The organism is Flavobacterium macacae (assembly GCF_003865365.1).
In the GTDB taxonomy this organism is placed as follows: domain Bacteria; phylum Bacteroidota; class Bacteroidia; order Flavobacteriales; family Flavobacteriaceae; genus Flavobacterium; species Flavobacterium macacae.
The window spans coordinates 22,124-137,466 of sequence record NZ_RQVR01000008.1 but is presented as its reverse complement, the minus strand read 5'-3'; the positions used below and the strand labels follow the sequence as shown (position 1 = coordinate 137,466).

Sequence of the window (115,343 nt, the reverse complement as noted above, 5' to 3'; positions counted from 1 at the left end):
TGTAAATGCGTATCTTCACGCCTTTATTTATTTGTTTTCAACTTATCTATTATGAAAATAATCAGCAAGTATTATCCTCATTTATTGGCCGTTTTAGGCTTTGTTTTGGTTTCCCTAATTTATTTTTATCCTGTAATGCAAGGCAAACAGCTGTATCAATCTGATATTGCGCAATATACAGGAATGGCCAAAGAGCAAAATGACTTTAGGGCCGAAACGAAAGAAGAGCCTTTTTGGACCAATTCAGCCTTTGGAGGAATGCCAACTTATCAATTAGGAGCCAATTATCCAAATGATGCCGTGGGTGCTTTAGACGATGTTTTGCGATTTTTACCGCGTCCTGCCGATTATATTTTTCTATATTTTCTTGGATTTTACGGATTGCTTTTAGTTTTGAAAGTAGATCCGCTGAAAGCCTTTTTCGGAGCGCTCGCCTTCGGATTTTCCACTTACCTTATCATTATTCTTGGCGTAGGCCATAATGCAAAAGCACACGCAATCGCTTATATGCCGATGGTTGTTGCCGGAGTTTTGCTGGTTTTTAGGCGAAAATATATTCTCGGCGGATTGATTACCATGATTGCCGGAGCGTTGGAAATCAATGCGAATCACTTCCAAATGACCTATTATTTGTTGTTTTTGCTGTTGATTGTCGGTATTTACTTTCTTTATAAATACATCAAGGAGAAAGATGTCAAAGGATATTTGGTTTCCATGGGAGTGTTTGCCGTAGCCGGAATTTTGGCAATCGGGGCCAATGCTTCAAGTTTGTTGGCAACATCTGAATATGCTGATTTTAGTATGCGTGGCAAAAGCGAACTGACTTTTAATCCAGACGGTTCAAAAAACACGACTACATCAGCAATGAGTTATGATTACATCACAGAATACAGCTACGGAATTGCAGAAAGTTTAAATTTATTTGCTCCACGATTATTCGGAGGCTCTAATTCTGAACATTTGGGAAGTGAATCAAAAGTGTACGAATTCATCAGTATGCAAGGCGCAACTCCAGAGGAAGCCAGAGGTTTTACAGAAGCGTATGCCAAAACGTATTGGGGCGATCAGCCAATCGTTGCCGCGCCAGCGTATATCGGGGCGGTGGTTTTCTTTTTGGCAATTTTAGCTTTGTTCAATGATAAAAGAAAAATAAAATATGCTTTTTTAGCAGGAGCTATTTTCTCATTGTTACTTTCTTGGGGAAAAAATTTCCCATTAATGACGGATTTTTTCATTGATTTTGTTCCAATGTATGACAAGTTTAGAGCTGTTTCTTCGATTCAAGTAATCATTGAATTGTGTCTTCCGGTTCTTGCCATCATGGGACTTCAGAGTTTTTTCAAATCAGAAAAAGACGAACAATTTAAGTCATTGAAATTAGCCGGAGGAATAAGTTTGGGAATCATCATCTTGCTATTTGTGGCCAAAGGAATGTTTGATTTTGTAGGGCCTTATGATGCCCAGATGCAACAAATGTTCAGCCAAGCACAAGGTAGCGATGCTTTTGGTTCTGGTTTCGTCGAAGCTTTGAGAGCAGACAGAAAAAGTCTTTACAACACCGATTTGTTGCGTTCTGGTTTTTTAATTTTAATGTCAGTTGGATTTTTATTTTTGCACTACAAAAACAAATTATCCCACACATTGACGGTTATTTTAATCGGATTATTTATGGTTGGAGATTTGTTCTTCATCGATAAAAATTATGTGGACAGCAAAGGTTTTGTAAGTGCAAGAGAAGTGCGTGAACCCTTTCAAGAAACGCCTTCTGATCAGCAGATATTAAGAGACACTTCCGTGTACAGAGTTTATGAAATTGAAGGAAGATTACAGGCCAGAACGTCTTATTTCCACAAATCATTATCAGGTTACAGCGCAGTTCGACCAAGAAGAATTGAGCAATTATTTGATTATCAAATTGGTAAAGGAAATTTGAATGTTTTGAATATGCTGAATACCAAATATGTGATTCAGGTAGACGAAAAAGGCCAAGAATATCCGGTAATTAATCCAGATGCCAATGGGAATGCGTGGTTTGTTAAAGAAGTAAAATTCGTAAATTCTGCCGATGAAGAAATGAAGGCTTTGGATAGTTTGGACACTAAAAATCAAGCCGTTTTCAACCAAAAAGAATTTAAGAATCCAATTTCAAAAACGTACGAAAAAGATTCAACAGCAACAATTTTTTTAAAAGCATACGAGCCAAATTATATCAAATATGTTTCAAAGAATGCCAATAAAGGTTTGGCTGTTTTCTCTGAAATTTATTATCCAAAAGGTTGGAATGTAACGATTGACGGAAAATCTGCAGATCATTTTAGAGTAGATTATACGTTGAGAGGTCTTGAAATTCCCGCTGGAAAACATACCATTGAATTTAAATTTGAGCCACAAGTTGTGAAAACCGGAAGCACAATTACTTTGATCAGTTCCATTCTTATGTTGTTGCTTTTAGTAGGAGGAATTTATTTTGAAAATCGCCCCCTAGCCCCCAAAGGGGGAACTCCCAAAAATAATTAAAAATGGTAGAGGGTGACAAAATTCCCCCTTTGGGGGTTAGGGGGCAAAAAGTACTCATAATCACTTATTATTGGCCATCAGCCGGAGGACCAGGCGTTCAGCGTTGGTTGAAGTTTGTGAAGTATTTGCCTGATTTTGGCATACAGCCCATTGTATATGTTCCAGAAAATCCGACGTATCCAATTATGGATGAAGGTTTGGTTTCTGAAGTTTCTGATAAAGCTATAATCTTGAAAAAAAAGATTTTTGAACCCTATGGTTTTGCCTCTATTTTTTCAAAAAATAAGACGAAAAAGATAAGTTCCGGAATTATTCCAAATCAAAGGAAGCAATCCTTCACAGAGAAACTTTTTCTGTGGATTCGAGGAAATGTTTTTATTCCGGATGCTCGCGTTTATTGGGTAAAGCCTTCGGTGAAATATTTGGAAAAATATATTGAAGAAAATCAAATTGACACGATTGTGACTTCAGGCCCGCCACACAGTCTGCACTTGATCGGTATGGATTTAAAAGAGAAAACAAACGTGAAATGGTTTGCTGATTTTCGTGATCCTTGGACTACGATTGGGTATCATAACAAACTGAAATTAGGTAATTCAGCTTCTAGAAAGCACAAAAATTTAGAATCAAAAGTGTTAAATTCTGCCGATGTGATTTTGGTGACAAGTGCTACTACAAAAAAGGAATTTGAAGCGTTGACCACCAAACCAATTGAAGTGATTACCAACGGTTTTGATGTAGAAAAAATTGAAAAGCAAACACTTGACGAGAAATTTTCACTGGCACACATTGGTTCTTTTTTGTCGGAGAGAAATCCGAGGATCTTGTGGAAATGTTTGAAAGAATTAATCAAAGAAAATGCTGATTTCAAGAAAGATTTCGAACTAAAATTAATTGGTGCAGTAAGCCAAGAAGTTTTAGATGCCATCACTGAATTCAAATTAGATAAATATCTGAATAATTTGGGGTATGTTTCACACAAAATGGCGGTGGAACAGCAACGTAAATCACAAGTTTTATTATTGGTAGAAATTGATTCAGAAGAAACAAAAAGTATCATTCCTGGAAAGTTATTTGAATATATGGTTTCTGAAAGGCCGATTATCGGAATTGGTCCGGAAGGTTCTGATTTCGCAGAAATAATCCAAAATACCAATACGGGTGTTTTTGTGAAATACGATGAAATTAAAAAATTAAAGTCATCAATTTTAAGTTATTACGAAGAGTATAAAACCGGAAAATTAAAATCAAACGCCATTGGTTTGCAATATTACAGTAGAAAAAATCTAACGGAAAAGCTTTCAAAACTACTCAAATCTCAAATCTAAAACAGCTGTTCCACTATGGGAATCGTATTAAATCAGTCTGCCAAAAACATTGCCGTAACCTATTTTGGTTTCGGAATTGGCGCTGTAAATGCATTATTTCTGTACACCAGTTTCCTTGGAAAAGAATATTATGGAATTGTCTCTTTTTTACTTTCGGCTTCCAATATAATGATGCCTTTGATGGCATTCGGCGTGCACAGCACCTTAATTAGATTTTATTCAAATTACAAGGAGGAAAAAGAAAAAGAGCATTTTTTAAGCTTTATGCTTTTTATGCCTTTGCTTTTGATCATCCCAGTTAGCTTAATCACTTATTTTGGGTATGACATTATTGCCTCGTGGATTTTAGAAGACAACCCCACCGTTGAACCATTTCTGTGGCTTATCCCGATAATTGGACTCTTTATGGGCTATTTCGAGATATTTTATGCTTGGGTAAAAGTGCATATGAAGTCGGTTTTAGGAAATTTTATCAGTGAAGTTTTTGTTCGAATAATCGTAACCGTTTTATTGTTTTCAATTTATTTGGGTTGGATTGACAAAATAACTTTTATCTACGGAATTGCCGGAGCCTACTGTTTTCAGATGCTTGCAATGATTATTTATGCGATGTATGTAAAAATGCCGAAGTTGTATTTTAAGATTCCGCAAAATTACAAAGACATTTTCAATTACTCTTTTTTCATCATTTTATCAGGAAGTGTTGCGGTTTTATTGCTTGATTTTGATAAGATTATGATTCCGGCTTATGAAGAAATCACAAAAAATGGAGAATATTCTGTAGCCATTTTTATTGCCACCGTAATTGCGGTTCCAAGTCGGGCGATGCTTCAAATTATTTATCCGATTACGGCCAAATTAATGGGAGAAGAAAAGATAGACGAATTGAATGATCTGTATAAAAAAAGTGCGATCAACTTACAAGTTTTTGGAGGCTTGGTAATGCTTGGTATCTTTTTAAACATCAATCAGATGTATCGCATTATTCCCGGAAATTATGAAGCTGGATTATTGTCTGTCTTTTTAATCGGGCTTGGCAAATTCTATGATGTAATTCTAGGAAATAATAACGCAATTGTATTAAACACTAAATATTACAGAACTGTTTTGCTTTTTGGATTAGTACTCGTTGTGATGATGATTGGTTTAAACCGAATTTTTATTCCGATGTATGGAATTACCGGCGCCGCTTTAGCAACGTTCATTTCGATGTTTGTTTACAACACCATCAAGCTTTTATTTGTAGTCAAAAAAATGAAATTGTACCCGTTTACGATTAATACTCTGAAATCTTTTGTAATAATAACGGCTTTGTTTTTAGGATTTTACTTTTGGGAATTTCCTTTTAATCCTTTTGTGAATATTGTTTTAAAATCAATTTTAATTACAATAACTTATGTCTATTTAAATTACGTTTTTAAAATTTCTTCTGATATAAATGCAGTAATAGATGGTCTTCTCGTTAGAGTAGGTATTTCCAAAAAATAATAAATCCCGCAAACCTCACAGTCACGGGATTTATAACAAACCTAACCAACCAATTTTAATAATCAACCAAATTATTAAACTTTTAAACTATTTTTATTATGTATGAGAATAACCAATTCTTATGCTAATTCTATTTCAAGTTTCGTGCCAAATTTCTATTTGTCATCTATTGAAAGTTATAAAATATTGTTAAACAGTTCTATAGCTTTTCTTTCAGATATTTTCCAGTAACCGAAGTTTTGTTTTTTACAACTTCTTCTGGCGTTCCCGATGCGATCAATTGACCGCCATTTTCGCCTCCTTCAGGACCAATGTCAATAATATAATCGGCACATTTTATCAAATCTAAATTATGCTCAATCACAATTATTGAATGGCCTTTGTCTAAAAGTGCATCAAACGAAGCCAATAATTTCTTGATATCGTGAAAATGCAATCCTGTGGTGGGTTCGTCAAAAACAAATAAAGCTTTGTCCTTAGTAGCTCCTTTAACTAAAAACGAGGCCAATTTGATACGTTGTGCTTCACCGCCCGAAAGGGTTGAAGAAGACTGTCCCAATTGAACATAACCCAGACCAACATCTTGTAAAGGCTGTAATTTCTGCGTAATTTTTGCCTGTCCGTTTTCTTTGAAAAAAGCAACGGCATCATCGATTGTCATCGTTAAAATGTCGTCAATATTTTTTCCTTCGTAATTAATTTCCAAGATTTCTTTCTTGAAACGTCTTCCGTTACACGTGTCGCAAAGCAATTGAACATCGGCCATAAAAACCATTTCTACGTTGATAGAACCTTCGCCTTTGCAGGTTTCGCAACGGCCTCCGTCCACATTAAAAGAGAAATGTTTCGGTTGGTAATTTCTGATTTGGGATAATTTCTGCTTAGAAAATAAATCACGAATATCGTCGTAAGCCTTGATATAAGTGACAGGATTCGAACGCGAACTTCTTCCAATCGGGTTTTGGTCCACATATTCAATATGTTTGATCGCCTGATAACTTCCTGTCATTTCAGTAAATTGCCCCGCTTTTTCTCCAACGCCATCCAACACTTTTTGCATCGCCGGAAAAAGGATTTTCTTAACCAACGTACTTTTTCCGCTTCCAGAAACTCCCGTAATTACGGTCAAAACCTCCAAAGGAAAACGAACGTCAATGTTTTGCAAATTGTTTTCGCGGGCTCCTTTTATATCAATGAAATTTCTATGTTTTCTTCGAATTCTTGGCGTTTTGATTTCTTCTTCTCCATTCAAATATTTGGCGGTCAAAGAATCTGATTTCAAAATTTCATCATAGGTTCCTTGAGCGACTAATTCGCCTCCATGAGTTCCCGCTTCTGGACCAATATCAATGATCATATCGGCTGATTTCATAATGTCTTCGTCGTGCTCCACCACAATTACGGTATTTCCCAAATCTCTTAGCGAAAGCAACACTTTGATCAATCTTTCAGTATCTTTTGGGTGCAAACCGATACTTGGTTCGTCCAAAATATACATCGAACCCACCAAACTGCTTCCTAAAGAAGTCGCCAAATTGATGCGCTGGGATTCTCCGCCCGAAAGCGTAGCGGAATTTCGGTTCAAAGTCAAATAATCCAAACCAACCTCTGTCAAGAAAGCCAAACGGTTGTTGATTTCTAAAAGCAATCGTTTCGCCACTTTAACATCATATTCAGAAAGTTCTAAATTTTTGAAAAAAGTAACCAAATGTTTGATTGGCAAATCGACCAGGTCAGAAATTGTTTTGTTGTTGATTTTGATATAATTCGCCTCATCACGAAGGCGTTTTCCACGACAATCAGGGCATTTTGTTTTGCCTCGATAACGGGAAAGCATCACGCGATTCTGGATTTTATAGTTTTTAACTTCCAATTCTTTGAAGAAATCATTCAATCCAACAAAGTCTTTATTTCCTTTCCAAACCAATGCTTTCTGTTCGTCAGTAAGTTGGTAATAAGGTTTGTGAATCGGGAAATCAAATTTGTGTCCTTTTTTTACCAATTCATCTCTAAAAAAGCTCATACTTTCGCCTCTCCAGGGATAAATTGCGTTTTCAAAAATTGACAAAGCGGTATTTGGAATCACCAATTCTTCGTCAATTCCGATGATATTTCCATAACCTTGACACGTCGGACAAGCGCCATACGGATTATTAAAACTGAACAAATGAACGTTTGGTTCAAAGAACTGAATTCCGTCTAACTCAAAATTATTGCTGTAAGTTTTTCGGTCATTAGTGCTTAATTCTTGCAGATAACAGATTCCTTTTCCTTCATAAAAAGCCGTTTGGACTGCATCTGCCAAACGATTGAAGAATTCTTCCTCATCTTTAACTACGATTCTGTCGATGATCAAAAGAATGTCTTTATTGTCTAAAGAATGGCTTTCGATTTCGTCCAAACGAACCATTTCATTTTCAACTAAAATTCTAGCAAAACCTTGTTGTAAAAGCGCTTTTAATTTGTCTTCTAAAGCGCGTCCTTCTTCTAAATGAATAGGAGCGAGGAGCAACCATTTGCTTTCAGGTTCAAAGTTTTTGACATCGTTCATTACGTCAGAAACCGTATCTTTTTTAACTTCTTGCCCAGAAACAGGCGAAAAAGTTTTCCCAATTCGGGCAAAAAGCAATTTTAAATAGTCATAAATTTCTGTTGAAGTACCAACCGTCGAACGCGCATTTGTGGTATTTACTTTTTGCTCAATGGCGATTGCCGGAGCAATTCCTTTGATATAATCCACTTTTGGCTTGTCTAAACGGCCCAGAAATTGCCTCGCATAGGACGATAAGCTTTCCACATATCTTCGCTGGCCTTCTGCATATAAAGTATCAAAAGCCAAACTTGATTTTCCAGATCCGGAAAGCCCAGTAATGACAACTAATTTATTGCGGGGAATCACGACGTCCAAATTCTTAAGATTGTGAATTTGAGCCCCTTTTATGATAATATTGGACTTTGGATCAATTTTTGAAATATCAGTAATCATAGCAGTTTTTGAATACCACAAAGGTAATTAAATAATAAGAAAGTGGCATTGGACTAATTTCAAAATTATCTTTTCAACATGTGTTAAAGTACTGATAAATCTAGGCAAATCTTGCGATTTAGGCTCCAAACGGTTTGTTAAATTTATTTTTATTGTATGAAATATGTTAAAATTCAACAATTTATTTTGTGGTATAAAAAGAAATGTGCTATATTTGGCTTAACATTAATCTTAATTTAACATTTGCCTATTATAAAAAAATTACTTTTTTAGAAATAAATTTCAATTACAACCAAAAACTAAAAGGTAATATTATGGCTAATGTTCAACTCCCAGACGCTTTATTGGTAAAGAGTTATGTCGCAGGTGACGAAAATGCCCTGGCTTCTCTAATCGATAGGCACCAATCAAAAATTTACGGATTTATCTACTCTAAAGTGTCGGATCGAGATATCACGGATGATATTTTTCAGGATACTTTTATTAAAGTCATTAAAACTTTAAAATCAGGTTCTTACAATGAAGAAGGAAAATTTCTTCCTTGGGTGATGCGAATTGCTCATAATTTAATTGTGGACCATTTCAGAAAAAACAAAAAAATGCCAATGTTTAGAGAAACTGAAGAGTTTTCTATTTTCTCTATAATGTCAGATAATTGTCCAAATGTTGAAAGCGAAATGATTACGAATCAAGTAGAAAGTGACTTGAAAAAACTAATCGAAGAACTGCCTAATGACCAAAAAGAAGTATTGTTTATGCGTATTTATCAGGACTTAAGTTTTAAAGAAATCTCAGAATTAACTGGGGTTTCTATCAATACGGCTTTAGGCAGGATGCGATATGCGTTGATGAATTTGAGAAAAGTTATTGACAAACATCAAATTATCTTGACCAATTAACAATATTCAGAAATTTGTTGCGTTAAAGTAGAAACAAACCTAATCAAATGGCAAAAATCTACTCTAAAAAAACATTAGCAACAAAACAAATGCAACCTAAAAAAGAAACAATATCGTTTTTATTAAATTACTCTAAAGCATTGAGCTTTATTAAAGTGAATGGGTTGAAATTTGAAACAATCGCTAATTAATTAATATCCCGATAATTTATCGGGATATTTTTTTTCAACTATTTTTTTATTTTTTCAGAAGTACCGACAAGATTTTCTTGCTTCCAATGGTTCTTGTGATAATATCTTTTTCTAAGCTCCAGCCTCTTGCGGGAGAATATTCTCGTCCATACCAAATGATCTGGAGATGCAATTCATTCCACAAATCTCTCGGGAAAATTTTTTTTGCATCTTTTTCAGTCTCCACCACATTTTTTCCGCTCGTCAAGCCCCAGCGATACATCAATCGGTGAATGTGCGTGTCAACCGGAAACGCAGGTACGCCAAAAGCTTGCGACATTACCACGCTTGCCGTTTTATGTCCAACCGCTGGAAACGACTCTAAAGCTTCAAAACTTTGGGGTACTTCGCCATTATAGTTGTCAATCAGCATCTGTGAAAGCCCATAAATCCCTTTTGATTTCATTGGCGATAAACCGCAAGGACGAATGATATCCTGAATTTCTTCGACCGTCATTTTCACCATATCATACGGATTATCTGCTTTGGCAAACAAAAGTGGCGTAATTTGGTTGACGCGAACATCAGTGCACTGTGCCGAAAGCAAAACTGCAATCAGCAATGTATAAGGGTCTTTGTGGTCCAATGGAATGGGAATCGTGGGATATAATTCTTTTAACGTAGTTATAACGAAAGAAGCACGCTCTTTTTTGGTCATTTTTAGCTAATTTTATAGCTGTAAATTTACGAATTCATAAATCAAAAATCTTAAATCAAAAATAATTTATGTCATTAAAAATAGGAGACAAAGCGCCTGATTTTTCAGGTTTTGACCAAGATGGGAAATTTCACCAATTAGAAGATTATAAAGGAAAAAAGTTAGTTGTTTTCTTTTATCCAAAGGCAAACACGCCGGGCTGTACAGCGGAAGCTTGCGATTTGAGAGATAATTTTGAACGTTTTAAAGCAAATAATTACGAACTTCTGGGTGTAAGCGCTGATTCGCAAAAAGCACAATTGAAATTCAAGGATAAATTCAGTTTTCCTTTTCCGCTGTTGGCCGATGAAGAAAAAGAAGTGATTCAGACTTTTGGAGTCTGGGGGCCAAAAAAGTTTATGGGAAGGACCTACGACGGAATCCACAGAACGACTTTTGTCATCAACGAAGAAGGAATTATTGAAGATGTTATTTCAGATGTAAAAACCAAGGCACACGTAAATCAGATATTGAAATAGCAAGCCGAATTCCGATTTCAGGTTACAGTAAAAAAAAGCAGTATTCAATTAAGAATACTGCTTTTTATATGTATAGATTGATTCTGTAAGCTAAAGACAGCTATCTTAATTCTCAATAATAAGATATTACTTCTAATTCGTGCTTTCTTCCATCAATTTCTTTGGGTCGTATCCAAAAAGATTGTCTCTTTTGATCAATTCAGCAATACCTTTCGGAAGCATTTCTTCCCAACCTGGTTTTCCTTTGCTGATCATTTTTAAAACTTCTCTTGAAAAAATTTCCAAGTCATTTTCGTCAAAGTCAGTGATATCAACCACTTTTCCGTTGAATTTGAAGAATTTGTACAATTCTTTCATTCTTGGATGTACTTTTAGATTTCCAGAATTTATTACCACTCCATTGTCATCTTTCATCGGATATAAGAAAACTTTTAAATCACGGTAGAATAATTTACCGAAAGCTTCCAAAATTCCACCACTCAAATGGCGGTAATATTTCTCGTCAAAAATGTCAACTAAATTGTTGACGCCCATTGCCAATCCCATTCTGGCTTTGGTATAATTTGAGAAATATTCAACCACTTTATAATATTCCTGAAAATTTGAAATCATTACATACTGGCCTAAAGAACAAAGCAATTCAGCTCTGTCCATAAAATCTCGTTCGTCAATTTCACCATCAGAACGCAGGTTGGAAAGAGTGATTTCAAAAACAACCAAGGTATTTTCTTTCTGTACTTTATTTTCCTCTAGAAACATTTCAAGAGATTTTTTGTACATATCCATATTGACTTTCGTCACCGGACGGAAACTTCCTCTCAAAGCCAAAATATTTTTCTTGTAAAGAACTGCTGCAGGCAAAACATTATTTCCATTGGGATCAAACATTACCGCATCAGTCATTCCGTTTTTAACCAATTGCAAACTCATCAAACGGTTGTCAACATCTGCAAAACGGGGTCCTGAAAAGTTTATTGTATCAATTTCCAATTGATCCTTATCCAAGTGGTCGTATAAATAACGGAGCAATTTTTTTGGATCGTTGTATTTGTAAAACGCACCGTAAATCAAGTTAACTCCCAGAATTCCAAGAGTTTCTTGTTGCAGTCTGGCATCAGTTTCTTTAAAACGAATGTGAAGTACAATTTCGTTATAATCTTCGTCTGGCTCGATTTGGTATTTAATCCCAACCCAGCCGTGGCCTTTAAATTGCTTTGCAAAATCGATTGTAGCAACCGTATTTGCATAGCTGAAAAACATTTTGCTTGGATGTTTGTCACGATTCAAGCGCTGTTCTACCAAGCGGACTTCGTGCGAAAGCATTTTTTTTAAACGTGCTTCAGTCACATAACGTCCGTCAGTTTCAGAGCCATAAATGGCATCGCTAAAATCTTTATCATACGCTGACATTGCTTTTGCAATCGTTCCTGAAGAACCGCCAGTCCTAAAAAAGTGTCTGACTGTTTCTTGTCCGGCACCAATTTCGGCAAAAGTGCCGTAAATATTTTCGTTTAAGTTGATTCGCAGGGCTTTATCCTTCACAGAAGGAATTTGTTCAATAACTCTGTCTCCTTTTAATGTAATTTCGTTGTCGTCGTTTCTCATAATAGTGATGATACTTTGCAAAGTTAACAAAATAGGGGTTTTATTAAAGGGAATTAATGCTATTTTTGTAAAAAATTAACGCGCTTGAAAGTCTATTTTTTGGGTACAGGAACTTCACAAGGCATTCCGGTTATCGGAAGCAATCATCCTGTATGCAATAGTAACGATTTTAAAGATAAAAGATTGCGTGTCTCGGTCTGGATTTCTTGGGAAAATCACTCCTTTGTTATTGATTGTGGACCCGATTTTAGACAGCAAATGCTGACTTCTGGTTGCCAGAAATTGGACGGAATTTTATTCACCCACGAACATGCTGACCACACTGCTGGAATTGACGATATTCGCCCGTTTAATTTCAAACAAGGAAACATTCCTATTTATTTAGATGATAGGGTTTTAGTGTCATTGAAACAGCGTTTTGCCTATGTTTTTGAAACGGTAAACAAATATCCAGGAGCACCTTCTGTCGAACCAATTTTGGTTAAAAACAATCAGAATTTTAAAATTGGAGATAAAACTGCAATTCCCATCTATGTGATGCACGGCGATTTGCCTGTTTTTGGGTACAGAATTGATGATTTTGCCTATTTGACGGATGTAAAAACCGTGGAAGATGGGGAAATTGAAAAACTTAAAGGCTTAAAAGTGTTGGTTGTAAATGCACTGCGTGAAGAACCGCACCATTCCCATTTCAGCTTGCAGGAAGCTTTAGATTTTATCACGCTTGTCAATCCAGAAAAGGCTTATTTGACGCACATCAGCCACACGATGGGCTTTCACGAAGAGGTTCAAAAACGACTTCCGGCGAATATTTTTTTAGCGTATGACAACTTACAAATAACTATTTAACTTATAAAAATGAAAAAAACGATTTTCTATTTATTGCCATTTTCGATACTTTTGAACATTTACACGTATATGTATTTTTCCAAAAAATCAAACTCGGATGACAAAAGAATTGAAACCTGTCTAAAGGAATCAAAAGTAGAAAGAGATTCTATAGCTTCTTTGAACAATCAAATTATGGAAGCCAATTATTTCTCTTTAGAATATAATGATAACGCGATTGAATATTTTGAAGAATATGACGTCAATAAATTGGCCTCAGAAATCAAGGATGAAATTAATACGCTAAACGAAAATCCGAATGGAAATCCGCTGACCAAATATGATCAAATCAATGGAAACAAAGCGATTATAAATAAAATAAAAATTTTAAACCACCGTTGGATTATTGCTGATTTCAATATTGGCGGTGCTTGGGGAGAAGTTTTGGTGAAATATTTTAAAAATGAAGGAAAGCCAACGGAGTTTGTAACGATGGATACTTTTATTTATTCAAAAACATTGAAATAGAAGTTTTTTTTATAAATTTATAGTTCAAAAAAATAAATATTCCCAATGAAAAAACTGGTTTTCCTTTTTGCTATTTTAATTTCTGCAGTTTCTTGCAGGGATTTGGGAGGTGCAGCCGATAACGCTGGAATCCAAAAAGATAGCTTGGCAAAAGTGGCAGGAGTTGATAAAGATGAAAATGGTTGCTTCAGTTCTGCAGGATACAGGTGGTCGGTTTTAAAAAAGACGTGCATCCGTCCATTTGAAGACGGAATTCGTTTGAATCCACCAACAGAAATTAAGGCAGGAGACCCAGTAATCAGTGCTTTTGCTGTTTTAGAGGAAGATGGGAACAAGGCTGAATTATTCCTTCCAAATTATAAATCTTCTGTAATTATGGAACGCAAATCAGAAGGAAGTCCTTACGTAAAAGACGAATGGCAATTGCTTACCGACAAAGGATTTACGCTTAAAAAAGGCGATTCAATCATGTATGCCGGAGCGATGGTTAATGAAGAAGTCATCACCGGAAGCGACAACCCAGAGGATTAAGAGGTGTTTCTTATAAAATAGTTAACCGCAAATTCACAGATTTTTAATCGTGAATTTGCGGTTTTTTATGCTTTAACCTGAAATTATTTTTAATTGTTTTCCAGCCAATTTTTTAGGTCGTGAAAATTCTGTGGAGAAACGCCGTGACCCATCGGATACTCTTTAAAAACAACATCAATTCCTAATCTTTTCAATGTTTCCGGAGCTTTTCTAGCCCATTCTACAGGAATTACTTGGTCTTGCGTTCCGTGAGAAATATACATTTTCAAATGGCTCAAATCTTTGCTTTCATAACCCGAAGCTAAAATTCCTTCATTCAAATAACCGCTCAACGCGACAACTCTTTTTATTTTTTCTGGATAACTCAAAGCAACCGAATAGCTTAAAATTGTTCCTTGGCTGAAACCAATCAATGTTACATTTTCAGGATCAATTGGCAATTCAGAAACCAGCTGGTCAATAAAATTGGCAATCAAATCTCTGGATTCAATCGCTTGATTGTCATCTGAAAATTTATTTTGGTCAGCATCAAAAGTGATCGCGTACCAAGTGTGTCCGTAAGGTTGCAAATCATAAGGTGCTCTTGCGGAAACTACAAAATAGTCTTCTGGAAGTTCTCCGGCAAATGAAAATAAATCTTCCTCGTTGCTTCCATAACCGTGAAGCAAAAGCAACAACGGATTTTTTTCTTTCTTTATTTTTGGTTCTCTAACGAGATATTCAATATTGGTTTTCATTTATTTTAGATAATATTTTTGAAAAATTTCTGGAAAAAACTTCCTAATAAAGGAATCAAATTCATCTGTCCTTGGAGCGCACTCACAAAGCTGTAAGCCCAAAGAATGAAAATGAAAATGTATAATGAAGATGAAATCATCCAATCGTCAAAAAGTCCAACCGGATATCCCAAAGCGAAAAATAATAGAAAAATTCCAAGCGTTTGGCGAATATGAAAGGTTGCAAAAGTATTTTTTTTATCATTATTCATCACAATAGCAATGATGGTTCCAATGATGGAAAGGTGTGAGACAATAGCAATCGTTTTTCCTTCTTCAACAGTATTCTGCATAATTTATTTATTTAAAACTAATTTCGTATTATTAAAAACTCCGTATGCTTTTCCTTTCATTTCTTGTCCAAGGAAAGCAGAATTTTTGGATTTTGACAAGATGTTTTCTTTACTGAAATTCCAATTTCCTTCCGGATTAAAAAGTGATAAATTGGCAACATTTCCTTCTTTAATTTCTGGATTTACTACCTTAAAAATAGCTTTTCCGGCAAGTAATTTTTCGATAACAATTTCTAGTGGTAGCACCGTCAGCAAAGCTCCAAAAGCACTTTCCAATCCGATTGTTCCATTTTTTGCCATATCAAACTCCATCTTCTTGTGTTCAATATCCATCGGATTATGGTCTGAAGTGATTATGTCAATGGTGCCGTTTTTCACAGCTTCAATCAATGCTTTTCTGTCAGAATCAGTTCTCAAAGGTGGCGTAACTTTAAAGCGAGTATCAAATCCGTCCAACTTTTCATCGGTTAAAACCAAATTATGTACAGCCACAGAACACGTTACGCTTAATCCTTTTGCTTTTGCTTCTTGAATCAACTGAGCTGATTTAGCTGTAGAGATCGTAGGAATGTGTAGTTTTCCGCCTGTATATTCTAAAATAAAAAGATTTCGGGCAATTTGTAATTCTTCTGCCAAAGCCGGAATTCCTTTTAAACCCAATCGTGTGCTGACAATTCCTTCGTTTGCCACTCCACTTCCTTTAATGTTTGCATCTTGTGAATAAGCAATCACTAAACCGTCAAAATCTTGCGCATATTGCAACGAAATTTTCAAAAGATTAGAGTTGGAAAGACTTTTGTTGTAATCTCCAAAAGCAATGGCCCCTGAATTTTTCATGTCAAAAAGTTCGGCTAAATCGCTTCCTTCGCTGTTTTTTGTCAATGCTCCAATCGGAAATAAATCGGTTGCAAAATCAGCCGATTTGCTTTTTACAAAACTGATATTTGCTTGATTGTCTAAAATAGGAAAACTGTTCGGTTGCATTGCTATTGCCGTAAAACCGCTTCTTCCAGCCGTATTCAATCCGTTTGAAATCGTTTCCCTATCTTCAAAACCAGGTTCGCCCAAGCTTACGCTGGAATCAAACCAACCTTGAGAAACATGAAGGTTTTCTAATTCCAACGTTTCAAAATCAGCTGGATTTGGTAAGTTTTGGCCAATTTTAGTGATGATTCCGTTTTCAATCTGAATGTCAGAAGTTTGATTGTGATTCGGACTTTTGGTGTCAATAATTTTTGCTTGTCGAATAATCAAGTTCATATTTATGCGTGTTGTGTTGTTGTAAAATCTAATTTTTGAAACGAAATTATTTTATAAATTTCTGTATCAAAACTTCAATGACCAAAAATAAAAGGGTTAGAAAAACAAACCATTTCCAGATTTCGTTATCGGTTCTATCCGTTTTTAACGTATCAAAAACGTTGTCAATACTATCAATTACCTTAAAGTCAGAAAGCAAAGCTTCACTGGATGACGATAAATCGCTTTCGGTTTTGTTGTAATTGAAGCTGATTTTTTTAAGCAATTCGTCTTTTTTATAAATTCCGAAATTTCCAGCTTCCTGAGGGAAATCATTAAATGTTAATTTTACTTTGTTGTTCAAGATCTGTTGCATTGGAATAAATTTTTCCGAACCATTTTCTTGTAAACTTTTGACTTCTAAAATTTCATCTTTTGATAATAAAGCATCTATCAAAAACGGATTGTTTTCGCCGATTGTCAAGGCATTTATTCCTGTTTTTTGACTGCTTTGCGCCATATTATAAAACGTAGGAACAATTAGAGGAGAATTTTGAAAATTCGAGTTTTCCTTATTGATCGGAGCTGAAAAAACATAAACCGAACTCACTGAATTTGAAATTGCAGTCAAAAATGTGCTTTGGTCTTCAAATCCTAAAATGGAAGGAAAAGCGCTTGAAATTGCAAACGAATTTTTGATATTTGGATATTGAAAATTATCTATTTTTTTCTCGAAAACCGTGCTGTAAAGCGGATGGCTGAAAGCAATTTTAGAAACTAATTTCTCTTTATTTTCTAATGTTTTGAACTGAATGCCACCAAAATTTTGCATCAAAGAATTCAAGTTAGAAACCGAACTTTCTTGCGATGGAATTACGATTAAATTGCCCCCTTTTTCTACAAAAGATTTCAAGGTGGTTTGCAAAGCTTGTGGCACCTCTTGAATTTCATTTAAAACAATTGCGTCTTGTTTTTCAAGCTGATTGTAATCTAAAGATTTCAAATCAAAATTGTTGTAAATGAATTCCTTATCAGCATAAATTTTTCTAAGAAAAGCACTTTTTTCAACATGTCCAATGCTGATTACATTGGTTTTTATTGGTTTTGAAATGCTGAAAAACAACTGGTTGTCATATTGCAAGGCATTGTCTTCAATAGAAGCATAACCGTTAAAATCTTCCTTCGGAATTGTGAAATTTATTGCTTTTTCTTTTTCTTCGAATTTGACTATTGTTTTGGCAACGAGTTTTTTATCATTGTATAAAGCAATCGGAATATCATTTTCATTTTTGCCGTAAGAAGAAAGCTTTACGCCAATTTCATAAAAATTGTCCAGAGTTTGATTGATGTAAACGCTGTCAATCGAAACGTTGTTTTTTTGCTCCGCTTTCGGGACTATGAAATACGTATTAAAAGTGCTGTCGATACTTTTTAACTGTTTTGATTCTAAACCAACTGCGTCCGTAATCACGACAACGTCTTTGTTATAAGGCGATTTGCGTGATTTTATCTTCGCCATTAAATTGTCCAATTGAAAAGAAGAAGCGCTGTATTTTAAATTTTGAAGTTCTTTTTGGATCGATTTTATATCGGTATTCCAAAATGTTTCGGAGTTTGTAATTAACGAAAAGATCTGATTTTCAGGAGCATTTTCTAATAATTCTTGAACCGCTCTTTTCATCAATTCGCCTTGTTTTCCTTTGGCTTGCATCGAAAAAGAGTTGTCTAAAATGATAAACATTTCATTGGTACTTCCTTTTGAATCTTTTGCTTGAAAAAATGGCTGTGCAAAAGCAATAATCAAGCACGTCAAAAGAAACAAGCGCGTGGCCAAAAGCAACCATTTTTTGATTTTTGAACTCTTGCGGGTCTGTATGGCAAGCTCTTTTAAAAAGTGGACGTTGGTAAAATATTCTTTTTTGAAGCGACGCAATTGAAACAAGTGAACCAGAATTGGAATAACCAATAAAAAAAGGAAGTATAGAATTTCTGGATGTTTGAACTGCATTAAATGAAAGTTTGTCAAAAATACGAATTTGTTGGCAGTTGTGAAGCGTTTTTTTGAACAATATTTTATTTAGCATTTAAGATATATATGTTCATTTGATATTTGTTTCTTATATTTTCTGAAATGCCTTCTGTAGCAAAATAGTCAACGATTTAATTAACATTTATTTCCAACCTTTTTCCAAAATTGAAACTTAATTTTACAGCATAAATTTCTCAAAATGAAAAAAATTGCCCTATTAATTTTTACACTTTTTTTTGCAACTGTGACGAACGCGCAAGATAAAATTTACAATTTAATTATTGGAACGTATACAAATTCGTGTGAAAGCAAAGGGATTTATGTTTATGATTTTAGTACAGATACAGGCGATTTTGCTTTGAAAGCCACTACTGAAAATGTTATTAATCCAAGTTATTTGACTGTTTCAGAAGGAAATGATTTTGTGTATAGCGTGAATGAAAACGGAAGTGAAAGTACAGTTAGTTCATTTGGATTTAATTCCAAAAGTGGAAAGCTAAATTTTTTGAACAAACAAAATACCCACGGAGCCGATCCTTGTTACATCATCAATGACGATAAAAATGTAATTTCTGCCAATTATTCGGGCGGAACTATTTCTGTTTTTGGAAAAAATGCAGACGGAAGTTTAACTGAAGCCCAGCAAATTATCCAGCATTCTGGTAAAAGTGTCAATGAAAAAAGACAAGAAAGTGCACACGTTCATATGGTTTATTTTTCGCCAGATAAGAAATTTGTTTTGGCGAACGATTTAGGGTTGGACAAAATTTTAATTTATAAATATGATAAAAATGCTTCCAAAGAAATTTTGACTTTGAAAGAAACAATTGATACAAAAAAAGGAAGCGGTCCGAGACATTTGGTGTTCAGCAACGACGGTAAATTTGTCTATGTTTTACACGAATTGGATGGAAGCCTAACTACTTACAAATACAAAAACGGTTCTTTAAAATTGGTGCATGAAACAACTATTGAAGCGAAAGATTTTAAAGGAGAAACAAGCTCGGCAGATATTCATATTTCGCCAAACGGAAAGTTTTTATACGCTACAAATAGGGGAGATGCGAACACAATCAACACCTTTGCGATTAACAAAAAAGGAAGTTTAGATTTGGTGAATCAAATCGATACAAAAGGAAAAGGTCCAAGAAATTTTGTAATTGATCCAACTGGAAAATTTTTATTGATCGGACATCAATACACTAATAATGTTGTGATTTTTAAAATTGACAAAATTACAGGAAAGCTTACTGATACCGGGAAAAGAATAGAATTGTGTTCTCCAGTTTGTTTGGTTTTTTCGAAACAGTAAACCTTATGAAATACAAATGCACGAACTTCTACAAAAATTTGTCTGTATTTAGACTTTTTAATTTGTGTTAATTCGTGCAATTTGGTGTAATTGGAAATCCTATTTTCCTTTATCTTTTCTCTTTTTATCGCGAGTTCTTTCCACACCACGGTTTCGCGCTTTTGTTTTGCGAGGTTTCGTTTTCCCTGGACCACCCAAATTTACTTGTTTGTTTTTCTCTGATTTTTCGTGAAAAGCACCATTTCCTTTAGTTACTTTTTTCATTGCCATTTTAACCGGCTGTCTCACTTTTTCAGATTCAATCAAAACAGTTGAAAGTTCTACCGCTTCGGGAATGGGAACAAGATCCACTTCTTTGTTCATTAAAAGTTCGCTCTCAATAAAGAAATCTTCCTCTTTTGGACCAATGAAACTGATGGCGATCCCGTCTTTGTCAGCACGACCGGTTCTACCAATTCTGTGAATATATTGTTCTGGAACTTCAGAAACATCAAAGTTTAAAACGTGCGTAATGTCAGAAATATCAAGACCTCTCGCCATTACGTCGGTCGTAATGATTCCTCTCAAAATTCCTTGTTGGAAATTTTCCATCGTGGTTAAACGATAATTCTGTGATTTATTCGAGTGAATAACACCAAATTGATCTGGAAATTCTTCCACAATTCGGTCATACACCATATCCACAAATTTCTTATTGTTTATGAAAATTAAAATCCTTGACATACTTTCGTCGTTTGCCAAAAGGTTTTTCAAAAGATTAATCTTCGTATTGAAATTCGGAACTTTATATTTTAATTGTTTGATTTTTTCCAAAGGAGTTCCCGATGGAACCAACGAAACTTCTTCAGGAAAATCAAAATAATCATTCAAAATAGCATCTACTTCATCAGTCATTGTTGCTGAAAAAAGTATGTTTTGACGCTTTGGTCGCATCATTGCTAAAATCGAAGTCAACTGAATCCTAAAACCTAGATTCAGCATTTCATCAAATTCGTCAATTACCAGTTTTTGAGTTTCATCAAAACGGATTACGTTGTCCAAAGCCAAATCCATCACACGTCCCGGCGTACCAACCAAGATGTCAATTCCTTGATATACATTGGTTTTCTGCGTATTTATATTGACACCGCCATAAATTCCTAAAGTTCTAACGGACATATATTTTGTCAATTTTTCAACTTCTTCCACAACTTGAACCACTAATTCTCTTGTTGGAACCAAGATTACGATTTTTGGCGTGTGTGTGGGCGTAAACGTGTATAATTTAAGTAAAGGCAAAAGATATGCAAATGTTTTTCCCGTTCCGGTTTGCGCAATTCCCATCATATCGCGACCTGACGCAATTACAGAAAATGATTTTTCCTGAATTGGAGTGGGTGCTGTGAATCCTAAATCATTAATTGCTTTTTCTAATGATTTTGGAAGATTAAATTGCTCGAAAGTGGACATAATTTGTAAATTTTGTGCAAAGGTACGTTAATTAGCTGATTAAATTGATTTTTCAATAATTTGATACTTCGATTTTTTGAATAATTTACAAATCTAAACATCGAATAATCGACTTAAAATCCCTCAAAAACGCCCAATCCAAACAAAGCAAAATCATATTTTACAGGATCATTGGGATCTAATTTTCGCAATTGCAAATCTAATTCTGCCAAAGCTTTTGCATCATTTTGTTTTCGGGTTAAAATACCTAATTTTCGAGCTACATTTCCAGAATGAACATCTAACGGACACGATAATGTTGCGGGAGATATGGTCTTCCAAAGGCCAAAATCAACGCCTTTTTTATCTTCGCGGACCATCCATCTTAAAAACATATTGATTCTTTTTGCAGCCGAATTATTCAACGGATCAGAAATGTGTTTTTGGGTTCGTTGCAAATGCTCAATTTCAAAGAAAACTTTTTTGAATTCATGGATGCTTTTCTGCATGGAATGGGCTTCCTGATTTTTAAGAAATACAGCTTCCAAACCATTATGATTTTTATAGATATTTTGTAAAGCCTTGATAAAACTGATAAAATCACCACCATTAAAAGTTCTGTAGACAAAATTCTCTAAACGTTCTAACTGATAATCTTGATGCGACATCACAAAATCATATGGAGAATTTCCCATCAAATCCATCATCTTTTTAGAGTTGTTGATGATCATCTTTCTGTTTCCCCAAGCAATTATTGAACTCAAAAATCCGGCAATTTCAATGTCTTCTTTTAAAGAGAATAAATGCGGAATCTGTATTGGGTCACTTTCAATAAAATCAGGATTGTTATACAGTTCTACTTTTTCGTCTAAAAAATCTTTAAGCTCTTTTTGGGTCATAATTTATTTGAAATACAGCAAATTAAGGAATTAATCCGTCTGACATAATCAGTTTGCGGTCGGCCATATTGGCTAATTCTTCGTTGTGGGTTACGATGACAAAAGTTTGTCCTAATTCATCTCTTAATTTAAAAAACAATTGGTGTAAATTTTCTGCAGAAGCGGTGTCTAAATTCCCTGAAGGTTCATCAGCAAAAATTACGGCAGGCTTGTTAATTAATGATCTGGCAACGGCAACTCTTTGCTGTTCACCGCCTGACAATTCTCCGGGTTTGTGATTGATTCTGTGGGATAATCCCAGATAATCTAACAACCTTTTGGCTTCCGTTTCGGTTTCAGATTTAGGTTTTCCGGCGATAAAAGCGGGAATGCAAACATTCTCTAAAGCTGTAAATTCTGGCAAAAGCTGGTGAAACTGAAAGATAAAACCGAGCTGTTGATTTCTGAATTTTGAAAGTGACTTGTCGTTCATTTTCAAAATATCTTCGTTGTTGATTTTTAAAACCGTTTCGTTTTCAAGAGAAGGCTTGTCTAAAGTTCCTAAAATCTGCAGTAGAGTTGTTTTTCCTGCGCCAGAAGCTCCTACGATAGAAACAATTTCACCTTTTTCAATGTGCAGATCCACGCCTTTTAAAACGTGAAGTTTGTCGTAATATTTATGTAGATTTTTTGCGTGGATCATTATTTTCGGAGTTTATACAAAGAAACAAAGTTTTAGAAAACTTTCACATCTTTCGGTTCACATTCTTTCGTATGTGGATATATAAAGTTTCGTTAATACCGAGTTTTTGGTGTATTTATTGATTAATTTTAAAAAATTAAATGAAGAAGATGAAAAAGATGATTGCTGTGCTGACTTTGATCACAATTTCGTGTCAGTCAAAAGAAAAAAAAGAAGAATTAATTTCAGAAAACAAGGAACCCGTTAAGATGGAAGTAGAAAAAGGATTGGAAGTTGCCACATTTGGAGGCGGTTGTTTTTGGTGCACCGAAGCAATTTTTTTAGAATTAGAAGGTGTTAAAAAAGTGGAATCAGGGTATATTGGAGGGAAAACTGCAAATCCAACTTATGAGGAAGTTTCTTCGGGAACAACGGGGCACGCGGAAGCGACTCAAATCACGTTTGATCCCTCGAAAATAAGTTTTGGAGAGCTATTGGAAATCTTCTTCGCCACACACGACCCAACAACTTTAAACCGTCAGGGAGCTGATGTGGGAACGCAATATAGAAGTGAGGTTTTTTATCATAATGAAGCGCAAAAGAAAATTACCGAAGATTATATTAAGCTATTAAACCAAGAAAATACTTTTGGAAAACCAGTAGTTACAAAGGTTTCTGTAGCTTCAAAATTTTATGTGGCAGAAGATTACCACCAAAATTATTATGCCAGAAATAAAGAGAAATCGTATTGCAGTTATGTGATTACGCCAAAGGTGGAAAAGGTCAGAAAACAATTTTCTGAAAAGCTGAAAAAATAATTGGCATTGGTTTTGCGTGGTAGGTTTTAATCTAAACCATTGGAAATGACAGAACAGGTTCAAATTAAAACAGCTTCAAATAAAAAACAAAAGCAATTGTTTCTGAGTTTGCTTTTTGACGCTATCGGAATGTTTTCTTATGCGTTGCCTTTTTTTGGGGAATTTGCTGATTTTGCATGGGCTCCGATTTCAGGAATTATTTTAGCCAATATGTATAAAGGAACTGTTGGGAAAATAGGTGGCGTGATTTCTTTCCTTGAAGAATTATTGCCTTTTACAGACGTTTTGCCAACATTCACATTAACTTGGATCTACACCTACTATTTTAGTAAATCAGAAAAGTAAAGTTTTATATTAATTATAAAAAAGCCAGAAGGTAACGACTTTCTGGCTTTTTCTATTTTTAGATTTTTACTTTTCTTCAACTTTTCCTTTAGGTAATAAAAAACCTAATTTCATGCTGCGGATCATTCTCTTCGCAAAGGGAAAAAAGAAAACCGATTGGCCAAAAAGCCACCCAAAACCCATCAGCATAAACGGGTAAAGCGGTAAAACGAGTACTAAAAGAATAATGTAATAGAAAGTCCAATGTGTATTTTCTTTAGTGATGCCGATCAAACCCATTAGGTAATAAGAAATTCTTGCCGAAAGAGAACCATTGATGGCAAAAACGATAAATATAATAACCAGCTGGTAATTAGAGGTAATTCCCCAGCGTTGTTTAAGCTTATTCATACTGAATTAATATAGTTACAAAACTACGTTTTTAAATTCTTGGAACAAAGCTGCCGAGCTTAATTTTGTTGGTTAATTGAAAATAAGTGAGGTAATTATAAATAAGATAGTTTACTTCATAACCATAATTAGTATTGCTTTGATAGTCAATAGCCATATCAATTAATCTGCTTCCACGCATAAATAAATTGTTCCAGCCAATAACCCAATCTCTATTTCTTGTTTCAAGATAATTTTGAGAGTAATAATTGCGAGGTTTCGCATAAGATACGTACCAGCTATTGAATCCTGGATCAATAATTATTATTTCATAATTTATTTCTTCATTTATAATTTTAACTGTATCGTTTGTTGTTAAATTTCCTTTTTTTGAGATTTTTTTTTCTTGCATATTTGAAGTACTGCAGCCAAAAGCTGTGACCAAAATTAGCATTATATAGATAAAATTCTTCATTCATTAAATGTACTAAATCAGTTTTAAAATCCTTATGATTCTACTTTTTTTAACAAAAAAAAATCCAGACAATTGTCTGGATTTGATTTATTTATAATGAAAATTATTCTGAAAAGCTTTCATAATAATCCGTCCAAACCACTTTTTCTATTTGCAACAGTCTTTGCATCACTCCTGTTTTTTTTCAATCATTATTTTGGTCTAAGCCGATTGGCCACCTTATTTTTGAATAGCATCCGTTACAGCAGCGCTTCCTTGACCGTTTGAAATTAATTTTTCAATAAACTGATAATCTGTTCTGCCAGTTCTGTACCGATTCTATCTTGAGCTTCCAAAGTTGCTGCGCCAATATGCGGCGTCAGTGAAATTTTCGGGTGCATTAAAATTTGTACAGCAGGAGTTGGCTCCTCTTCAAAAACGTCTAAACCAGCAAACAAAACTTTACCAGTTTCAAGCGCTTCAAGCAATTCCACTTCATTGATAACGCCACCTCGCGAAGCATTTACAATGCCAACGCCGTCTCTCATCAGTTCAAATTCAGCTTTTCCAATCACATAGCCGTCTTGTGCTGGAACGTGAAGCGAAATAAAATCGGAGTGCCTGAAAATGTCTTCAATCGGCTCAGTAATAATGTCCACGTTGATAAATTGTCCGTTGTAAAAATCAACTTTAATTTCAGCATTTCCCACGAATTTATCTGCAGCGATTACCCGCATTCCAAGACCTAAACCAATTTTGGCGACTGCTTTTCCGATACGTCCAAAACCAATGATTCCTAACGTTTTTCCACGCAGTTCCACTCCGTTGGCGTAGGCTTTTTTCAAGCCTTCAAAGTTAGAATCACCTTCCAGCGGCATATTTCTGTTGGCATCGTGTAAAAACCTTACGCCTGAAAATAAGTGTGCAAAAACCAATTCTGCTACTGATTCTGACGAAGAAGCTGGCGTGTTGATCACGTGAATTCCTTTTTCGCGAGCATAATCCACATCAATGTTGTCCATGCCCACGCCGCCACGACCAATCACTTTTAAGCTCGGGCAATTGTCAATAATATCTTGTCTTACTTTTGTCGCGCTTCTTACCAACAGCACAGAAACTGCGTTCGCATTGATATAATTGGCAACTTGTTCCTGCGCAACTTTTGTAGTAATTACTTCAAATCCGCCTTTTTCTAAAGCTAAAATACCACTTTTTGAAATTCCGTCATTGGCTAATACTTTCATGTTTTTGTATTTAAAATTTTAAAGATTGGACATTTAAAAATTCCAATCGATACTTGTTTATTATTTTTTAAATTAATTTCAAGCTATTGATAAAATTCTGGTAGTCTAAAAATCTAAGAAATCGTAACTTCCAATTCTTTCATCACATCCACCAAAACCTGAACGCTTTCTAATGGCAATGCATTGTACATCGAAGCCCTGTAACCGCCAACAGAACGGTGTCCTGGCAAACCAGAAATTCCTGCTTCTTTCCACATTTTGTCAAACGTTTCTGCATGAGATGCATCGTTTAATAAAAAGGTAGCATTCATGTTCGAACGATCTTCTATAGAAGCACTTCCTTTAAACAATGGATTTCTATCGATTTCAGCATATAATAGTTCCGCTTTGGTGTTATTTATTTTTTCAATAGCCGAAATTCCACCTAAATTTTTCAACCATTGCATTGTCAAAAGCGAAGTATAAACTGCAAATACCGGAGGCGTATTGTACATGCTTTCTGCCTTGATGTGTTTTTCATAATCCAAAATACTTGGAATGGCTCTTCCTGTTTTGCCAAGAAGTTCTTCTTTTACAACCACCAATGTAACTCCAGCCGGACCCATGTTTTTTTGAGCTCCTGCATAAATCAAGTCAAATTTTGAAAAATCCAATTGGCGTGAAAAAATATCAGAACTCATATCGCAAACCACAGGAACATTCGTTTCTGGGAGGGATTTTATTTGCGTTCCGAAAATGGTATTGTTAGAAGTACAGTGAAAATAATCAGCATCAGTTGGAATCTCAAAGTTTTTCGGAATATGATTGTAATTTTCTTCTTTTGACGAAGCCACAACCACCGTTTCTCCAAAAGCTTTTGCTTCCTTGATTGCTCCCGAAGCCCAAGTTCCTGAATCTAAATAAGATGCTTTTCCATTTTCTTTTAGCAAATTAAAAGGAATTCTCAAAAACTCCATACTGGCGCCACCTTGCAGAAATAAAGCTTGGTAGCCTTTGTTTTCAAGGCCTAAAAGTTCCAATGCTAAAGTTCTTGCTTCCTCCATAACCGCCACGAAATCTTTGCTTCTGTGTGAAATTTCTAAAATCGATAACCCGGAGTTATTGAAATTTAAAACTGCTTGAGATGCTTTTTCGAAAACTTCTTGTGGTAAAATGCAAGGACCCGCACTGTAATTGTGTTTTTTCATTGTGTGTGTTTAGAATGTGTTGCCTAAAATTTGAAATGCAAATTTCAGAAATTACATAAAAACATTTGTTTACGATTAGGTAATAATTTGATAAGGTTATTAACGAAAACGTTGTAGTTGAACTGTTTTTAAATGCAGATTAGAAGATATGTATTATAAATCATACGGTTTTCTTAAGAATACATTTAGCATAAGCTAAAAAAACCGCAGATTAAGATATAAATAAGCTGTTAATCTGGTACAATTCCTTAAATTGATTGTAAGAATTTTATAGTATCCACATTATCTGCATAATCCCAAAGTTCAGGCTTTTGCGTTTTTCCAAACGGAATGCTGTTTTCAATAGTTCCGTTAGAAACGATGCACTGTATCTGGTCTTTTTCAGTTTCCAAGCGCTTTTTTAAATCGTTTAGATCTTTATAAAATTCATAGAAAACACTTGAAATAGGAGAGGAATAACTGGAATCTTCTTTAATGGTAAGAAATCCGTTGTCTAACAATTTAAAATTGCTCATCAAGAAAACCGCCTTGTTGTAATCATAATTATTAGCGTATTTTTCATAATGGATCACGTCTTGATGGCCGAAAATGCCTTCGAAGAACGGATCAAATATATAATCCTTTGGAACAAATAATTTGGAAACATTTCTACAGCCCAATCCAAAATACCTGAAAATATCTTCACCTAATTTATGAAAATCCTCAGGAGATTCTTTTCCTGTTAAAACTGCAACTGAATTTCTATTTTTGCGAATAATTGAAGGTTTGTCTTTAAAATAATATTCAAAATAACGTGCGGTATTATTGCTTCCGGTGGCAATTACAGCATCAAAGTTTTCTAATTTTCCTTCCACGAAAGTGATGTAATTAGCTAATTCTGGCTCGAACGCAATCATATATTTTGCTAAGAAAGGAAGCAAATGTTGGTCGTTTGAAGAGGTCTTGACCAAAACTTTATGCCCGGAAATTAAAACGGATAAAAAGTCGTGAAATCCCACTAACGGAATGTTTCCGGCTAAAATCAATCCAACGGTTTTTGGTTCAATTTCTTTTAAATCATACGCAGAAAGCCATTGATTTAAATTTTCTTCGGTTAACGCTTCAGCCCAAGAATTTACCGCAAAATATACTTGTTCAGGCGTGTACCAACCGTTATGCGATTGCGAAAGCAGTATTAAATCTAAAAAATCATTGAAAAACAAATCGTTATATAAAACGTTTTCGTTTCTAGTGCTTTCATTTTCAGAAAATTGGCTTAGGAATTTCCCAAGTTCAACGAAAATATTTTTTTTATGTTCTAAAGTCATATTGATTTGCTTATGAATTGTTTTGGATGTAATTTTGCAACAAAAATAAGCTATAATAGTTGTAAGTCAAAAAGGGTTAAGGCGAAACTTTAAATGTTTGCTAGCTCATATCTTATAATTCATAACTCATAATTAGATAAATGGCAATCATAATAACAGACGAATGCATCAATTGTGGTGCTTGCGAACCAGAATGTCCAAACACCGCAATTTATGAAGGTGCGGACGACTGGAGATATAAAGACGGAACAAAATTAAGCGGTAAAATAATTTTACCAAGTGGTGAAGAAGTAGATGCGAATGATGCGCAAACGCCAATTTCTGACGACATTTATTACATCGTTCCCGGAAAATGTACCGAATGTAAAGGTTTCCATGAAGAACCGCAATGCGCGGCAGTTTGTCCGGTGGATTGCTGTGTTCCTGATGATGATCATGTCGAAAGCGAAGAAACGTTGCTAAATCGACAGGCATTTTTGCACGGTGAATAATGTTTTTTTTAAAAATAAAACCAACCAAATAATTATAATTGTTTTGTTGGTTTTATTTTTTTTATTGAAGCGTAATGAATTAAGTGGATATAATATTTATAATGGAAAAGTCATAGCATAGAAAGTGTTATGGCAAGGTGTCAGTAAAAGCAGGGTTATGCATATGGAAAACGATTCATACCGTTATTTGAATATAATATCAAAAATGATACAATTAAAGCTTGGGATGGACGTCGAGTTTTATGCTCTAATTTTTCGGTTGGAGATCCTATCAAAATTATTGAAGATAAAATAGATAGTAACAAAGTTAGAATATATTCCTTATTTTTCTTTTGGGTTAAAAGGGAAGAACTTCTTGCTTTACTATTAATTTACATCATAATTTATGGATTTTTTAAAATTTTTGTCATAAAAAATCCTGAACGTAAATTCAGGATTTTTCTTGTATTGAAAAAGTAATTTCAAATTATTATTTTGCTCTGGTATAGGTTTCAACGCTAACTTTATCAGATTTGTCATCATACGTTTCTACAACCAAGTTTCCTTTAGTGTCAAAATAACCAATGGAAGTAGCGTTTTTTCCTCTATAAATGTAACTGTTTGTTGAAGTAGCTCTCAAAACACCTACTTTTTTATTATCTGGGGAAATAATAGCATATCCAGAAGGATCTAATTTTAACTGATAATTTTTTCCGTTGTAATCATAGTATGCAGAACGGTCCACATCTACAGTACGTGTCGAACCATCAGGATTTGTAACCGTAGTTTTTGATATCACCTGTACTGGCGACTGTTTCATATCTTTGTTCAACGCGTTTGAATCAGCATCTTGAAACTCAATATTTTGAACTTCTTGGACTTCTTGCGTTTTTAATATTTTTTTCTCTCCGTCAGAGTCTTTAACAGTTGTTACCGTTGTCTTTTGGATATCGGTGACATTTTTGTTTTGTGCCTGAATGCTCATTGCAGCGAATAAAGTCATGCAGCTTATTAAAATCGTTTTCATAGTACTTCTAATTTAGAGTGTTTTATTTTAACAAATTTACGACATAAATGTTAATTTAATTAGTATAAAAACATAAAGTATTTGTAAATAATCGATTTTAGTATACAATTCTTTATTCTTTTAGCAATTGCAATTACATTTTTATTTAAGTTAAAATTCAATTTCAAAAAGTGTATATTTGCACCCGTAAAAATATCAATATCATACTTATACCATAATGAAAGCAGGAATTGTAGGGTTGCCAAATGTTGGAAAATCAACATTGTTCAATTGTTTATCAAATGCAAAAGCACAAAGCGCGAACTTTCCGTTTTGTACAATTGAGCCAAATATTGGAGTTGTAAACGTTCCAGACCCGAGAATCAACAAATTGGAAGAATTGGTAAAACCAGAACGCGTTCAAATGGCAACCGTTGATATTGTTGACATCGCAGGATTGGTAAAAGGAGCGAGCAAAGGAGAAGGCCTGGGAAATCAATTCTTAGGAAACATCCGCGAGTGTAATGCGATTATTCACGTTTTGCGTTGTTTTGACAATGATAATATTGTTCACGTTGACGGAAACGTAAACCCAATTCGTGACAAAGAAACAATCGATATCGAATTGCAATTGAAAGATCTAGAAACTGTTGAAAAACGTTTGGAGAAAGTAAACCGCGCTGCAAAAACAGGAAACAAAGAAGCACAGACTGAAAAAGCACTTTTAGACCGTGTTAAAGAAGCATTGTTGCAAGCAAAATCAGCTCGTACAATCACGCCACAAAACAATGACGAAGAAGAATTAATGGAGTCTTTTCAATTAATTACGGCAAAACCGGTTCTTTATGTTTGTAATGTTGACGAAAATTCTGCTGTAAACGGGAACGCTTATGTAGATCAAGTTCGTGAATTAGTAAAAGACGAAGATGCAGAAGTAATCATTCTTTCTGTTGGCGCAGAAGCTGACATTACCGAATTAGAAAGCTATGAAGAGCGCCAAGTTTTTCTTGAAGATATGGGATTGACTGAGCCGGGAGCTTCTGTTTTGATCCGTGCGGCTTACAAACTATTGAAACAACAGACTTATTTCACTGCCGGAGTTAAAGAAGTTCGCGCTTGGACAATCAATATTGGTTCCACGGCGCCACAAGCGGCAGGTGTGATCCATACCGATTTTGAAAAAGGGTTTATCCGTGCCGAAGTGATTTCTTATGAAGACTACGTGCACTATGGTTCTGAAGCAAAAGCTAAAGAAGCGGGTAAATTTAAAGTGGAAGGAAAAGAATATATCGTGAAAGACGGTGACGTGATGCATTTTAGGTTCAACGTTTAATCTTTTTAGACTAATAATTAAAAGCGGCATTAATGCCGCTTTTTTTATGCTTAAGTTTTAATATATTGCTTGAAAAAAAATCAGATGAAAAATCTTATTTTCCTTTTGTTTGTTTCGCTTCTGTTTTCTTGCAAGGAAGAAGCCATTGGCAATGATTTATATTTTGACAATCCGCAACCAATAAATGATTCAGAATTAAAAGAAATTCCACAAAAGTTTTTGGGATTATATAAAGATGCTGATTCTGTCTTCTTGCAAATCGATAAAAACCTGATTACAAAATATTACTTTGGTAAGTTCAAGATTCATAAATCAGAATTGGATTCTATTAAAAATGAGTTTGAAATGTCCAATGGGAAATTAATTGACAAAAAGACAAAAGCAATTTTCGAAACAAAGAAAATAGGCGACTCTATTGAATTATCTAATAAGAATTGCGACACAATTTTTCAAATTTCTGCTACTCAAAAAGTAAAACAAATTAGTAGAGATTTGATTTTGAATTCAAAATTTGATAATCTTTGGCAAGTAAATATTATTTCTCTTAAGAAAAAATCTTTGAAATTTAAGTACCTTTCGGTTGAAGATTTGAATTCTTTAGATTCAATTATGTCAATTAAATCTATAATGATTGACTCTTCATATTATCTGTTGAAACCTTCCAGAAAAGAGTTTAAAAAATTTCTACATTCTAACTTAAGTCATGAGTTTTTATATCAAAAGCTTTAATTTCTGGGCGTGACGGCAAGAAAAAAGCCGGACGGCATTTTCCTTGCCGTCGGGCTTTCTGCTCTATCTTTTTTTGTTCTTAAAAAAAGAACAAAAAAAGGATGCCGCGCCAATCCCTCACGCGAACGTATATCCAGTACCCATAAACAATTGACCAAAACCCAACGTTAAAAATCCCCTAAACCAATTCAAAATTTTATCAGAATAAGTTATATTTGAGTAAACCAAAACCAAAATCATCGTGAAAACCAAAGGAATTATCTCAAAAACCTGGTACCTGCTCAAAACCACATTCAATGAATTCTTGGAAGACAACGCTATTAAATTAAGTGCGTCATTGTCTTACTATACCATTTTTGCGTTGCCGCCGCTGATGATTATTATCATCACGCTTTGTGGATTTTTCTTTGGAAAAGACGCTGTGACGGGACAATTATACGGACAGATAAACGGTTTGGTCGGAAACGATGCGGCGGTACAAATCCAAAATGCGATTAAAAATGTAGAGCTGTCAGACAGTAATGTTTTTGCCACTGTTTTCGGAGGAATAATGCTGCTGATTGGGGCGTCTGGAGTTTTTGCCGAAATTCAAAGTTCCATCAATTTTATCTGGGGACTTCGCGCAAAACCCGACAAGGGAATCAAAAAATTCATCCAAAACAGGCTGATGTCGTTTTCAATGATCGCTTCCGTGGGATTTTTGTTGATTGTCAGTTTGCTGGTCAATTCGCTGATGGATGTGCTGAGCGCCAGATTGAAATTATATTTTCCTGAAAGCACTGTTTACCTGTTTTATATTTTAAATATTTTAATCGTATTTTTTATAATCACATTGCTTTTTGCCATCATTTTCAGGACCTTGCCAGACGGAAATATCAAGTGGAAAGATGCTTTTATCGGTGCTTCAAGCACCGCAATTTTATTTATGATCGGTAAATTTGCCATCGGGTTTTATTTAGGAAGTTCTGATGTGGCCACGGTTTATGGCGCTGCGGGTTCGGTAATTATAATTTTGCTTTGGGTGTATTATTCGGCCATAATTCTGTATTTTGGTGCCGAATTTACAAAGGTATATGCCAAGGCTTTTGGCGGAAGCATCAGTCCGAATGAATATTCAGTTGAAATTCAAAAAGAAGTTTTTGAAATCGTGGAGCCAGAGAAAAAAGAAACGACTAAACCAGAATAAATATGAGAATAATCGCTTTTGCAGGAAGTTCGAGCAAAAATTCAATCAACAAGAAATTAGCAATTTACACGGCCAGTTTATTTAAAAAGGCTGATGTGGAAATTTTAGATTTAAACGATTATGAATTACCGCTTTTCAGCGTGGATAAAGAAGCCGAATTAGGCAAGCCAGAATTGGCTAAAAAATTTTTAGAGAAATTAGCTTCGGCTGATATTTTAGTGCTTTCATTAGCAGAACATAACGCCGGATTAACCGCAGCTTTTAAAAATATTTACGATTGGGCTTCGCGCCAAGATAAAGTTGTTTTTCAAGAAAAACCAATGCTTTTAACGGCAACTTCGCCAGGCAGGGGTGGCGGAAGAAATGCAATTGAAGCAGCAAAAATCAGCTTGCCAAAATATGGTGGAAACATTAAGGAAACTTTTTTCTTGCCTTCCTTTAATGAAAATTTCGACATTGAAAAAGGCCAGATCTCAAACGAAGAATTTGACAATCAATTGAGGGAAATCGTAGCTAATTTTTCAATTTGAAACCGTTGAGACGAATACTCAGAATAGTGCTGAAATTCCTTTTGGGAGTTTTGGCATTTTTTGTCTTGTACATTATTTGTGCCTTGGTTTTACCGCTAATTTCGGTTAATTCTCATGATAAAGATGTCAAAGAAGATGTGGCGATTTATATAAAAAGCAACGGTGTCCATACGGATATTGTCGTTCCGATAAAGACCGAATATAAAGATTGGAGCCAGAAATTGAAGTTTAATCACATTTCTTCAAAAGATTCCACCATGCAATTTGTGGGATTAGGTTGGGGCGATAAAGGATTTTATCTGAACACGCCAGAATGGTCTGATTTAAAATTCAGCACCGCTTTTAACGCTGCATTTTATTTAGGAACTTCAGCAATGCACGCGACTTTTTACAAGCAAATAAAAGAAAACGAAGATTGCATCAAAATCAATATCAGCAAAGAGGAATATCAAAAGCTGATTGCGTACATCGAGGATAGTTTTCAGGTCGATGCTGAGGGCAATACGATTTTGATAAATGCCACAACTTACGGGCAAAACGATAGCTTTTATGAAGCCCACAGAAAATACAGCTTGTTTTATACCTGCAATACTTGGGCAAATAACGCCTTAAAAAGTGCCGACCAAAAAGCAGCGTTTTGGAGTCCGACGGATACCGGAATCTTTCGTCATTATAAATAAATTAAACACGCATTTTGCAGATTTTCATGATGTTTTTTTAAATTTCTATTAGACATAAACTGCATCACTGCCCCAGATTGCAGGGGAAAGCATTTTAATGGAAAGCCTATTTTTTGCCGGACTGAAAATGCGACCAAAGGAAGCTCTTTTCAGGCCTTGCAAAAAAAGGTTTTTTAGTTGAAATCTTGTACCGAAAAGCGGGATTGGGCACTAAAAAGAGTTGGCAGTTTACAGTTTTTAGTGGACGGCAAATTGGGAAAACTCAAAATTCAGAACGCATAATTCATCCCTTATTTTGTCAATATTGTCTTGAAAACTTTACATTCCAAACCTTTCATTTCTCTAGTGAATGCTGTATATTAGCACCAAATCCATAATTTTCAAATGTCAGAACAAAATCAGTATACCGAAGACAATATCCGTTCCCTCGACTGGAAAGAGCATATCAGAATGCGGCCTGGGATGTATATCGGAAAATTGGGCGACGGTTCTTCACCAGACGATGGTATTTATATTTTATTGAAAGAGGTTTTGGACAACTGTATCGACGAGTTCGTTATGGGTGCCGGAAAAACTATTGAAGTGACCATCAAGGACAAAACCGTTGCCGTGAGAGATTATGGCCGCGGGATTCCGCTTGGAAAAGTCGTTGATGTGGTTTCAAAAATGAACACGGGAGGAAAATACGATTCGCTCGCGTTTAAGAAATCGGTAGGTTTGAATGGTGTCGGAACCAAGGCCGTGAACGCTTTGTCAAACTATTTTAGGGTAGAGTCTGTAAGGGAAGACAAGCAAAAAGCGGCGGAATTTTCTGCGGGAAATTTGGTTCTTGAGGAAGATATCATTGAGACTACAAAGCGAAAAGGAACGAAAGTAACGTTCATTCCGGACGAAGCGATTTTTAAAAACTACAAATTCAGAAATGAATATGTAATCAAGATGCTGAAAAATTATTGCTACCTGAATACAGGCTTGACGATAATTTATAACGGCGAAAAATATTTTTCTGAAAATGGATTGAAAGATTTATTGGAAGAAAACATTGCCGAAGAGGATATGGTGTATCCGATTATCCATCTAATTGGCGAAGATATTGAAGTGGCTTTGACACACAGTAAATCGCAATATTCTGAAGAATACCATTCGTTTGTAAACGGCCAAAATACGACGCAAGGAGGAACCCATTTATTGGCGTTTCGCGAAGCGGTTGTAAAAACCATTCGAGAGTTTTATAACAAAGGTTTTGAGCCTTCAGATATTCGAAAATCGATTGTTAGTGCGGTTTCGGTAAAAGTAATGGAGCCAGTTTTTGAGTCGCAGACCAAGACCAAATTAGGTTCGACCGATATGGGGCCCGATTTGCCTTCGGTTCGAACTTTTGTGAACGATTTCGTAAAAAATAAATTAGATAACTTCCTGCATAAAAATCCAGACGTTGCCGATTTGCTTTTGCGCAAGATCCTGCAAGCCGAAAGGGAACGCAAGGAGCTTTCAGGAATTCGAAAATTAGCGAAAGACAGGGCAAAGAAAGCCAATCTTCATAACAAGAAATTACGGGATTGCAGAGTTCACTTTACCGATGTTAAAAATCCAAGATACTTAGAAAGTACGCTTTTTATCACCGAAGGAGATTCGGCTTCGGGGTCGATAACAAAATCCCGCGACGTGAACACGCAAGGTGTTTTCAGTTTGCGTGGAAAGCCTTTAAATTCCTACGGGATGAGCAAAAAAATTGTTTATGAAAATGAAGAATTCAATTTGCTTCAATCGGCTTTAGATATTGAAGAAGGCATGGGCGATCTGCGTTACAATAACATTGTGATTGCTACGGATGCCGATGTCGATGGAATGCACATTCGATTACTGTTAATTACTTTTTTCTTGCAATTTTTTCCAGAATTGATCAAGGAAGGACATCTGTATATTCTTCAAACACCGCTGTTCAGGATCAGAAATAGAAAGGAAACGATTTATTGCTATTCAGAACAAGAGCGTGTGGATGCAATTGAAAAGTTAAAGCCAAAACCAGAAATCACGCGATTTAAAGGTTTGGGAGAAATTTCTCCGGATGAGTTCAAGAATTTTATTGGAGAGACCATTCGCTTAGACCCGGTGATGATGGACAAAGGAACTTCAATTGAACAGCTTTTGTCTTTTTATATGGGAAAAAATACACCTGACAGACAGAAATTCATCATCAATAATTTGAAGGTGGAATTGGATGTTGTAGAGAAATAGAATAAAATTAGAATTGAAATAGTTTAAGGAACTAACTTAATAAATGGACGAAGAAGAAAATTTAGAGCCAATAGACGAAGGTCAAGAATCTACCGGATCTGCGACGCATTTTTACGACAACGAAGACGAAGACAGCCAAGGTACCATCACTAAGGTAACCGGAATGTACAAAGATTGGTTTTTGGATTATGCTTCCTACGTAATTCTGGAGCGTGCCGTTCCCGCGATTGAAGATGGTTTCAAGCCGGTGCAGCGCAGAATCATGCACTCAATGAAAGAACTGGACGACGGCCGTTACAATAAAGTGGCGAACATTGTCGGGCACACGATGCAGTATCACCCTCACGGAGATGCGAGTATCGGCGATGCTATGGTGCAGATCGGACAGAAAGATTTGATTATCGACATGCAGGGAAACTGGGGAAATATCCTCACGGGCGATGGTGCGGCGGCTTCCCGTTACATTGAGGCGCGAATCAGTAAATTCGGCCACGATGTATTGTATTCGCCAAAAATTACGCCTTGGCAAGCTTCTTATGATGGAAGGCGAAATGAACCGATAAACCTGCCGGTAAAATTTCCGCTATTGTTGGCACAAGGTGCTGAAGGTATTGCAGTCGGTCTTTCCACAAAAGTATTGCCCCATAACTTTAACGAGCTGATTGATAGTTCTATAAAAATATTAAGAGGAAAACCTTTTACCATATATCCCGATTTCCCAACGGCTGGTATCGCTGATGTTTCCAACTATAATGACGGATTGCGTGGCGGTCGTGTGCGTGTTCGTGCAAAGATCGGACAGTTAGATAAGCAGACTTTGGTGATTACCCAAATTCCTTTCTCAACAAACACAGGATCGTTGATTGAAAGTATCTTGAAAGCGAATGAAAAAGGGAAGATCAAAGTTAAAAAAATTGAAGACAATACCGCTGCGGAAGTTGAGATTTTAATCCATCTTTTCCCTGGCGTTTCTCCAGATAAAACCATTGATGCACTTTTCGCTTTTACAGCTTGTGAAACGTCGGTAGCGCCTTTAGGCTGTGTAATTGAAAACCACAAACCGTTGTTTATTGGCGTTTCAGAAATGTTGAAAATTTCAACTTTTAGAACGGTTGATTTGCTGAGGAAAGAGCTTGAAATTCAGTTAGATGAATTAGAAGAACAATGGCATTTTCTTTCTTTGGAACGTATTTTTATCGAAAAGAGAATCTACCGCGATATTGAGGAAGAAGAAACCTGGGATGGCGTTATCAGGGCCATCGATGAAGGCCTGAAACCGTACACGCAACATTTGAAACGTGCGGTAACCGAAGAAGATATTGCCCGTTTGACTGAAATTCGAATCAAGAGAATTTCAAAATTTGATATTGATAAAGCCCAAGAAAAAATTGAAGCTTTAGAAGGAGATATCGAACAAGTGAAATATGATTTAGAGCATATTACCGATTTTGCCATTGCCTTTTTTACCAAATTAAAAGAGAAATATGGAAAAGGTAAAGAACGCCAAACCGAACTTCGAATTTTTGATGATATCGAGGCGACCAAAGTCATTTTACGAAACACAAAGTTATATGTGAACCGTGAGGAAGGTTTCATCGGAACGGGTCTGAAAAAAGACGAATATGTAACCGATTGTTCGGATATTGATGATGTTATCGTTTTTCTTCGTGACGGGACAATGATGGTTTCAAAAGTAGATGACAAAAAATTCGTCGGAAAAGACATTATTCACGTAGCTATTTTCGACAAGCAAGACAAGCGAACGATTTACAATATGATTTACCGAGACGGAAAATCCGGGCCTTCGTACATAAAACGTTTCAATGTTTCGGGAATTACAAGAGATAAGGCGTATGCCCTTTCACAAGAAAAAGCCGGATCGCAAGTGCTGTATTTCTCTCATAATCCGAATGGGGAAGCCGAAGTGATTACGATTTTGCTGCGCCAGGTAGGCTCTGTGAAAAAGCTGAAATTCGATATTGACTTTGCTAATTTGGCGATTAAAGGACGCGCTTCCAAAGGAAATTTGGTGACCAAATACCCGATCAAAAAAATCGAATTGAAGGAAAAAGGAATTTCTACTTTAAAGCCAAGAAGAATTTGGTTTGACGATACCGTCCAGAAATTAAATGTCGATGGAAGAGGCGAGTTGTTGGGTGAATTCCGTCCAAACGACCGACTTTTAATCATCAATAAATCTGGGAAATTAAAAACCATTATTCCAGAACTGACGACGCATTTTGAGGAAGATATGGTCGTTTTAGAAAAATGGGTTCCTAAAAAACCGGTTTCGGCGATTTATTTCGATGGAGAAAAAGAAAAATATTTCATCAAGCGTTTCTTGATTGAAAATGAAAATAAAGAAGAGGTTTTTATAACCGAACATCCTAAGTCGCAATTGGAAATTGTTTCTACAGATTACCGTCCGGTTGCCGAAGTTATTTTCGCAAAAGTAAAAGGAGTTCAAAAAGACAACCAAACCATTGATTTAGAAGATTTTATTGCCGTAAAAGGAATTAAAGCGATTGGAAATCAATTGACGGGAGATAAATTGAAGCAAATTAATCTCTTAGAACCGTTGCCATATGAACCTCCAGTGGAAGAAATTCCGGAGGAAATGGAAGTAATCGATGAAGAACAAGGCGATGTTCATTTAGAAGACGACGGACAAATAACATTAAGTTTAGATTAAAAAAATCTATGAGTGAAAGCACTTTTTTAAAAATTGGTCAATATCAATATTCGAGTGAAGCCTTTATTTATAAGGGAAAATTGGAAGCTGATGGTATTGAAGTTTTTGTTCGTGATAACTTTACTATCGACAGCGATCCAATGGTTAGTAATGCAATTGGTGGAGTTAAGCTATTTGTTCTTGAAGAAGATTATAGACGTGCGATAGAAATTTTATCAGAAATTAGTACTTTTTCATTGGATGATAATGGTAAGCTTTTAAAATGTACAAATTGCGGTGCTGACAAAGTACAACTGATTACTACTGTAAAAGATTTAAAATCACTCTTTTCTTTCTTATTTTCTATGATTATGGTCGTAATTCCGTTCTATAATCTTTATAAATACAAATGTGAAGAATGTGGATATGAGTTTTAGATTTCTAAATAAAAAAACCTCCATTCTGAGAACGGAGGTTTTTTTATATCATATCAAAAGTGATATTTAGTGTGATTTCTTCCTCATTTTCATATTGATAAATTCTACGCCTAGAGAGAAAGCAATCGCAAAATACAAATACCCTTTTGGAACTACGCCAACGTGCTGTCCCGCCAATTGTGCGTTAGACAAGTGCATGCTTTCCGTAATCAGCATAAAACCGATCAAGATTAAAAAGGCCAGGCCAAGAATCTGGATCGATGGATTTGCATTCACGAAATTTCCAACTGGAACAGCAAATAACATCATGACTGCAACCGAAATTATAACCGCCGTAACCATAATATACAAAGCTCCTTCAATTCCGTTTGTCATCCCCACAGCAGTAAGAATCGAATCTACAGAGAAAATCAAGTCAATCAGCAAAATCTGAACGATCACATTTGAAAATGATTTTTTTGCCACATCTCCCAACGTCTTTTCTTCCTCGCCTTTGTGGTCCACTTTTTCGTGAATTTCTTTGGTGCTTTTATAAATCAAGAACAAACCTCCAAGCAATAAAATCATGGCCTGTCCCGTAATATCAGCGCTAAACCAGCCAAAATCAAATGAAAACCACGGGGCTTTCATGGCAATTAAAAAAGAGATGCCAAAAAGAAGGGCGATTCTCATGAACATCGCTAAAAACAAACCAATTCGTGTGGCTTTTTTTCGTTCTTCCACCGGAAGTTTTCCAGTTACAATCGAAATAAAGATTATATTGTCAATTCCTAAAATTATTTCTAAAAAAGTCAGCGTTAGCAACGCTATCAGAGCATCTGCGGTGAATAATATTTCCATATTTTACTATTTAATCGTTAATTTTAGTTACAGTTCCTTTTTGTTTTTTTGCTTCTCCTAATCTTGAGAATTCAAAGGTATAAGAATTTCCCTCAGTACTCAAAATTTTCATATGCACCGCCTGTTTTTCTGCCATATTTTTTGGGTTGATTTTTTCCAGCACAAATTCGCAGTCATTAATCCATCGCACTTTAGAACTATCCGTTTTGCCTTCATAAGTGTCGATTTCCAAAGTATCGTTTCGTACAAAATTCGAAACTTTTTTTACACCGTCTACTTCATATTCAAACTCAAATTTTCCCGTTTTAAAATCGGCACAATTACGCTCAATGTTGTAACAAGACATTGCAGATAGTGCCAAGACTGCCATAAGTACTTTCTTTTTCATAATTTTTTTTTATTTAAAGCTGTTCCCGCTTTTCGCTTTCCTCTTTTTTAAAAATCACTTTTTTTGCTGACACAAAAAACGAGCTTCCGTTGGTCGCTGTTTTTCTGTTGCAAAAAATAGCGCTTTCAAAAAAAGGATTTCCGCTTCAATCGGGGCTAAAAATCAGTTATTAATTCTATTTTAGTTTATTTAGTTCTTCTTCTGTAAAATTCTGTATGCTTTTTTCTTTCGAAAACTTTTCAGAATTATAATCTCCCGACTTATTCCTTGGGATCGAAAGGCTTTCCCATTCTGTTTTCTTCAGCAATTTGGCATAAAAAACAATTTGCCCAACGTGGTAGGCGTAATGTGCCAATTGCCTGTTAATCGCTTCCACAACAGAATGCCCTTCGTTTCTAATGTAAATAATGTCACTCAACTGCTCGGGTTGCAATGGATTTATCGCATTAAAAAGACAATCCCAACCTATATTCCAGTTTTCAAGCAATTCTTCCTTTGATTGATAGGTATCCAAAAATTCCCCATCGCGATCTCGCCACTCTTTTTCACCATCCAAAGTTAGAAAATCAGTCCATCGAGAAAGCATATTTCCTGATAAATGTTTCACAATTTGTGCAATGCTGTTGGTTTCTTCGTTCAAAGAGATAAAAAGCTGTTCATCTTCCAGCTGATTTATGGCTTTTTCGCCCAGCATTTTGTAATACAAAAATTGCTTTTTCGCACTTTCTAAAAAAGAAGCATTTGTTTCCATCTTAAACCAATTTTAAATTGTATTTTTCTAATAATCCGCCCGCATCTTTTAATGAAAACTTCGCTTTTTTAATCACGTTATTTTCGGGATCGATCGAAAAATTAAAAGCCTTAGATAAATCCGCTTCCGTTAAATTGGTTCTTTCAAACGAAGCACCGTTTAAATTGACTTCCTCAAAAACGGCTTTTAAAAGATTTGTTCCGGCAAAATTCACATCTTGCATAGAGCATTTTGTAAACTTGGTTTTCGCCATTTTCTTATTGGCAAAAGAACTGAAATCGAGCACGCAGTCGTTGAATTTTACTTCAAATAAAAAGTCTTCGCAATATTCAAACGCAATTCCCATCAATTTGCACGCTTCAAAAGTTACATTTTTTAAGCTTGTGGCATTAAGTTTTACCATCGAAAGATTACAGCCTTTAAAAGTACAATCTAAAAATTGCGACTGGGAAAAGTCGCTCCCGTATAAATCGCAATCGATAAAAGTGCAGTGGTCAAACTCTCTGTTTTTGACTGATTCTTCGGTATAAATTACTCGTGAAAAGGTTTTAACTACATGGACGGTCTCTGTCATTTTTTCTTAAATAAACTGTTCGTGATTTTTCGAAGTCCTAAAAAGACCATCATCATGGCGCTTAAGCACGTTATAATGCCGAAGCCTAAAACCGCGAAATAATAAGGATGGTTTGGGTTTTTAAATGCGCTGTGAATCACAACCGGCCCCAGAAATAGCAGGGGCATTGCGATTGACATATATAAAATTCCTTTCTGGAGTATTTTTCTATCCGTTTTCATTGCTTATTTTTTATAATTTTCGATAGAATTCCGAACGTTTTTGTGTTTTTCAAGCAATGATTTTGCTTCGGCTTCAGTTATTGAAAGTTCGTCCATGATCATTCTTACGGCTCTGTCCACAAGCTTGTGATTGCTCAATTGCATATCGACCATTTTGTTTCCCTTCACTTTTCCCAGCTGAATCATCGTGGCGGTTGAAATCATATTCAAGACCAATTTTTGAGCTGTTCCGGCTTTCATTCTGGAGCTTCCGGTTACAAATTCGGGTCCGACAACCACGTCAATCGGCAAATTTGAAGTTTTTGACAGCGGACTTTCGGCATTGCAAGAAATGCTTCCGGTAATGATATTATTTTCGTTGCATTTTTGCAAGCCTCCAATGACATAAGGCGTTGTTCCCGAAGCCGCAATTCCGACAACGACATCGTTTTGGTTGATATTCCATTCTTGTAAATCTTTCCAAGCTTGGTCATTATCGTCTTCAGCAAATTCTACCGCTTTTCGAATGGCAGTGTCGCCACCAGCAATAATTCCGATAACCAAGTCAAACGGAACGCCAAAAGTGGGCGGACACTCTGAAGCATCTACGATTCCCAACCTTCCTGAAGTTCCGGCACCGATATAAAATAAGCGTCCGCCTTTTTTCATTTTTTCTACCACTTTTGAAACTAAATTTTCAATTTGTGGCAAGGCTTTTTCTACGGCAAGTGGTACGGATTTATCTTCATTATTGATATTTGATAGTAAATCTGAAACTGACATTTTTTCTAAATGTTCGTATTTTGAAGCTAGTTCTGTAGTTTTTGTGAAGCTCATTTCTGGTCGAAATTTTATTTCCTCAAAGTTACAAAGTTTCTTGTGTCTGCGTGAGGGATTACTTCACATTTTTAATATTGTTTTGGAGTTCAGTGAATTTCATTTGTAGCGGAAATCCTTTTATTTTTTTTCTTTAAAAAAATAAAAGATTGGGAGCAAAAAGCCCGACCCCAGGAAAATGCCAATTTGGCTTTTTCCTGGGGTCACGCCCAAAAACTATATGAAATAAGCAGTGGCAATTCCGATGGCGATCATCGACAATTTGGCCAGATTGAACTTGTGTCCTTCACTGCTTTCAAAAATGATTGTGGAGGAAATGTGGAACAAAATTCCGATTACGACTGCGGTAATTTGGGTATAATATTCGATTAAAAAAGGCAAATATTGAGCTGTTACTGTGCCTAATGGCGTCATGAATGCGAAGACGACCATAAAAAAGAAAATGGCGGTTTTATTCAATTTTGCATTCACAAAAAAGGATGTCAAAATGATGGCGATAGGCAAGTGGTGAATGGCGATTCCGAGGGCCAAATCGTTGTGGTGGCTTACCGGAAAACCTTCTAAAAGTGCGTGGATACAAAGACTGATGAATAAAAGCCAAGGCATTTTTTGCATTTCTTCATGGCCGTGAACGTGACCGTGTTCTGCGCCTTTTGAGAAAAATTCCAAGATGATTTGGAATAAAATTCCGAGCATTATAAAAATCCCAACCGCGTTGGAATGTGCATGTTCGTGATTGTGCTCGTGGCCGTGGTTCATTTCGGCTTCATACACTTCGGGCAAAAGATGCATTACCGTTATCGAAAGCAAAAAAGAACCGCTGAAAGCCATCAAAAGTTTCAGGTTGGTTTTCTTCGTAGGCTTTAAAAATAAGGCAACGGCATAGCCGATCAAAACCGAAAATAAGGGAAGAATGTAAGTTAAAATGTTGTCCATTTAAATAGAACTATTGAATTATTTAAAAACCATAATTAGTCTTTCGCTCTCGTTTTTGAAGAATTTTTTCAGCTTGTAATCTCCAAAGGTGTCTAAAAGATAAATTCCGGCTTCTTCCATCATTTCTTCAAAATCTTGCAATTTCAAGGCTTGTACTTTTTCAGTGAAATGAAACTTTTCGCCTTTATCTTCAAAATCAATTTCCTTGTAAATATGATTGTCTTTTACATATCTTTTGATGTGAAAGTCAATGCCGTCAACGGTTTTTACTTCTTGAGGAACTAAATTTTCAATTACCCTTTGAACATTCATAAAATCAATTACGGCAAAACCATATTCGGTCAAGCTTTCTTGAATGGCTTTTAAAGTAGTCAAATTATCAGCGTCATTTTCAAAATAGCCAAAACTGGTGAAGAGGTTAAAAATGGCGTCAAATTTCTGCTCAAACGGCATTCTCATATCGTGAACTTCAAAATGCAGTTTCTCATTTGCATTTTTTGAAGCTTCGGCAATGCTGTTTTCAGATAAATCGGCACCGGTAACGTCATAACCCAATTCGTTTAAATAGATAGAATGACGTCCTTTTCCGCACGCTAAATCCAGAATTTTCGCTTCTTCTGGAAGATTCAAATAGTGCGTGATATTGTCCATAAACACTTGTGCTTCGGCATAATCTCGGTCTTTGTAAAGAATGTGATAATAAGGAGTGTCGAACCAAGAGGCGAACCAAGTATTGTTTTCTTTTTGCATCGTATTTATTTAAGCCACAAATTTAGTGTATTTTTGCAGAAAATTGGCATAAGCCAAAATGTAAAACGCAATTAAGTTGCAATTTTACGAATTAGAAGAATTTTATGGAAAATTTTAAAATGATAGCCAAGACTTTTTTTGGCTTTGAAGAAATATTAGCAAAAGAATTGCAAATTTTAGGCGCCCAAGATGTAGAACAAGGCGTGAGAATGGTAAGCTTTGTGGGAGACAAAGGTTTTATGTACAAAGCCAATCTTTCGTTGCGAACAGCATTAAAAATTTTAAAACCGATTTATTATTTCAGGGCCAATAATGAATTGGGCTTGTACAAAGGAATTTCAGGAATCGATTGGTCAAAATACCTGAACGCCAACCAGACTTTTGTGATCGATACAACGGTTCATTCTGATTATTTCAAGCATTCGCAATTTGTTTCCCAAAAATCAAAAGACGCGATTGTGGATCAATTTAGAAACAGAATAGGAGCAAGGCCAAGCGTTGACAAAGATTATCCCGATTTGAGAATCAACATCCATATTGACAAAGACCAAGTTTCTGTGGCATTGGATACTTCTGGAAATTCTTTGCACCAAAGGGGGTACAGAACTGCGACCAATATTGCGCCAATCAATGAAGTTTTGGCGGCGGGAATGGTGTTGCTTTCAGGTTGGGAAGGCCAAGGCCATTTTATTGACCCAATGTGTGGTTCAGGAACAATTTTAGCAGAAGCGGCGATGATTGCCTGCAATATTCCGGCAAATTTGAACCGAAAAGAATTCGCTTTTGAAAAATGGAATGATTGGGACAATGATCTTTTTGACCAAATCACCGATTCGCTTTTGAAGAAAGTAAAAGAATTTCATTACACCATTCAAGGCCATGATAAAGCGCCATCGGCAGTTGCTAAAGCAAAAGATAACATTAAAAATGCGAATCTTGACGAATATGTAACCATTTCAGAAAAGAACTTTTTTGATACTGAAAAAATAACGCAAGGTCCGCTGCACATGGTTTTTAATCCGCCGTATGGAGAGCGTTTGAATATTGAAATGGAACGTTTTTACAAAGATATCGGCGATACATTGAAACAAAGCTATCCGGGGACAAATGCGTGGTTTATTACTGCCAATTTAGAAGCTTTGAAATTTGTAGGCCTAAAACCTTCGAGAAAAATCAAGCTTTTCAACGGAAGTTTAGAAGCAAGATTGGTGAAATATGAAATGTATGAAGGAAGTAAAAGGACTAAATTTCAAGATAGAAAAGAAGAATAATTATTAAAAATATAAAAATGAGTTTAAAGGCACAAGCATTTATTTACCAACTATTGAGTTTTGCGGTATTGTTTATCGGATTCCGTTTTTTGATTGGCACTTACACAAATTTGACAGGACTTTGGGTTCCTGTTACTGCATTTATTATAGGAACTATAATTTCTCCAAAATTTCAAGCCGTTAAAACCAATGATGGCGAAAAGCTTTTTATGAGCTGGATTTTCTTAAAAGGAATCAAGCAGATTAAGTAATTAGATAATATGTTGAAAAAGAAAATGAGATAATTAGTTTACAACTAATTATCTCATTTTTCTTTTTGTGCAATTTTCTTATTTTTTATCTTCTACTTTTGGAATGTTCTTTTTCTTATAAAGTGGAATAAAGTAGCTCACGGTATAATTGAATCCCACACCAAAATCAGCTTCATAGGTTCGGTTAAATCCAGGAATATATAAGTTGTCGAAATTTTCAGGCTTTTTATTTGAAACCAAATGATTCAGCCTTACGCTGAAACCCAGAAAAACATTGTTAATCACTTCCGCTTTCACACCAGCAACAATTTCAATCCAATGCGCAGAAAGACCATCAAATTCTCTAGGAAGAATTGCTGATTGCCCCTCAAACGGACTTGGGTAAGGCGCGTAAATGCTGTAACTGTTCAATTCCTGAGAAAAGGAACTAACGCCATAGCGCAAACCTAATGTGATGAGATTTTCCATATCCAACCAATTCTCATACATATTGTAATCAACTCCCACTTTAAAATATGTTCCCTTTGTGGTAAAGTTCATCTGAGCTTCATCGGTCGTTTTATTTTCATTACCCATTTCTCCAGCTATAAAAATCTTTTTAGAGTAACGATAATCGGCAGTAATTTCAAAACCTTTATAATCTTCATCATAAAGTGATCGGGTAATTTTATATAAATCAGCTCCAACACGCAATCCATAACGATCCGTTTTTGGAACAATGCTGTCTTTTTTTATAGTTTGCTGTGAAAAAGACATTTTTGAAACCAGCACTAATGTTAGGCTAAAAATAAATTTTAACGTGTATTTCATTTTCCGTTTGTACATTAGGTAGTTCAATAATTAAGTTTTTGATCCATCGATCTTCTACTGCATCCGTTTGATTTATGTTAATAATATCAAAGTTAGTTTTGAATCCGCACGCTCTCGATACATAAATCTGTTCAGAATTATAACTAATTGTCATATCATCATCAAAAAAAACTAAAGGATCACTACTTGCAGGATCATCTAATCTTAATTTAAAAGTAGTCTCATTGCTATTAAAATCTAAAGGAAGCGCAATTTTTGTTCCTGTCGCAATAAATTTAGTGGAATCAGTTGCCGTAGAAGATTCATTCAAAACAACGCTTTCTGTATCATTTACAAAAACCTTCAAATTCGAAACACTTCTCAAAACATTAGGATTATTGAATTCATAAAACTCAAAAATCAATCTTGGAGTTGTGGGCGTTGTATCCGGACAAATATCATCTTTTTCACATCCAAAGATGGAAATGGCACAAAATAAGGCTACAATTATTTTTAGAAATTTCTTCATCTGCTATCTTTTTTCCAAAAGTACAACATTTTCAACGTGGTGCGTCTGCGGAAACATATCCACTGGACGAACTTTGGCAACTTTATACATTTCATCCATTAAAGCCAAGTCACGCGCTTGCGTGGCAGAACTACAACTCACATACACGATTCTTTCTGGCGCAATATTTAAAATCTGTTGCACCACATCTTTGTGCATTCCATCTCTCGGCGGATCAGTGATAATAACGTCTGGCTTGCCGTGTTGCGTAATAAAAGCATCGTTGAAAACTACTTTCATATCGCCCACAAAAAACTCGCAGTTGGTAATATTATTGCGTTTCGCATTTTCTTTGGCATCAGCAATTGCTTCAGGAACCGCTTCCACGCCAATTACTTTTTTAGCTTGTTTCGAAACGAATTGTGCTATGGTACCCGTTCCGGTATACAAATCATACACTAATTCATTTCCGGTCAGACCCGCAAAATCTCTCGTAATTTTATATAATTCGTAGGCTTGGTCTGAATTTGTCTGGTAAAAAGATTTCGCATTAATGCTAAATTTCAAACCTTCCATTTCTTCCAAAATATAATCTCTGCCTTTATACAGAACCACATCTTGGTCATAAATAGTATCGTTTGGCTTGCCATTGATGACATATTGAAGCGACATAATGTTTGGGAATTTCTGTAATAAAAATTCCAGCAAACCTTCTCTTTGTTCTTTGTTTTCTTCAAAAAATTGAATCAAAACCATAATTTCTCCGGTCGAAGCCGTACGAATCATCAGCGTTCGCAACAATCCTTCGTGATTTCTCGGATTAAAAAATGGCAAATTGTGTTCGTTTGCATAATCACGAACTGAGTTTCTGATATCGTTTGAAGGATCTTCCTGCAAATAACATTTGTCGATATTCAAAATCTTGTCCCACATTTTCGGAATATGGAAACCCAAGGCATTTTTATTCTCAAATTGCTCATCGCTCGCCAATTCTTGTTCGGTCAGCCAACGCGCGTTTGAAAACGAAAATTCCATTTTATTTCTGTAGAAAAATTTCTTCTCTGAACCTAAAATCGGTTCAAATTCAGGCAAATCAATTTTTCCAATGCGTTTTAAATGATTGAAAACCTCGTTGTTTTTGTAAAACAGCTGTTTTTCATAGGTCATATTTTGCCATTTGCAACCGCCACAAGAACCAAAATGCTCGCAAACCGGGGCAATTCTATCTTCAGAAAATTCATGAAAATTGATTGCTTTTCCTTCATAATAGGCTTTTCTCTTCTTAAAAGTCTGCACATCAACCACATCTCCCGGCACCACATTCGGAATAAAAATCACTTTTCCGTCTGGCGCTTTTGCCACTGAAACCCCTTTAGCGCCGGCATCCAGCACTTTTACATTCTCAAAAATAACCTTGTCTGTCGTCTTTCTTCCCATACCGCAAAAATAAGCGATTGTTCGGTTTAATGAATTGAAAATGGAAAATTTTTTAACGTAAGCTTTTTCTGTTAACAAATTAGAGTACTTTAGTAATTGCTATCAACCTTAAATTTTGATTATGAAAACCATATTAACCTCTTTTTTTTGTTTTTTAAACTTTGTAATTTTTGCTCAAGAAAATATTCTGGAATTTGATAAAATGTTTTATGAAAGTGAAGATCATTGGGTTGCATTTCCACCGAAAGAGGGAGAAAATAAATATATGTACGGATTTATTTATTTAGATAATACAGCAGGTTATACTTTTCATTTTGGAGGTAATTTTTCTGTTGATGCTAAAGGAAAGTTTACTTCTGAAGAGAAAAGAGCTGCTACTAGGATGATCCGTAGACTTGAGCCTAACACCATGAAAATGGCAATCATTCCTGATGCGAAATTAAAAGAACTTGAACTTCCAAAAGTACCAGATTGGTTAGAAATTTATAAATCTGATGAAACAGCAGAAACTCTTACTCGAAAAGGATATCATTTAAATCACATTGGAGCAAGTAAAAATGCGGTTCCGGTTTTACTGAAGGCTTATAAAATGAGCCCTCACGAAAAAGGTTTAGAATTTGAACTTTCATACGCTTATAATGCAATTGGTGAATTTCAAAAAGCAGTTGAAGTTCTTGAAAAAGCATTGAAAAATAATGCAAATGATCCTATGTTTTATCGCGAATTAGGTTATTCGTTCATCAATTTGGAAAAACCTTTAGAGGCAGAAAAAATTTATAAAATAGGAATCTCAATTTTAAAAGACGATTCACAAAAAGCAGAGATGGCTTATAACATGGCTGTAGTTTATTACCAATCTAAGGAAAAAAGTAAATTTGAAGTATGGGCGAAGCAAGTTAAAAAATTCGCTAAACCGGAATCACAATATGCTAAAAACATAATTTTGAGGGAAGACGAATTAAAGTAATGTTGTTAAAGTTTCTCCAAAAACACTCAAACAAACAGTTCATTTTTGTAAATTTATGAAACTAACAACCAATAAAAATAAATTATGAAAAGAGGAGCAAAAGCAGTCTGGGAAGGTTCATTAAAAGAAGGGAACGGAAAAATTTCAACAGACAGCCATGTAATGAACAATACTCAATATTCGTTCAAGACCAGATTTGAGCATGGCAACGGAACCAATCCAGAGGAATTAATTGCAGCCGCACACGCAGGATGTTTCACCATGCAATTGACCGCTTATTTAAACGAAAACGGATTTACAGTGGCTTCCATAGAAACAAAATGTGATGTTGATTTTCAAGACGGAAGCGTTGTTGGTTCACATCTTTCAGTTGTGGCGAGAGTAGACGATATCACTACAGATAAATTTCAAGAATTGGTGACAAAAGCAGAAACAACTTGTCCAATTTCAAGACTTTTAAACACAAAAATTACATCGAATGCAACATTGGTTTTAGCATAAAAACCCAAAGCATTTTGAAATACAAGAATCCCATTTTTGCATCTGAAAAGTCAGTTGGAGAAATGGGATTTACTTTATATGACAGTCATATTCAACAAGCTTCTAAATTTTTAACTGGATTTACTTTATAAATAATCGGTAATAATTGGGAAGAATGGGGGCCATATCATCTTCGATATCGATTGAAAATCAAATAAGTTTCACTAATTTTGCAAAGAATTATGGATGATTTCTCTCCAAAAGAAGGAATCAAATTTTGAAGAATAAAAAACACTGTCACTATGTCAATTTTAGAAAAAAATAATGATGCAATCGCATTAGAAGAAAAATACGGAGCGCACAATTATCATCCGCTTCCTGTGGTTTTAAGCAAGGGCGAGGGCGTATATGTTTGGGATACTGACGGAAAAAAATACTATGATTTTCTTTCAGCTTATTCCGCTGTAAATCAAGGGCACTGCCATCCAAAAATTATTGGAGCTATGGTTGAGCAAGCACAAACTTTAACGTTGACTTCACGTGCTTTTTACAATGATAAATTAGGAAAATACGAAGAATTTGTAACCAAATATTTTGGATTTGATAAAGTGCTTCCGATGAATACGGGAGCAGAAGCTGTGGAAACGGCGATCAAGCTTTGCAGAAAATGGGCTTACGAAAAAAACGGAATCGCAGAAAATGAAGCACAAATTATTGTTTGTGACGGAAATTTCCACGGAAGAACAACTACCATTATTTCGTTCTCCAATGATGAAAATGCGCGCAAAAACTTTGGTCCATACACGGCTGGTTTCATCAGCATTGCCTATGACGATTTAGAGGCGTTGGAAAACGTTTTGAAAACTCAAAAAAATATAGCTGGATTCTTAGTTGAGCCCATTCAAGGTGAAGCTGGAGTTTATGTTCCGGCAGAAGGATATTTAACCAAAGCAAAAGAATTGTGTGCAAAGTACAACGTTCTTTTTATTGCTGACGAAGTTCAAACTGGAATTGCCAGAACAGGAAAATTATTAGCGGTCCACCACGAAAATGTGCAGCCCGATATTTTGATTCTTGGCAAGGCATTGTCAGGAGGCGCTTATCCAGTTTCTGCGGTTTTGGCAAATGACTCGATTATGAATGTTATCAAGCCAGGACAACACGGTTCTACTTTTGGAGGAAATCCGATTGCTGCTGCTGTTGCTATTGCTGCTTTAGAAGTAGTTACAGATGAAAATTTGGCAGAAAATGCAACATATTTGGGAAATATATTCAGAGAAAAATTAGACAATTATATCCAAACAAGTACTATTGCAACGCTTGTTAGAGGTAAAGGACTTTTAAATGCCGTTGTGATTAACGATACAGAAGAAAGCGACACGGCTTGGAATATCTGTATGGCTTTGCGCGATAACGGACTTTTGGCGAAACCAACTCACGGAAATATTATTCGTTTTGCGCCGCCTTTGGTTATGAATGAGGAAGAACTTTTAGATTGTGTTTCGATTATCATAAAGACTTTAAAGCAGTTTGAAAAATAAAAAAGAAAGCCACTGAAAAGTGGTTTTTTTTATGAGCAAAATTTCTTTATTACAAATAAAATGTTAAATTTGATTACAAAAATAATTAAATAAATATTTTATGGAAGAAAGATCTACTTTTGAAAATTTTGAAATGCAATTGAATGAGACTGCAAAATCCTTTTTAAAGGAAATTGCCAAATGGGCTTATTTTTTATCAATTGTTGGTTATGTTGGTATTGGTTTTATGGTTTTAGCAGCACTTTTTTTTGGATCTGTAATTGCTGGCGCCGGTGCAATGAGTGGCGGTGGAATGGGAGCACTTGGTGCAATGGGAGGCACATTTATTACCGTTCTTTATTTGATTATTGCGCTAATTTATTTTTTCCCAGTTTACTATTTAAACAAGTTTGCTTCAAATGCAAAACAAGCTTTTAGGACAGATGATACTGAATCTTTGACAAAATCCTTTGAATTTTTAAAATCGCATTATAAATTTATGGGGATTTTTACCATTGTACTCATTTCATTTTATATATTGATTATTGTTATTACAATGATTGGAGCAGCGTCTTCAGCATTTTAATTACTAAATTATAGAATAAAAAAGAGCGACTTTAATTAGTGGCTCTTTTTTAATTTATGTCAAAAAATTATCTGCTTTGATTTCTCTGCGCTTCTTCTAAAGCTTTATTATATTCCGTCATAAACATTTCCCATTCTTCAGGCGTGGTAGTTGCAAATGCGTAAATAAAATATAATAAAGTTATTGCGCTTAAAACAGTCCCGATAATTGCTAATATTCTTCCGGTGTTTAAATTGCCATAATTTGAGTATAATTCAGGATTTTCTCGGTAAAGTTTCATGTCTTTGTTTGCTAAAAATAAGGCAATAAGACCAAAGATTAAACCGATAATTCCAAAGCAACAACATGTGATGATCGAAATAATTGACAGTACAATTACAGCAGTTGCATTAGGTAATTTTTGATTTTCCATTGTTTGATTTGTTTTTGGTTGTATTTAGTGATTTGATATTTTGAAAAGAAAAGCTCCGACCATAATTATTGCATTGATGATTGCCGAAGAAATGATTAATTTGTGATAGTTTCTTGCTCTGTCGATAAAATTTAGACCCACAACAATAACAAAGAGAAGTGTGGTGTAAATGGCTGGAAACATATAAAAGGCATCTGCAAAGTCACCTTTGAAAACCATAAACAAGGCTCTTTGGCTTCCGCATCCCATACATTCCAATCCAAAATATCTTTTGCTCAGGCAAGGGAGCATATACTCTTCCATTTGTCATAGATTTCTTTATTACGCAATTTTACGAAAAAAACAAGAAACTTTAAAGTGATTGAACAGTTATTATTTTATAGTTTCTTACTTTTGGAATTCAAGAAAATGAAACGATAATGAAAAAATTATTTATACCTATAATGATAATTGCGATCGGAGTTGCTTTATATGAACAAAGCAAAAGCAGTCCGAATATTTATATTATGATTGTTGCAATTGTTTTATTTATGTATGGAATGATGCGATTGACAGCAAAAGTACCAAGTAAAAACGAAGAAAATTCTGAAGAAGATGATAACGAAAGGGGATAAAGTAACGGTTTTAGACGAAGCTGTAAATGGTGTAGTTTTGTCAGTAAAAAATGATCAAGTTACTGTTGAAACTGAAGACGGTTTTGAGTTGACTTATGCGATGAAAGAACTTATTAAAATTGATTCTTCTATAAATTTAGGCATTGGAGGTCACAATTTCAATGAAGTTTTAAAAGATAAAGAAATTCCGAAGCCGAGAAGTTTTGTAAAAGAAAAGAAGGATAAAAATGAAAGGGCGGCTCCAGAATTTGATTTGCACATTGAAAAATTAGTTCCAAATAAAAGAGGTATGTCCAATTATGACATTTTGACTTTGCAAACTGAAACAGCCAAAAGACATATTGAATTTTCTATCAGAAATAGAATTCCAAAAATTGTTTTTATCCACGGAGTCGGTGAGGGCGTTTTAAAATCTGAGCTTGATTTTCTCTTGGGACGTTATGATGAAATTGTCTTCCAAGATGCCGATTATCAAAAATATGGTTTGGGAGCTACAGAAGTGTACATCAAACAGAATCCAAATAGATAAAAAAAGCTCCGATAATTTATCGGAGCTTTTTTATTAGAACGTTATGTTTCCAAAATTGTGTAATTCAGAAGTAAATTTATTTGTTAACAAGGGATCGGTTGGTTGAGGCGTAACTCTTATAAATGTAAAATCTTTGTAAGTGATCGTATAGGTTAGTTGTCCATTAACTAAGGTGGGTCCCGAAGTAATAGTGATAAAACCAGTATCATCTTCGTCAAGTGTTTCGTTTAAACCGTCTTCAGCGGCCCATTCTTCAAATAATGTTGGTAAACCTGTTACAGCGCAATAATTTTGAGCAAGAACATCTCCGTCATAAATTCTATAAGTGGCTGTAACCCCTTGTAATTGATTTAAGAATACCTTTTCTGAACCATTAATTACGGTAGGAAATAAAGTAGTTGGAATTTTTAATTCTAAAACTTCATTGATATTTTCTCTTGTAAGCTCATTTCCGATATTTGTATCAAATACTTTCAAAAATGTATTTGTTCCTGCACACCTTTGCGGCACTGTATTTCCAAAAGCAAACTTCACATTCGAATTTGTTTGGTAAACGCCAAAATTCAACGTTTCATACGTCATCGTTGCGCCATCAGAATTGACAAGCGTAATATTTTTAAAAACAATAGAATGTTGGTATTTTGCAGTACTCGCACTGGTTGTGCTTGGAATCATTGAGGTCGTAATTTCAATTGTTCCGCCGCTTGAATCAGATGTTATCCATTCTGTTGAAACCGTTGGTGTAACCGGAGGAATTGTAGCACAGAAATAAGTGTTAGTAACATTCCCATTATAAGTTCTATAAATCACTTTATTATTAGTGTTGATGTTATAAACTCTTGGTGTTGCTCCAATTTCATTTCTAAAAGGAAATCGATCAGTTGCATCATTGATTTGAAGTAGCAATGCTTCATTTGCATTTACCTTGAAAATCAAATTGTTATTGGTACAGCTAGATGAGGTAACTTCTGAAAAATCAAAAGAATCAAAAGCCATTTCACCATCATCACAGGCATTTAAAACGAACAAGCAAACCAAAAGGCTAAGGATTTTTTTCATTGCAATAGAATTTAAAGCAAAAATAGTTTTTTTTCTTATTTCTGAGGCTACATTAAATTTTATTTATGTTTTGGTATGTTTCTTTAAAATGAATATGTTTTCTATATTTGAAAAGCTAATAAATATATTTTGAAATTTAAATTTTTCGTACTCTTAATCTCCTCATTTTTAAGTTATAGTTCTTATTCTCAAGAGCTTTTACCCTTTGTTGAAAACTTTACAAAATCAGATTATAGCGGTGATAATCAAGTTTGGAATGTGGCTCAAGGCAATGATAATGCAATGTATTTTGCTAATAACCAGTATTTTTTAAGATACAATGGGGTTAAATGGGAAAAATATACGCTACCAAACAAAACTATTATTCGCTCTATTTTTATTGATGGCGATAAAATTTATTCGGGTTCTTATAAAGAATTTGGGTATTGGAAAAGAGTAGAAGGAAAGATGAAATATTATTCGCTTTCAAAAGGAAAAAATATATTTTATGGCAGTTCTGACAATGAAGAAATCTGGAAAATTTTCAAATTGGATGGAAAAATCTATTTCCAAACCTTTAATGAAATTTTTATTCACGACGATTCAAATACAACAAAATTAAAATTCCCTTCACAAGTTTCTTACTGTTATGTAGTTGATAAACAGATCTATGTGGCAACTGTAAAAAATGGAATTTACATTTTACAAGGAAATAAATTTATTAAAAAAGAAAATTGGACAGCGTTAGAAAATAATGTTGTTCATAATATGCAGAAACACAAAGGAAAGATTTATTTTTTTACAAAAAACAATGGCGTTTTCATTGAAGAAAATAATGGACTGGTTCGTTGGAATCATCCTTTAAATGATATCGTTAAAAAAGAAGTTTTAGTTACTGCCAATTTTGTTGACGACCGTACTTTGGTTATTGGAACAGGGCTACACGGAATTTACATTTTAAACTTAGACGACAATTCTTATATCAATTTAAACCGAAAAAATGCCTTAAAAAACAACTCTATTCTTTCGATTGCGGTTGACAAAGAAAAAGATTTGTGGCTCGGTTTAGATAACGGAATTTGCCACATTGAAATCAATTCCCCAGTAAAGGTTTTTACAGATAATTCAGGGATTCTCGGTTCAGTTTATTCGATTTCTACCATTAATAACGGATACCTTTTTGTAACGAATCACGGAATTTTCACAAGCAAAAATCAGCAATTAAATGTGATTCCAAATTCGCAAGGGCAAGTTTGGGATATCTTTAAAAAAGACGATGAATTTATTATTGGACACAATGACGGTACCTATATTTATGACGGAGTTTCAAATTTAAAAAAGGTAAATGAAGTAAATGGTGGCTGGAAATTTTTAAGAAGTCCTTATGAAAGCGTTTATTTTCAAGGAAATTACTCCGGAATCGTTGTGTATGAAGATACCAATGACTTAAGCAAGTGGAAATTTTTAGACAAATTGCAAAAACCAATCCGAAATATCGCTCAGAAACAAGCAGGCGAACTTTGGGCTGCAGATACCTATCGAAGTCTATATCGCATTACGTATGACGCTAAATTTAATGTAGATAAAGTTGAAAACGTTTCGCAAGACAATGGAATTAGCAATGATTATGGCGTGAAATTATTCAGCTATAAGAATGAAGTACTCTTTTATATAAATAACACTTGGTACGTTTACAATTCTATTTCGGGAAAACTCGTAAAAGACACCATTTTTAATGAAAACTTCAAAGATATCTCAGATATTATTCCCATTGATGATAATAACTTCTTGGTCTTGAAAAACGGAAATATCTATTCGATTTCGCAGGTAAACCGAGATTTTATTTGGACATCAATTCCGGAAAAATACTACGAAGGAAGAAATATCATAGAAAACATAAAAGTGAATAAAAATGGCGATGCGCTTTTTATGAATCTTGATGACGGATTCATTTCTTTTAAGTTAAATAACTCTAAGAGAAAAATTGAGAATGTTTTTGTTGAAGGTTTTTATAAAGGAAATTTAATTTTAGATGACACCAAAATAGATTACAATCAATCGGTGGAAATCAGTGTAATTACAGATTACTTTGGATACAATAGGCCTGATTTATTTTATAAATTAAATGATTCTAAAGATTTTATTCCAATAAAAAAAGGACACCTAGTTTTAAATAACTTATCAAGCGGCAATCAAGAACTTGAAATTTTTTATAATGATGGAACCAGTTTTGTGAAAACAGCGGTGTATGATTTTCAAGTTGCAAAACCTTGGTATTTTTCGTTTTGGATGATTTGTATTTATATTATTCTAATTGCGGGAAGTTTCTTTCTATATTACAAGTGGAATAAAATCAGGTATTTAGAGAAAATTAAATTGAACGAAGAAGAATTAAAACACCAAAAAGAAATTCTGCAACTCGAATTAAATGCGGAGAATAAGCTGAAATTGCAAGAATATGAAAAACATATCTTAGAAATTGAAGTACAAAACAAAGCTTATGAAGTTGCTGGAAAATCTCTTTCAATTGCAAAGCAAAGTGAAATGATTGAAAGTATTAAACAAATTTTAGAAAAAGAAACCGATTTATCGCAACTAAAATCTAAGATAAAAAAATCGATTAAAATTAACGCGCTTAATAAAAATGAGTGGGAGAGTTTTCAGCATAATTTGATGCAAAGCAATGAAGATTTTGTACATAAATTATCAAACAAATATCCGATTTTGACTTCTAAAGACATTAAACTTTGTATCTATTTAAAAATGAATTTATCTTCAAAAGAAATAGCACCACTAATGAATATTTCTTTCCGTGGAGTTGAACTACATCGTTATAGGTTACGAAAGAAATTAGAGCTGACGTCAGAAGAAAGCCTTTCTAAGTTTATGATTAATGTGTAAAAAGAACTACTTTTTTACGCATATTTTAATTATTAAACCCTTTTTTTAAGATATTATAACCCATCAATACTACATCATGCCTACTTTTTTAACATAACTTTTAATGTAGTGTTTGTAATTTTAATTATCTATTAATCAATTATTTGAATTTGTTTTTTTTTAAAATGATGTAGTCATGTAGTGAGGGAGTCATGGTTACTACAACGTTGTAATTTGTTAATTTAGTAGCACTAACTTTAACAAATTTCAAACAAATGAAAAACTTTATTTTCGGGGTATTTGTATTCCTTTTATATCAAGGTCAGATAATGGCTCAAGATATCAATGGAAAAGTGCTTGACGAAACTGGTTTGCCACTTCCAGGTGTGACCATTTCGAATGCTACAGCAAGTTCAAGCACGATTACAGATTTTGATGGAAATTTCTCTATCAATGCCAAAGCGGGTGAATCGCTTACTTTCACATTTTTAGGTTACCAAACACAAACGGTTACTGCATCAGCAGGTATGAGTGTTTCAATGTCATCTGCGGCAACTGATATTGATGAAGTTGTAGTTGTTGGTTATGGTTCACAGAAGAGGTCAGACTTAACCAGTGCAATTTCAACAATTAAATCAGATCAAATTACAAAGCAACCTGCTTATAATGCATTACAATCTTTACAAGGTAAAGCTGCTGGTGTAAATATTATTGCAAATGATGCTCCGGGAGCAACACCAACAATTATTATACGTGGACTTGGAACTGCCGAATCGGGAAGATCTCCAATGTATGTTGTTGATGGTATTATTACAGGATCTATTGCAAATTTGAACCCAAATGATATCGAATCATTTGATGTTATGAAAGATGCAGCTTCGTCTGCAATTTATGGTTCAAATGCTGCAAATGGTGTAGTTTTCATTACAACTAAAAAAGGAAAACAAGGAAATACTCAAATTAAAGTCAATTCTTTTTATGGTACAAAGTCAATTCTTAATCAAGTTAAGATGGCTAACTCAAGCCAATATGTTACTTTTTTCAATGAAAAACAAGCTGCATTAGGACTTTCTGAAAGACTCTCAACGAATCAACAATACAATACGGATTGGTTTGATGCTTTGGCAGGAGTAAGCTTTTCACAAGGAAATGATGTTTCTTTTTCTGGTGGAAATGAAAACAGTACCTATTATTTCAGTTTTAATAATTACACAGAAGACGGTTTAATCGATGATCATGATGTGTCAAGAAATACGTTGAGATCAAGCAATACCTTGAAAGCAATTGATGGTAAATTAAAAATCACACAAAATTTTAGTGCATCTTTTGCAAAATCAACTCCAAAGCCTTATAGTTCATTTACTGATGCTTACAAACAAGCACCAGTTGTTCCTGTATTATATCCTGACGGAAGATATGGGCAAAGTTTTTGGAATAAAACGACAGGTCAAGTTGGTTATGAGATTGGTCCTGGAGAATCTGGAGGTAGATTGAATGCAATTGGAAATCCAGTAGCAAATGCTTTCTATGCCAATGAGAAAAATAAAATGATGGAATTGCAAGGTTTAATTCAAGCCGATTATGAAATTACAGATTGGTTGACTGCAACTTCTCGTTTTGGTGCAACAAAATCATACTCTAAAACACGTGTTTTCAGTGATATTCGAGCAAGATGGTTAACTGCTGATCCAACAAGAACGGGTGCTTCATTTGATGCGAGTCAAGCAGCGGCGCCAAATTCAACTGAATTTGCTGATAACTCTTTGTCTTATAGAGATGTTGAAAGTTTTAGATATAACTGGGATACTTATTTAACTTTTGATAAATCTTTTGGGAAGCACAATTTTGATGCAACATTAGGGGTAACTCAAGAAAGAAGAAACGACATTTATGAGTCTTACATGCAAGGATACAATGTTCCGGCTCAAGAAAATTATTGGAATATCAACCTTGGATCTTCCAATCCATTAAAAGTAGCGCAGCAATTTTATGCTGATCCAATTCAAGTATTGTCTTATTTTGGAAGGATTCAATATAATTTTGACGAAAGGTATTATATTTCTGGTACAGTACGTCGCGATGGAAACAGTGCTTTTAAAAATAATGCCGAATATTGGGGAACTTTCCCTTCTGTAAGTGCAGGTTGGGTAATCACAAACGAAAGCTTTTTGAAAGACATCAAAAACATTGATTTTATTAAGTTAAGAGCAGGTTATGGTGAAGTTGGAAATGCAAACGTTCCCGTAAATATTAGTGTTATCAATGTGGATGCAGGAAGTGGAAACAATAATTATGTTTTTGGACCAAATCAAGATTTAATTCTTGGATCAAGCGCAGGATCTCCGGCAACTGAACTTTCTTGGGAAGTTACTAAAGAAGTAAATGTTGGACTTGATTTTGAATTGCTTGAAAGAAGATTATCAGGTACTGTTGATTACTATAACAGGTTAAATACAAACACGGTTATTGATGTTAAACCAATTTTAAATGGACCCTATAGCTCAAACTATTTTGATCACGGTGGTGAAGTTAGAAACAAAGGTATTGAGGCTTCTTTGAACTGGAGAGATAATATCACCGATGATTTTACTTATAGTATTGGTGTCAACTATGGTAGAAATACAAATACCCTTGAAAATGTTAAACCAGCTTACGACGGAACAATCGGAGGAAGCTTAGGTGATGGTCAAATTACAAAAAGACTTCAAGAAGGACAACCAATTTATTCTTGGTGGATGCTTGAATCAAACGGAGTTTGGCAAACTCAAGCAGAAATTGATGCCAATCCGCACATCGGTAATCCAGCACCAGGACACTTGAGATATGTAGATCAAAACGGTGATGGTTTGATTGATGATAGAGATAAAAAATATTTTGGTTCTTACATTCCTAAATTCTCTTACGGCGTAAACATTAATCTTGCTTATAAAAACTTTGATCTTTCTGTTGATGGTTTTGGAGTTGGTGGAAACAAAGTTTACAATGGTCTTAAAGGAACTAGAATTGATGGTGGTGAAAATATTGCTGCAGATACATTCAATGGTCGTTGGACTGGACCTGGAACATCAAACACAAACCCAGGAGCAAATAGAGATGCTTTAGCATCAAGCTATTTCTTAGAAGACGGAGATTACTTTAGAATCAACAACATCACATTAGGATATACTTTTGTTGATATGTTCAAAATTTCTAAATTAAGAATCTACGGTACAGCTCAAAATCCATTTATGTTCACTAAATATTCTGGATTTACTCCTGAATTAAATAATAGTGGTACACCACGTGAAACGGCAGGTATTGAGCTGTCTGCTTACCCAAATATCAAAACATTTATCTTCGGAGTAAATATTGAATTTTAATAAAAACACTTATGAAAATTAATTATAAAAAAATAGTTTGTTTCACTTTCGCTGCTGGTTTGCTAGTAGGATGTGATGATTTTCTTGACGTTGACAAAAGGAAAGACGTTACTCAAGAAGACAGCGGAGTGGTATATGAACCAGTTCAATTCGTGAATGGTATTTACGGAATGATGACAGAATGGGATTATGCTTTTTCTTACTTAGGAATAACAGAAATCATTTCTGATAACGCTGACAAAGGAAGTTCACCCACCGATCCAGGAGGCGACAAAGGACTTCTTGATGGTTTAACGCACACAGCAACTGTTGGTTCTGTAGAAGCAATGTGGACAAATTGGTACAAAGCGATTGGTCGTGCAACTTATTCAATTCAATATACTGAAGATTATGGTTTGACTGACGAAGCTTATAAAAATAGATTGATTGGTGAAGCTAAATTTTTAAGAGCGTATCATTATTTCTTTTTGGTAAGAGGTTGGGGAGATGTGCCTTTGCAACACCTTGATTTAACAACAAGAGTACCAAAAGAACAAGTGTATGATTACATCGAACAAGATCTTTTAGATGCTATTGCAACTTTACCAGAAAAAAGCCAATATGCACCAGCTGATTTAGGTAGAGCTACAAAAGGGGCTGCAAAAGCTTTGTTAGCAAAAGTGTATTTATATCAAAAAGATTGGGCAAATGCTTATGAATACGCAAACCAAGTAATCACTTCTGGTGAATATGGTTTAGAAGGTGATTATGCAACTTTATGGAGAGAAGAAACTGAAAACGGTACAGAATCAATCTTTGAAGTTCAAGCTCGTGGAGAATCAATTGCTCACGGTGTACAACAATATTCTGAAACGCAAGGTGCACGTGGTACCAGCGGATGGGGTTGGGGATTTAATACGCCATCTCAAAATCTGTTAGATGCTTTCAATGCTGAAGGAGATGCAATTAGAAGAGATGCAACAATTATCTTCAGAGGTGAAACTTTATTTGACGGACGTGAAGTTAGTACTGCAGTAGAGAATCCAATGTATAATGAAAAAGCGTATTCAAGCGCAAATGCTGGAGCAGGAGATGGAGACAAAAACATTAGAGTTTTACGTTTAGCAGAAATTTATTTAATTCATGCTGAAGCTGCAAATGAATTGAATAATTCAGGTGTTGCTGTAGCTTCTTTAAACGAAGTTCGTGGTAGAGTGAATTTAGGTGCTGTTGCTTTTTCAAACCAATCTCAAATGAGAACAGCTATCTGGAAAGAAAGAAGGTTAGAATTGGCTTTCGAACACGACAGATGGTTTGATTTAATCAGAACGGGTCAAGCAGAAGCAGCTATGGCTGCCGATGGAAAAACGTTCATTGTGGGTACACATGAGCTTTTCCCGATTCCTAACAATCAATTGATTGCAACACCAGGAATGACACCTAATCCAGGTTACTAATTTTTAAGTTTTTTTAATGAAATACCTACTTTTCTTATTTTTTATATTTACAAGTTGTGGGTCAAGTGAATCGTCTCCATCCGGGGGCGATTCTGCCACACCTGAAACGCAAGCACCATTGACTGACGATCAGCTGATGGATTTGGTGCAAAAGCAGACGTTCAAATATTTTTGGGATTTTGCAGAACCAAATTCAAAATTGGCGAGAGAAAGATACCATCCTGACGGAATTTACCCAGAAAATGATGCAAATATCATCACAACTGGCGGTTCAGGTTTCGGATTGATGGCAATTGTTTCAGCTGTTTCAAGAAACTATGTTTCAAGAACCGAAGCCGTGGCCCGATTAAACACAATTGCAGATTTTCTTGAAAATGCAGACAGGTTTCACGGAGCTTGGTCACATTGGATTGATGGAAACACCGGAAAAGTAAAACCTTTTGGCCAAAAAGACAACGGTGGCGATTTAGTAGAAACCGCTTTCTTATGCGAAGGAATTATTTGTGTTCGCGAATTTTTCAAAAACGGTTCTCCTGAAGAACAAGCTTTGGCACAAAAATTTGACAACCTATGGAAAGGTGTCGATTGGGATTGGTACCGAAACGGACAAGACGTTTTATATTGGCATTGGTCGCCTAATTATGGATGGGAAATGAACTTTCCGCTTAAAGGTTATGATGAAACGCTAATCACTTACGTTTTGGCAGCTTCATCTCCAACGCATCCCATCACGCCAGCGCCTTATCATCAAGGTTGGGCCAGAAATGGAGCCTTTGTTTCGTCAAATACCAAATACGGAATTCCACTTGTTGTAAAGCACAATGGTGCTGAAGAAGCGGGAGGACCTTTATTTTGGGCGCATTATTCATATGTCGGTTTAGATCCGACGCAACTTACAGACCAATATGTAAATTATTGGGACGTGAACGTAAATCATACCAAAATAAATTACCAGCATTGCGTTGAAAATCCCGGAAATTTCTCAGGATACGGCCCAAATTATTGGGGATTGACCGCTTCATATACCAGAAATAACGACGGCACTATCGGTTACAATGCGCACATGCCATCAAACGATAAAGGCGTAATTTCTCCAACAGCTGCAATATCTTCCATCGTTTACACGCCGGCAGAATCATTGGCAGCAATGCGAAATTTTTATGAAAATAACAGCGGTACAATGTGGGGACCGGCAGGTTTTTATGATGCTCATTCCACACATTTTGGATGGTCGGCAAAAAGATACCTTGCCATCGATCAGGGTCCAATGGTCGTGATGATAGAAAATTATAGAACGGGCTTACTTTGGAATCTTTTTATGAATGCTCCCGAAGTGCGCCAAGGATTGCTAAATTTAGGTTTCCATTCCGGAAAACACGGATTTTAAATTTGTTTTAGTTTGTTCCGGTTTTACTTTTAGTAGAAAAACCGGAACTATTAAAACAGAACTTTTTTTGAGAAGCGAAAGGCTTGGGCATTTTTTGCCATCCCTTTTCCCGCCTTCTTTCCAGAACTTTTTATTTTTTAAAGAAAAAAATAAAAAGGTTCTTCCCTTAAGTCGGGGCTATTTGAGAAGCCAATTGCACAAATTAAACGCCAGTCCGCCAAAATTGCGAATGCCAAAAACATCAATCAATCAACGCATAAAAATCAGGTTGCCAGAATATAAATACCCCTAAAATAAACAGTACAATGAATTTAAAAGCAGTAGCATTAGTAGTATTAGCGACTTCTTTTTCGGTTCACGCCCAAAAAGACAGGAAAAAAAACGCCATTAAGCCAAAACAGGAGTTTGTTTCTGAATTAATTTCAAAAATGACTTTAGATGAAAAAATCGGGCAGTTAAACCTCCCAAGCTCTGGAGACATTACCACAGGCCAAGCAAAAAGTTCAAACATTGCCAAAAAAATAGAAGACGGCCACGTTGGAGGTTTATTCAACATCAAGTCCGTAGCAAAAATTAAGGACGTTCAAAAAATTGCAGTAGAAAAAAGCCGATTGGGAATTCCATTAATCTTCGGAATGGACGTGATCCACGGTTATGAAACTACATTTCCAATTCCGTTAGGCCTGTCCACTTCTTGGGATATGGAAGCGGTAGAAAGAAGTGCACGAATCGCAGCAACAGAAGCAAGTGCTGACGGCATCAACTGGACCTTTTCGCCAATGCTTGATATTTCTCGCGAACCAAGATGGGGCAGAGTTTCTGAAGGAAACGGGGAAGATCCCTACTTGGCAGGAAAAATTGGAGCAGCAATGGTAAGAGGTTACCAAGGCAATGATTTATCAAAAAACAATACCATTTTATCTTGTGTAAAGCACTTCGCACTTTATGGAGCTCCAGAAGCGGGAAGAGATTACAACACCGTAGATATGAGCCATATCAGAATGTACAATGAATTTTTTCCTCCTTACAAAGAAGCTATAGAGGCAGGTGCAGGAAGTGTGATGGCAGCGTTCAATGAAATTGACGGAATTCCTGCAACAGGAAACAAATGGCTATTGACAGAAGTGCTTAGAAACCAATGGAAATTTGATGGTTTTGTGGTAACGGATTACACCGGAATTCCTGAAATGATTGATCACGGAATGGGCGATTTGCAAACGGTTTCGGCGTTGGCATTAAAAGCAGGAGTGGAGATGGATATGGTTGGAGACGGTTTTTTAACTACGCTTAAAAAATCTTTAGACGAAGGAAAAGTTACCATTGCAGAAATTGATAATGCAGTTCGTTTGATCTTGAATGCCAAATATGACTTGGGATTATTTCATGATCCTTATAAATATTGCGATGAAAAAAGAGCAAAAAAAGAAATTTACACCGATGGTTTCAGAGCTGAAGCAAGAAAAATTGCTTCTGAATCGATGGTTTTGATGAAAAATGACAACCAACTTTTGCCATTGAAAAAATCAGGAACGGTTGCCTTAATTGGACCTTTGGCGGATGCAGGAAACAACATGGCAGGAACTTGGAGCGTTGCTACAAACCAAGAAAGAACAAAATCTTTTAAAGATGCGATGAAAGAAGTTTTGGGCAATAAAGTGAATGTACTGTATGCCCAAGGTTCCAATTTAGATTATGACGCGGAATTTCAAAAACATGCTACCATGTTTGGCAAAGACATGAACAGAGATAACAGAACGCCAAAAGAAATCATTGCTGAAGCTGTTGCCATTGCTCAAAAATCAGATGTAATTATTGCTGCAATCGGTGAATCTGCCGAAATGAGTGGCGAAAGCAGCAGCAGGACAAATCTTGAAATTCCACAATCTCAAAGAGATTTATTAGAAGCTTTGAAAAAAACAGGAAAACCAGTCGTGGTAGTTTTATTCACAGGGCGTCCGTTAGTTCTGACCAATGATATTGATAAAACAGATGCATTGCTGAATGTTTGGTTTCCGGGCAGTGAAGCGGGTTATGCGATCACAGACGTGTTGTTTGGAGATGTAAATCCATCGGCTAAATTGTCTGCCACTTTCCCAAGAAGTTTAGGTCAAGTGCCTATTTTTTACAATCATAAAAATACAGGTAGACCGTTGGCAAACAAAGAAGGTCAATTTGAAAAATTTCGTTCTAATTATATTGACGAAAGAAACGAGCCATTATTCCCATTCGGATTTGGTCTGAGCTACACTAAATTTGAATACAGCAATTTAAAACTTTCTACAGAAAAAATAAATGCAAATCAAAAAATGACAGTTTCTGTTGATGTAAAAAACAGCGGTAATTTTGACGGAAAAGAAGTAGTCCAGTTATACATCAGAGATATGGTTGGTTCTGTAACAAGACCGGTGAAAGAGTTGAAAGGTTTTCAAAAAATACTATTGAAAAAAGGAGAAACTAAAAATATTGCATTCGAAATTTCGGTTGAGGATTTGAAATTTTACAATTCAGATTTAAACTTTGTGGCAGAACCAGGGAAATTCCAGGTATTTGTAGGAACCAATTCGGATGAAGTTTTAAACAAGGAGTTTGAATTAGTTAAATAATTTTTTTTGTGAGTTTGAAGGAACCCTTTAGTTGATTCTAAAGGGTTTTTTTACAAAAAAGAATACATTTCAATTACAAAATTCATAAGATATGATTTCGATACAAAACAAAAGCAACCCATTTTTAAATTTTTTCATAGCGATATTATTACTTTCGGGAACCCATGAAACTTTTGCCCAGCAAAAAACATACTGCAATCCCATCAATATCGATTACGGCTATTGCCCGATTCCAAATTTTGTCACGCAAGGAAAACACCGAGCCACTGCTGATCCGGTAATCACCAATTTCAAAGGAGAATATTACCTGTTTTCTACGAATCAATGGGGATACTGGCACAGCGCAGATATGCTGGACTGGAAATTTATTCCAAGAAAATTTCTTCGCCCAGAACATAAGGTTTATGATGAACTTTGTGCGCCTTCAGTTTCTTTTGTAAACGATACTTTGCTGGTAATCGGTTCCACGCACACTAAAGATTTTCCGCTTTGGATGAGCAAAAATCCAAAAACGGATGACTGGAAGGAATTAGTCCACAAGTCAGAAGCCGCTGCTTGGGATCCACAAATTTTTTGGGACAAAGAAAAAGACGAAGTCTATATGTATTATGGTTCCAGCAATTTATATCCGCTGTACGGAATGAAATTGAACCGAAAAACGTTTCAGCCAGAAGGCGAAAGAATTCCGGTTTTGGCACTGAACGATGACGAACACGGTTGGGAACGATTCGGGGAAAATAATGACAATACGTTTTTACAGCCTTTTACCGAAGGTGCTTTTATGACCAAACACAACAATAAATATTACTTGCAATATGGCGCTCCGGGTACCGAATTTAGCGGTTATGCCGACGGAGTTTACGTAGGAAATAATCCGCTTGGGCCGTTTGAATACCAGTCACACAATCCGTTTTCATATAAGCCGGGCGGTTTTGCAAGAGGCGCGGGTCACGGCGCAACGTATCAAGATAACAACAATGATTATTGGCACGTTTCGACCATCGTACTTTCGACAAAAAACAATTTCGAGCGAAGAATCGGAATCTGGCCGGCTGGTTTTGATGCCGATGGCGTGATGTATTCCAACACGGCTTATGGCGATTATCCAACATTTTTGCCTTCGGAAAAGAAAAACCATTTGAACGAAAATTTTTCGGGATGGATGCTTTTGAATTATAATAAAACGGTTCAGGTTTCATCAACTTTGGGTGGGTTGCAGCCTAATTTCATTACCGATGAAGACATGAAAACCTATTGGTCTGCAAAAACGGCTAATAAAGGAGAATATATCATTTCTGATTTGGGAGAAAAATCTACAATTAATGCCATCCAGATAAATTATGCCGACCAAGATGTGGAATTAATTGGAAAACCAGAAACCACAACGGGTCACAAATATATTATTTATGCTTCGGATGACAACAAAAACTGGAAAATTTTGGTAGATAAAAGCAAAAATACAAAAGACGTACCGCACGATTATATCGAATTAGACAAACCAGGAAAAGCACGTTATTTAAAATTAGAAAATATCCAAATGCCCACCGGAAAATTTGCCATCAGCGGTTTTAGAGTTTTTGGAAAAGGTGCGGGACAAAAACCAAATGCGGTAAAAAACTTTGCGCCTTTAAGAGCAGAAGCCAAGAAAAAAGGGGAGAGAAGAAGCGTTTGGTTTAAATGGCAGCAAGAAGAAAATGCAGACGGCTATGTAATTTATTTCGGAAAATCAGCGGACAAATTGTACGGCTCGATTATGGTTTACGGAAAAAATGAATATTACTTCAACGGATTGGACCGTTCAGATGCGTATTATTTTCAAATCGAAGCTTTTAACAACAACGGAATCGGACCTAAATCAGAAGTAAAAAAATCAGAATAGCACTTTTGGGCACTATCAGGACCGCAAACGTTGTAATATTAGATAAAATGAAATTATTTGCAGTTAAGAAAACGTTTTCGTTAATAACTATATTGCAACGGCTTGTTTAGTAATTTCTTATAAATGTATATTTAGCCAATATTTTTTTAAGTTATCATAAATTTTGAAATGCATTTTTGAAAAATCCTTAATTAAATTGAAAATACAAATAAAACCTAACCCTTAACTTATGAATTCAGAACAAACAAAATCCAATAATTCGGCGCTTTATACGCTGATTACGGTTTTCTTTTTTTGGGGATTTATCGGAGCATCAAATGGTGTTTTCATTCCCTTTTGCAAAATTAAATTCGGTCTTGACCAGTTTCAAAGCCAGCTGATCGATTTTGCATTTTATGGTGCTTATTATTTTGGCGCTTTATTACTGTTTATTCTCAGCGGTATGGCAAAAAAAGACATCTTGAATTCTTGGGGATTTAAAAAAGGAATTATAAACGGATTAATTATCAGTGCCGTCGGTGCTGCTTTTATGATTTACGCGGTTACGCAAGGAAGTTACGCCTTGATTTTGGCCGCTTTGTTTGTAGTGGCGCTGGGATTTTCATTGCAGCAAACTTCGGCACAGCCTTTTGCTGCCTCTTTAGGTTCGCCGCAAACAGCTTCAAACCGTTTGAATTTGGCAGGTGGCGTTAACTCATTTGGAACTACAATTGGTCCCATCGTGGTTTCAATAGCGCTTTTCGGAGTGATTGCAGGTGTTAATTTGGAAGAATTTGCTAAAAAAGCAGACTCTCTTGACAAAATGGAAATTCTTTATATGGCCGTTGGAGCACTATTTTTAGTGGCTGCGGCGCTGTTTTTCTTTTCTAAAAAATTGCCGGCAGGAAAAAGCGATGCTACTTTTGAACCTGCAGATAAGGCAAGAAATATATTGATCATGATTACTGTTGTGCTAATCGCAATTTTCGGGTACATCTTTTCACGTTATGAAGATCCAGAATTTATCACAAGATTTGTTGAAAATAAAGAAGTCGATTATTTAGGGCTTTGGCTCACTGTTGGAACCTTGCTGATCATTGTTTTCGGATTGCTTTACGCAAATTCTGCAGCACAAAAATCGCCACAAGGTTGGGGCGCAATGCGTTATCCACAGTTGGTTTTAGGGATGTTGGCACTTTTTACGTATGTTGGCGTGGAAGTTACGATCCAAAGTAATTTAGCCGAACTTTTAGGAACTCCTGAATTTGGCGATATCACTGGTGCAGCAATTGCACCTTACATTTCGATGTATTGGGGAAGCATGATGATTGGCCGTTGGGCTGGAGCCATTTCGGTCTTTAATCCGTCAAATAGCTTGAGAAAAATCTTGTTGATTGTTGTTCCTTATATCGCTTTTGGAGTGGTTCTTTTCGTAAATTATATTTCAGGTCAAGACATTACGCCGCTTTATGCTTATGCTGCAGTTGTTGCGGTTCAAATCGTGGGATTCTTTTTAGGGCAAGACAAACCTGCAAAAACGTTAATGATTTTCGGAGTTTTCGGAATGATTGCAATGCTTATAGGATTGTTTTCTACAGGAACCGTTGCGATTTATGCCTTTATGAGCGGTGGATTATTCTGCAGCATTATGTGGCCGGCAATTTTTTCTTTAGGAATTACTGGTTTAGGAAAATACACTTCTCAAGGATCTGCATTCTTGGTAATGATGATTTTGGGTGGTGGAATTATTCCGCCATTGCAAGGGAAAATTTCTGATATTATCGGAATCCACGAATCCTATTTCATTCCGGTTCTTTGTTTTGCCTACATCGCTTTTTATGGTTTTGCCGTAAAAGGAATCTTGAAAAAACAAAATATTGATGTGGATGCTATTGAAGCAGAAGGCGGCCATTAATTTCTCTTAATTATTTCAAAATAAAAAATCCGGAGCCGAATGTAATACCTACATTTGCTTCGGATTTTTTTATATAAAAATGAGTACTTCAAAACACTTTTCAGCGGCAATTGCAGCATTTATTATCTGGGGTTTTTTCAGTTTGGCTTTAAAGCCGTTGCACCATTATCCGTCGCTGGATATTTTGTTTTACAGGGTTTTTCTGTGCGTTATCCTGATGCTTGGCATTAACCTTATCTTCAGAAGAAATGTTTTGAAAGAAACCAAAGACAATTTCTTAGCGATGTCTAAAAAGCAAAAAAAAGAGGCTTTTCTTTTAACGCTGGGAGGCGCTATTTTATTGACGGCCAATTGGTTTTTCTTTATTTATGTGATGAACCACGTCAGCGTGAAATCGGCGGCATTTGCTTATTTGGTGTGCCCCATTTTGACCACGGTCTTCGCTTATTTTATATTGGAAGAAAAACTAAACAAGTGGCAGTGGACAGCTGTAGCTTTAAGTGTTTTTAGCTGCATTTTACTTGGGTTTAATCATTTGATGGATGTTTTTTACAGCGTAATTATTGCGGCAACCTATGCTTTGTATTTAGTAAGCCAACGAAAAAATAAAGCGATCGACAAGTTTTTACTGCTCACTTTGCAATTGACAACTTCGGCTGTAATATTGCTTCCGTTTTTTCCTTTTTATCGTGGCGAAGTGCCAACAGAAATCTCTTTTTATGTTTACATTGCCATTATTTCGGTGTTCTTTACCATCATTCCGTTGTTTTTAAATCTCTTTGCCTTGAAAGAAATGAGCTCCGCAAGCGTTGGAATTCTGCTGTACATCAACCCGTTGATAAATTTCTTTTTGGCTATTTTTTATTACAAAGAAGAAATTACGCCATTTCAAATTGTAGCGTATTCGTTGATCTTTTTATCAATTATCGTTTTTAATGTGAAGACTATTTTTAAATCAAAAGTGGAAACTCTTCCGTTGAATTAGATTTTATAATTCACAATAATTCCCGACTTTTGCAGTATGAAAAAAGTATATCTTGATAATGCTTCCACAACCGCTTTTCGTCCCGAAGTAATTCAGGAAATGACGAAAATAATGGCCGAAGATTATGGAAATCCTTCGTCAACGCACAGTTTTGGAAGAACTTCAAAAACCATTTTAGAAACTTCCCGAAAATCAATTGCCAAGCAAATCAATGCCACGGCCCGGGAAATTATCTTTACTTCTGGCGGTACCGAAGCCAACAATTGGATTCTGCGTTCGACTGTTGAAGATTTAAAAATCAAGAGAATTATCACGAGCAAAATCGAGCATCACGCGGTTTTATACCCCGTTTTGGCCTTGCAATCTGACTATCAAATTAAGGTGGATTTTGTAAAATTGAAATCAAATGGCGAAGTAGATATCAATCATTTGGTAGAATTGCTGTCTGAAGATATTCCAACGTTAGTTTCGTTGATGCACGTCAATAATGAAATCGGGACTGTTTTAGATCTCGAAAAAGTGGGACGCTTGTGCAAACAGCACAAAGCACTTTTTCATTCGGATACCGTGCAATCTGTTGGGAAGACCGAAATTGACTTGCAGAAAATTGATGCAGATTTCATTGTGGCAAGCGCTCATAAATTCCACGGGCCAAAAGGAACTGGTTTTGCTTTCATCCGGAAAAATTCAGGACTGCAGCCTTTGTTGTTTGGAGGCGAACAAGAAAAAGGGCTTCGTGCCGGAACCGAATCGATTCATAATATCGCTGGAATGGCAAAAGCTTTAGAGCTTTCGTATGAAAATTTAGAAAGTGAAAGAAAGCATGTTTTAGAGTTGAAAAAGTATTTCGTAGTTGAATTGAAATCCAATTTCCTAGAGTATAAAATCAATGGAAATCCAGAAGGTTTTTATAATATAATCAATGTTTTATTGCCGTTTTCAGAAGACAAAACTTCAATGATTCTTTTCAATTTAGATATGAAAGGAATTGCAGTTTCACGAGGAAGCGCATGCCAATCAGGAAGTATCAAACCTTCGCACGTTTTGGTGGAAATTTTATCAGAGGAGGAAATAAGAAAGCCGAGCTTGAGAATTTCATTTAGTCATTTTAATGAGAAAGAAGATATTGATGTTCTTGTAGAAGCTTTGAAAACAATTTAAAAATAGATTTTAAATATTTTTTTTGTATCTTTTTTATTACGTTTATTTTATAAGTTTGTGGCTTAATTAAATAAAATGAAAAAAGTAGCAATTGTAGCAGTTTGTGTTCTCGGATTTATCTTTTCTGGGAAAGCTCAAGAAAAAGGAAAGATAGAATTTGGAGGCGGTACAGGTTTGAATTATTCGAATATCAGAGATAGCTATGGATCTTCAGATGGTAAAGTAAGTTTTAATGTATCGGCTTCTGCTGATTATTATTTTTCAGATCGATGGAGTGTTAGAGCAAAACTAATTTATGATAGAAAAGGATATGATAATGCTTTTTATGGAATTTATGACCAAGATACTGGTATAACCAACATTAAAACTACAAGTGTTGATTTAAATTATTTTACAATTCCAATAGAAACAGAATGGCATTTTGGGAGAAAAAGAAATTGGTATATGCATTTAGGGCCGTATGCTGGATTTTTAATAAATTCAAAAGCTAAAGATTTGGATATTGATACTACTGAGGATTTTAAAAATACTGATTTTGGAGTAGCTTTTGGAATTGGTGTAAAATTTCCTATCTCTGATAAGTTGAAGTTATATGTCGAATATGATGAGCAAATGGGTTTTAGTGAAATTTTTGAGAATAGCAATAATTCCAGTTTTTTTAATACGAGACTTTCCTTAAATGTTGGGGTAAATTTTCTTCTGAACTAAATAAAAAATTATAAATAAAAAAAATCCGTTTTGAATTTCAAAACGGATTTTTTTTATTTATAATCGATTGCAAATCTTAAATCTGCAATCTAAAAATCTTTAATTATAGGTGAATTACTTCATCATAAGCCGCTGCAGCCGCTTCCATAATTGCCTCACTCATTGTTGGGTGCGGGTGAATTGACTTGATGATTTCATGACCTGTAGTTTCTAGTTTACGAGCCACAACTGCTTCTGCAATCATATCTGTAACACCAGCACCGATCATGTGGCAACCTAGCCATTCGCCATATTTGGCATCGAAAATCACTTTTACAAATCCGTCTGGAGTTCCAGAAGCTTGCGCTTTACCAGAAGCAGAGAACGGGAATTTTCCGATTTTCAATTCATATCCTTTTTCTTTAGCTTGTTTTTCAGTCAAACCAACAGAAGCGATTTCTGGAGTCGCGTAAGTACAACCCGGAACGTTGCCATAATCAAGCGGTTCTACGTGATGTCCAGCCAATTTTTCAACGCAAAGAATTCCTTCAGCAGAAGCAACGTGCGCCAAAGCTTGACCTGGAACGATATCACCAATGGCAAAATAACCTGGGATATTGGTTTCGTAATATTTGTTTACCAAAACTTTATCTCTGTCAGTTGCGATTCCCACTTCTTCCAAACCAATATTTTCGATGTTAGATTTGATTCCAACAGCAGAAAGAATGATATCAGCTTCTAAAATTTCTTCTCCTTTTGCGGTTTTAACCGTAGCTTTTACTCCATTTCCAGAAGTGTCCACTTTTTCAACAGAAGCATTTGTCATGATAGTGATTCCTGCTTTTTTCATCGAACGTTCCATTTGTTTAGAGATATCTTCGTCTTCTACCGGAACGATGTTTGGCATAAACTCAACGATGGTAACTTTGGTTCCCATTGAATTATAAAAGTGCGCAAACTCAACACCAATGGCTCCAGAACCTACAACAATTATCGATTTTGGTTGTTCTGGAAGTGTCATTGCTTGACGGTAACCGATTACTTTTTTACCATCTTGAGGCAAGTTTGGCAATTCGCGAGAACGTGCTCCTGTTGCGATGATAATGTTATCAGCAGTATATTCAGTAACTTTTCCATCTTTATCTGTAACGTCCACTTTTTTTCCTGGTTTTACTTTTCCAAAACCATTGATAACGTCGATTTTATTTTTTTTCATTAAGAATTGAACACCTTTGCTCATTCCTTCTGCAACGCCTCTTGAACGAGAAACCACTGCATTGAAGTCTTTGTCAAATTTTTCGATGGTCAAGCCATAGTCAGAAGCGTGTTTTAAATAATCGAAAACCTGTGCCGATTTTAAAAGTGCTTTTGTTGGGATACAACCCCAGTTTAAGCAGATGCCGCCTAGGTTTTCTTTTTCAATTACGGCTACTTTAAAGCCTAATTGAGAAGCTCTAATTGCAGTTACATAACCTCCAGGACCGCTTCCTAAAACAATAATATCGTATTTCATTTGATTGTATTTTCTAGTTTATTTTGAAGGTACGAATTTAAGAATTTATTTAGGAGTTGCAAAGTTTCAGTGTACCAAAGTTTGTAGGTGAAATGAGCAGTTTTGAAAACCGATGAAAATCATTGTTTTTAGGGTTAAAATTAATCTTTAAAAAGCATTGAAATATTAAAATAAAGTGTTAATTTTATTTTCCCTAATATCTTTTTTTTAGATGCAAAACCATAAAAATATGCAGATTGCCCTTGTAGACGATGATTCAGACGAGGCAACAATTTTTCAAATTGCTTTAGAACTTATTGGAATTGATAGTAAATTCAATTATTATGAGAGAGCATTTGATTTTCTTTCGCATATTGAAAATCCCAAGAATAGTTTACCGGATATTGTCTTTGTAGATATGAAAATGCCTAAAATCAGCGGTCAAGAAATGATTGCAAAGATTAAGGAAAATACCCGATTTGATTCTATAAAAGCAATTATTTATACGGCACACATTAGCGAAGCTCAAAAACTTGCGATGGAAGCAATGGGACCTTATGAGTTTTTCATAAAACCAACGGAACTTGAAGATCTGATTGCAATGCTAAAAGGAATCATTTCAAACCACAAGTAAATAAACTCCTCTTCTTTATTTTCAAAATAAAGCAGCAAAACTAAAAGCTTTTGTCTATAAATTAAATGATCTTATTTTGAAAGTTATGCTGTTTGTAAGACCTACAAATGGTAGATTGCAATCCAATTTTCGGATAATTTTCCCGAATTTCGACGTACAAAAAATACCATGAAAAAGTTATTTACGTTCGTTTTCCTTTTGGTTGTTGCTGTAGAGTTTTCTCATTTTGTCAGCAAATTAATTCTAGTTTTAAAAAAAAAATAAAAAGAAATTTTCATTGAGAAACTTTCTTTTTTTATGCCCAATTTTAAAAATGTATTTCTGTTTGACTTTGTTATATTTGCTAAATAATAAGTCGCCAACGTGAAAAACTATCCCCTAATTTTTTTTATTTTTTTTATTTTCAATTTCGTTGCTGCTACTGAAAATAACAACCCAATCTTTAAGGAGTTGTTGAGTGCTATTAAAAATAAAAAAGAATATGAATTAGTCAAAGAGAAGAAAATTGGAGATTTAAAAAAATTACTTTCCGGAGAGCTATCGCTTACGCAAGAATATGAAATCAACTCAAAAATCTACAAAGAATACCGAAAATTTAAACTTGATTCGGCAGTTTATTTTATAAAAAAGAATCATAGAACGGCTCTTATTTTAAAAGACAATTATTTAGAAGATTTGGCAAAACTGCAACTTGCCAATTTATATTCATCATCAGGAAGATATCGTGAATCAGAAGAAACTTTGAAAGCGATTAATAGAAATAAACTTGCAAAAAACTTGTATTCTGATTATTATGAAGTGTATAGTCAGTTTTTTGAGCATTATGCCACAAATAATTTCAATCCAGAATATGCAAAATTCATAGGCATTTATCGTGATTCATTACTTTCAGTCTTGGATCAAAATTCTATAAAATTTAAAATTAGTCGTGCCCAAAAAGATATTGCCGAAAATAATAGTGATAAAGCGCAAAATAATCTTAGTACACTTTTAAAAAATTTGAAGAGCAAAGATCAAGATTATGCTATGGTTGCGTATTTGCTTGGCGATACTTACCAATTTCAAAAAGATACTGAAACCGCTAAAAAGTATTATTTAATTTCGGCAACCACAGATATAAAAAATGCCATAAAAGATAATGCTTCAGTACAAAATTTAGCGCTGATTTATTATGAGATGGGCGATGTGGATACTGCTTTTACCTTTACAAAATCTGCGATTGAAGATGCTATTTTTTGTAATGTAAAATTTAGAACGGTACAAATGTCTGAATTTTATTCTATCATAAACACGGCTTATCTAGAAAAAGAAGCCAAGCGAAAAAGCGAGTTGCAATTGTATTTGATTTTAATCAGCATACTTTCCCTTTTCTTGATTATTGCAGTTATTTATGTTTATAAACAAATGAAAAGAGTTTCTAAAATTAAAGAAGAACTTCACGAAACTGGACAAAAATTGGCCGCCTTAAACCAAGAAATTATTAAGGCAAATCAAGATTTGGAAGATCGAAATTTACAGCTTTCAGAATCCAATCACATCAAGGAAGAATACATCGCGCATTTTTTTGATCTTTGTTCTACTTACATCAATAAGTTAGAAAATTACAGAAAGACATTAAACAAAAAAGCATCTGAAAAAAAGCTTGAAGATTTGTTTAAAATGCTAAAATCAAATACAATTGTTGAAACAGAATTAGAAGAATTGTATTTGAATTTTGATACAATTTTCTTGAATTTATATCCCACATTTGTCAAAGATTTTAATTCATTATTGATAAATGACGAGCAGATTATTTTAAAACCGAATGAACTTTTAAATACGGAATTGCGAATTTTTGCATTAGTCAGACTTGGAATTAATGACAGCGTTAAGATTGCGGCATTCCTAAGATATTCTTTGAGTACGATATACAATTACCGAACAAAGGCTCGAAATAAAGCCGCCGTTTCAAGAGATGAATTTGAAATTCTAGTCTCTAAAATTGGTAATTTGCCTTTAAAAAATCAATAGTGTTGCTTTAAATTAACTACTTTTTTTGGTTAATTATTTTTTTTAAATGGTTGAATTTTAGGTTTTTATTGTTTTTTATAGCTACTTTTTTGTTTCCAACTATAAAACCTATACTATAACGTTATAGCTTTGGGAATTAATGTTTTAAAATAGTTTCCAAAAACAAAATAGTACACAAATATTTTTAATTCCATAATACAAATAAGTTAATACCAATTAAAATGTTGAAAAATAGAATTGCAACATTGCTCTTGATTTCGATTGTTTCTGTCACTTCCAATGCACAGACAAAGGCGATTTATCAAGACAATACAAAACCAGTTAAAGATCGAGTGGAAGATGCGCTTTCAAGAATGACTTTGGAAGAAAAAATCGCGATGATTCACGCACAATCAAAATTCAGTTCGCCGGGCGTTCCAAGATTAGGAATTCCAGAAAACTGGATGACTGACGGACCGCATGGAATTCGTCCGGAAACATTGTGGGACGAGTGGGATCAAGCCAATTGGACAAACGATTCGTGTATTGCTTTTCCGGCATTAACGGCTTTGGCAGCAACCTGGAACAAAGATATGAGTTTGCTTTACGGAAAATCTATCGGTGAAGAAGCGCGTTACCGAAATAAAAATGTGCTTTTAGGACCAGGTGTAAACATTTATAGATCGCCATTAAACGGAAGAAACTTTGAATACATGGGCGAAGATCCGTTTTTGACTTCAAAAATGGTTGTTCCTTATATTCAAGGGGTTCAATCCAATGGAGTTGCGGCTTGTGTGAAACATTTCGCCTTGAATAATCAAGAAACAAATCGCCACACCGTAAACGTGGTGGTTGATGATCGTGCGTTGTATGAAATATACCTTCCAGCGTTTAAAGCGGCGGTTCAGGAAGGCGATACTTGGACCATTATGGGTGCTTACAACAGATATAAAGACCAACAGGCTTGTCATAACCAATATCTTTTGAATGATATTTTAAAAGGAGAATGGGCTTTTGAAGGAACTGTAATTGCAGATTGGGGTGGCGTAAACAACACAAAAGAAGCGATTTTCAACGGAATGGATTTGGAATTCGGAACTTGGACCGATGGACTTTCTCAAGGAACAAAAAATGCGTATGACAGTTATTTTTTGGCGCAGCCTTACTTAAAAATGATTCAATCGGGAGAAGTTGGAACTAAAGAATTAGACGACAAAGTGCGTCGCGTTTTGCGTCTTTCTTTCTTGACAACAATGGCAAAAGACAGACCTTTAGGTTCATTTGGAACCGAAGAACACGCTTTGGCGGGAAGAAAAATTGCAGAAGAAGGAATCGTTTTATTGCAAAATAAAAATAACATTCTTCCTATAAATTTAAGCAAAACTAAAAAAGTGGCAGTTATCGGCGAAAACGCAATTAAGATGATGACTGTGGGGGGCGGAAGTTCTTCGTTAAAAGCAAAATATGAAATTTCTCCGCTTGACGGATTGAAAAACAGAATCGGTTCCGAGGCTGAAGTTATGTATGCTCGCGGTTACGTGGGTGACGCGAGTACCGATTACAACGGAGTAAATTCGGGTCAAAATTTAGCAGAAAAACGTTCGGCTCAAGAATTAAAAGACGAAGCTTTAAAAATAGCGAAAGAAGCTGATATCGTAATTTTTGTTGGAGGTTTAAACAAAAGTGATTTCCAAGATAGCGAAGGTCACGACAGAAAAAGTTTAGGTTTGCCTTATAACCAAGACCAATTGATCACTGATTTATTGAAAGTAAATAAAAATTTGGTTTTTGTAAATATTTCAGGAAATGCAGTGGCAATGCCGTGGGTAAATCAAGTTCCGGGAATTGTTCAAGGTTGGTTTTTAGGAACTGAAGGCGGAAATGCTTTGGCTTCTGTTTTGGTTGGCGACGTAAATCCTTCTGGAAAATTGACATTCACTTTCCCAGCAAGATTAGAGGATAACGGAGCACACGCTATTGGAGAATTTCCAGGAAGCAAAGATGTGAATTATACTGAAAGTATTTTTGTAGGTTACCGTTGGACTGAAATAAAAAAAATAAAGCCTTTATTTGCTTTCGGACATGGTTTGAGCTACACAACTTTCCAATATGGAAAAGTTACTGCTGACAAAACTAACATGGGACAATCTGATAAAATTTCCTTTTCGGTTAAAGTAAAAAATACTGGAAAACGTGATGGATTTGAAGTTGTTCAATTGTATATTAGTGATTTAAAATCATATTTGCCAAGACCGGTTAAAGAACTAAAAGAATTTGAAAAAGTATTTTTAAAAGCGGGTGAAGAGAAAACAGTGACTTTCACAGTTAACAAAACGGCCTTGAGTTTCTTTGATGATAAAAAACACGAATGGGTTGCCGAACCAGGTGATTTTGAGGCAATTGTTGGCGCTTCGTCTGCAGATATCAAGTCGAAAGTAAAATTTACTTTGAAATAATTTTTCAAAATATATCAAATAATAGAGTGACAAAGCCTAACAGATTATAGTTAGGCTTTGCTTTTATTAAGCACTTTGTTCCTGAATTATTTTCACAATATCATTTTTTGATAGCACGCCAGATTGTCTCCAGACTTGGTTTCCGTTTTTGAATAAAATCATCGTAGGAACGCCTCGAACATTATATTGTGAAGCCAAAATTTGGTTTTTATCAACATCGATTTTTATAATAGAAATTTGATCACCAAGTGTTTCTTTCACATCTTTTAAGATGGGGCCTAATGTTTGGCAAGGTCCGCACCAAGTCGCAAAAAAGTCAATTAAAACAGGAGTTTCTGAATTGATAATATTTTTAAAAGAGTCATTCATAATTTTATTTTTTGCTAAGTTATTTATAAATCGACAAGCATCGAAAGGATTTCTGAAATAGAAAAAACAGCACCACAAACAAATTCATCAGAAGCACCATAATAAATTGTCAATTTATCACCTTCAACGATATGGCCATTTGTGAAAACCACTTCTCCAAAAAATCCATTAAGTTCATATTCTTCCGTAGGAACCATAATTGGTAATTCAGTTCTGGACAAAACCTTCGCCGGATTTTCAAGATCCATCAAAAAAGCACCAAGACAATAGCGGTGCGATTCATTGGCGCCATGATAAATTTCAAGCCAACCTTTTTCCGTTTTTATAGGAGATGCTCCTGCACCAACGCGTTTGCTGTCCCAATAATTTTCTCTTGTCTTGACAATGCACTGATGATTTCCCCAATGTAAACCATCTGGCGATTCGGCAATCCAGATAAAATTCCCTCCAATTTCCACACTGCTTGGTCGATGTAACGCATAGAACTTATTGTTTATTTTTTCTTCAAAAATAGCACAGTCTTTATTGTGGGGCGGAATAATTATGCCTTTTTCTTCGAAAATTTTCCAATCTTTTGTGGTTCGAAGTCCAACGGCCACCCCATTACTAGAAACAGCCGTATAAGTCAGATAAAACGTGTCTTCAATTTTACTGATGCGACAATCTTCAATGCCAAATTGCTCTAAATAGGTATTACCAAATAACAAAATTGGATTTTTAGGTTCTTTAAAATGAATTCCGTCAGTACTGCAAACCGCTCTAAGATGCGAAAGCGTTGTCAGATAATCGGATCCTTTATAATTCACAACTCTTGGATCGGAAGCTTTAAGTTCGGGATCATCTAAATGGACTTCCATTATTTCAATTTTCCCATTTTTCAAAATCGGAATCGACACAAAGCCTTCTTTTTCTGGAATATTTTCAGCCACACGAAGCAAGAGCCAAATCTTTTCATCAAATTTAAAAGCACCCGGATTTAATAGACAAATCACTTCTAATCCAGCACCACTTGCCGCAATATCTCTAGGTACTAATATTGGATTTTCAGGAAATCGTCTGGCAATGTCTTTCATAATTTTGCTTTAATCAAATCGGATATTCAATTTACAAAAAAGATTTTTTAAACAAATTAAGATTTTCTTAAATGTAATTTCTTAAATCTGGAAAAAAAAAACAAAGAATATATTTAATGACTATAAAATAGCGTATCTTGGTTATAAATCTAATTTTCAACTCCAATCTTTAGAATGCACTTCAAATCCTTATTATTTTTTTTTATTTTAATGACAATTCAGTCAAACGCACAACTTTTTGATACCGGTACAAAATTTACAGCTTCAGATTCACTTTTGAAAGAAGCAAGTTTTTCAATGCACAAAGACAACTATTTTTTAACCGGAATTCCACTTAATGAGTCAACAACGCGTGAAAATGCAGATGTAAAATATCAGGTAAGTTTTAAGCAAAGATTAAGTCGTAAGCCAATTATTGGTGGTTTTTTTCCTTATTTAACCTACACCCAAAAAGCTTTTTGGGATATTTATGCCAGTTCAAAACCATTTGCCGAAATTAATTTTAATCCCGGTGTTGCTTTAGTCAGACCTTTTTATTTGAAAGGAAAAAGATTGACGTATGGTTCCGTTTCTTTAGAACACGAATCAAACGGAAGAGATTCGATTTATTCAAGAACTTGGAATATGTTGGCTTTTTCATTAAGATCACAAGTGTCTCCCAGATGGATCGTGGGACTGAGAGGCTGGCTGCCAATTGTGGATAAAGAAGATAATCCAAATTTGACAAAATATGTTGGATATGGCGAGGCAAGTGCATCTTATCAAATTTTACCTGGTCGTTTGAGCGCCGATGCTGTCTTTAGAAAAGGTACGGGTTTAATAAATCAAGGTTCGTTACAAACTCAAGTGAATTACAGACCTTATAAAAAAGAAAATTATTACATTACTTTGCAATGGTTTGTGGGATATACAGAAAGTTTAATCGACTATCAAGAACATAAAAGTATGTTGCGATTGGGTTTTGTTCTCAAACCCGAAAATATGAGCATTTTTTAGATTTAAAGTTATAACATAACATTTTCTTGGTTTCTAAGATAAAATTCATAACTATTAATAAACAGGTGATTATGATAAATAAGAAATGTTTTTTGTAGAAATAAAGTTAATTTAAAAATTGCCCTTGACTTATTATCAGCAGGACATTAATTACATTTTCCTTATTTTAAAGTAATGCAACCTTAGAATAAAATAATTTCATAAAATAATTTTAGCCTTTGATTTGGAAGAAACTCGTGCAAAAGGAGCGATCCCAATTTTATTCTCTTCAATTGCGCGAAGAAAGTCTAACGAGCAAGGTGTTTTTATTAGATTCTCATGGAAATTACACTTTGTAGCCCGTTTGGTGGGGCAATCCGTTTTTTGATATGAGCTTTTAGAAGTATAAAAGAAGGTTCGAGTAAATTGAACTTGCATTTTACTCCAAATGAAAATGCGTAGATCTCAAAAGGAATTGACGATAATACGCATTTATCAGTTTTAGGAGCAACAGAAATTTCTAATATTTTTGTAGCAGAATTAAAAAAACAAAAGCATCCTCTGGCAAAATATTTGAAAAACTAAATTCTTTAAAACTATCTTTTCATTGCAAAATGTGCCTTAAATTCTTTTTGGCTTCCGTCTCTGCTTTGATATAATAATTTAAACCAATAATCCGTTGATGGCAAGGCGTGACCGTTGTAAGTTCCGTCCCATCCGTTTGACGGAGAAGGTTTAAGTTGTTTAAGCAGTTTTCCGTATCTATCAAAAATATAGATTACCGCATTTGGCTGGTCTGAAAGGCCTTTGATATTCCAAGTATCGTGATAACCATCCCCATTTGGCGTGAAATAATAAGGATAATTTAAGGCATAAACAGTCAATGTCATTTCGCCACAACCACCAGCATCTCTCACCGTGATTTCATATTCACCTTCCCTAATATTTGTAAAAACATTACTTGTTTGCGGAATTCCGTTATCTAATTGATAAGTGTAATTTCCGGAACCACCAGTTACTGTTACCGTAATTGTTTGGTTTCTGTCAAAATCTCTCCCCACAGTTGCTTCTGCGATACCCATTGACGAAGTTCCAACCGTTGCAGTCGCACTTGCCTCACATCCTGTCAAAACATTTGTTGCAGTAACATTATAAACGCCAGGTTCTGTTGCCTGATGCGCGTTTGTAGTCGTTGAAAGAACGGTATTATTAAGTGTCCAAACAAAGCTGAAATTTGTATTTGAAAGGCCAGAATGTAAATTTACAGCTGAAATTACTAAACCAGTTTGATTATCTACACATAAGAAGGCATCATTCAAAACGGGGTTTGGTAACGCATTAACTCTAATTGTTTTTGTCACAGAACCACAAGCACTGTTATTTAGTGAATACTTAATAATGGCGTTCCCAGGACTAATTCCGGTAACATTTCCGTTGGTATCAATTGTTGCAACTGCGGTATTACTGCTGGTCCAAGCTCCGTTTGGAGTGGTGTTCGTAAGTTCAATTGAAGAATTTACACAAACAGAATTTGGTCCTTCAATAGTTGCAATGCTGACCGTATTGATAGTAACTGCTAAAGTAACTGAAGAAGCGCATTGCCCAACATTTGGAGTAAAAATATAATTTCCAGAAGTAGTATTGCTTATTGATGCTGGACTCCAAGTTCCACTCACTCCGTTTGGAGAATTCGTATTTAAAGTAGGTACGGTTTCTCCATTGCAAAAAGAAAGCGTTGTTGCAAAATCAGGAGTAACCGCATTTGTTATGGTAACACTTAATGTTACTGAAGAAGCGCATTGTCCCGCAGTTGGAGTAAATATATAAGTTCCCGAAGTTGTGTTGCTGACAACTGCAGAAGACCAAGTTCCAAAAATTCCGTTAGGCGAAGTTGTGTTTAAAGTTGGTACCGAACCTCCTGTACAAATTGTCAAAGGAGTTACATTAAAATCCGGAGTAACCGCATTTGTAATCGTAACACTTAATGTAACTGAAGTGGCACATTGTCCCGCAGTTGGAGTAAAAGTATAAGTTCCCGAAGTGGTATTGCTGACAACTGCCGGAGCCCAAGTTCCCGTAATTCCATTTGGTGAAGTTGTGTTTAAAGTCGGCACAACACCTCCCGTGCAAACCGTCAAAGGAGTTACATTAAAATCAGGAGTAACCGCATTTGTTATCGTAACACTTAACGTTACTGGAGTTGCACATTGTCCCGCATTTGGAGTAAAAGTATAATTTCCCGAAGCTGTATTGCTGACAACCGCTGGAGCCCAAGTTCCTGAGATTCCGTTCGGCGAAGTTGCGTTTAAAGTCGGCACAACACCTCCCGTACAAACCGTTACCGGAGTTACGTTAAAATCAGGAGTAAACGCATTTGTTATCGTAACACTTAACGTTACTGGAGTTGCACATTGTCCTGCATTGGGAGTAAAAGTATAAGTTCCAGAAGTCGTGTTGCTGACAACCGCCGGTGTCCAAGTTCCCGTAATTCCATTTGGTGAAGTTGTGTTTAAAGTCGGCACAACACCTCCCGTGCAAACCGTCAAAGGAGTTACATTAAAATTCGGAGTAGCAGCATTTGTAATTGTTACACTTAATGTTACCGAAGTGGCACATTGCCCTGCAGTCGGAGTAAAAGTATAATTTCCAGAAGCGGTATTGCTGACAACCGCTGGAGCCCAAGTTCCTGCAATTCCGTTTGGCGAAGTCGTGTTTAAAGTCGGTACTGAACCACCGTTACAAACTGTTAATGGAGTTACATTAAAATTCGGAGTAGTAGCATTTGTAATTGTTACACTTAATGTTACCGGAGTGGCACATTGTCCTGCATTCGGAGTAAAAGTATAAGTTCCAGAAGCAGAATTGCTGACAACCGCCGGTGCCCAAGTTCCTGAGATTCCGTTCGGTGAAGTTGTGTTTAAAGTCGGCACAACACCTCCCGCACAAACCGTTAATGGAGTCACATTAAAATTTGGAGTGATGTTATTCGTGATTGTTACGCTCAACGTTACCGGAGTAGCACATTGTCCTGCATTTGGAGTAAATGTATAATTTCCAGAAGCGGTGTTGCTGACAACTGCTGGAGCCCAAGTTCCTGAAATTCCATTTGGTGAAGTTGTGTTTAAAGTCGGTACTGAACCACCGTTACAAACCGTTACCGGAGTTATATTAAAATTCGGAGTAACCACATTTGTTATCGTAACACTTAACGTTACTGGAGTTGCACATTGTCCTGCATTGGGAGTAAAAGTATAATTACCAGAAGCAGAATTGCTGACAACTGCTGGAGCCCAAGTTCCTGAGATTCCGTTCGGCGAAGTTGTGTTTAAAGTTGGTACCGAACCTCCCATACAAACCGTCAAAGGAATTACATTGAAATCAGGAGTGATGCTATTCGTAATTGTTACGCTCAACGTTACCGAAGTGGCACATTGTCCCGCATTCGGAGTAAAAGTATAAGTTCCAGAAGCGGTGTTACTGATAACTGCCGGAGCCCAAGTTCCTGTAATTCCATTCGACGAAGTTGTGTTTAAAGTAGGCACAACACCTCCCGTGCAAACCGTTAATGGAGTTACATTGAAATCAGGAGTAACCGCATTTATTATGGTAACACTTAACGTTACCGAAGTAGCGCATTGTCCTGTATTTGGAGTAAAGGTATAAGTTCCCGAAGCGGTGTTGCTGACAACCGCTGGAGCCCAAGTTCCTGAGATTCCGTTCGGCGAAGTTGCGTTTAATGTCGGTACAGCGCTTCCTGTACAAAATGTTACTGGAGTTACATCGAAATCAGGAGTGATGCTATTCGTGATTGTTACGCTCAACGTTACCGGAGTAGCGCATTGCCCAACATTCGGAGTAAAAGTATAATTTCCAGAAGCGGTGTTGCTGATAACTGCCGGAGCCCAAGTTCCTGAGATTCCATTTGGTGAAGTTGTGTTTAAAGTTGGTACTGAACCTCCCGTGCAAATTGTCACAGGTGTTACATTAAAACTTGGTGTTGTTGCATTGTTAACAGTCACATTAATAATATCAGTAATTGTTGCGCCACAACTGTTTGTTGCAGTTAACGTGACTGGCACAACTGTTCCTGCGCTTGCAAGTGTAGGAGTAAAGGTTGTTGTAAGCGAAGTAGGATTTGAAAAAGTTCCACTTGGTGCAGACCAAACAACTGATTGTTGGCCTTGCGCAGTTCCTGTTAAATTCACAGGATTTCCAGCACAAGTGCTGATTGTAGAAGGACTTGCATCCACGGTAAAAAGTTGTACAGGAGCTACACATCCGTTATTGATATAAGAAGCAGTTCCGTTTGGGGTAAAGACTACCGTTGCTCCGTCTGCAGCAACATTTTGACCGTTTTGATCCGTTAATAAAGACCTATTATAAGTCACAGTATCGCTACAAGAACCAAAAGAAATGGAAAGGGTTCTTGAATTATTGCCACTGTTTCCATAATTTCCAAAATGACCACCTATTGAATTCGAATTTTGGAAAATAATATAAATAGTTTCTGTTAAGGCTCCAAAAGAGTTAAAAGTAGTATTGAAATTATAACTCGTTACTAAAATGACAGTAGCGTTTGCCGGAAGAATTCCACCTGTTGGTTGAAGAACCTGACCGCAACCGCCAGCAGCAATAATCGAAGCATTTAATGAAGCCACTTTTGAAGCGGTTGTAGCATTTTGAATAACGCCACCCCAATTTAAATTTTGAGTTGCCCAACTTACAGACATACTATTGGTATTGATTGGAGCATTTCCCACTTTAAAACGAACCATTTCGTTTTGTCCTTCAGTATCGGTGTTGGCATCACAAGCATCTACAAGAATACTTTCAATTTGGAAACACTGGGAAAAAGAATTTTGTGAGAAAAAAACAGAAAAAATAATTAATAAGATAGCCTTTCTTAAAGTACTTGTAAATGTCATTATGGTATTTTTAAAATCGGCGCAAGGTAGCCTTTTTTAGATGTAAAAAAAACATACGTGCTTTACCAAATTATTAACAAAGATACTTTTGTGGTAATTAATGTGCAATAAATTCACTCTTGAAGGTCAAAAAAAATAAGGGATCTCCAATATTAGTTTGATTTGCTAATTTGTTGAAAAGTGATTTTTTGGATAAAACTTCAAAACAAAATTGTCAATATCTATTTTGAAAATTAACCCAATTGTTTTTTGATAAAATCTATCTTTGGCATCCTAAAAATAAAATATATGAGCGCAATTTGGTACGAATGCAAAGTTAAATATAGAAAGTTACAAGAAACAGGTGAGCAAAAACTGGTTACAGAACCTTATTTGGTTGATGCCATATCTTATACAGAAGCTGAAAAAAGAATTAATGAAGAAATGGGCGCTTATGTAAGTGAAGAATTTAAGATCACAAATATTAAGGTGTGTAATTATGCCGAAATTCATCCTTTTGAAAATGCAGATCGTTGGTTCAGGTCAAAAGTTTCCTTGGTTTCCTTTGATGAAGAAAGCGGTAAAGAAAGAAAAGCAAACATGTATTTGTTGATTCAAGCAAACGATGTGAAAGAAGCGTATGACAATACGGTTAACGTCATGAAAGACACGATGGGAGATTATACAATTCCTGCCATTTCTGAGTCTTTAATTATGGATGTTTTTCCTTATTTTAGTGGAGAAGAAAGTGATCTGGAAGCTTTAGAAAAATTCAATACGTTAAAAGCATCTAAGCCAGTGTATGAAGAAGTTGAAGATTCGGGAGAGTTTTTAGAAATTTCTGAAGAAGCAACAGCGTAAGTTTTTTAGAGTGTCAATAATTTAAAGAGAGTTTTTTGAGCTCTCTTTTTTGTTACTGACAATGTTGCGCATAAACTGTATTTTTATTGTTTTTGGCATACTTTTTTCAGTTAGGGAATTAGTTTTGAGGATAACTATTTTTTGAAACTTTTAATTAGGCAGTTGAAGTATTCCTGTCTTAATTAAATCCAATAATTTAAAGAGATTTATATGAACATTAAAAAAAACATAGCTTATTCGGTACTTGAATTGGCATTTGTTTCTGAAGGAAGTAAAATTGCTGATACCTTTAAAAACAGTCTTGATCTGGCTCAAAAAGCTGAAGATTTAGGATATACAAGATTTTGGTTGGCTGAACATCACAACACAATAAGTATTGCGAGTTCAGCAACATCACTTTTGATAGGTAATATTGCGGAAGGAACTAAAAAAATTAAAGTGGGTTCTGGTGGAATCATGTTACCCAATCACTCGCCCTTGATCGTTGCCGAACAATTTGGTACCTTAGGAACACTTTATCCCGATAGAATTGATTTGGGTTTAGGAAGAGCGCCCGGAACCGATCAAATTACGGCACACGCCATTCGATCTGACAGAATGAATGCCGTTCAAAATTTTCAAGGAGAGATTGAAGCCATTCAAAATTATTTTTCAGAAGAAAATTCTAGCGCACAAGTTCGTGCCACGGTGGCGGAAGGAGTGAAGGTACCGATTTATATCTTAGGTTCAAGTACAGACAGCGCACATTTGGCAGCAAAATTAGGATTGCCTTATGCTTTTGCAAGCCATTTTGCAACATCACAATTGTTTGATGCGCTTGAAATTTACCGAAGAGAATTTAAACCGTCACAATATTTAGACAAACCTTATACAATTGCGGGAGTAAATATTATTGCAGCGCCAACAGATGCGGAAGCGGAAGAAAACTTTACATCGTTAATTCGCATGTTTTTGGGGGTACTTACGGGCAAAAAAGAATTATTACAGCCGCCTTCTGAAATGACAGATGATTTGATGATGTTACAGCACAATCCTTCCGTTCGCGATATGTTGCGTTATTCTTTCGTAGGAAGAAAAGATGCGGTAAAAAAACAAATCGAACGCTTTGTAGAGCAAACGGATATTGATGAAATCATTGTGGTGTCTAATTTTCACGGACACAATGATCGTTTAAAATCCTATGAAATTGTTGCTGAAGTGATGAATGAAATTAATTCTAAATAACCGTTGTTTCTGTACTTAATTGATTCAGTGAAATAGCTATTCTTTAAAATTATTTTCTACTTTTACTTCCTACATAATTAAATAAAATATGGCTTCAGGATTTTTCGCTATTTTAGATGATATCGCTGCACTAATGGATGATGTGGCAGCATTAAGTAAAGTAGCAACCCGAAAAACAGCAGGAATTTTAGGTGATGATTTAGCTGTAAATGCTGAAAAAGCCACAGGGTTTTTGTCTTCAAGAGAATTGCCGGTACTTTGGGCAATTACCAAAGGTTCTTTTATTAACAAACTGATTATATTGCCAGCTGTATTTTTGCTGAATTGGCTTTACACGCCCGCAATAACCTTTGTTCTAATTTTAGGGGGTTTTTATCTGGCTTTTGAAGGTGTTGAAAAAATCATTGAATTTATCTTTCATCATCAAAAAAAAGGTCACGAAGTGATAGCAGAAGCAGAAAAAGCTGAAAATGCAGCCGATGCCGAAAAGTCTAAAATAAAATCAGCCGTTACAACAGATTTTATTTTATCTGTGGAAATTGTTATCATCGCATTAGGTACTGTTCTTGAAGGAAATTACCCACTACTTACTCAAATCATTAGTGTGAGTGTTGTTGCAATGATAGCCACAGTAGGTGTATATGGAATCGTTGCTCTTATTGTCAGAATGGATGATGCCGGATATAACTTGATCAAAAAATCTGACGGAAAAGGTTTTTTGTCCGCTTTAGGAAATGGTTTAGTTAATGCATTGCCAGTAATCATTAAGCTATTATCGGTTGTGGGAACTTTAGCTTTACTTCTTGTTTCAGGAGGTATCTTTAGTCATAATATTGATTTTCTTCATCATTTGTTACCAAATATTCCTGCTACTTTAAAAGAATTTGGAATCGGATTAATCGCTGGTTTACTTGCTGTAGCAGTATTTACTATTGTTAAAAAAAGTACAGGCGCCTTAAAAACGAATTAAGTTTTAATTTTAAATAAATATAAAAACATAAAAAGAAAGCCCAAGAATACATCTATTCTTGGGCTTTCCTGATTATAAGAATTGTAGTTTTTTCGTTAATAAAAAATCAATTCAAATTCTGAAATTAACCAGCAATTAATTGAATAACTTCTTCAATTGAATGTTTGACTGTGAATGTTTCTGATACCGTAAAAATAGCCGTTACATCTTCTGTTGCTTGTGATAATCCAACAATATGATTCTTGTTTAGAAAGATTTTTTGGTCTCGATTTCCACTTAATTGTACGTAATTTTCCATTTAATTTTGATCTTTAAAATTTTGAATTGAGCTTAAAATTAAATTTTTTGGGACATTTATACAATAAAATTGGGAACACTTTAGAATTTACGACACTAAAAAAGATGCTGTAATAAAGGAACTTTTATAGCAATTAATCAGATTTTTGATCGATGTAGTCTTGAAGTAAATCTAACTTTGAACTTATTTTTTCTTCAAGCGTTGTTTCGATTTTTAATGACTAGTGCTGTAATTATAAGTAATTCAGCGACTTCAGATGTATTGGAATTCAGTTTTTGAAGTAATACTATTCTCAAGTTAGAATCTGTAATTCCTGGAAAATTTTTTCTGAAGCAAATTTAAAAAATCGGAATATTTTTTTTGAAATTCTTTTTGAAAGCAATCCAATTACTTCCTGTTATAAGATGTGATTCAAGCAGACTGTTTAACTTTCCGCTTTTCTTTTCGAGATAATGCGATGAGGTTTTTTTTATATCCTTAATCTCAATTTTTAAGCACTTGATTTTCTGGTTTTTATCTTTTAAATAATCAGCTTGAGTACTAAGATTATTTTGAGTTTCGGTTAATTTTTGCTCCGTTTTTATAAAAAAAGACAAGACTTCAATTTTAATAATTGGGTCTTGTCTTTTTTAGTAAATAAGAAAATCTAAAACTTATAACTTTTTTAATCCTTTTAATTCGGAATCAGTTGCTTCCTTAATGCTGATTGCATAACCTCCGCCTGGCGCAATGTATTGTTTCAATTTGCTTTTTGAAGTAACTACTACATTATAAATTTCATAATTTTGAGGTTTTTCATTCCAGTTCGCATCTTTTGCATCGGCATAAATGGTTGCGATGTATTTTTTACCTTTTGGTAAATAATCAAAATTGATGCTTGATGTTCTTGAATTTTCATCCGTAATTCCGCCAACAAACCATTCGTTTTTTCCTTTTGCTTTACGAGCAATCGTAATGTAATCTCCTGGTTCTGCTTCCAAATTATAAGAGTGATCCCAATCTAAGGCAACGTCTTTGATGAATTGAAAAGCATCTGGAAAACGCTCATAATTTTCGGGTAAATCAGCTGCCATTTGCAACGGACTGTACATTGTTACATAATACGCTAATTGTTTAGCCAAAGTCGTATTCACGCGTTGGTTTCCACCAGTTTTGTAATAGCTCAAATCCGTTTGAAAAATACCTGGCGTGTAATCCATCGGGCCACCCATTAATCGTGTAAAAGGCAAAATTGTCGTATGCTCTGGAGCCAAACCGCCCATTGCTTCAAATTCTGTTCCACGAGCCGATTCTTGTGCAAACCAGTTGGGGAAGGTTCTGTGCAAACCAGTCGGGCGAACCGCTTCGTGGCTGTTTACCATAATTTGGTAATCTGCCGCTCTTTCTGCCACGTGAATGTAATGGTTCACCATCGATTGACCGTCATGGTGTTCGCCACGAGGAATAATTGTCCCCACATAACCTGTTTTTACAGAGCTGTAATTGTTATCTTTCATATACTGAAACGCTCTGTCTAATCTTCTTTCGTAGTTAGTTACAGAAGCAGAAGTTTCATGATGCATAATGATTTTTACGCCTTTTGATTTGGCGTATTCTCTTAATTTTACGACATCAAAATCGGGATAAGGCGTTACAAAATCAAAAACTTCTTCTTTCCAATTTCCAATCCAATCTTCCCAACCCACGTTCCAACCTTCAACCAAAACGCCATCAAAACCATTTGCCGCAGCAAAATCGATGTAACGCATCACTCTTTCATTGGTCGCTCCGTGTTTTCCGTTTGGCGTCAATTTGCTGAAATCATCACTTAATTTTACGTTATTTTCAGTTCCGTAAGCCCAAGTACTTTTTCCGGCTACGAAATATTCCCACCAAACTCCGATGTATTTTACGGGTTTAATCCACGAAACATCTTTGTATTTTGTGGGTTCGTTTAAGTTCAAAATCAATTTCGAAGCTAAAATTTCTGTGGCTTTATCACTAACTACAATGGTTCTCCACGGCGTTTGTGCCTCCGTTTGCATATACCCTTTATTGCCAACAGCGTCTGGTGTTAAATGTGAACTGAAGGTCATTGTTGCCGTATCTACGTTCAAAAACATGGCGGGATAATTTATCAAAGCCGCTTCGTGGATATTTATATACAATCCGTCAGCAGATTTCATCATCGACGGCGTTTGGACCGAAGGATTTTTGATGGGCTGTTGCGCATTAATTTCTATCGTAGCTTTTTTCTGCAATCCGGGAATTTCAGAGATTTTCGAAGTCATGTACGCATATTCATTGGTATCGTAATCTCCTGGAATCCAGAAAATTTTGTGGTCACCCGCCAATTTGAATTCCGTATGTTCTTCTTTGATTATAAAATAACTCAAATCTTTTTGCTTCGGAAATTCATATCTAAAACCCAATCCGTCGTTAAACAATCTGAATTTTAAATTGATATATCTTCCGTTATTTTTTTCTTGAGATAAAGTAACCACCAATTCGGTATATTTATTTCTGATGGTTCTTTCTTCTCCCATAATAGGATTCCAGCTATCATCGACAGTAGATTGTGCCGTGTTTTTTACTGTAAATCCATCCATAAAAGAAGGCGCATCTTTGATTTCAATACCTAATTTACTGGGTTTGATTACGGGTTTTCCTTTATATGACAATTCATACGAAGGAACGCCATTCTTTAATTCAAATTTTAAAGAAAGGTTTTTATCAGGCGAAGAAATAGTTTGTCCTTTGACCAAAAATGGCGCCACAAGCAGAACAAGCAAAAGGGCTAATTTTTTTGAGGTAAAATTCATTATATAATTTAATAATTAAATCCTAAAAATAGTTTCAGATGTATATTTTTAAGGATGAAAAATGGTGTTTAGCAAAAGTATATAAAAAACTTGATTTTTCTCAATCAGAAATTTTTGTAATAACTGAAACCATGACTTGAGAATGTAATTACTTAAAATTTATTCCAGAATAGTCTCAATTGATTTGCTTAAAATTGAAACAACGTTTTCCATTTCCGTTTTGTTTAAATGTCCAAAGCCAAGGCGTGTAGCTGTCATATTTTTTGTTTGATAAAGTGTTGTTTTTGGTAAAAAAAGTCCGTTTTTGGCACATTCTCGCTGCAGTTTAATCAAATTGAAGCTGTCAAGCCATTCAATCCAGAAAGCCAATCCTCTGGGTGGAATCTTAAATTTTACTCGAGAATTTAATTTTTCTTTTAGTAAATATGCAAAATAATCTCTTCGTTCTTTATAGATTTTTTTATTCTTTTTTGAAAGTCGATGCACTTCACCCTCTTGAATCCATTCTGCCAAAACTTGCTCTTTTATGGCATCAACTCCAGGTTCGAGAATATTTTGATGTTTTTCAAGTTCTTTAATAAAATTTGAGGGTGCCGCAATAAAACCATATCCAAATCCTGAAGGAAGCGACTTTCCAAACGATCCGATGTAAACCACTTTTCCGTGAGAATCTAATGCTGCCAATGGCAAAATGGGGTTGTTATCGTAATGAAAATCAAAGTCGTAATCATCTTCTAAAATAACAAAATTATATTGATTGGCTAATTCCAGAACCTCCATTCGTCTTTTTGCACTTAAAGAAATTGTGGTGGGATAATGAAATGTGGAAGTGAGATATAGCATTCTGATAGTGTTCTCTTGGCAAATCTTTTTAAGTTGTTTGGTGTCAATTCCGTCCTTATCTACTGGAATAGAAATTATTTGAGCGCCACTATTGGATAATGTCATATTTGACATATAATATCCCGGAGTGGCAACTACCACTTTATCGCCTCGTGAAATGAGCAGTTTTGTAGCCCAATAAAGGCTTGTTTTGTGACTGTTGGTTGTAAGTAGGTTAGAGGTGGCTATTCGAATTCCTCGGGTCAGATTTAAAAAATTAGCAAAGTGTGTTTTGAAATTAAAATGCGACTGTGACTGTATTTGCTCCCAAGTTTTGGAACTATTTTGGCGTTTTAATTTTGAAACATAAAGTCGTGCTAAAACATCAGTTTGAATGAGTCGTACATCAGGTTGGCCGTCATTAAATTGAAAGGGCAAAGTGCTGATTTCATTGGGGTTTTCTAAGATAGTAGATGTTTTAAAAGAAAAATCATTTTTAGTTTTTATGATGTTCGTATTTTCAGTTGGCACATTTTGAGTTTTGCTTTTTCTTTGTTCCGATAAAATAAAAGTTCCTTTATTCGGTAAAATTTCGATCCAACCTTGCAATTCTAAATCGTGAAAAGCTTTTATCAATGTATTTCTATTTACAGAAAGTAATTTGCACAAAATTCGGGTACCCGGAAGCTTTGTGCCCTCTGGAAGTTGACCGATTTGAATGGCTTTAATAAATTCAAAAACAATTTGAAGATACAACGCTGTGGCTTCTTCAGGTTTAATCGTGATGAAACTTTTGAAAGGAATTTGAACCGGACTACCCATTATTATAAAACTGGTATATTTTAGTAGTACGGCAAGATACTAAATTTGGCAAAAAATTAAACCAATGAAAATTATTTATTATACTATTTTAACATTTCTATTAAATTGGGGAGTTACTTTTTCTCAGACAAAAAAGGATAGCGTTGTGGGAATGAATGAAGTGATTATTAATGAAAACCAATTTAGTACGGCCATTTCAAAACAGAACAGAAATGTATATGTGATCGATTACGAAATGATTAAAAAGTTACCTGCAAGAACTGTTCAAGAAGTTTTGCAATATGCTAATGGAGTCGATTTGAGACAGCGTGGACCGTTTGGAAGTCAGGCAGATATCAGTATCGACGGAGGAAGTTTTGAGCAAACGGTCGTTTTGTTAAACGGAATAAAAGTCATTGATTCGCAGACCGCTCATAATATGCTAAATTTACCAATTCCGGTAGAAATGATTGAACGAATTGAGATTATTCGTGGTGCAGCAGCTAGAGTTTATGGCATAAATAGTTTGACTGGCGCCATCAATATTGTCACCAAAAAGCTTACTGATTCTGGGTTTTTGATAAATACGTATGCAGGTTCTAATTTCGAAAAAGATGCAGAAAATACGGGAGATACATTTTATGGAAGAGGAATTCAATTGGGAGGTGTTTTAAGTAAAGAAAAACACCAACACGCTTTGTTTGTTTCGCACGACAAAAGTAATGGATATCGTTACAACACTGGTTTTGAAAACAACAAGATATTTTATCAAGCAAATGCGCAAATTAATAGTTCAAATGAATTTTCAGGTTCTTTTGGATATATAAAGAATGGATTTGGCGCCAACGGATTTTATGCAGCGCCCGGTGATCGAAATTCTAGTGAAATCGTGCAAACCACGTTTGCGTCTTTGCAATCAAAACATCAATTGTCTGAAAAATGGACGCTGATGCCAAGGGTTAGCTACAGATATAATTATGACGATTACCGTTATTTTGGGATTTCTAATTTGAATGGAGCAAGAAGCCAACATTACACAAATTCATTTGCAGCAGAATTAAATTCCACTTACAAAATGAACAGTGGAGAGTTAGGTTTTGGAGCTGAATTCAGAAATGAAGATATTAATTCAAGCAATATTGGAGAACACGATCGTAAGAATTTAGGAATTTATGTGCAATACAGAACCAATTTTATAGAGAAGTTAAGTGTAAATATCGGAAGTTATCTTAACTATAATTCCGATTATAAATGGCAAATTTATCCTGGTTTTGATGCCAGTTATGAAATAACAGAAGCTTTAAAAGTGGTTGGAAATATCGGTACAAGTCAGCGAATTCCGTCGTTTACCGATTTGTATTTAGATCAGCGTCCAGGTAATATTGGAAATTCTGAGCTGGATTCAGAAAATGCTTTTCAAGCTGAAATCGGGATAAAATTTTCAAAAAAAGCGTTTACTTTCAATGCCAATTATTTTCATAGAAGAATCAACAATTTTATTGACTGGATCAGAGAAGTAAACACAGAACCTTGGCAAAGTAATAATTATGGAACTTTGGTTACAAACGGTATTAATTTGCGTTCAAATTTTGCAGCTGATTTAAACCAAAACTCCAAATTAAATGTCAATCTGTCGTATTCTTTTTTAAATTCTGATTTTAAAGATATTCAGTCGGAAATTAATTCTAAATACCTGATTTCTTCTTTAAAACATCAGATAACTAATACGATAGATTATCAATACAAGGACTTTTCAGTTTTGATTGCAACGCGATTTAATGAAAGAGCATCGGGGTCTTCATATTTCATTAATGATGTAAGAATTAGCCAATCCATCAGTAATATCACAGTATATTTTGATGCTCAGAATATTTTTAATACCACTTATTTTGAAGCAGGAGCAATACCGCTTCCGTCAAGATGGTGTAGTTTAGGAGTAAAATTTGTTAGTTTTTAAGTTAAGAATAAAAAGAAATATTTCTAACTTTAGTTGGATGCTTTTTCAAAAGTAATTTAGTTGTTAAAAAAAAATAGCCTCGCAAAACCGAGGCTATTTTTGGATACTATAATTAGTATAGATTCAATTTTTTTCCATTGTTTGATTGGTCGTTACAACTGAATCCTAATCTAATAAAATTATTCTTTTATCTTAACGTGAATATACTTCTTTACCGCCTACAAATGTTTTCATTACTTGTACTTGATTGATTTTTTTAGGATCGATTTTAATTAAATCGTCGCTTAAAATAACAAAATCAGCAAGCATTCCTTTTTTCAAAGTTCCTTTGATAGATTCGTCAAAAGATGCATAAGCAGCATTTCTTGTATAACCGATTAAAGCTTGTTCAACTGTTATTTTTTGTTCTGGAACCCATCCGTTCGGATTTTTCCCATCTAAAGTTTCGCGATTTACAGCTGCATGAATTCCTAACATAACAGAAGGTGGCGCTACAAACCAATCACTTCCAAAAGCAACTTTAGCATGTGCATCAAATAAAGATTTAATTGCGTAAGTCATTTTAGTACGTTCTGGTCCTATTAAAGCTTCTGCCCAACGGCCATCATCTGCTGCATGATACGGCTGCATACTTGCAACGACACCCAATTCAGCGAAACGTTTTACATCTTTAGGATCGATGTGTTGTACGTGCTCCATTCGGAATCTGCGGTCTTTTTTACCATTTTCTTTTTCTACACGTTCAAAAATATTTAGTAATTTTTCAATAGCAGCATCACCAATTGCGTGTACTGTAACTTGCAAATCTTTTTTATCGGCACCCGAGATCCAATTATACAAATCTTCATCGGTATTGATAAACATTCACTTATTACCTGGTGCATCAGAATAATCATATTTAAAAGCTGCAGTACGAGAACCTAAAGAACCATCTACAAAGCCTTTAACCAAACCAAATTTTACCCATTTGTCATTTTTGTAATCGGCTTTGTTAACTTTTGCGAAATCACCTAAAGCGGCTCCTTCATAAATACGAATGTTCAATTCGTTGGCTGTTCTTAATTGATCTGCGGTTTCATAACTTTGAAAACTAGGATTTAATCCTTCCATATCTGTTACAGACGTTACGCCATTTTCTAATAAATGCTGTGAAGCTGCCTTCAAAATTTCATGCTTACGTTTTTCTGACCAAGCCCGAATAATATCCAAAAGTAAATTCATGGCATTGTCTTTTAATAAACCCGTAGGTTCACCGTTTGCGTCACGAATAATTTCACCTCCTGCAATATCTGCGGTGTTTTTATCAACTCCTGCAATTTTTAAAGCTGCAGAATTGGCTAACAACATGTGTCCATCCATTCGCATAACTACAACAGGTTTGTTTGGTGTTACCCCATCGATCCAATCTTTACGAGGCATTTCACCGCCCCATTGCGTTTGGTCCCAGCTTCCACCTGTAATCCAAGTTTCAGCATCGATTGTTTTAGAAAAATCTGCGATACGTTGGGTAAATTCTTCAGGAGATTTTGCATCACGTAATTGCACATTCAATAGCATTTCTCCACTTCGCATTAAATGCATATGCGCATCAATAAAACCAGGAGTAATAAATTTTCCTTCGGCATCAATCATTTTGGTATTCGAGCCTTTGTATTGTTGCATTGCTTCATCTGTACCAATATCTAAGATCTCGTCGCCTTTAATAGCAAATGCTTGCGCGGTTTTCTGATTTTCATCTCCTGTCCAAACATTGGCATTAAAAACAATCGTATCTGCCGAATTTGTGTTTTTTGAACAAGAACTAAATAAAGTTAGTAGCATTCGAAAATTATTTAAATAAAATAACAAAATTGGTTGTAATCGCCTTTTAATAGGCTACTCAAAAAAGGCTTAAAAACAATGTAGAAGCAAAGTTCACGGCAGCTCGGTGGATATGCTGTTTTTTATGATACAAAAAAACTCAACAACGACTCGAACTTCGAAATGAAATCAAGGCGCAACAACCGAAATTGTCTCACTATGTCTTAAAAATAAGTATAACATTTTAACTACGCAGCTGTTCAGAATACTTGCAAATCCCGATTGATTTTGATATTAAAACATAGAGAAACCCTAATTTTTTCGAATCAAGATTATGTACTTAAAAATTATCTCGAGCAAGGATGACATTTTTAAGATGATTAATTAAGTTAAGATTTGAGTTTTTAAAGATATGTGGTCTGGAAGAAAATTTTAATTTCTTCACTATTGAAAAAGTTATAAAATCTAAATTACGAGAAACAAAAGCTATTTCATCTTATAGATTTAGGTAAAAAAAAAAGCCGTCGTGTTTTAATTCGACAGCTTTTATTTGTTCTTATAATACTATTTTAGTTTAGCAATCCATTCAATTCCGCTGATATCGATTAGTTTTAGAGAATAATTTTCGTTGATTATTATTCCTTCTAAGTCAATTGTCAAATCGGCTTTTGAGCCAAGTGGTAAAATCAGACTGTGTTTTCCGGGTTTGATTTTCGCGACATAATGATTGTTGATTTTTTCTTTTGAAAAGCGAGCCAATTCATTTTGATTTATAGATTTTATAATTTGATTATTTTCGTCTAAAATCTCAATTCCAATTAAAAAGGAACCGTAAACATCAGCACCTTCCACACGGTATAATTGAAAAGTAAGCTGCGAATTATTGTGTTTAATATTCGAAATTTCAACTTTTGGTTTCACTGATTTGTTGTGAAGTGTTCCGAATACGCCACCGTGAAAATATTGATTGGTATATAAAGTAAGTCCGAAAATGACTAACGACATGACCAGAATTTTTGGTGCTAAATTTTTTATTGGAAGTAAACCCGAACCTAAAAAAGCAAACCATTTTTTTTCTGTAAACGCGTAAGGTTTCTTCATCAGATAATTATCCAAAGAATACATTCCGCTTCCGGTAAGAAAAAGGGTAAATCCGCTCGCGACACCCAAAACTCCGATTTGCCATTCGTCCAAACAAGTAGTTCCTAACCAGCCCGAGCCCAAAAGAATCCCCATGGCGAGAAAAAACACCCCTATACTCATCAGCCTTGTAAAAAGGCCTAGAATAATGAATAATCCAACGATGGCTTCAATAATTGTAAACGCAATCATTGATGTTTGCAAAGCATCAGGGTTGGTAACTAAATATTCAATAATGGGTTTGATGCCTAAAGCGTTGGGCAGAAAATGATTGAATTTTTCTCCAATATAACCTGCTTCGTCAGGAATAAGTTTGTTTTCTAAAATAAGTCTTCGCCAAAAAGCCGAAAAATACGTCCAGCCAATTACCCAACGTAATGATAATGTAAAAAGTCCAGCCCCATTATTGGCTGTAGTGTCAATATGATATTTCATTTGAAATGCTATTTTATTAAACGTGAAAATGATTTATAACCTGTAATAAAAGTTAAGCCAAATCAATTTTTAGACGTTTAAATAAAATATACTTCGGCGGACTGTTGCCCGAAAATGTTTTGGAGTAATTATTCTTAATAGGAATTGATTGCGCTACAAATAATTTCTGTTTAGAAAAATCGATAGGATCAATTTTTTTGTTGATTTTAGTTTGTTTTGCAAAACAAACGTGCTGATTTTTATTTTGCGAATATTGACAAGAGTTAGAAGATGTTGTCGTTTTTGACTTATTGAGCGATTCTGGAAGCTCAAGATTTAGGGTACTAAACAAAACTTCTTTTACGGTACACGGAGTTAATGCAAATAAAACAAACCACATCATTATGATGCGATGGAGAATATTGATACGTGTTTTAGTTTTAAGCATTGTTACAAATATACACTTATATGTTTAAGAAAATACAATCATGGATTATTGATTTAAATTGTTGTTTTTGTCTTGGATTAAATAATAAAAAAAAACGATATTTATTTTCGTTAAAATAAAAAGTACCAAATGCACAAGTGAATTTTCTGTTTCTATTTGAAAAATAGAAAATATTAAAATACTCACTATGCTAAACTCAGCAAAACCATTAAACCGTACTCAGAAATCTTTGTTAAAGATAAACACTCAAAAGTTCAGATAATTATAGATTTTGTAATTTTGTAAAACATCCTTACTTCCTAAGAATCTCAAAGAGAACTACCGAAAAGCACAACTATTAGTGAGACTTATCAATATTTTTTTTTAAATAATAATTTTAAATTTTAACAACATGAAAAAAGCATTTTTATATTTAGCAGTAGTATTTATTTCAGTGAGTGCAATTGCTCAGACGCAATGGAAAGTTGATCCTCATCATTCTTCTTTAAATTTCAATATTTCACATTCTGGAATTAGTATCGTGAATGGTAAATTTTTAGAGTACACCGGAAATTTGACTACTAATGACAAAGCCCTTAAAGATTCAAAATTTGAGTTTACAGTGGATGTAAAAAGCATTGATACCAATGTAGATGCGAGAGACAATCACTTAAAAAGTGCTGACTTTTTTGAAGTTGAAAAACATCCTACTATGACTTTCAAGAGCACTAAAATGGTCGCTTCAAAAAAAGCCAATCATTATACATTACATGGCGACCTTACTATAAAAGGCATAACTAAACCCGTAGTTTTTGAGGTAACTTATGGAGGAATTGCTAAAGGTGACAAAGGAGAGAAATTAGGAATGAAAGCCCAAACGACGATTAATAGATTTGATTATAACATCAATTATGACCCAACTGCAGCAGGTATTGGAAAAGAGGTGACTATCATTGTTCACTTACAATTCGCTAAGCAGTAATCTTTTTTTAATCAAAAAATTAGGTTAAAAAAAAATAGATACAGAAATGTTTGCAGAAATTTGCAATCCAATCTCACAAAAATAAGATTACTAAAATGAAAGATTTGATTAACTTTTTTGCAGGCAGCCAATTAAAATTTATAAACCTTGCTCGAATTTCCGTATGTATTGTTATGGTTTGGATAGGAGGATTAAAGGCGTTTCAGTATGAAGCAGATGGTATTGTTGCATTTGTAGCCAATAGTCCGTTAATGAGTTTTTTTTACAGTAAAGATGCTCCAGAATATGCACAGTATAAAAATCCAGAAGGGAAAACGGTTCAAAAGAACATTGACTGGCACACGGAAAATAATACTTATATTTTTTCCTACGGATTAGGGGCTGTAATTATAATAATAGGGATAGTGACCCTACTTGGAATTTGGTCTGCCAAAATTGGATTTATCGGAGGACTGCTGACTTTTGGAATGTCGTTGGTCACACTAACCTTTTTAATTACAACACCAGAAGTGTATGTACCCAATTTAGGAGGTGATTTCCCTACACCTGAATTCGGGTTTCCTTACTTATCTGGTGCGGGTAGGTTGGTAATCAAAGATGTTATTATGATGGCTGCCGGATTGATCATTGCATCAGACAGTGCAAAAAAGATTAAGATGTCTTTACAATAATTATTAAAACATTTTACGGCTCACTTATATGGAAAAACCAAGCGAATGATAAAATCATTTTTCAAATTCAATGTTACAAATAGGCAATGGCACATGCCCATTGTTGCAGGTGTTTCTGTGGGTATTCCTTTGTTATTGGGCTGGTTTTTAAATAATATAGAAGCAGGAAAATTGGGAACTTTGGCAGGTCTTTCCATTTTATACATCCAATCGAATCGATTAGTAGAAAGAATGATTTTCTTGATGTTGTGTTCGTTTGGAATTATGACGTCTTATACCATAGGATTGCTGTTTTCGTTCAATCCCTATTTGGCTCCATTTGCATTGGCTCTATTTTCGTTTGGGGTTCATTTTTCCTTACACAAACTGGGATTAAATCGGCCTCCAGGAAACTTCTTTTTTATTATGTTGGCTTCAATGGCGATTTGTACGCCATTTCATTTGGAAAGCATCCCTGAAAAGGTAGGTTATTTGGCTATGGGAACTATTTTGACCTGCGGCATTGGTTTGATTTATAGTTTGCTGACGTTAAAAGAAACAAACGAAGCAGAAGTTAAAAGGCCTCCGCAAAAAAAATACACGAATATCGTGGAGTCGCTTACATTCGGTTTGTTTATGGGAATTTCATTGGCTGTAGCTTTTTCGTTAAAATTAGAAAAACCTTATTGGATTCCAATTTCCTGTTTAGCCGTGATGCAAGGTATTAGCACAAAACATATCGGAATGAGGGCCGCACAGCGTATCATCGGAACTTTTTTAGGATTAGGAATTACTTGGATCATCGCCTTGGGAAATCCTTCTACTTTGGCAATCGTGATCGGCATTATCCTGCTACAAGTAATTGTAGAGTTTTTAATCGTAAGAAACTATGCTGTTTCGGTTATTTTTATTACCGTACTCACCATTTTTTTAGCAGAAACAGGTGGCGACCTTTTACAAAATACCAATCAGGTTTTCTTCGCCAGATTTATTGATATCGTCATTGGGAGCGTTATTGGTATTATAGGGGGCTGGATTTTATACCACGAGAAAATACATTTTCAGGCCACGATGCATATCAAAAAATCGAAAGTAGTTATGAAAAAAATGAATTTTCGTAAAAAAATATAAAATTAGGAAAAAAGAGAAATAAATTTAGGATTAAATAAGAAGGAGTCGTTGAAATCAGATCCGCTTTCTGTATTGGAGTTGTGACCGCCAAAAATAGTAAACAAAGAAGCCGAAGTAGACCTCAATAGTCATCCTGAAAAAAGCATTCAGAAGCATTAAATCTCCAAAAAAAGGAAGATTTACAGTGATAAACATTTCAGAAAATAACAAACTACCCTCAATATCGCTTGAGATTACCCTGCCCAAAGTTCCGAAGCAGGAATCCGTTTTAATGATTTAGTAGAGATTAAAAAGTAATTTAAAATAATTTCACAAGAACATTGATATACTGTACAACTTATTGCTTAATAGTGATATACGTATTAAAATATTAAGTAAATTTATATAGCTATTCAATAAATTCCATTTTGTACATCCTTAAATAGATATACAATGAAAAAACTTTCAATATTATTAATCGTTCTGACATTAAATACAACGGTTAAAGCTCAAAACAAACAGAATGTTAGTGCGACTGACGCTTCTTGGTTAAAAAATGTTCCAGAAAGTGATGTAATCAAATGGCGTCATCACATTCATCAAAATCCAGAATTATCTTTTAAAGAAATCAATACCAGCAATTATGTAGCTGATCTTTTAAAAAGTTTTGGAAATATTGAGATCGTCAGGCCTACCAAAACAAGCGTTATTGGAATTCTAAAAGGTTCAAAACCGGGTAAAACTGTCGCTTTCAGAGCAGATATGGATGCACTTCCGGTTCAGGAAGAAACAGGATTGCCTTTTTCTTCAAAAATTAAAAATGTCAGCCACGCTTGCGGTCACGATGCACATACCGCAATGCTGTTGGGTACGGCTAAAACCTTATCAAAAATGAAAAGCCAAATAAACGGAACGGTTTATTTCCTCTTCCAGCACGCTGAAGAAGGAGCTCCCGGAGGAGCTTTGGAAATCATCGAGTCAGGCGCTTTAAAAGACGTTCAGGCTTTTTTCGGAATGCACGTTCTGCCTAATTATCCTGTTGGACATATAGGTATTTTACCTGTTGGAGCCGCTTCAACAACTTCAGATGGTTTCAATTTAACCATTAATGGCAAAGGTTCTCACGGTTCTATGCCACAGTTGGGTGTAGATCCGATTGTTGTAGGTTCAGAAATTGTGAATTCATTACAGACAATTATTTCCAGAAATGTAACTCCTGGAGAAATGGCTGTAGTTACGGTTGGGAAATTCCAGTCTGGGAATGCACCTAATGTAATTCCTGACAAGGCAGAATTAGCAGCGAGCATCCGAACCATATCTGATCCGACGAGACAATTGGTGGAAGACCGCATCAGGGCAATCGTTGAAAACGTGACCAAAGCGCACGGCGCCACTTATGATTTGGAATACATCAAAAGTTATCCCGCAATACAAAATGACGAAGAACTTAACGCAAAGGCGAAAACGAGCGCTATTAAAGCGTTGGGAAAAGATTTTGTATTTGACGCCCCTCGAATGACGGCCAGCGAAGATTTCTCTTATTATAAAAAAATAGCGCCAACTTCTTTTTTGGTGCTGGGTGTGGGGAACGGCGTTGCCAATCACAATCCTAAATTTAATTTAGATGAAAAAGCATTAAGCAATGGTGTGAAAGCACAAGTGCAAACGATATTAGATTATTTGGGTAACTAATGTTCTTCGGTTTTCAGATACCATCAATTATTTATATATCTATAAAAAAATAATAATTTAAACTACTAATAATGAAATATTTAAATGCGTCATTAGCAGCGACTGTCCTTTTGTTTTTAGGAAGCTGTAATCAAAAATCAGGCGCTGAAACAAGTAGCATTGGGAAAACAATCCGCATCAATTCTTAAAATAGACAATTTAGAATTCAAAGATTTAAACAAAAACGGAAAATTAGATCCTTACGAAGATTGGCGCTTGTCCAGCGAAGTAAGAAGCAAAGATTTGGTGAGCCAAATGACCTTGGAAGAAAAAGCGGGTATGTTATTGATTGCCGACATGCGAATGTTCAATGAGATCTTTATGTTGGATAAAGTAGAAACGCCAAAAGCGATTACTGCTGATTTTAACGAAGAAGATATTGTGCTTGATAAAAACCAATTTACGGGCGAACCATTGGCATATCCGGTCATGAATACCGTGGGAACGACCAAAGGAATTACGCAAAACCACATGCGCCATTTTATTTGGAGAACCACGACTGCTCCTGCAGATGTCATGGCAGCATGGTCAAATAAAGTACAGGCTTTGGCAGAGAAATCTCGTTTGGGAATTCCGGTTATTTTTGCTTCAAATCCAAGAAATCACATTTCTGCAGGTTCCATGGGAGCGACCGCTTCGGCTTCGGTTGGTTTTTCAAAATGGCCTTCAGAAATCGGATTAGCTTCGATGAATGATAAAGAAACCGTTCGTCAGTTTGCCGAAATGGCACGTCAAGAATGGGCTTCTGTCGGACTTCGAAAAGGATATATGTACATGGCCGATTTGGCGACTGAACCAAGATGGCAACGTATTGAAGGTACTTTTGGAGAAGATCCGAAATTAGCTGCTGAAACAATGGAACAAATTGTTTTAGGCTTCCAAGGCGATACTTTAGGAAATACCTCCATCGCTTTAACAACCAAACATTTTCCTGGCGGTGGGGCAACTTACAAAGGTTTTGATCCCCATTATACTTATGGAAGAAATGCAGTTTTCCCAGGAAATCGTTTAGAAGAAAATATGTTGCCATTTAAAGTAGCTATTAAAGCAGGAACGTCTTCTATAATGCCGTATTATTCGCTTCCGAAAGATACCAAGTATGAAGAAGTGGCATACGCTTATAACAAAGGGATTTTGCGTGATTTATTGCGTAAAGAATTAGGTTTTAAAGGAATTATCAATTCAGATACCGGACCAATCGAATCAGTGCCTTGGGGTGTAGACAGTCTTACCATCGAGAAAAGATATGTAAAAGCCTTAGAGGCTGGAATTAATTTATTCGCGGGAAATGCGGATTCTGGTTTATTGATCAAAACCTTAAAAGCACATCCAGAAGTGATGCCTTTGGTTGATGAATCAGTGGAATTATTGCTTAAAGAATTATTCGATTTACAATTATTCGAGAACCCTTATGTTGATGTAGAAAATGCTACGGAAACAGTTGGTAAAGCAGATTTTGTAGAGGCTGGAAAAGAAGCACAGCGTAAATCGGTGGTGTTGTTGCGTAACGATCAAAAACAATTGCCATTAGCTAAAACAACCAAAGTGTATTTTGAAGACTATCAAAAAACGTACGGAAAAGTAGATGCTTTAGGCGGAAAAGTATTTGATAAAACCTATGATGGAATCACATTTGTGAAAACACCAGAAGAAGCGGATGTTATTTTATTGTGGATCAAGCCTGCGATTCGTCCGTTGTTTCCTTCAGATAGTTCGCCTTTAAAAGTGAATTTATCAAACTGTGCGATCAATGTAGATTACATCAACAAATTAACAGCGAAAAAACCAACAATTTTAGCTGTGAATTTCGCGAATCCATTTGTGATTGATGAAATCTACAACTACAAAACCAAAGAGCGTTTTGTGGGCGTAATTGGTACTTTCGGAATTAGCGAAGAGGCGTTGTTAGATATTGTTTCGGGTAAATTTAAACCAACCGGTAAAATGCCTTTTACCACTCCAATCAGCCAACAAGCGGTGGAAACCAATAAAGAAGACGTTCCGGGTTATGATGAAGGTCCTAATTATCCTTTATTTAAATTTGGGGAAGGATTGAGTTATTGATAATTCAATAGTATAGAATTTGAAAGCCTGTAAATTATGACGTAAATTGCTTCATATTTACAGGCTTTCTTTTTATTAAAACAAGAAAATAAGATGCATAAAACAGATTTAACTACAATCATCAACCTAAGGAAAGAACTCCATACAAATCCGGAACTTTCTGGTTTTGAATTTGAAACAACTAAAAGAATACGACAGTTTTTGATTCAAAATCAACCTACCGAAATCATCGAAAACTTGGGCGGAACTGGATTAGCAGCGGTATACCAATTCTCAAATACGGGTAAAACGATTGTGATCCGTTGTGAGTTGGATGCCTTACCGATTCAAGAAGTCAATGATTTTGAACATCAATCGAAGACACAAGGCGTATCGCACAAATGTGGGCACGATGGCCATATGGCCATCGTTTCAGGATTAGGATTTTGGTTAAAAGAGCAAAAGTTTAATTCTGGAAAAGTGGTTTTGTTATTTCAACCTGCCGAAGAAAATGGGGAAGGGGCACATAAAATTGTCACTGACGAAAAATTCAAAAACTTAAAGCCTGATTATGTTTTTGCACTTCACAACATTCCTAAAGAACCCATGCATTCGATTATTACTATTCAAAAAGGATTTTCTGCCGAAGTGCAAAGTTTTATAATCAAAGTTAAAGGAAAAGAATCACACGCTGCAGAACCCGAAAACGGAATCAATCCAGCGTTGGCGATTTCAGAAATTATCGCTGAAATAGCCAATTTGGAAGTGGTGAATACGGAAGATGAGAATTTTACCATAATGACACCCGTTCACGTGAGTATGGGCCAGAAGTCATACGGGATTTCTCCTGCTGATGGCGAATTGCATTACACTTTAAGGGCTTGGGACAATCCTAAAATGGAGGCTGTAAAATCTAAAATTGTAAATGCAGTAGCAACAATTAGTTCGAAGTTTCAATTGGAACATACTATTGAATGGATTGAATATTTTCCGGCAAGCATCAACGATAAAGAATGCAATGATTATGTGATAAAAGCGGCTGCAGAAAACAGTTATAAATTAATACAAAAACCGCATCCGTTTAAATTTGGAGAAGATTTTGGATGGTACGCAAAAGAATACAAAACTGCGATGTTTGGTCTTGGAGCCGGAATTGAAACTCCTGCTTTGCACAATGCCGATTATGATTTTCCAGACGAATTGATCGAAACAGGAATTACCATGTTTCAAAATATTACAGGAGCTATTTTGAATAAAAATTCTTGATCTAATTGCAATAAATAGAAAATCTTAAAGGTAAAATCTTCTTAGAATTACAGCTGCATTTTTTTGGGACTTTATTTTCTATTATAAAGTTAGGATATTTTACACAATTCATTTTAGTAGCTGGCTTTGTTATTAATTACAACATTTTTAAAACCTTCTAAAATCATTGAAATAGTATCTCCGAGTTGAACAGCTTTCTACAAGTCAACACAAATTATCATTCGTATTGTTTTTTAACCTTAGTGCTAAAGTTTCACACATCAATGCAAGCGCGTCAACGGATACTGAATTTTCTCTTTCTAGATAAAACTTTATTCGGGAAATCAAAACACTCAACTTACCGAAAATCAGTAATCTTGTTTAGTGGCGTTTAGACAATGTATACTTTATAATATTATTTAAACGAGTTTTTGAGCGCTCTTATATTTTTCATTCTCTCAAATTTTATAGCTTGCTGCTTATAATCATGTCGAATAATAAATATTTTGATTTTAGGATTTTCAGATAATACAGTTATCAACTTTTCCAAATATTCTTTTGGCATTTTATTTCCAACGTAAATTGAATCAACATTGCTTTTCCTAATTGGAATTCGTCGTTCAAATTCATTCGCGAAGAAACTTATTATTCTGTATTCTTTTTCGAAAGCATATTTAAGTCGTTTTCTGCAAAGTTCGTGAAAAAACAACACATCGTTCTGCCAGTTTTTGACCATTTCGGGAGAATGTTTTCCTTCGATAGATTTTAGTGTCTCGATTAGGTTTGGATTATTTGGTCCATTGTTTTCAAGATAAATGATGTGTGATTTGATGGATGCCTTCTTACCATAGGGTAAAAAGGCAGCATCATTTTTATATTTGAGAGCAAATCCTTTAAATCCTGAAGCATAGTAATCCCACATTTGATCTTCATCTGGAACTGTGCAAAAGCAACACACTCCTAAATTTTCGTTTAGATTGATAGAGTTATCTATGATGCTTTTTACGTATCCATCATCGGAAATCAAACAATCATATTCATCTCCAAAACCTTTTGGGTCTGAAAAATATAAGTATGAGTTTTTTAAACCTTTTAAACTATTTTCATTTGGGGCGAAATACCTATATAAAAAAGGTGGATTTGCTAGCTTGATTCCTTTATGATAAAGATTAGTGATTAAATAACCTCCAATTGTAATATGAAAAGTAATACTATGGATATAATCTTCTCTTTCCCATTTTAAATTTAAGCCGGGATAAATAGCATTTGGGTTTAATTTAGTCATGAATCAATTTTTGAAATTTCAAGTATATGTTGCCCAACTAGTATATATGTCTGACAATATCAAATGCTATTACTTTCAAATGTATATAAAAAATAGACTACCAGAAATTTAGCTAATTTTTATCTATCTGTTTGTGATATCTTTTTTGTCATTGGTAGAGTGAAAGTAATATATGTTTTTCATTAGATTAAATGTCTGTCAAAAAAACTTTTTAATTTGAAACAAAATAATACCTTTGGAATGTACGAAAACCATTCCCAAAAATCTACAAAAAAAAACATTAAACTTATTAAATTATGGACAAAACTTTAGACCTAAAAGAAATTTTGGCAAGCATTGCCTCTTGGAACACGTTGAGAAACGAGAAAAATGAATTGGTAATTAACAATCTTTTTGATGCAGGAAACAGCTTTAGCTATAACCGACCAAAATTGGAGAGTGCGCAAGACTCGTTTATTCATGTGTATCCTGGCGTTAAGGACGGCAAGTTGCTTCTTTTTGTAATTGATGCCGACAAAGATAATGCGCAAGAAGCCAAAAATCCCGAAGAAATCTTAGCTGCAATCACAGTTTGCGAACTGGACCACTCGCCAGAATTGGGTTCTGAAATCCCTACAGAAGAAGCGTTAGAACGAATCAAAAGCTGGAAAGACAACCGCATTGGTTGGGTAAAAAAACAAGTGGAAACGGAAGAAGGTATTTTTCAGGCGTTCGTCATTCCTTCTTCTGATTTGCAACCCGGACAAGAATCCAAAGTATATTTTGCACTGAAGCCAAATCCAGACGGAGAAAATGCATTTGCAGATCTTATTATTGACGATATGCAGGACAATTCTAACGATTCTGGTTTGTCAAAATATTTTGACTTGGTGCGCCCCGTGCCGCCATTCCACATAGACGGACCTTTGGAGAAAGAAAATTTCTACCTGTTGGAAATTTCTTAGAAAATGGATTTTTACGACATCACTAATTTTTTAACCTACCTTTCCCCAATCCTATTGTTTGGGGGGGTGGTTCTTGGCAGCTGCTACTTTTGGAAAATAGGTGTTTTATATAAAATAATCGTGTACTATCTTTTTGGGATGCTCGCGATTGACATTTCCGCCAGGGCATACGGAGAAATCTATGGAAGCAATCTCTTGTTTATTCCTATACTTGGCTTTGTGGAGCTTCTGGCTTTTTTCTGCTTCTACTTTTATTCCGGCATCCTTGAAAGTCGTAAAAAGAGCGTGTTTCTGGGAATGATCTTCCTGGTGTCATCTGCATTTATGGCTTGGGAATTTACAAGCATCAGCAGCAGCGCGGCACTTGAAGGATTTCAGTCCTATTCTAAAGTGCTATCTACTTTTTTAATTGTAATGCTGGCTATCGATTTTTTCATCTCCAAGATTTTATCCTCGAAAAATATCACGAAAGACCTGTTTTTCCTCAATTCGGTTATAATCATGTACTTCTCATTGGTCCTTATTATTTTTATACCAATTGATTTTTTAATCAATGATGCAACAGGTGTTAAGTACTATATCTGGTTTGCCAATCTTCTGTTTACGCTTGTTTTTTATGTTCTCTTAATTCTATCGATATGGAAAATTGGGAAGGCTCGGGGATGATCGCGAAAGGCATTGGCATCATCTTGCTGTTTGTATTTATATTGGTGCTTGCATTGGTGCTTTTAATCCGGGAAAATTTCCAAAGGATAGCACGTGTAAAACTCGAGGAAGACAAAGTAAGATTGGAACACAAGCAGAAACTTTTGGAGGCCAATGTCCAAGTCCAAGAGCAGGAACGTACAAGAATTGCAGCTGATATCCACGATATTCTGATCGGAAAGCTGACCGTACTCAAAATCAAGAATGAAATCGGCTATGAAGAGCTTGAATCTAATAAACTCATAAAAGAATGCATCACAGTCGCCAGGCAGCTTTCACATGATCTGAGTCTTCCAATGCTCAAGTATGCCAGCTTGGAAGAACTGATTTCAGAAATACTCGTGCCCTGGAAATCAGTTTTCAGCATTCAGTTCAGGACGGATATTCGTTCTGATGCCGCCCTTTCGGATACGGTGAAAATCCAGCTTACCCGAATAATACAAGAATTGATCACCAATATCGTGAAGCACGCGGAAGCCACTGAGATAGTCATCCACCTTAGGCATACTGAAAAAATACTCCTGTTACACCTCTACGATAACGGAATAGGCTTTGATACCAATGGAAAAGCAAAAGGACTAGGAATAAAAAACATAGAATTCCGTACGGATTATATCAACGCGCACTATAAAATGCGTTCGGCTCCCGGAAAAGGGACATCGTACCTAATCGTGCTAAAAGAATCAGAATTTGAAAAATAACGAAATCATAAAATTAGGGATCGTTGATGACGATGCACTGATCGTGAGTTTGCTTCATCCTTTCTTGGATAGCCAGAAAAATTTATCTGTGATTTTGGCAGCCAACAGCGGAAAAGAATTATTAGGCTATCTTGAAAATGGCGGTTTGATTCCGGATGTGCTGCTGCTCGATATGAAAATGCAGGAAATGGACGGTGTTGAAATTGCGGGCCACCTGCGGCTGCATTTTCCGGAAATAAAAATAATTGTAATCTCGTCGCATTATCAGGTTTCTTTCCTGAGCTTTATGATTAAGACGGGCATTGCCGCTTTTCTGCCTAAAGGAGTTTCCCCGAAAGAACTGGTGCATGTCCTATCACAAGTCTTTACCCATGGATTCTATTTTATGGAAGAGCAGATGGAAATTGCAGAGAAACATTTATCCGTAAAGTCACCCAAACCTTTATTAGAGCAGGGCACTGCATTGTCAAGCAGAGAACTAGATGTTTTAAAACTTCTCTGCAAGCAAAAAACAGCAAAAGAAATAGGGGAGTCGCTTTTCATAAACCAACGCACTGTAGAAGGACATAAAAATAATCTTTTCGTGAAGACGGGAGCCAAGAATATGGCGGGTTTAGTTATTTATGCCATCCAGCATGCCATTATAAAAATTGAAGATCTGCCTGCAATATAAAAATAAAGCACCGTAACAAGCCAATTGCTGGCTGCACGGTGCTTTTCTTATTATTTTATTTTATACTTCTGAGACTTCTTACAGAAGCAGCGCCTATTATTGCTTTATGATCTTTTTTGAATTGCTTCCATACTCCGATGTGATAGTGAAAATATATACTCCATTCGGCAAATTATCCACATCCACTTTCTCAACTTCATCCTTTAGCGTTTTCTGCAATAAAATTCTTCCACTGCTATCAAATACCTCAAGTTTGCAATATTTAAGCGATGAGGCAAATGGAATTTTGATAAATACATGGGTAACCGCTGGATTCGGATAAAGAACCATCTGTCCCACATTATATTCTGGAGTTCCTAAAGGTGGAGACACTGATAGGGTAGCTTCCTCTGAAATAGTTGTGCAAGATGTTCCGTTGCCAACAAGGGCTCTGTATAAGTAACCATCATATCCGATCGGTACGTTGGTTACAGTCAGCATGTTTGTTGTACTGCCGCTATAAGTAGGATTTAAACCTCCGTTGGCAACATCTGACCAAGTGGAACCGTTCGTACTGACCTGCCATTGGAGGTTTGCAGCACCATTTGACTGAACAGAAAATGTAGCTGTGTTTCCTTCCTCAATCGCTGCGTCTAATGGCTGCTGCGTTATTACAAGCGCAGCAGGCTCCGTAATAGTAACGCTTTGTGTTGCTGTACACATATTAGCATCCGTAATCGTCACCGTGTACGTTCCTGCTGAAAGTCCCGTAGCTGTCGCTGCCGTTCCTCCTGAAGGGGACCAAGAGTAAGTGTACGTTCCGGCACCCCCTGAAGCTGTCACTGCAGCTACTCCGTTTGATCCGCCGTTGCAAGATACGTTGGTCTGCGCTGTTGTTGCCGTTAGTGCCGCAGGCTGTGTTATCGTAAAGTTTCTTGTTGCTGTACAAGAGTTTGCATCCGTGATTGTTACCGTATAATTACCAGGCGTAAGTCCTGAGGCTGTCGCCGCCGTTCCTCCTGAAGGTGCCCAAGAGTAAGTGTATGTTCCTGTTCCTCCTGAAACTGCCACTGAAGCCGTTCCGTTCGATCCGCCGTTGCAAGATACATTGGTCTGCGATGCCGTTGCCGTTAGTGCCGCAGGCTGTGTTATCGTAACGCTTTGTGTTGCTGTACACATATTAGCATCCGTAATCGTCACCGTGTACGTTCCTGCTGAAAGTCCCGTAGCTGTCGCTGCCGTTCCTCCTGAAGACCACAAGTAAGTGTACGTTCCGGCACCTCCCGAAGCTGTCACTGAAGCTACCCCGTTCGATCCGCCGTTGCAAGATACGTTGGTCTGCGCTGTTGTTGCCGTTAGTGCAACAGGCTGTGTTATCGTAAAGTTTCTTGTTGTTGTACAGGAATTAGCATCCGTGATTGTTACCGTGTAAGTTCCTGCAACAAGCCCCGTAGCTGTAGCTGCCGTTCCTCCTGAAGGTGACCATGAATAAGTATACGTTCCGGCACCTCCTGAAGCTGTCACTGAAGCCGTTCCGTTTGATCCGCCGTTGCAAGCTACGTTGGTCTGCGCTGTTGTTGCCGTTATTGCCGCAGGCTGTGTTATCGTAAAGTTTCTTGTTGTTGTACAGGAATTAGCATCCGTAATCGTCACCGTGTACGTTCCTGCTGAAAGTCCTGTAGCCGTAGCTGCCGTTCCTCCTGAAGGTGACCATAAGTAAGTATACGTTCCGGCACCTCCCGAAGCTGTCACTGAAGCTACCCCGTTCGATCCGCCGTTGCAAGCTACGTTGGTCTGCGCTGTTGTTGCCGTTAGTGCCGCAGGCTGTGTTATCGTAACGCTTCTTGTTGTTGTACAGGAATTAGCATCCGTGATTGTTACCGTGTAAGTTCCTGCTGAAAGTCCTGTAGCCGTAGCTGCCGTTCCTCCAGAAGGTGCCCAAGAATAAGTATACGTTCCTGTTCCTCCTGAAGCTATAACTGAAGCCGTTCCGTTCGATCCACCGTTGCAAGATACGTTGGTTTGCGCTGCCGTTGCAGTCAATGCACTAGGCTCCGTAATAGTAACGCTTTGCGTTGTAGTACATAAATTCGCATCCGTGATTGTCACGGTGTAGGCTCCTGCTGAAAGTCCTGTAGCCGTAGCTGCCGTTCCTCCTGAAGGTGACCAAGAATAAGTGTAG

At 35.5% G+C, this 115,343-nt stretch carries 98 protein-coding genes and 1 pseudogene; 57 read left to right on the top strand and 42 right to left on the bottom strand.

What is annotated here, in order from left to right; genetic code table 11:
- Positions 1-51: 51 nt before the first annotated feature.
- The 3 genes from EG849_RS08615 to EG849_RS08605 are packed head-to-tail and all read left to right on the top strand — an operon-like array spanning position 52 to position 5,333.
- Positions 52-2,517, top strand: a complete 2,466-nt coding sequence (locus tag EG849_RS08615) for a YfhO family protein (protein ID WP_125012680.1) — start codon at positions 52-54, stop codon at positions 2,515-2,517.
- Between the two features lie 2 nt (positions 2,518-2,519).
- On the top strand, positions 2,520-3,845 hold the full coding sequence (locus EG849_RS08610) for a glycosyltransferase family 4 protein (RefSeq protein WP_125012679.1): 1,326 nt from the start codon (positions 2,520-2,522) through the stop codon (positions 3,843-3,845).
- Between the two features lie 15 nt (positions 3,846-3,860).
- Positions 3,861-5,333 (top strand): oligosaccharide flippase family protein, encoded by a 1,473-nt coding sequence (locus tag EG849_RS08605; RefSeq protein ID WP_125012678.1) that lies wholly within the window; start codon positions 3,861-3,863, stop codon positions 5,331-5,333.
- A 199-nt stretch (positions 5,334-5,532) separates the two neighbouring features.
- Here the strand turns inward: EG849_RS08605 and uvrA are convergent, their stop codons facing one another.
- Positions 5,533-8,319: an excinuclease ABC subunit UvrA gene (uvrA, locus tag EG849_RS08600; protein WP_125012677.1), complete on the bottom strand. Its 2,787-nt coding sequence runs from the start codon at positions 8,317-8,319 to the stop codon at positions 5,533-5,535.
- Between the two features lie 314 nt (positions 8,320-8,633).
- On the opposite strand from uvrA, the gene EG849_RS08595 reads away from it, so the two are divergent.
- Together EG849_RS08595 and EG849_RS15730 are read left to right on the top strand one after the other, a co-directional pair.
- Positions 8,634-9,218, top strand: coding sequence for an RNA polymerase sigma factor (locus tag EG849_RS08595; RefSeq protein WP_125012676.1), 585 nt, complete (start codon positions 8,634-8,636; stop codon positions 9,216-9,218).
- A 47-nt stretch (positions 9,219-9,265) separates the two neighbouring features.
- Positions 9,266-9,409 carry a hypothetical protein gene (locus EG849_RS15730; protein WP_199732267.1) on the top strand — a complete coding sequence of 48 codons (144 nt, stop codon included), beginning with the start codon at positions 9,266-9,268 and terminating at the stop codon, positions 9,407-9,409.
- Positions 9,410-9,455: 46 nt separating this feature from the next.
- On the opposite strand, the gene EG849_RS08590 is transcribed toward EG849_RS15730, so the two are convergent.
- Positions 9,456-10,106: an endonuclease III domain-containing protein gene (locus EG849_RS08590; protein ID WP_125012675.1), complete on the bottom strand. Its 651-nt coding sequence runs from the start codon at positions 10,104-10,106 to the stop codon at positions 9,456-9,458.
- 68 nt (positions 10,107-10,174) lie between these two features.
- Here EG849_RS08590 and bcp point away from each other — a divergent pair, with 68 nt between their 5' ends.
- The gene (gene bcp, locus EG849_RS08585) at positions 10,175-10,624 is read left to right on the top strand and encodes a thioredoxin-dependent thiol peroxidase (protein WP_125012674.1); all 450 of its coding nucleotides are present in this window, start codon (positions 10,175-10,177) and stop codon (positions 10,622-10,624) included.
- Between the two features lie 132 nt (positions 10,625-10,756).
- Here bcp and EG849_RS08580 read toward each other — a convergent pair whose 3' ends face one another.
- Positions 10,757-12,229, bottom strand: coding sequence for a TonB-dependent receptor (locus EG849_RS08580; protein ID WP_125012673.1), 1,473 nt, complete (start codon positions 12,227-12,229; stop codon positions 10,757-10,759).
- 84 nt (positions 12,230-12,313) lie between these two features.
- Here EG849_RS08580 and EG849_RS08575 point away from each other — a divergent pair, with 84 nt between their 5' ends.
- Genes EG849_RS08575 through EG849_RS08565 form a run of 3 tightly spaced genes read left to right on the top strand, consistent with a single transcriptional unit; the run spans position 12,314 to position 14,116 of the window.
- Positions 12,314-13,078 carry an MBL fold metallo-hydrolase gene (locus EG849_RS08575; RefSeq protein WP_125012672.1) on the top strand — a complete coding sequence of 255 codons (765 nt, stop codon included), beginning with the start codon at positions 12,314-12,316 and terminating at the stop codon, positions 13,076-13,078.
- Positions 13,079-13,087: 9 nt separating this feature from the next.
- A complete protein-coding gene (locus EG849_RS08570; RefSeq protein WP_125012671.1) occupies positions 13,088-13,585 on the top strand; it encodes a hydrolase in 498 nt (165 codons plus the stop codon).
- Positions 13,586-13,630: 45 nt separating this feature from the next.
- On the top strand, positions 13,631-14,116 hold the full coding sequence (locus EG849_RS08565) for a hypothetical protein (protein ID WP_125012670.1): 486 nt from the start codon (positions 13,631-13,633) through the stop codon (positions 14,114-14,116).
- Between the two features lie 89 nt (positions 14,117-14,205).
- Here EG849_RS08565 and EG849_RS08560 read toward each other — a convergent pair whose 3' ends face one another.
- Genes EG849_RS08560 through EG849_RS08545 form a run of 4 tightly spaced genes read right to left on the bottom strand, consistent with a single transcriptional unit; the run spans position 14,206 to position 18,432 of the window.
- Positions 14,206-14,853 carry an alpha/beta hydrolase gene (locus EG849_RS08560; RefSeq protein ID WP_125012669.1) on the bottom strand — a complete coding sequence of 216 codons (648 nt, stop codon included), beginning with the start codon at positions 14,851-14,853 and terminating at the stop codon, positions 14,206-14,208.
- A 5-nt stretch (positions 14,854-14,858) separates the two neighbouring features.
- Positions 14,859-15,185 carry a hypothetical protein gene (locus EG849_RS08555; RefSeq protein ID WP_125012668.1) on the bottom strand — a complete coding sequence of 109 codons (327 nt, stop codon included), beginning with the start codon at positions 15,183-15,185 and terminating at the stop codon, positions 14,859-14,861.
- A 3-nt stretch (positions 15,186-15,188) separates the two neighbouring features.
- A complete protein-coding gene (locus EG849_RS08550) occupies positions 15,189-16,445 on the bottom strand; it encodes a dihydroorotase (RefSeq protein WP_125012667.1) in 1,257 nt (418 codons plus the stop codon).
- A 46-nt stretch (positions 16,446-16,491) separates the two neighbouring features.
- Positions 16,492-18,432, bottom strand: coding sequence for a vWA domain-containing protein (locus tag EG849_RS08545; protein WP_125012666.1), 1,941 nt, complete (start codon positions 18,430-18,432; stop codon positions 16,492-16,494).
- A 220-nt stretch (positions 18,433-18,652) separates the two neighbouring features.
- On the opposite strand from EG849_RS08545, the gene EG849_RS08540 reads away from it, so the two are divergent.
- On the top strand, positions 18,653-19,765 hold the full coding sequence (locus tag EG849_RS08540; RefSeq protein WP_125012665.1) for a lactonase family protein: 1,113 nt from the start codon (positions 18,653-18,655) through the stop codon (positions 19,763-19,765).
- Positions 19,766-19,864: 99 nt separating this feature from the next.
- Here EG849_RS08540 and EG849_RS08535 read toward each other — a convergent pair whose 3' ends face one another.
- The 3 genes from EG849_RS08535 to EG849_RS08525 all read right to left on the bottom strand — a co-directional run bounded on the left by EG849_RS08535 (position 19,865) and on the right by EG849_RS08525 (position 22,774).
- Positions 19,865-21,214 (bottom strand): DEAD/DEAH box helicase, encoded by a 1,350-nt coding sequence (locus EG849_RS08535; protein ID WP_125012664.1) that lies wholly within the window; start codon positions 21,212-21,214, stop codon positions 19,865-19,867.
- Between the two features lie 113 nt (positions 21,215-21,327).
- Entirely contained in the window at positions 21,328-22,092 is a 765-nt protein-coding gene (locus EG849_RS08530) for a TIGR02757 family protein (RefSeq protein WP_125012663.1), read from the bottom strand.
- Between the two features lie 22 nt (positions 22,093-22,114).
- A complete protein-coding gene (locus EG849_RS08525) occupies positions 22,115-22,774 on the bottom strand; it encodes an ABC transporter ATP-binding protein (RefSeq protein ID WP_125012662.1) in 660 nt (219 codons plus the stop codon).
- Positions 22,775-22,923: 149 nt separating this feature from the next.
- On the opposite strand from EG849_RS08525, the gene msrA reads away from it, so the two are divergent.
- Together msrA and EG849_RS08515 are read left to right on the top strand one after the other, a co-directional pair.
- Positions 22,924-23,571, top strand: a complete 648-nt coding sequence (gene msrA, locus EG849_RS08520) for a peptide-methionine (S)-S-oxide reductase MsrA (protein WP_125012709.1) — start codon at positions 22,924-22,926, stop codon at positions 23,569-23,571.
- Positions 23,572-23,616: 45 nt separating this feature from the next.
- Positions 23,617-23,916: a hypothetical protein gene (locus tag EG849_RS08515; RefSeq protein ID WP_125012661.1), complete on the top strand. Its 300-nt coding sequence runs from the start codon at positions 23,617-23,619 to the stop codon at positions 23,914-23,916.
- Positions 23,917-23,982: 66 nt separating this feature from the next.
- Here EG849_RS08515 and EG849_RS08510 read toward each other — a convergent pair whose 3' ends face one another.
- The 5 genes from EG849_RS08510 to EG849_RS08490 all read right to left on the bottom strand — a co-directional run bounded on the left by EG849_RS08510 (position 23,983) and on the right by EG849_RS08490 (position 28,477).
- Complete coding sequence (locus EG849_RS08510) at positions 23,983-24,306, bottom strand: DUF6787 family protein (RefSeq protein ID WP_125012660.1); 324 nt, start codon at positions 24,304-24,306, stop codon at positions 23,983-23,985.
- 31 nt (positions 24,307-24,337) lie between these two features.
- Complete coding sequence (locus tag EG849_RS08505; RefSeq protein WP_125012659.1) at positions 24,338-24,760, bottom strand: DUF6146 family protein; 423 nt, start codon at positions 24,758-24,760, stop codon at positions 24,338-24,340.
- Between the two features lie 269 nt (positions 24,761-25,029).
- Positions 25,030-25,983, bottom strand: coding sequence for a D-2-hydroxyacid dehydrogenase (locus EG849_RS08500; protein WP_125012658.1), 954 nt, complete (start codon positions 25,981-25,983; stop codon positions 25,030-25,032).
- A gap of 113 nt (positions 25,984-26,096) precedes the next feature.
- Positions 26,097-27,170 carry a 3-phosphoserine/phosphohydroxythreonine transaminase gene (gene serC / locus EG849_RS08495; protein ID WP_125012657.1) on the bottom strand — a complete coding sequence of 358 codons (1,074 nt, stop codon included), beginning with the start codon at positions 27,168-27,170 and terminating at the stop codon, positions 26,097-26,099.
- 248 nt (positions 27,171-27,418) lie between these two features.
- A complete protein-coding gene (locus tag EG849_RS08490; protein WP_125012656.1) occupies positions 27,419-28,477 on the bottom strand; it encodes an acyl-CoA reductase in 1,059 nt (352 codons plus the stop codon).
- A gap of 140 nt (positions 28,478-28,617) precedes the next feature.
- Here EG849_RS08490 and EG849_RS08485 point away from each other — a divergent pair, with 140 nt between their 5' ends.
- Complete coding sequence (locus EG849_RS08485; RefSeq protein WP_125012655.1) at positions 28,618-28,968, top strand: 4Fe-4S dicluster domain-containing protein; 351 nt, start codon at positions 28,618-28,620, stop codon at positions 28,966-28,968.
- 469 nt (positions 28,969-29,437) lie between these two features.
- On the opposite strand, the gene EG849_RS08480 is transcribed toward EG849_RS08485, so the two are convergent.
- Positions 29,438-29,974, bottom strand: coding sequence for a hypothetical protein (locus EG849_RS08480; RefSeq protein WP_125012654.1), 537 nt, complete (start codon positions 29,972-29,974; stop codon positions 29,438-29,440).
- Between the two features lie 217 nt (positions 29,975-30,191).
- On the opposite strand from EG849_RS08480, the gene ychF reads away from it, so the two are divergent.
- The 8 genes from ychF (at position 30,192) to EG849_RS08440 (ending at position 39,757) form a co-directional block, all read left to right on the top strand.
- The gene (ychF, locus tag EG849_RS08475) at positions 30,192-31,286 is read left to right on the top strand and encodes a redox-regulated ATPase YchF (protein WP_125012653.1); all 1,095 of its coding nucleotides are present in this window, start codon (positions 30,192-30,194) and stop codon (positions 31,284-31,286) included.
- Between the two features lie 84 nt (positions 31,287-31,370).
- A complete protein-coding gene (locus tag EG849_RS08470; protein WP_125012652.1) occupies positions 31,371-32,015 on the top strand; it encodes a hypothetical protein in 645 nt (214 codons plus the stop codon).
- Between the two features lie 241 nt (positions 32,016-32,256).
- A complete protein-coding gene (locus EG849_RS08465; RefSeq protein ID WP_125012651.1) occupies positions 32,257-33,201 on the top strand; it encodes a YihY/virulence factor BrkB family protein in 945 nt (314 codons plus the stop codon).
- A 2-nt stretch (positions 33,202-33,203) separates the two neighbouring features.
- A complete protein-coding gene (locus tag EG849_RS08460) occupies positions 33,204-33,731 on the top strand; it encodes an NADPH-dependent FMN reductase (protein WP_125012650.1) in 528 nt (175 codons plus the stop codon).
- A gap of 5 nt (positions 33,732-33,736) precedes the next feature.
- Positions 33,737-34,411: a TIGR02117 family protein gene (locus tag EG849_RS08455; protein WP_125012649.1), complete on the top strand. Its 675-nt coding sequence runs from the start codon at positions 33,737-33,739 to the stop codon at positions 34,409-34,411.
- A gap of 384 nt (positions 34,412-34,795) precedes the next feature.
- Positions 34,796-36,649, top strand: coding sequence for a DNA topoisomerase IV subunit B (locus EG849_RS08450; RefSeq protein WP_125012648.1), 1,854 nt, complete (start codon positions 34,796-34,798; stop codon positions 36,647-36,649).
- 43 nt (positions 36,650-36,692) lie between these two features.
- The gene (locus tag EG849_RS08445; RefSeq protein WP_125012647.1) at positions 36,693-39,341 is read left to right on the top strand and encodes a DNA gyrase/topoisomerase IV subunit A; all 2,649 of its coding nucleotides are present in this window, start codon (positions 36,693-36,695) and stop codon (positions 39,339-39,341) included.
- Positions 39,342-39,349: 8 nt separating this feature from the next.
- Positions 39,350-39,757, top strand: a complete 408-nt coding sequence (locus EG849_RS08440; RefSeq protein WP_125012646.1) for a putative signal transducing protein — start codon at positions 39,350-39,352, stop codon at positions 39,755-39,757.
- A gap of 66 nt (positions 39,758-39,823) precedes the next feature.
- On the opposite strand, the gene EG849_RS08435 is transcribed toward EG849_RS08440, so the two are convergent.
- The 8 genes from EG849_RS08435 to EG849_RS08400 form a co-directional block, all read right to left on the bottom strand.
- Positions 39,824-40,597, bottom strand: a complete 774-nt coding sequence (locus EG849_RS08435; RefSeq protein WP_125012645.1) for a TerC family protein — start codon at positions 40,595-40,597, stop codon at positions 39,824-39,826.
- Between the two features lie 10 nt (positions 40,598-40,607).
- Complete coding sequence (locus tag EG849_RS08430) at positions 40,608-40,985, bottom strand: DNA topoisomerase IV (RefSeq protein ID WP_125012644.1); 378 nt, start codon at positions 40,983-40,985, stop codon at positions 40,608-40,610.
- Positions 40,986-41,160: 175 nt separating this feature from the next.
- Entirely contained in the window at positions 41,161-41,736 is a 576-nt protein-coding gene (locus tag EG849_RS08425; RefSeq protein ID WP_125012643.1) for a DUF1572 family protein, read from the bottom strand.
- A 1-nt stretch (position 41,737) separates the two neighbouring features.
- On the bottom strand, positions 41,738-42,310 hold the full coding sequence (locus tag EG849_RS08420) for a pentapeptide repeat-containing protein (protein ID WP_125012642.1): 573 nt from the start codon (positions 42,308-42,310) through the stop codon (positions 41,738-41,740).
- A complete protein-coding gene (locus EG849_RS08415) occupies positions 42,307-42,531 on the bottom strand; it encodes a DUF6095 family protein (RefSeq protein ID WP_125012641.1) in 225 nt (74 codons plus the stop codon). The genes EG849_RS08420 and EG849_RS08415 overlap by 4 nt, the downstream gene beginning before the upstream one ends.
- A 3-nt stretch (positions 42,532-42,534) precedes the next feature.
- Positions 42,535-43,347 (bottom strand): N-acetylmuramic acid 6-phosphate etherase, encoded by an 813-nt coding sequence (gene murQ / locus EG849_RS08410; RefSeq protein WP_125012640.1) that lies wholly within the window; start codon positions 43,345-43,347, stop codon positions 42,535-42,537.
- A gap of 216 nt (positions 43,348-43,563) precedes the next feature.
- Positions 43,564-44,283, bottom strand: coding sequence for a ZIP family metal transporter (locus EG849_RS08405; RefSeq protein WP_125012639.1), 720 nt, complete (start codon positions 44,281-44,283; stop codon positions 43,564-43,566).
- A gap of 18 nt (positions 44,284-44,301) precedes the next feature.
- A complete protein-coding gene (locus tag EG849_RS08400) occupies positions 44,302-45,033 on the bottom strand; it encodes an SAM-dependent methyltransferase (protein WP_125012638.1) in 732 nt (243 codons plus the stop codon).
- 104 nt (positions 45,034-45,137) lie between these two features.
- Between EG849_RS08400 and EG849_RS08395 the strand changes: the two genes are divergently transcribed.
- Both EG849_RS08395 and EG849_RS08390 read left to right on the top strand, forming a co-directional pair.
- Positions 45,138-46,304: a THUMP domain-containing class I SAM-dependent RNA methyltransferase gene (locus EG849_RS08395; RefSeq protein ID WP_125012637.1), complete on the top strand. Its 1,167-nt coding sequence runs from the start codon at positions 45,138-45,140 to the stop codon at positions 46,302-46,304.
- A gap of 17 nt (positions 46,305-46,321) precedes the next feature.
- Positions 46,322-46,555: a hypothetical protein gene (locus EG849_RS08390; protein ID WP_125012636.1), complete on the top strand. Its 234-nt coding sequence runs from the start codon at positions 46,322-46,324 to the stop codon at positions 46,553-46,555.
- 78 nt (positions 46,556-46,633) lie between these two features.
- Here the strand turns inward: EG849_RS08390 and EG849_RS08385 are convergent, their stop codons facing one another.
- The 3 genes from EG849_RS08385 to rlmD are packed head-to-tail and all read right to left on the bottom strand — an operon-like array spanning position 46,634 to position 49,289.
- Positions 46,634-47,311: a DUF6048 family protein gene (locus tag EG849_RS08385; protein ID WP_233581765.1), complete on the bottom strand. Its 678-nt coding sequence runs from the start codon at positions 47,309-47,311 to the stop codon at positions 46,634-46,636.
- Positions 47,312-47,336: 25 nt separating this feature from the next.
- Entirely contained in the window at positions 47,337-47,873 is a 537-nt protein-coding gene (locus EG849_RS08380) for a DUF6452 family protein (RefSeq protein WP_125012634.1), read from the bottom strand.
- 3 nt (positions 47,874-47,876) lie between these two features.
- Complete coding sequence (rlmD, locus tag EG849_RS08375; protein ID WP_125012708.1) at positions 47,877-49,289, bottom strand: 23S rRNA (uracil(1939)-C(5))-methyltransferase RlmD; 1,413 nt, start codon at positions 49,287-49,289, stop codon at positions 47,877-47,879.
- Positions 49,290-49,410: 121 nt separating this feature from the next.
- On the opposite strand from rlmD, the gene EG849_RS08370 reads away from it, so the two are divergent.
- From EG849_RS08370 to EG849_RS08355, 4 genes are all read left to right on the top strand, one after another.
- The gene (locus EG849_RS08370) at positions 49,411-50,256 is read left to right on the top strand and encodes a tetratricopeptide repeat protein (protein ID WP_125012633.1); all 846 of its coding nucleotides are present in this window, start codon (positions 49,411-49,413) and stop codon (positions 50,254-50,256) included.
- 84 nt (positions 50,257-50,340) lie between these two features.
- Positions 50,341-50,757 (top strand): OsmC family protein, encoded by a 417-nt coding sequence (locus EG849_RS08365; RefSeq protein WP_125012632.1) that lies wholly within the window; start codon positions 50,341-50,343, stop codon positions 50,755-50,757.
- Positions 50,758-51,038: 281 nt separating this feature from the next.
- Entirely contained in the window at positions 51,039-52,277 is a 1,239-nt protein-coding gene (gene rocD, locus EG849_RS08360; RefSeq protein ID WP_125012631.1) for an ornithine--oxo-acid transaminase, read from the top strand.
- Between the two features lie 100 nt (positions 52,278-52,377).
- Positions 52,378-52,842 (top strand): DUF5362 family protein, encoded by a 465-nt coding sequence (locus EG849_RS08355; protein WP_125012630.1) that lies wholly within the window; start codon positions 52,378-52,380, stop codon positions 52,840-52,842.
- A 67-nt stretch (positions 52,843-52,909) separates the two neighbouring features.
- Here EG849_RS08355 and EG849_RS08350 read toward each other — a convergent pair whose 3' ends face one another.
- Both EG849_RS08350 and EG849_RS08345 read right to left on the bottom strand, forming a co-directional pair.
- Positions 52,910-53,254, bottom strand: coding sequence for a CCC motif membrane protein (locus EG849_RS08350; protein ID WP_125012629.1), 345 nt, complete (start codon positions 53,252-53,254; stop codon positions 52,910-52,912).
- 24 nt (positions 53,255-53,278) lie between these two features.
- Positions 53,279-53,557 (bottom strand): DUF2752 domain-containing protein, encoded by a 279-nt coding sequence (locus EG849_RS08345; RefSeq protein WP_125012628.1) that lies wholly within the window; start codon positions 53,555-53,557, stop codon positions 53,279-53,281.
- Between the two features lie 116 nt (positions 53,558-53,673).
- Here EG849_RS08345 and EG849_RS08340 point away from each other — a divergent pair, with 116 nt between their 5' ends.
- Both EG849_RS08340 and EG849_RS08335 read left to right on the top strand, forming a co-directional pair.
- Positions 53,674-53,868, top strand: coding sequence for a hypothetical protein (locus tag EG849_RS08340; protein ID WP_125012627.1), 195 nt, complete (start codon positions 53,674-53,676; stop codon positions 53,866-53,868).
- Positions 53,849-54,397, top strand: coding sequence for a Smr/MutS family protein (locus tag EG849_RS08335; protein ID WP_125012626.1), 549 nt, complete (start codon positions 53,849-53,851; stop codon positions 54,395-54,397). Before EG849_RS08340 ends, EG849_RS08335 begins: the two co-directional genes overlap by 20 nt.
- A gap of 33 nt (positions 54,398-54,430) precedes the next feature.
- Here EG849_RS08335 and EG849_RS08330 read toward each other — a convergent pair whose 3' ends face one another.
- Positions 54,431-55,456: a hypothetical protein gene (locus tag EG849_RS08330; protein ID WP_125012625.1), complete on the bottom strand. Its 1,026-nt coding sequence runs from the start codon at positions 55,454-55,456 to the stop codon at positions 54,431-54,433.
- 129 nt (positions 55,457-55,585) lie between these two features.
- Here EG849_RS08330 and EG849_RS08325 point away from each other — a divergent pair, with 129 nt between their 5' ends.
- From EG849_RS08325 to EG849_RS08280, 10 genes are all read left to right on the top strand, one after another.
- The gene (locus tag EG849_RS08325) at positions 55,586-58,336 is read left to right on the top strand and encodes a helix-turn-helix and ligand-binding sensor domain-containing protein (RefSeq protein WP_125012624.1); all 2,751 of its coding nucleotides are present in this window, start codon (positions 55,586-55,588) and stop codon (positions 58,334-58,336) included.
- Between the two features lie 254 nt (positions 58,337-58,590).
- Positions 58,591-61,674: a SusC/RagA family TonB-linked outer membrane protein gene (locus EG849_RS08320; RefSeq protein WP_125012623.1), complete on the top strand. Its 3,084-nt coding sequence runs from the start codon at positions 58,591-58,593 to the stop codon at positions 61,672-61,674.
- Positions 61,675-61,685: 11 nt separating this feature from the next.
- Complete coding sequence (locus tag EG849_RS08315; protein WP_125012622.1) at positions 61,686-63,110, top strand: RagB/SusD family nutrient uptake outer membrane protein; 1,425 nt, start codon at positions 61,686-61,688, stop codon at positions 63,108-63,110.
- A 16-nt stretch (positions 63,111-63,126) separates the two neighbouring features.
- Complete coding sequence (locus tag EG849_RS08310; protein WP_125012621.1) at positions 63,127-64,497, top strand: glucoamylase family protein; 1,371 nt, start codon at positions 63,127-63,129, stop codon at positions 64,495-64,497.
- A gap of 305 nt (positions 64,498-64,802) precedes the next feature.
- A complete protein-coding gene (bglX, locus tag EG849_RS08305) occupies positions 64,803-67,100 on the top strand; it encodes a beta-glucosidase BglX (RefSeq protein WP_125012620.1) in 2,298 nt (765 codons plus the stop codon).
- Between the two features lie 91 nt (positions 67,101-67,191).
- A complete protein-coding gene (locus tag EG849_RS08300; protein WP_125012619.1) occupies positions 67,192-68,979 on the top strand; it encodes a discoidin domain-containing protein in 1,788 nt (595 codons plus the stop codon).
- Positions 68,980-69,208: 229 nt separating this feature from the next.
- A complete protein-coding gene (locus tag EG849_RS08295; RefSeq protein WP_125012618.1) occupies positions 69,209-70,873 on the top strand; it encodes an MFS transporter in 1,665 nt (554 codons plus the stop codon).
- Between the two features lie 79 nt (positions 70,874-70,952).
- Entirely contained in the window at positions 70,953-71,858 is a 906-nt protein-coding gene (locus tag EG849_RS08290) for an EamA family transporter (RefSeq protein WP_125012617.1), read from the top strand.
- Positions 71,859-71,894: 36 nt separating this feature from the next.
- A complete protein-coding gene (locus EG849_RS08285; protein WP_125012616.1) occupies positions 71,895-73,019 on the top strand; it encodes a cysteine desulfurase family protein in 1,125 nt (374 codons plus the stop codon).
- A 75-nt stretch (positions 73,020-73,094) separates the two neighbouring features.
- Positions 73,095-73,727, top strand: a complete 633-nt coding sequence (locus EG849_RS08280; protein WP_125012615.1) for a porin family protein — start codon at positions 73,095-73,097, stop codon at positions 73,725-73,727.
- A gap of 103 nt (positions 73,728-73,830) precedes the next feature.
- Here the strand turns inward: EG849_RS08280 and lpdA are convergent, their stop codons facing one another.
- Complete coding sequence (gene lpdA, locus EG849_RS08275) at positions 73,831-75,219, bottom strand: dihydrolipoyl dehydrogenase (RefSeq protein ID WP_125012614.1); 1,389 nt, start codon at positions 75,217-75,219, stop codon at positions 73,831-73,833.
- A gap of 229 nt (positions 75,220-75,448) precedes the next feature.
- Here lpdA and EG849_RS08270 point away from each other — a divergent pair, with 229 nt between their 5' ends.
- The 3 genes from EG849_RS08270 (at position 75,449) to EG849_RS08260 (ending at position 80,277) form a co-directional block, all read left to right on the top strand.
- Positions 75,449-75,832: a response regulator gene (locus EG849_RS08270; RefSeq protein ID WP_158611932.1), complete on the top strand. Its 384-nt coding sequence runs from the start codon at positions 75,449-75,451 to the stop codon at positions 75,830-75,832.
- Positions 75,833-76,285: 453 nt separating this feature from the next.
- The gene (locus EG849_RS08265) at positions 76,286-77,842 is read left to right on the top strand and encodes a DUF6377 domain-containing protein (protein WP_233581764.1); all 1,557 of its coding nucleotides are present in this window, start codon (positions 76,286-76,288) and stop codon (positions 77,840-77,842) included.
- A gap of 221 nt (positions 77,843-78,063) precedes the next feature.
- A complete protein-coding gene (locus EG849_RS08260) occupies positions 78,064-80,277 on the top strand; it encodes a glycoside hydrolase family 3 C-terminal domain-containing protein (protein ID WP_125012611.1) in 2,214 nt (737 codons plus the stop codon).
- 66 nt (positions 80,278-80,343) lie between these two features.
- Here EG849_RS08260 and trxA read toward each other — a convergent pair whose 3' ends face one another.
- Positions 80,344-80,646, bottom strand: a complete 303-nt coding sequence (trxA, locus tag EG849_RS08255) for a thioredoxin (protein WP_125012610.1) — start codon at positions 80,644-80,646, stop codon at positions 80,344-80,346.
- Between the two features lie 23 nt (positions 80,647-80,669).
- Positions 80,670-81,719 carry a glycoside hydrolase family 130 protein gene (locus EG849_RS08250; RefSeq protein ID WP_125012609.1) on the bottom strand — a complete coding sequence of 350 codons (1,050 nt, stop codon included), beginning with the start codon at positions 81,717-81,719 and terminating at the stop codon, positions 80,670-80,672.
- 174 nt (positions 81,720-81,893) lie between these two features.
- Between EG849_RS08250 and EG849_RS08245 the strand changes: the two genes are divergently transcribed.
- The gene (locus EG849_RS08245; protein WP_125012608.1) at positions 81,894-82,715 is read left to right on the top strand and encodes a phospholipase A; all 822 of its coding nucleotides are present in this window, start codon (positions 81,894-81,896) and stop codon (positions 82,713-82,715) included.
- A 575-nt stretch (positions 82,716-83,290) separates the two neighbouring features.
- Here the strand turns inward: EG849_RS08245 and EG849_RS08240 are convergent.
- Positions 83,291-87,619: a T9SS type B sorting domain-containing protein gene (locus tag EG849_RS08240; protein ID WP_125012607.1), complete on the bottom strand. Its 4,329-nt coding sequence runs from the start codon at positions 87,617-87,619 to the stop codon at positions 83,291-83,293.
- Positions 87,620-87,907: 288 nt separating this feature from the next.
- On the opposite strand from EG849_RS08240, the gene EG849_RS08235 reads away from it, so the two are divergent.
- The 3 genes from EG849_RS08235 (at position 87,908) to EG849_RS08225 (ending at position 90,653) form a co-directional block, all read left to right on the top strand.
- A complete protein-coding gene (locus tag EG849_RS08235; protein ID WP_125012606.1) occupies positions 87,908-88,459 on the top strand; it encodes a DUF4494 domain-containing protein in 552 nt (183 codons plus the stop codon).
- Positions 88,460-88,669: 210 nt separating this feature from the next.
- Positions 88,670-89,683, top strand: coding sequence for an LLM class flavin-dependent oxidoreductase (locus EG849_RS08230; RefSeq protein ID WP_125012605.1), 1,014 nt, complete (start codon positions 88,670-88,672; stop codon positions 89,681-89,683).
- Positions 89,684-89,771: 88 nt separating this feature from the next.
- On the top strand, positions 89,772-90,653 hold the full coding sequence (locus EG849_RS08225) for a DUF808 domain-containing protein (protein WP_125012604.1): 882 nt from the start codon (positions 89,772-89,774) through the stop codon (positions 90,651-90,653).
- A 124-nt stretch (positions 90,654-90,777) separates the two neighbouring features.
- On the opposite strand, the gene EG849_RS15600 is transcribed toward EG849_RS08225, so the two are convergent.
- From EG849_RS15600 to EG849_RS08210, 4 genes are all read right to left on the bottom strand, one after another.
- Positions 90,778-90,951, bottom strand: a complete 174-nt coding sequence (locus EG849_RS15600; RefSeq protein WP_158611931.1) for a hypothetical protein — start codon at positions 90,949-90,951, stop codon at positions 90,778-90,780.
- A gap of 338 nt (positions 90,952-91,289) precedes the next feature.
- On the bottom strand, positions 91,290-91,547 hold the full coding sequence (locus EG849_RS08220) for a hypothetical protein (RefSeq protein WP_125012603.1): 258 nt from the start codon (positions 91,545-91,547) through the stop codon (positions 91,290-91,292).
- A gap of 57 nt (positions 91,548-91,604) precedes the next feature.
- On the bottom strand, positions 91,605-93,752 hold the full coding sequence (locus EG849_RS08215) for a glycoside hydrolase family 97 protein (protein ID WP_125012602.1): 2,148 nt from the start codon (positions 93,750-93,752) through the stop codon (positions 91,605-91,607).
- A gap of 159 nt (positions 93,753-93,911) precedes the next feature.
- Positions 93,912-95,396: an aminotransferase-like domain-containing protein gene (locus EG849_RS08210; protein WP_125012601.1), complete on the bottom strand. Its 1,485-nt coding sequence runs from the start codon at positions 95,394-95,396 to the stop codon at positions 93,912-93,914.
- Positions 95,397-95,460: 64 nt separating this feature from the next.
- Between EG849_RS08210 and EG849_RS08205 the strand changes: the two genes are divergently transcribed.
- Positions 95,461-97,332 (top strand): TonB-dependent receptor plug domain-containing protein, encoded by a 1,872-nt coding sequence (locus tag EG849_RS08205; protein ID WP_125012600.1) that lies wholly within the window; start codon positions 95,461-95,463, stop codon positions 97,330-97,332.
- Positions 97,333-97,524: 192 nt separating this feature from the next.
- Here the strand turns inward: EG849_RS08205 and EG849_RS15825 are convergent.
- Positions 97,525-98,964: pseudogene (locus tag EG849_RS15825) on the bottom strand (amidohydrolase).
- 732 nt (positions 98,965-99,696) lie between these two features.
- Positions 99,697-100,707, bottom strand: coding sequence for a TQO small subunit DoxD (locus tag EG849_RS08190; protein WP_125012597.1), 1,011 nt, complete (start codon positions 100,705-100,707; stop codon positions 99,697-99,699).
- Positions 100,708-101,525: 818 nt separating this feature from the next.
- Here EG849_RS08190 and EG849_RS08185 point away from each other — a divergent pair.
- The 6 genes from EG849_RS08185 to EG849_RS08160 all read left to right on the top strand — a co-directional run bounded on the left by EG849_RS08185 (position 101,526) and on the right by EG849_RS08160 (position 108,895).
- Positions 101,526-102,095 (top strand): YceI family protein, encoded by a 570-nt coding sequence (locus EG849_RS08185; RefSeq protein ID WP_125012596.1) that lies wholly within the window; start codon positions 101,526-101,528, stop codon positions 102,093-102,095.
- 95 nt (positions 102,096-102,190) lie between these two features.
- Positions 102,191-102,766 (top strand): DUF417 family protein, encoded by a 576-nt coding sequence (locus EG849_RS08180; RefSeq protein WP_125012595.1) that lies wholly within the window; start codon positions 102,191-102,193, stop codon positions 102,764-102,766.
- A 45-nt stretch (positions 102,767-102,811) separates the two neighbouring features.
- Positions 102,812-103,876, top strand: a complete 1,065-nt coding sequence (locus tag EG849_RS08175) for an FUSC family protein (protein WP_125012594.1) — start codon at positions 102,812-102,814, stop codon at positions 103,874-103,876.
- Positions 103,877-104,308: 432 nt separating this feature from the next.
- Complete coding sequence (locus tag EG849_RS08170; RefSeq protein ID WP_125012593.1) at positions 104,309-105,547, top strand: M20 metallopeptidase family protein; 1,239 nt, start codon at positions 104,309-104,311, stop codon at positions 105,545-105,547.
- 159 nt (positions 105,548-105,706) lie between these two features.
- A complete protein-coding gene (locus EG849_RS08165; protein WP_125012592.1) occupies positions 105,707-107,650 on the top strand; it encodes a glycoside hydrolase family 3 protein in 1,944 nt (647 codons plus the stop codon).
- 93 nt (positions 107,651-107,743) lie between these two features.
- A complete protein-coding gene (locus tag EG849_RS08160) occupies positions 107,744-108,895 on the top strand; it encodes an amidohydrolase (protein ID WP_125012591.1) in 1,152 nt (383 codons plus the stop codon).
- Positions 108,896-109,289: 394 nt separating this feature from the next.
- On the opposite strand, the gene EG849_RS08155 is transcribed toward EG849_RS08160, so the two are convergent.
- The gene (locus EG849_RS08155; RefSeq protein WP_125012590.1) at positions 109,290-110,159 is read right to left on the bottom strand and encodes a DUF2971 domain-containing protein; all 870 of its coding nucleotides are present in this window, start codon (positions 110,157-110,159) and stop codon (positions 109,290-109,292) included.
- A 296-nt stretch (positions 110,160-110,455) separates the two neighbouring features.
- Between EG849_RS08155 and EG849_RS08150 the strand changes: the two genes are divergently transcribed.
- The 4 genes from EG849_RS08150 to EG849_RS08135 are packed head-to-tail and all read left to right on the top strand — an operon-like array spanning position 110,456 to position 113,182.
- On the top strand, positions 110,456-111,103 hold the full coding sequence (locus tag EG849_RS08150; RefSeq protein WP_125012589.1) for a hypothetical protein: 648 nt from the start codon (positions 110,456-110,458) through the stop codon (positions 111,101-111,103).
- A gap of 3 nt (positions 111,104-111,106) precedes the next feature.
- Positions 111,107-111,769, top strand: coding sequence for a hypothetical protein (locus EG849_RS08145; protein WP_125012588.1), 663 nt, complete (start codon positions 111,107-111,109; stop codon positions 111,767-111,769).
- Entirely contained in the window at positions 111,766-112,509 is a 744-nt protein-coding gene (locus EG849_RS08140) for a sensor histidine kinase (RefSeq protein WP_158611930.1), read from the top strand. Before EG849_RS08145 ends, EG849_RS08140 begins: the two co-directional genes overlap by 4 nt.
- Positions 112,499-113,182 carry a response regulator transcription factor gene (locus tag EG849_RS08135; protein ID WP_125012586.1) on the top strand — a complete coding sequence of 228 codons (684 nt, stop codon included), beginning with the start codon at positions 112,499-112,501 and terminating at the stop codon, positions 113,180-113,182. Before EG849_RS08140 ends, EG849_RS08135 begins: the two co-directional genes overlap by 11 nt.
- A 96-nt stretch (positions 113,183-113,278) precedes the next feature.
- Here the strand turns inward: EG849_RS08135 and EG849_RS15725 are convergent.
- A partial coding sequence (locus EG849_RS15725) for a T9SS type A sorting domain-containing protein (protein ID WP_199732266.1) occupies positions 113,279-115,343 on the bottom strand: 2,065 nt, incomplete at its 5' end.

Coding starts and splice junctions, on each gene's coding strand:
- rlmD (WP_125012708.1), bottom strand. CDS start 49,289: ATGGGAAGAAAGACGACAGACAAGGTTATTTTTGAGAATGTAAAAGTG.
- EG849_RS08240 (WP_125012607.1), bottom strand. CDS start 87,619: ATGACATTTACAAGTACTTTAAGAAAGGCTATCTTATTAATTATTTTT.
- EG849_RS08190 (WP_125012597.1), bottom strand. CDS start 100,707: ATGAAATATCATATTGACACTACAGCCAATAATGGGGCTGGACTTTTT.
- EG849_RS08390 (WP_125012636.1), top strand. CDS start 46,322: ATGAGTTTAAAGGCACAAGCATTTATTTACCAACTATTGAGTTTTGCG.
- EG849_RS08545 (WP_125012666.1), bottom strand. CDS start 18,432: ATGCAGTTCAAACATCCAGAAATTCTATACTTCCTTTTTTTATTGGTT.
- EG849_RS08510 (WP_125012660.1), bottom strand. CDS start 24,306: ATGAATAAGCTTAAACAACGCTGGGGAATTACCTCTAATTACCAGCTG.
- EG849_RS08570 (WP_125012671.1), top strand. CDS start 13,088: ATGAAAAAAACGATTTTCTATTTATTGCCATTTTCGATACTTTTGAAC.
- trxA (WP_125012610.1), bottom strand. CDS start 80,646: ATGAATGACTCTTTTAAAAATATTATCAATTCAGAAACTCCTGTTTTA.
- EG849_RS15600 (WP_158611931.1), bottom strand. CDS start 90,951: ATGGAAAATTACGTACAATTAAGTGGAAATCGAGACCAAAAAATCTTT.
- EG849_RS08310 (WP_125012621.1), top strand. CDS start 63,127: ATGAAATACCTACTTTTCTTATTTTTTATATTTACAAGTTGTGGGTCA.
- EG849_RS08405 (WP_125012639.1), bottom strand. CDS start 44,283: ATGGACAACATTTTAACTTACATTCTTCCCTTATTTTCGGTTTTGATC.
- murQ (WP_125012640.1), bottom strand. CDS start 43,347: ATGAGCTTCACAAAAACTACAGAACTAGCTTCAAAATACGAACATTTA.
- EG849_RS08530 (WP_125012663.1), bottom strand. CDS start 22,092: ATGACCCAAAAAGAGCTTAAAGATTTTTTAGACGAAAAAGTAGAACTG.
- EG849_RS08285 (WP_125012616.1), top strand. CDS start 71,895: ATGAAAAAAGTATATCTTGATAATGCTTCCACAACCGCTTTTCGTCCC.
- EG849_RS08505 (WP_125012659.1), bottom strand. CDS start 24,760: ATGAAGAATTTTATCTATATAATGCTAATTTTGGTCACAGCTTTTGGC.
- EG849_RS08320 (WP_125012623.1), top strand. CDS start 58,591: ATGAAAAACTTTATTTTCGGGGTATTTGTATTCCTTTTATATCAAGGT.
- EG849_RS08540 (WP_125012665.1), top strand. CDS start 18,653: ATGAAAAAAATTGCCCTATTAATTTTTACACTTTTTTTTGCAACTGTG.
- EG849_RS08500 (WP_125012658.1), bottom strand. CDS start 25,983: ATGAAAGTATTAGCCAATGACGGAATTTCAAAAAGTGGTATTTTAGCT.
- EG849_RS08385 (WP_233581765.1), bottom strand. CDS start 47,311: ATGTCTTTTTCACAGCAAACTATAAAAAAAGACAGCATTGTTCCAAAA.
- EG849_RS08580 (WP_125012673.1), bottom strand. CDS start 12,229: ATGAGAAACGACGACAACGAAATTACATTAAAAGGAGACAGAGTTATT.
- EG849_RS08170 (WP_125012593.1), top strand. CDS start 104,309: ATGAAAAAACTTTCAATATTATTAATCGTTCTGACATTAAATACAACG.
- EG849_RS08380 (WP_125012634.1), bottom strand. CDS start 47,873: ATGAAGAAATTTCTAAAAATAATTGTAGCCTTATTTTGTGCCATTTCC.
- EG849_RS08450 (WP_125012648.1), top strand. CDS start 34,796: ATGTCAGAACAAAATCAGTATACCGAAGACAATATCCGTTCCCTCGAC.
- EG849_RS08335 (WP_125012626.1), top strand. CDS start 53,849: ATGATAACGAAAGGGGATAAAGTAACGGTTTTAGACGAAGCTGTAAAT.
- EG849_RS08355 (WP_125012630.1), top strand. CDS start 52,378: ATGGAAGAAAGATCTACTTTTGAAAATTTTGAAATGCAATTGAATGAG.
- serC (WP_125012657.1), bottom strand. CDS start 27,170: ATGAAAAAACACAATTACAGTGCGGGTCCTTGCATTTTACCACAAGAA.
- EG849_RS15730 (WP_199732267.1), top strand. CDS start 9,266: ATGGCAAAAATCTACTCTAAAAAAACATTAGCAACAAAACAAATGCAA.
- EG849_RS08290 (WP_125012617.1), top strand. CDS start 70,953: ATGAGTACTTCAAAACACTTTTCAGCGGCAATTGCAGCATTTATTATC.
- EG849_RS08215 (WP_125012602.1), bottom strand. CDS start 93,752: ATGAATTTTACCTCAAAAAAATTAGCCCTTTTGCTTGTTCTGCTTGTG.
- EG849_RS08605 (WP_125012678.1), top strand. CDS start 3,861: ATGGGAATCGTATTAAATCAGTCTGCCAAAAACATTGCCGTAACCTAT.
- EG849_RS08295 (WP_125012618.1), top strand. CDS start 69,209: ATGAATTCAGAACAAACAAAATCCAATAATTCGGCGCTTTATACGCTG.
- EG849_RS08345 (WP_125012628.1), bottom strand. CDS start 53,557: ATGGAAGAGTATATGCTCCCTTGCCTGAGCAAAAGATATTTTGGATTG.
- EG849_RS08480 (WP_125012654.1), bottom strand. CDS start 29,974: ATGAAAACGATTTTAATAAGCTGCATGACTTTATTCGCTGCAATGAGC.
- EG849_RS08340 (WP_125012627.1), top strand. CDS start 53,674: ATGAAAAAATTATTTATACCTATAATGATAATTGCGATCGGAGTTGCT.
- EG849_RS08430 (WP_125012644.1), bottom strand. CDS start 40,985: ATGAAAAAGAAAGTACTTATGGCAGTCTTGGCACTATCTGCAATGTCT.
- msrA (WP_125012709.1), top strand. CDS start 22,924: ATGAAAAAGATGATTGCTGTGCTGACTTTGATCACAATTTCGTGTCAG.
- EG849_RS08180 (WP_125012595.1), top strand. CDS start 102,191: ATGAAAGATTTGATTAACTTTTTTGCAGGCAGCCAATTAAAATTTATA.
- EG849_RS08425 (WP_125012643.1), bottom strand. CDS start 41,736: ATGGAAACAAATGCTTCTTTTTTAGAAAGTGCGAAAAAGCAATTTTTG.
- EG849_RS08610 (WP_125012679.1), top strand. CDS start 2,520: ATGGTAGAGGGTGACAAAATTCCCCCTTTGGGGGTTAGGGGGCAAAAA.
- EG849_RS08395 (WP_125012637.1), top strand. CDS start 45,138: ATGGAAAATTTTAAAATGATAGCCAAGACTTTTTTTGGCTTTGAAGAA.
- EG849_RS08565 (WP_125012670.1), top strand. CDS start 13,631: ATGAAAAAACTGGTTTTCCTTTTTGCTATTTTAATTTCTGCAGTTTCT.
- ychF (WP_125012653.1), top strand. CDS start 30,192: ATGAAAGCAGGAATTGTAGGGTTGCCAAATGTTGGAAAATCAACATTG.
- EG849_RS08205 (WP_125012600.1), top strand. CDS start 95,461: ATGAAAATTATTTATTATACTATTTTAACATTTCTATTAAATTGGGGA.
- EG849_RS08485 (WP_125012655.1), top strand. CDS start 28,618: ATGGCAATCATAATAACAGACGAATGCATCAATTGTGGTGCTTGCGAA.
- EG849_RS08595 (WP_125012676.1), top strand. CDS start 8,634: ATGGCTAATGTTCAACTCCCAGACGCTTTATTGGTAAAGAGTTATGTC.
- EG849_RS08555 (WP_125012668.1), bottom strand. CDS start 15,185: ATGCAGAATACTGTTGAAGAAGGAAAAACGATTGCTATTGTCTCACAC.
- EG849_RS08225 (WP_125012604.1), top strand. CDS start 89,772: ATGGCTTCAGGATTTTTCGCTATTTTAGATGATATCGCTGCACTAATG.
- EG849_RS08350 (WP_125012629.1), bottom strand. CDS start 53,254: ATGGAAAATCAAAAATTACCTAATGCAACTGCTGTAATTGTACTGTCA.
- bglX (WP_125012620.1), top strand. CDS start 64,803: ATGAATTTAAAAGCAGTAGCATTAGTAGTATTAGCGACTTCTTTTTCG.
- EG849_RS08230 (WP_125012605.1), top strand. CDS start 88,670: ATGAACATTAAAAAAAACATAGCTTATTCGGTACTTGAATTGGCATTT.
- EG849_RS08590 (WP_125012675.1), bottom strand. CDS start 10,106: ATGACCAAAAAAGAGCGTGCTTCTTTCGTTATAACTACGTTAAAAGAA.
- EG849_RS08415 (WP_125012641.1), bottom strand. CDS start 42,531: ATGAAAACGGATAGAAAAATACTCCAGAAAGGAATTTTATATATGTCA.
- EG849_RS08460 (WP_125012650.1), top strand. CDS start 33,204: ATGAGAATAATCGCTTTTGCAGGAAGTTCGAGCAAAAATTCAATCAAC.
- EG849_RS08300 (WP_125012619.1), top strand. CDS start 67,192: ATGATTTCGATACAAAACAAAAGCAACCCATTTTTAAATTTTTTCATA.
- EG849_RS08145 (WP_125012588.1), top strand. CDS start 111,107: ATGGATTTTTACGACATCACTAATTTTTTAACCTACCTTTCCCCAATC.
- EG849_RS08250 (WP_125012609.1), bottom strand. CDS start 81,719: ATGAAAGACATTGCCAGACGATTTCCTGAAAATCCAATATTAGTACCT.
- EG849_RS08155 (WP_125012590.1), bottom strand. CDS start 110,159: ATGACTAAATTAAACCCAAATGCTATTTATCCCGGCTTAAATTTAAAA.
- EG849_RS08150 (WP_125012589.1), top strand. CDS start 110,456: ATGGACAAAACTTTAGACCTAAAAGAAATTTTGGCAAGCATTGCCTCT.
- EG849_RS08175 (WP_125012594.1), top strand. CDS start 102,812: ATGATAAAATCATTTTTCAAATTCAATGTTACAAATAGGCAATGGCAC.
- bcp (WP_125012674.1), top strand. CDS start 10,175: ATGTCATTAAAAATAGGAGACAAAGCGCCTGATTTTTCAGGTTTTGAC.
- lpdA (WP_125012614.1), bottom strand. CDS start 75,219: ATGAAATACGATATTATTGTTTTAGGAAGCGGTCCTGGAGGTTATGTA.
- EG849_RS08420 (WP_125012642.1), bottom strand. CDS start 42,310: ATGACAGAGACCGTCCATGTAGTTAAAACCTTTTCACGAGTAATTTAT.
- EG849_RS08185 (WP_125012596.1), top strand. CDS start 101,526: ATGAAAAAAGCATTTTTATATTTAGCAGTAGTATTTATTTCAGTGAGT.
- EG849_RS08160 (WP_125012591.1), top strand. CDS start 107,744: ATGCATAAAACAGATTTAACTACAATCATCAACCTAAGGAAAGAACTC.
- EG849_RS08535 (WP_125012664.1), bottom strand. CDS start 21,214: ATGTCCACTTTCGAGCAATTTAATCTTCCAAAATCATTAGAAAAAGCA.
- EG849_RS08445 (WP_125012647.1), top strand. CDS start 36,693: ATGGACGAAGAAGAAAATTTAGAGCCAATAGACGAAGGTCAAGAATCT.
- EG849_RS08235 (WP_125012606.1), top strand. CDS start 87,908: ATGAGCGCAATTTGGTACGAATGCAAAGTTAAATATAGAAAGTTACAA.
- EG849_RS08515 (WP_125012661.1), top strand. CDS start 23,617: ATGACAGAACAGGTTCAAATTAAAACAGCTTCAAATAAAAAACAAAAG.
- EG849_RS08490 (WP_125012656.1), bottom strand. CDS start 28,477: ATGACTTTAGAACATAAAAAAAATATTTTCGTTGAACTTGGGAAATTC.
- EG849_RS08615 (WP_125012680.1), top strand. CDS start 52: ATGAAAATAATCAGCAAGTATTATCCTCATTTATTGGCCGTTTTAGGC.
- EG849_RS08400 (WP_125012638.1), bottom strand. CDS start 45,033: ATGCAAAAAGAAAACAATACTTGGTTCGCCTCTTGGTTCGACACTCCT.
- EG849_RS08140 (WP_158611930.1), top strand. CDS start 111,766: ATGATCGCGAAAGGCATTGGCATCATCTTGCTGTTTGTATTTATATTG.
- EG849_RS08525 (WP_125012662.1), bottom strand. CDS start 22,774: ATGATCCACGCAAAAAATCTACATAAATATTACGACAAACTTCACGTT.
- EG849_RS08435 (WP_125012645.1), bottom strand. CDS start 40,597: ATGGAAATATTATTCACCGCAGATGCTCTGATAGCGTTGCTAACGCTG.
- rocD (WP_125012631.1), top strand. CDS start 51,039: ATGTCAATTTTAGAAAAAAATAATGATGCAATCGCATTAGAAGAAAAA.
- EG849_RS08210 (WP_125012601.1), bottom strand. CDS start 95,396: ATGGGTAGTCCGGTTCAAATTCCTTTCAAAAGTTTCATCACGATTAAA.
- EG849_RS08245 (WP_125012608.1), top strand. CDS start 81,894: ATGCACTTCAAATCCTTATTATTTTTTTTTATTTTAATGACAATTCAG.
- EG849_RS08470 (WP_125012652.1), top strand. CDS start 31,371: ATGAAAAATCTTATTTTCCTTTTGTTTGTTTCGCTTCTGTTTTCTTGC.
- EG849_RS08365 (WP_125012632.1), top strand. CDS start 50,341: ATGAAAAGAGGAGCAAAAGCAGTCTGGGAAGGTTCATTAAAAGAAGGG.
- EG849_RS08550 (WP_125012667.1), bottom strand. CDS start 16,445: ATGAACTTGATTATTCGACAAGCAAAAATTATTGACACCAAAAGTCCG.
- EG849_RS08260 (WP_125012611.1), top strand. CDS start 78,064: ATGTTGAAAAATAGAATTGCAACATTGCTCTTGATTTCGATTGTTTCT.
- EG849_RS08560 (WP_125012669.1), bottom strand. CDS start 14,853: ATGAAAACCAATATTGAATATCTCGTTAGAGAACCAAAAATAAAGAAA.
- EG849_RS08270 (WP_158611932.1), top strand. CDS start 75,449: ATGCAGATTGCCCTTGTAGACGATGATTCAGACGAGGCAACAATTTTT.
- EG849_RS08315 (WP_125012622.1), top strand. CDS start 61,686: ATGAAAATTAATTATAAAAAAATAGTTTGTTTCACTTTCGCTGCTGGT.
- uvrA (WP_125012677.1), bottom strand. CDS start 8,319: ATGATTACTGATATTTCAAAAATTGATCCAAAGTCCAATATTATCATA.
- EG849_RS08280 (WP_125012615.1), top strand. CDS start 73,095: ATGAAAAAAGTAGCAATTGTAGCAGTTTGTGTTCTCGGATTTATCTTT.
- EG849_RS08370 (WP_125012633.1), top strand. CDS start 49,411: ATGAAAACCATATTAACCTCTTTTTTTTGTTTTTTAAACTTTGTAATT.
- EG849_RS08330 (WP_125012625.1), bottom strand. CDS start 55,456: ATGAAAAAAATCCTTAGCCTTTTGGTTTGCTTGTTCGTTTTAAATGCC.
- EG849_RS08440 (WP_125012646.1), top strand. CDS start 39,350: ATGAGTGAAAGCACTTTTTTAAAAATTGGTCAATATCAATATTCGAGT.